Annotated in this window: 107 protein-coding genes, 2 tRNA genes and 2 pseudogenes (2 of these 111 cut by a window edge); 71 read left to right on the forward strand and 40 right to left on the reverse strand. The window is 29.2% G+C overall.

Annotated features, from left to right (window positions below):
* The 7 genes in view from fliW to ribD are tightly spaced (at most 60 nt apart) and all read left to right on the forward strand, a layout consistent with a single transcriptional unit that may run on beyond the window.
* A protein-coding gene (gene fliW, locus CPIN18021_RS03845; protein WP_069632465.1) for a flagellar assembly protein FliW crosses the window boundary here: on the forward strand, positions 1–79 show its 3' portion. It extends 305 nt beyond the left edge of the window; only the last 79 of its 384 coding nucleotides appear in the window; its start codon lies off the left edge, out of view; the stop codon is at positions 77–79.
* A gap of 15 nt (positions 80–94) precedes the next feature.
* Positions 95–3,250 (forward strand): hypothetical protein, encoded by a 3,156-nt coding sequence (locus CPIN18021_RS03850; protein ID WP_078424442.1) that lies wholly within the window; start codon positions 95–97, stop codon positions 3,248–3,250.
* Positions 3,247–3,993: a prepilin-type N-terminal cleavage/methylation domain-containing protein gene (locus CPIN18021_RS03855; RefSeq protein ID WP_157888043.1), complete on the forward strand. Its 747-nt coding sequence runs from the start codon at positions 3,247–3,249 to the stop codon at positions 3,991–3,993. The genes CPIN18021_RS03850 and CPIN18021_RS03855 overlap by 4 nt, the downstream gene beginning before the upstream one ends.
* Positions 3,990–4,892: a type IV pilin protein gene (locus CPIN18021_RS03860; RefSeq protein WP_078424444.1), complete on the forward strand. Its 903-nt coding sequence runs from the start codon at positions 3,990–3,992 to the stop codon at positions 4,890–4,892. The genes CPIN18021_RS03855 and CPIN18021_RS03860 overlap by 4 nt, the downstream gene beginning before the upstream one ends.
* Positions 4,893–5,366 (forward strand): hypothetical protein, encoded by a 474-nt coding sequence (locus CPIN18021_RS03865; protein WP_078423226.1) that lies wholly within the window; start codon positions 4,893–4,895, stop codon positions 5,364–5,366. It abuts the gene before it with no gap.
* 59 nt (positions 5,367–5,425) lie between these two features.
* Complete coding sequence (gene hpf / locus CPIN18021_RS03870) at positions 5,426–5,953, forward strand: ribosome hibernation-promoting factor, HPF/YfiA family (protein WP_078423227.1); 528 nt, start codon at positions 5,426–5,428, stop codon at positions 5,951–5,953.
* Between the two features lie 60 nt (positions 5,954–6,013).
* Complete coding sequence (ribD, locus tag CPIN18021_RS03875; protein WP_078424040.1) at positions 6,014–7,087, forward strand: bifunctional diaminohydroxyphosphoribosylaminopyrimidine deaminase/5-amino-6-(5-phosphoribosylamino)uracil reductase RibD; 1,074 nt, start codon at positions 6,014–6,016, stop codon at positions 7,085–7,087.
* A 261-nt stretch (positions 7,088–7,348) separates the two neighbouring features.
* Here ribD and putP read toward each other — a convergent pair whose 3' ends face one another.
* Positions 7,349–8,839: a sodium/proline symporter PutP gene (gene putP, locus CPIN18021_RS03880; RefSeq protein ID WP_078424445.1), complete on the reverse strand. Its 1,491-nt coding sequence runs from the start codon at positions 8,837–8,839 to the stop codon at positions 7,349–7,351.
* A gap of 145 nt (positions 8,840–8,984) precedes the next feature.
* Here putP and CPIN18021_RS03885 point away from each other — a divergent pair, with 145 nt between their 5' ends.
* From CPIN18021_RS03885 to CPIN18021_RS03910, 6 genes are all read left to right on the forward strand, one after another.
* Positions 8,985–9,695 carry an amino acid ABC transporter permease gene (locus CPIN18021_RS03885; RefSeq protein ID WP_078423229.1) on the forward strand — a complete coding sequence of 237 codons (711 nt, stop codon included), beginning with the start codon at positions 8,985–8,987 and terminating at the stop codon, positions 9,693–9,695.
* Positions 9,688–10,416 (forward strand): amino acid ABC transporter ATP-binding protein, encoded by a 729-nt coding sequence (locus CPIN18021_RS03890; protein ID WP_078423230.1) that lies wholly within the window; start codon positions 9,688–9,690, stop codon positions 10,414–10,416. Before CPIN18021_RS03885 ends, CPIN18021_RS03890 begins: the two co-directional genes overlap by 8 nt.
* A gap of 21 nt (positions 10,417–10,437) precedes the next feature.
* On the forward strand, positions 10,438–11,199 hold the full coding sequence (locus tag CPIN18021_RS03895; protein ID WP_078424446.1) for a transporter substrate-binding domain-containing protein: 762 nt from the start codon (positions 10,438–10,440) through the stop codon (positions 11,197–11,199).
* A 15-nt stretch (positions 11,200–11,214) separates the two neighbouring features.
* Positions 11,215–11,961, forward strand: a complete 747-nt coding sequence (locus CPIN18021_RS03900) for a hydroxymethylpyrimidine/phosphomethylpyrimidine kinase (protein ID WP_180375107.1) — start codon at positions 11,215–11,217, stop codon at positions 11,959–11,961.
* Entirely contained in the window at positions 11,954–12,559 is a 606-nt protein-coding gene (thiE, locus tag CPIN18021_RS03905; protein ID WP_078424447.1) for a thiamine phosphate synthase, read from the forward strand. Before CPIN18021_RS03900 ends, thiE begins: the two co-directional genes overlap by 8 nt.
* Before the next feature lie 74 nt (positions 12,560–12,633).
* Positions 12,634–13,545, forward strand: a complete 912-nt coding sequence (locus CPIN18021_RS03910; protein ID WP_078424448.1) for an AEC family transporter — start codon at positions 12,634–12,636, stop codon at positions 13,543–13,545.
* Positions 13,546–13,603: 58 nt separating this feature from the next.
* Here the strand turns inward: CPIN18021_RS03910 and CPIN18021_RS03915 are convergent, their stop codons facing one another.
* Entirely contained in the window at positions 13,604–13,957 is a 354-nt protein-coding gene (locus tag CPIN18021_RS03915; RefSeq protein ID WP_078423234.1) for a histidine triad nucleotide-binding protein, read from the reverse strand.
* A gap of 119 nt (positions 13,958–14,076) precedes the next feature.
* On the opposite strand from CPIN18021_RS03915, the gene pheS reads away from it, so the two are divergent.
* From pheS to CPIN18021_RS03970, 11 genes are all read left to right on the forward strand, one after another.
* Complete coding sequence (pheS, locus tag CPIN18021_RS03920) at positions 14,077–15,069, forward strand: phenylalanine--tRNA ligase subunit alpha (protein ID WP_078424449.1); 993 nt, start codon at positions 14,077–14,079, stop codon at positions 15,067–15,069.
* Positions 15,066–17,396, forward strand: a complete 2,331-nt coding sequence (gene pheT / locus CPIN18021_RS03925) for a phenylalanine--tRNA ligase subunit beta (protein ID WP_078424450.1) — start codon at positions 15,066–15,068, stop codon at positions 17,394–17,396. The genes pheS and pheT overlap by 4 nt, the downstream gene beginning before the upstream one ends.
* Positions 17,393–18,667: a 3-phosphoshikimate 1-carboxyvinyltransferase gene (gene aroA / locus CPIN18021_RS03930; protein WP_078424451.1), complete on the forward strand. Its 1,275-nt coding sequence runs from the start codon at positions 17,393–17,395 to the stop codon at positions 18,665–18,667. The genes pheT and aroA overlap by 4 nt, the downstream gene beginning before the upstream one ends.
* A complete protein-coding gene (locus CPIN18021_RS03935) occupies positions 18,657–19,481 on the forward strand; it encodes a 4-hydroxy-3-methylbut-2-enyl diphosphate reductase (protein ID WP_069637286.1) in 825 nt (274 codons plus the stop codon). Before aroA ends, CPIN18021_RS03935 begins: the two co-directional genes overlap by 11 nt.
* An 85-nt stretch (positions 19,482–19,566) precedes the next feature.
* Positions 19,567–21,222 (forward strand): 30S ribosomal protein S1, encoded by a 1,656-nt coding sequence (locus CPIN18021_RS03940; protein ID WP_078423238.1) that lies wholly within the window; start codon positions 19,567–19,569, stop codon positions 21,220–21,222.
* A gap of 21 nt (positions 21,223–21,243) precedes the next feature.
* Entirely contained in the window at positions 21,244–21,708 is a 465-nt protein-coding gene (locus CPIN18021_RS03945) for a hypothetical protein (protein ID WP_069637599.1), read from the forward strand.
* Complete coding sequence (gene serA / locus CPIN18021_RS03950) at positions 21,705–23,282, forward strand: phosphoglycerate dehydrogenase (protein ID WP_078424452.1); 1,578 nt, start codon at positions 21,705–21,707, stop codon at positions 23,280–23,282. Before CPIN18021_RS03945 ends, serA begins: the two co-directional genes overlap by 4 nt.
* A 42-nt stretch (positions 23,283–23,324) precedes the next feature.
* The gene (locus CPIN18021_RS03955; RefSeq protein WP_078424453.1) at positions 23,325–23,756 is read left to right on the forward strand and encodes a hypothetical protein; all 432 of its coding nucleotides are present in this window, start codon (positions 23,325–23,327) and stop codon (positions 23,754–23,756) included.
* Positions 23,757–23,821: 65 nt separating this feature from the next.
* The gene (gene ispG, locus CPIN18021_RS03960; RefSeq protein ID WP_078424454.1) at positions 23,822–24,880 is read left to right on the forward strand and encodes a flavodoxin-dependent (E)-4-hydroxy-3-methylbut-2-enyl-diphosphate synthase; all 1,059 of its coding nucleotides are present in this window, start codon (positions 23,822–23,824) and stop codon (positions 24,878–24,880) included.
* Entirely contained in the window at positions 24,873–26,279 is a 1,407-nt protein-coding gene (locus tag CPIN18021_RS03965; RefSeq protein WP_078423243.1) for a replicative DNA helicase, read from the forward strand. The genes ispG and CPIN18021_RS03965 overlap by 8 nt, the downstream gene beginning before the upstream one ends.
* Before the next feature lies 1 nt (position 26,280).
* Positions 26,281–27,531, forward strand: a complete 1,251-nt coding sequence (locus CPIN18021_RS03970) for a ComEC/Rec2 family competence protein (protein ID WP_078424455.1) — start codon at positions 26,281–26,283, stop codon at positions 27,529–27,531.
* Here CPIN18021_RS03970 and CPIN18021_RS03975 read toward each other — a convergent pair.
* Together CPIN18021_RS03975 and CPIN18021_RS03980 are read right to left on the reverse strand one after the other, a co-directional pair.
* A complete protein-coding gene (locus CPIN18021_RS03975; protein WP_226995938.1) occupies positions 27,523–28,332 on the reverse strand; it encodes a YihY family inner membrane protein in 810 nt (269 codons plus the stop codon). The genes CPIN18021_RS03970 and CPIN18021_RS03975 overlap by 9 nt on opposite strands.
* An 11-nt stretch (positions 28,333–28,343) precedes the next feature.
* A complete protein-coding gene (locus CPIN18021_RS03980) occupies positions 28,344–29,411 on the reverse strand; it encodes a tyrosine-type recombinase/integrase (protein WP_078423245.1) in 1,068 nt (355 codons plus the stop codon).
* 74 nt (positions 29,412–29,485) lie between these two features.
* Here CPIN18021_RS03980 and murI point away from each other — a divergent pair, with 74 nt between their 5' ends.
* A complete protein-coding gene (murI, locus tag CPIN18021_RS03985; RefSeq protein WP_078423246.1) occupies positions 29,486–30,247 on the forward strand; it encodes a glutamate racemase in 762 nt (253 codons plus the stop codon).
* Here the strand turns inward: murI and CPIN18021_RS03990 are convergent.
* Complete coding sequence (locus CPIN18021_RS03990; RefSeq protein WP_078424456.1) at positions 30,244–31,548, reverse strand: aminotransferase class V-fold PLP-dependent enzyme; 1,305 nt, start codon at positions 31,546–31,548, stop codon at positions 30,244–30,246. The two genes, murI and CPIN18021_RS03990, sit on opposite strands and share 4 nt — an antisense overlap.
* Positions 31,549–31,767: 219 nt before the next feature.
* Here CPIN18021_RS03990 and CPIN18021_RS03995 point away from each other — a divergent pair, with 219 nt between their 5' ends.
* The 3 genes from CPIN18021_RS03995 to CPIN18021_RS04005 all read left to right on the forward strand — a co-directional run bounded on the left by CPIN18021_RS03995 (position 31,768) and on the right by CPIN18021_RS04005 (position 35,344).
* Complete coding sequence (locus CPIN18021_RS03995) at positions 31,768–33,441, forward strand: methyl-accepting chemotaxis protein (protein WP_078424457.1); 1,674 nt, start codon at positions 31,768–31,770, stop codon at positions 33,439–33,441.
* Positions 33,442–33,753: 312 nt separating this feature from the next.
* Entirely contained in the window at positions 33,754–34,365 is a 612-nt protein-coding gene (locus CPIN18021_RS04000; protein WP_226995996.1) for a DUF234 domain-containing protein, read from the forward strand.
* On the forward strand, positions 34,358–35,344 hold the full coding sequence (locus tag CPIN18021_RS04005) for a sensor histidine kinase (RefSeq protein WP_078423250.1): 987 nt from the start codon (positions 34,358–34,360) through the stop codon (positions 35,342–35,344). Before CPIN18021_RS04000 ends, CPIN18021_RS04005 begins: the two co-directional genes overlap by 8 nt.
* Positions 35,345–35,384: 40 nt before the next feature.
* On the opposite strand, the gene argH is transcribed toward CPIN18021_RS04005, so the two are convergent.
* Both argH and CPIN18021_RS04015 read right to left on the reverse strand, forming a co-directional pair.
* Positions 35,385–36,776, reverse strand: coding sequence for an argininosuccinate lyase (gene argH, locus CPIN18021_RS04010; RefSeq protein ID WP_078424459.1), 1,392 nt, complete (start codon positions 36,774–36,776; stop codon positions 35,385–35,387).
* A gap of 50 nt (positions 36,777–36,826) precedes the next feature.
* The gene (locus CPIN18021_RS04015) at positions 36,827–39,394 is read right to left on the reverse strand and encodes a YhdP family protein (RefSeq protein WP_078424460.1); all 2,568 of its coding nucleotides are present in this window, start codon (positions 39,392–39,394) and stop codon (positions 36,827–36,829) included.
* Here CPIN18021_RS04015 and mltG point away from each other — a divergent pair.
* The 11 genes from mltG (at position 39,336) to CPIN18021_RS04070 (ending at position 52,052) form a co-directional block, all read left to right on the forward strand.
* A complete protein-coding gene (gene mltG / locus CPIN18021_RS04020; protein ID WP_078424461.1) occupies positions 39,336–40,277 on the forward strand; it encodes an endolytic transglycosylase MltG in 942 nt (313 codons plus the stop codon). The two genes, CPIN18021_RS04015 and mltG, sit on opposite strands and share 59 nt — an antisense overlap.
* A gap of 28 nt (positions 40,278–40,305) precedes the next feature.
* Positions 40,306–42,471, forward strand: a complete 2,166-nt coding sequence (locus CPIN18021_RS04025) for an NADP-dependent isocitrate dehydrogenase (protein ID WP_078424462.1) — start codon at positions 40,306–40,308, stop codon at positions 42,469–42,471.
* 4 nt (positions 42,472–42,475) lie between these two features.
* The gene (locus CPIN18021_RS04030) at positions 42,476–43,369 is read left to right on the forward strand and encodes a malate dehydrogenase (RefSeq protein WP_078424463.1); all 894 of its coding nucleotides are present in this window, start codon (positions 42,476–42,478) and stop codon (positions 43,367–43,369) included.
* Positions 43,366–44,541 carry an ADP-forming succinate--CoA ligase subunit beta gene (sucC, locus tag CPIN18021_RS04035; RefSeq protein WP_078424464.1) on the forward strand — a complete coding sequence of 392 codons (1,176 nt, stop codon included), beginning with the start codon at positions 43,366–43,368 and terminating at the stop codon, positions 44,539–44,541. The genes CPIN18021_RS04030 and sucC overlap by 4 nt, the downstream gene beginning before the upstream one ends.
* Positions 44,538–45,413, forward strand: coding sequence for a succinate--CoA ligase subunit alpha (gene sucD / locus CPIN18021_RS04040; RefSeq protein ID WP_078424465.1), 876 nt, complete (start codon positions 44,538–44,540; stop codon positions 45,411–45,413). The genes sucC and sucD overlap by 4 nt, the downstream gene beginning before the upstream one ends.
* A 48-nt stretch (positions 45,414–45,461) precedes the next feature.
* Positions 45,462–48,086, forward strand: a complete 2,625-nt coding sequence (locus tag CPIN18021_RS04045; RefSeq protein ID WP_078424466.1) for a valine--tRNA ligase — start codon at positions 45,462–45,464, stop codon at positions 48,084–48,086.
* A 4-nt stretch (positions 48,087–48,090) separates the two neighbouring features.
* Complete coding sequence (locus CPIN18021_RS04050) at positions 48,091–49,047, forward strand: methionine ABC transporter ATP-binding protein (protein WP_078423259.1); 957 nt, start codon at positions 48,091–48,093, stop codon at positions 49,045–49,047.
* The gene (locus tag CPIN18021_RS04055) at positions 49,047–49,721 is read left to right on the forward strand and encodes a methionine ABC transporter permease (protein ID WP_069632206.1); all 675 of its coding nucleotides are present in this window, start codon (positions 49,047–49,049) and stop codon (positions 49,719–49,721) included. The genes CPIN18021_RS04050 and CPIN18021_RS04055 overlap by 1 nt, the downstream gene beginning before the upstream one ends.
* A 279-nt stretch (positions 49,722–50,000) precedes the next feature.
* The gene (locus CPIN18021_RS04060; protein ID WP_078424467.1) at positions 50,001–50,774 is read left to right on the forward strand and encodes a MetQ/NlpA family ABC transporter substrate-binding protein; all 774 of its coding nucleotides are present in this window, start codon (positions 50,001–50,003) and stop codon (positions 50,772–50,774) included.
* A 52-nt stretch (positions 50,775–50,826) separates the two neighbouring features.
* Positions 50,827–51,459, forward strand: coding sequence for a LysE family transporter (locus CPIN18021_RS04065; RefSeq protein ID WP_078424468.1), 633 nt, complete (start codon positions 50,827–50,829; stop codon positions 51,457–51,459).
* 2 nt (positions 51,460–51,461) lie between these two features.
* Positions 51,462–52,052, forward strand: a complete 591-nt coding sequence (locus CPIN18021_RS04070; protein WP_089503409.1) for a DedA family protein — start codon at positions 51,462–51,464, stop codon at positions 52,050–52,052.
* Here the strand turns inward: CPIN18021_RS04070 and CPIN18021_RS04075 are convergent, their stop codons facing one another.
* Genes CPIN18021_RS04075 through CPIN18021_RS09000 form a run of 3 tightly spaced genes read right to left on the reverse strand, consistent with a single transcriptional unit; the run spans position 52,053 to position 53,664 of the window.
* Positions 52,053–52,595 carry a PaaI family thioesterase gene (locus tag CPIN18021_RS04075; protein WP_078424469.1) on the reverse strand — a complete coding sequence of 181 codons (543 nt, stop codon included), beginning with the start codon at positions 52,593–52,595 and terminating at the stop codon, positions 52,053–52,055.
* An 11-nt stretch (positions 52,596–52,606) separates the two neighbouring features.
* Positions 52,607–53,497: a tRNA 5-methoxyuridine(34)/uridine 5-oxyacetic acid(34) synthase CmoB gene (gene cmoB / locus CPIN18021_RS04080; RefSeq protein WP_078423263.1), complete on the reverse strand. Its 891-nt coding sequence runs from the start codon at positions 53,495–53,497 to the stop codon at positions 52,607–52,609.
* A 2-nt stretch (positions 53,498–53,499) separates the two neighbouring features.
* Complete coding sequence (locus CPIN18021_RS09000; protein ID WP_180375106.1) at positions 53,500–53,664, reverse strand: hypothetical protein; 165 nt, start codon at positions 53,662–53,664, stop codon at positions 53,500–53,502.
* Between the two features lie 105 nt (positions 53,665–53,769).
* Here CPIN18021_RS09000 and CPIN18021_RS04085 point away from each other — a divergent pair, with 105 nt between their 5' ends.
* Complete coding sequence (locus CPIN18021_RS04085) at positions 53,770–54,855, forward strand: transglutaminase-like domain-containing protein (protein ID WP_078424470.1); 1,086 nt, start codon at positions 53,770–53,772, stop codon at positions 54,853–54,855.
* A 7-nt stretch (positions 54,856–54,862) separates the two neighbouring features.
* On the opposite strand, the gene CPIN18021_RS08890 is transcribed toward CPIN18021_RS04085, so the two are convergent.
* The gene (locus CPIN18021_RS08890; protein WP_157888044.1) at positions 54,863–55,003 is read right to left on the reverse strand and encodes a hypothetical protein; all 141 of its coding nucleotides are present in this window, start codon (positions 55,001–55,003) and stop codon (positions 54,863–54,865) included.
* A 167-nt stretch (positions 55,004–55,170) separates the two neighbouring features.
* On the opposite strand from CPIN18021_RS08890, the gene CPIN18021_RS04090 reads away from it, so the two are divergent.
* Together CPIN18021_RS04090 and CPIN18021_RS04095 are read left to right on the forward strand one after the other, a co-directional pair.
* Positions 55,171–55,431, forward strand: coding sequence for a heavy-metal-associated domain-containing protein (locus tag CPIN18021_RS04090; RefSeq protein ID WP_078423265.1), 261 nt, complete (start codon positions 55,171–55,173; stop codon positions 55,429–55,431).
* A 2-nt stretch (positions 55,432–55,433) separates the two neighbouring features.
* Complete coding sequence (locus CPIN18021_RS04095) at positions 55,434–56,705, forward strand: M20/M25/M40 family metallo-hydrolase (protein ID WP_078423266.1); 1,272 nt, start codon at positions 55,434–55,436, stop codon at positions 56,703–56,705.
* 30 nt (positions 56,706–56,735) lie between these two features.
* Here the strand turns inward: CPIN18021_RS04095 and CPIN18021_RS04100 are convergent, their stop codons facing one another.
* Positions 56,736–59,309 carry an ATP-dependent Clp protease ATP-binding subunit gene (locus tag CPIN18021_RS04100; protein ID WP_078424471.1) on the reverse strand — a complete coding sequence of 858 codons (2,574 nt, stop codon included), beginning with the start codon at positions 59,307–59,309 and terminating at the stop codon, positions 56,736–56,738.
* Positions 59,310–59,540: 231 nt separating this feature from the next.
* Between CPIN18021_RS04100 and CPIN18021_RS04105 the strand changes: the two genes are divergently transcribed.
* Genes CPIN18021_RS04105 through crcB form a run of 7 tightly spaced genes read left to right on the forward strand, consistent with a single transcriptional unit; the run spans position 59,541 to position 64,707 of the window.
* Positions 59,541–60,812 carry a S41 family peptidase gene (locus tag CPIN18021_RS04105; protein ID WP_226995953.1) on the forward strand — a complete coding sequence of 424 codons (1,272 nt, stop codon included), beginning with the start codon at positions 59,541–59,543 and terminating at the stop codon, positions 60,810–60,812.
* A 2-nt stretch (positions 60,813–60,814) separates the two neighbouring features.
* Positions 60,815–61,525 (forward strand): phosphoribosylaminoimidazolesuccinocarboxamide synthase, encoded by a 711-nt coding sequence (gene purC / locus CPIN18021_RS04110; protein ID WP_078424472.1) that lies wholly within the window; start codon positions 60,815–60,817, stop codon positions 61,523–61,525.
* An 8-nt stretch (positions 61,526–61,533) separates the two neighbouring features.
* On the forward strand, positions 61,534–61,770 hold the full coding sequence (purS, locus tag CPIN18021_RS04115; protein WP_078424473.1) for a phosphoribosylformylglycinamidine synthase subunit PurS: 237 nt from the start codon (positions 61,534–61,536) through the stop codon (positions 61,768–61,770).
* Positions 61,767–62,432: a phosphoribosylformylglycinamidine synthase subunit PurQ gene (gene purQ, locus CPIN18021_RS04120; protein WP_078424474.1), complete on the forward strand. Its 666-nt coding sequence runs from the start codon at positions 61,767–61,769 to the stop codon at positions 62,430–62,432. Before purS ends, purQ begins: the two co-directional genes overlap by 4 nt.
* Complete coding sequence (locus CPIN18021_RS04125; protein ID WP_078424475.1) at positions 62,426–63,697, forward strand: SH3 domain-containing protein; 1,272 nt, start codon at positions 62,426–62,428, stop codon at positions 63,695–63,697. Before purQ ends, CPIN18021_RS04125 begins: the two co-directional genes overlap by 7 nt.
* Entirely contained in the window at positions 63,678–64,355 is a 678-nt protein-coding gene (locus CPIN18021_RS04130) for a lysophospholipid acyltransferase family protein (protein ID WP_078424476.1), read from the forward strand. The genes CPIN18021_RS04125 and CPIN18021_RS04130 overlap by 20 nt, the downstream gene beginning before the upstream one ends.
* A complete protein-coding gene (gene crcB / locus CPIN18021_RS04135) occupies positions 64,345–64,707 on the forward strand; it encodes a fluoride efflux transporter CrcB (RefSeq protein ID WP_078424477.1) in 363 nt (120 codons plus the stop codon). Before CPIN18021_RS04130 ends, crcB begins: the two co-directional genes overlap by 11 nt.
* A gap of 237 nt (positions 64,708–64,944) precedes the next feature.
* Here the strand turns inward: crcB and CPIN18021_RS04140 are convergent, their stop codons facing one another.
* The 5 genes from CPIN18021_RS04140 to CPIN18021_RS04160 all read right to left on the reverse strand — a co-directional run bounded on the left by CPIN18021_RS04140 (position 64,945) and on the right by CPIN18021_RS04160 (position 70,764).
* Positions 64,945–65,496 (reverse strand): hypothetical protein, encoded by a 552-nt coding sequence (locus CPIN18021_RS04140; RefSeq protein WP_078424478.1) that lies wholly within the window; start codon positions 65,494–65,496, stop codon positions 64,945–64,947.
* 9 nt (positions 65,497–65,505) lie between these two features.
* Positions 65,506–67,662 (reverse strand): heavy metal translocating P-type ATPase, encoded by a 2,157-nt coding sequence (locus CPIN18021_RS04145; RefSeq protein ID WP_078424479.1) that lies wholly within the window; start codon positions 67,660–67,662, stop codon positions 65,506–65,508.
* Between the two features lies 1 nt (position 67,663).
* On the reverse strand, positions 67,664–67,870 hold the full coding sequence (locus CPIN18021_RS04150; protein ID WP_078423277.1) for a heavy-metal-associated domain-containing protein: 207 nt from the start codon (positions 67,868–67,870) through the stop codon (positions 67,664–67,666).
* Positions 67,867–68,394, reverse strand: a complete 528-nt coding sequence (locus CPIN18021_RS04155) for a GNAT family N-acetyltransferase (protein WP_078424480.1) — start codon at positions 68,392–68,394, stop codon at positions 67,867–67,869. Before CPIN18021_RS04155 ends, CPIN18021_RS04150 begins: the two co-directional genes overlap by 4 nt.
* A gap of 108 nt (positions 68,395–68,502) precedes the next feature.
* Positions 68,503–70,764 (reverse strand): flagellin N-terminal helical domain-containing protein, encoded by a 2,262-nt coding sequence (locus CPIN18021_RS04160; protein ID WP_078424481.1) that lies wholly within the window; start codon positions 70,762–70,764, stop codon positions 68,503–68,505.
* Between the two features lie 156 nt (positions 70,765–70,920).
* Between CPIN18021_RS04160 and CPIN18021_RS04165 the strand changes: the two genes are divergently transcribed.
* The 3 genes from CPIN18021_RS04165 to CPIN18021_RS04175 all read left to right on the forward strand — a co-directional run bounded on the left by CPIN18021_RS04165 (position 70,921) and on the right by CPIN18021_RS04175 (position 72,206).
* The gene (locus tag CPIN18021_RS04165) at positions 70,921–71,655 is read left to right on the forward strand and encodes a YaaA family protein (protein WP_078424482.1); all 735 of its coding nucleotides are present in this window, start codon (positions 70,921–70,923) and stop codon (positions 71,653–71,655) included.
* A gap of 110 nt (positions 71,656–71,765) precedes the next feature.
* A complete protein-coding gene (locus tag CPIN18021_RS04170) occupies positions 71,766–72,065 on the forward strand; it encodes an HU family DNA-binding protein (protein WP_069636441.1) in 300 nt (99 codons plus the stop codon).
* Between the two features lie 54 nt (positions 72,066–72,119).
* Positions 72,120–72,206: transfer RNA gene (locus tag CPIN18021_RS04175), tRNA-Leu, on the forward strand.
* Between the two features lie 301 nt (positions 72,207–72,507).
* Here CPIN18021_RS04175 and CPIN18021_RS04180 read toward each other — a convergent pair.
* The 6 genes from CPIN18021_RS04180 to gyrA form a co-directional block, all read right to left on the reverse strand.
* Positions 72,508–73,524: a Cj0069 family protein gene (locus CPIN18021_RS04180; RefSeq protein WP_078424483.1), complete on the reverse strand. Its 1,017-nt coding sequence runs from the start codon at positions 73,522–73,524 to the stop codon at positions 72,508–72,510.
* A 322-nt stretch (positions 73,525–73,846) separates the two neighbouring features.
* Positions 73,847–74,869: an aspartate-semialdehyde dehydrogenase gene (locus CPIN18021_RS04185; RefSeq protein WP_078424484.1), complete on the reverse strand. Its 1,023-nt coding sequence runs from the start codon at positions 74,867–74,869 to the stop codon at positions 73,847–73,849.
* The gene (locus CPIN18021_RS04190) at positions 74,869–76,161 is read right to left on the reverse strand and encodes a sigma-54-dependent transcriptional regulator (protein WP_069632180.1); all 1,293 of its coding nucleotides are present in this window, start codon (positions 76,159–76,161) and stop codon (positions 74,869–74,871) included. The genes CPIN18021_RS04185 and CPIN18021_RS04190 overlap by 1 nt, the downstream gene beginning before the upstream one ends.
* 2 nt (positions 76,162–76,163) lie before the next feature.
* Positions 76,164–76,559 carry a hypothetical protein gene (locus CPIN18021_RS04195; RefSeq protein WP_078424485.1) on the reverse strand — a complete coding sequence of 132 codons (396 nt, stop codon included), beginning with the start codon at positions 76,557–76,559 and terminating at the stop codon, positions 76,164–76,166.
* Positions 76,535–77,032 (reverse strand): LPP20 family lipoprotein, encoded by a 498-nt coding sequence (locus CPIN18021_RS04200; protein WP_069632179.1) that lies wholly within the window; start codon positions 77,030–77,032, stop codon positions 76,535–76,537. Before CPIN18021_RS04200 ends, CPIN18021_RS04195 begins: the two co-directional genes overlap by 25 nt.
* A 50-nt stretch (positions 77,033–77,082) precedes the next feature.
* Positions 77,083–79,686 carry a DNA gyrase subunit A gene (gene gyrA, locus CPIN18021_RS04205; protein ID WP_078423284.1) on the reverse strand — a complete coding sequence of 868 codons (2,604 nt, stop codon included), beginning with the start codon at positions 79,684–79,686 and terminating at the stop codon, positions 77,083–77,085.
* A 114-nt stretch (positions 79,687–79,800) separates the two neighbouring features.
* Between gyrA and CPIN18021_RS08895 the strand changes: the two genes are divergently transcribed.
* Positions 79,801–79,898: transfer RNA gene (locus CPIN18021_RS08895), tRNA-Sec, on the forward strand.
* Between the two features lie 4 nt (positions 79,899–79,902).
* Here the strand turns inward: CPIN18021_RS08895 and CPIN18021_RS04210 are convergent.
* From CPIN18021_RS04210 to pta, 3 genes are all read right to left on the reverse strand, one after another.
* Complete coding sequence (locus tag CPIN18021_RS04210) at positions 79,903–80,412, reverse strand: BON domain-containing protein (RefSeq protein WP_078423285.1); 510 nt, start codon at positions 80,410–80,412, stop codon at positions 79,903–79,905.
* Positions 80,413–80,530: 118 nt separating this feature from the next.
* Entirely contained in the window at positions 80,531–81,721 is a 1,191-nt protein-coding gene (locus CPIN18021_RS04215) for an acetate kinase (protein ID WP_078424486.1), read from the reverse strand.
* Positions 81,722–81,723: 2 nt separating this feature from the next.
* Complete coding sequence (gene pta, locus CPIN18021_RS04220; protein WP_078424487.1) at positions 81,724–83,094, reverse strand: phosphate acetyltransferase; 1,371 nt, start codon at positions 83,092–83,094, stop codon at positions 81,724–81,726.
* A gap of 68 nt (positions 83,095–83,162) precedes the next feature.
* On the opposite strand from pta, the gene flgH reads away from it, so the two are divergent.
* From flgH to CPIN18021_RS04240, 4 genes are all read left to right on the forward strand, one after another.
* Positions 83,163–83,867: a flagellar basal body L-ring protein FlgH gene (gene flgH, locus CPIN18021_RS04225; protein WP_078424488.1), complete on the forward strand. Its 705-nt coding sequence runs from the start codon at positions 83,163–83,165 to the stop codon at positions 83,865–83,867.
* A gap of 184 nt (positions 83,868–84,051) precedes the next feature.
* Entirely contained in the window at positions 84,052–84,912 is an 861-nt protein-coding gene (locus CPIN18021_RS04230; RefSeq protein WP_078424489.1) for a DnaJ C-terminal domain-containing protein, read from the forward strand.
* Between the two features lie 4 nt (positions 84,913–84,916).
* Positions 84,917–85,288 (forward strand): heat shock protein transcriptional repressor HspR, encoded by a 372-nt coding sequence (locus CPIN18021_RS04235; RefSeq protein ID WP_069632173.1) that lies wholly within the window; start codon positions 84,917–84,919, stop codon positions 85,286–85,288.
* On the forward strand, positions 85,288–86,913 hold the full coding sequence (locus CPIN18021_RS04240; RefSeq protein WP_078424490.1) for a cation:proton antiporter: 1,626 nt from the start codon (positions 85,288–85,290) through the stop codon (positions 86,911–86,913). The genes CPIN18021_RS04235 and CPIN18021_RS04240 overlap by 1 nt, the downstream gene beginning before the upstream one ends.
* A 21-nt stretch (positions 86,914–86,934) precedes the next feature.
* Here the strand turns inward: CPIN18021_RS04240 and dnaE are convergent, their stop codons facing one another.
* The 3 genes from dnaE to CPIN18021_RS04255 all read right to left on the reverse strand — a co-directional run bounded on the left by dnaE (position 86,935) and on the right by CPIN18021_RS04255 (position 91,540).
* Complete coding sequence (gene dnaE / locus CPIN18021_RS04245) at positions 86,935–90,519, reverse strand: DNA polymerase III subunit alpha (RefSeq protein WP_078424491.1); 3,585 nt, start codon at positions 90,517–90,519, stop codon at positions 86,935–86,937.
* Between the two features lie 141 nt (positions 90,520–90,660).
* Positions 90,661–90,906 carry an RNA-binding regulator gene (locus CPIN18021_RS04250; RefSeq protein ID WP_078423292.1) on the reverse strand — a complete coding sequence of 82 codons (246 nt, stop codon included), beginning with the start codon at positions 90,904–90,906 and terminating at the stop codon, positions 90,661–90,663.
* A gap of 91 nt (positions 90,907–90,997) precedes the next feature.
* The gene (locus CPIN18021_RS04255; protein WP_078423293.1) at positions 90,998–91,540 is read right to left on the reverse strand and encodes a DJ-1 family glyoxalase III; all 543 of its coding nucleotides are present in this window, start codon (positions 91,538–91,540) and stop codon (positions 90,998–91,000) included.
* A gap of 111 nt (positions 91,541–91,651) precedes the next feature.
* Between CPIN18021_RS04255 and CPIN18021_RS09125 the strand changes: the two genes are divergently transcribed.
* Positions 91,652–91,897, forward strand: coding sequence for a SelT/SelW/SelH family (seleno)protein (locus CPIN18021_RS09125; protein ID WP_257616960.1), 246 nt, complete (start codon positions 91,652–91,654; stop codon positions 91,895–91,897).
* Between the two features lie 256 nt (positions 91,898–92,153).
* Positions 92,154–93,203 carry a type II asparaginase gene (locus CPIN18021_RS04265; RefSeq protein ID WP_078424492.1) on the forward strand — a complete coding sequence of 350 codons (1,050 nt, stop codon included), beginning with the start codon at positions 92,154–92,156 and terminating at the stop codon, positions 93,201–93,203.
* Positions 93,204–93,492: 289 nt separating this feature from the next.
* Here the strand turns inward: CPIN18021_RS04265 and CPIN18021_RS08755 are convergent.
* A pseudogene (locus tag CPIN18021_RS08755) lies at positions 93,493–93,750 on the reverse strand (methyl-accepting chemotaxis protein); the annotation flags it as partial.
* A gap of 399 nt (positions 93,751–94,149) precedes the next feature.
* On the opposite strand from CPIN18021_RS08755, the gene CPIN18021_RS04270 reads away from it, so the two are divergent.
* The 12 genes from CPIN18021_RS04270 (at position 94,150) to pglD (ending at position 107,028) form a co-directional block, all read left to right on the forward strand.
* Positions 94,150–95,472 (forward strand): UDP-glucose dehydrogenase family protein, encoded by a 1,323-nt coding sequence (locus CPIN18021_RS04270; RefSeq protein ID WP_078424493.1) that lies wholly within the window; start codon positions 94,150–94,152, stop codon positions 95,470–95,472.
* On the forward strand, positions 95,469–95,906 hold the full coding sequence (locus tag CPIN18021_RS04275) for an ecotin family protein (RefSeq protein ID WP_078424494.1): 438 nt from the start codon (positions 95,469–95,471) through the stop codon (positions 95,904–95,906). The genes CPIN18021_RS04270 and CPIN18021_RS04275 overlap by 4 nt, the downstream gene beginning before the upstream one ends.
* Positions 95,903–97,138 carry a nucleotide sugar dehydrogenase gene (locus tag CPIN18021_RS04280; protein WP_078423298.1) on the forward strand — a complete coding sequence of 412 codons (1,236 nt, stop codon included), beginning with the start codon at positions 95,903–95,905 and terminating at the stop codon, positions 97,136–97,138. The genes CPIN18021_RS04275 and CPIN18021_RS04280 overlap by 4 nt, the downstream gene beginning before the upstream one ends.
* A 3-nt stretch (positions 97,139–97,141) precedes the next feature.
* Positions 97,142–98,659, forward strand: a complete 1,518-nt coding sequence (locus CPIN18021_RS04285; protein ID WP_078424495.1) for an MATE family efflux transporter — start codon at positions 97,142–97,144, stop codon at positions 98,657–98,659.
* Between the two features lies 1 nt (position 98,660).
* Positions 98,661–99,419 (forward strand): glycosyltransferase family 25 protein, encoded by a 759-nt coding sequence (locus CPIN18021_RS04290; protein ID WP_078424496.1) that lies wholly within the window; start codon positions 98,661–98,663, stop codon positions 99,417–99,419.
* A gap of 14 nt (positions 99,420–99,433) precedes the next feature.
* Entirely contained in the window at positions 99,434–100,504 is a 1,071-nt protein-coding gene (locus CPIN18021_RS04295) for a glycosyltransferase (RefSeq protein ID WP_078423301.1), read from the forward strand.
* Positions 100,501–101,445 carry a glycosyltransferase family 2 protein gene (locus tag CPIN18021_RS04300; RefSeq protein WP_078424497.1) on the forward strand — a complete coding sequence of 315 codons (945 nt, stop codon included), beginning with the start codon at positions 100,501–100,503 and terminating at the stop codon, positions 101,443–101,445. Before CPIN18021_RS04295 ends, CPIN18021_RS04300 begins: the two co-directional genes overlap by 4 nt.
* Positions 101,442–102,557: an N-acetylgalactosamine-N,N'-diacetylbacillosaminyl-diphospho-undecaprenol 4-alpha-N-acetylgalactosaminyltransferase gene (gene pglJ, locus CPIN18021_RS04305; RefSeq protein WP_078424498.1), complete on the forward strand. Its 1,116-nt coding sequence runs from the start codon at positions 101,442–101,444 to the stop codon at positions 102,555–102,557. The genes CPIN18021_RS04300 and pglJ overlap by 4 nt, the downstream gene beginning before the upstream one ends.
* Before the next feature lie 78 nt (positions 102,558–102,635).
* Positions 102,636–104,759, forward strand: a complete 2,124-nt coding sequence (locus CPIN18021_RS04310) for an STT3 domain-containing protein (RefSeq protein WP_226995997.1) — start codon at positions 102,636–102,638, stop codon at positions 104,757–104,759.
* Entirely contained in the window at positions 104,759–105,868 is a 1,110-nt protein-coding gene (pglA, locus tag CPIN18021_RS04315) for a N,N'-diacetylbacillosaminyl-diphospho-undecaprenol alpha-1,3-N-acetylgalactosaminyltransferase (protein WP_078424499.1), read from the forward strand. The genes CPIN18021_RS04310 and pglA overlap by 1 nt, the downstream gene beginning before the upstream one ends.
* Positions 105,861–106,466, forward strand: a complete 606-nt coding sequence (locus CPIN18021_RS04320) for a sugar transferase (RefSeq protein ID WP_078423305.1) — start codon at positions 105,861–105,863, stop codon at positions 106,464–106,466. Before pglA ends, CPIN18021_RS04320 begins: the two co-directional genes overlap by 8 nt.
* Position 106,467: 1 nt before the next feature.
* Complete coding sequence (gene pglD, locus CPIN18021_RS04325) at positions 106,468–107,028, forward strand: UDP-N-acetylbacillosamine N-acetyltransferase (protein WP_418225636.1); 561 nt, start codon at positions 106,468–106,470, stop codon at positions 107,026–107,028.
* A 242-nt stretch (positions 107,029–107,270) separates the two neighbouring features.
* On the opposite strand, the gene CPIN18021_RS04330 is transcribed toward pglD, so the two are convergent.
* The 10 genes and pseudogenes from CPIN18021_RS04330 to rfaE1 all read right to left on the reverse strand — a co-directional run.
* Positions 107,271–107,747 carry a DUF4149 domain-containing protein gene (locus tag CPIN18021_RS04330; RefSeq protein WP_078423307.1) on the reverse strand — a complete coding sequence of 159 codons (477 nt, stop codon included), beginning with the start codon at positions 107,745–107,747 and terminating at the stop codon, positions 107,271–107,273.
* A gap of 10 nt (positions 107,748–107,757) precedes the next feature.
* Entirely contained in the window at positions 107,758–108,570 is an 813-nt protein-coding gene (locus tag CPIN18021_RS04335; protein WP_078424500.1) for a HemK/PrmC family methyltransferase, read from the reverse strand.
* The gene (locus CPIN18021_RS04340) at positions 108,560–109,759 is read right to left on the reverse strand and encodes a M48 family metallopeptidase (protein ID WP_078424501.1); all 1,200 of its coding nucleotides are present in this window, start codon (positions 109,757–109,759) and stop codon (positions 108,560–108,562) included. The genes CPIN18021_RS04335 and CPIN18021_RS04340 overlap by 11 nt, the downstream gene beginning before the upstream one ends.
* Positions 109,760–109,774: 15 nt before the next feature.
* Positions 109,775–111,142, reverse strand: a complete 1,368-nt coding sequence (locus tag CPIN18021_RS04345) for a sodium-dependent transporter (protein WP_078423310.1) — start codon at positions 111,140–111,142, stop codon at positions 109,775–109,777.
* Between the two features lie 116 nt (positions 111,143–111,258).
* Entirely contained in the window at positions 111,259–112,374 is a 1,116-nt protein-coding gene (locus CPIN18021_RS04350; protein ID WP_078424502.1) for a tRNA nucleotidyltransferase/poly(A) polymerase-related protein, read from the reverse strand.
* Positions 112,340–112,504 (reverse strand): annotated as a pseudogene (locus tag CPIN18021_RS09195) (CiaD-like domain-containing protein); the annotation flags it as partial. The gene CPIN18021_RS04350 and the pseudogene CPIN18021_RS09195, both read right to left, overlap by 35 nt.
* A 188-nt stretch (positions 112,505–112,692) precedes the next feature.
* Positions 112,693–112,938, reverse strand: a complete 246-nt coding sequence (locus tag CPIN18021_RS04360; protein WP_069632143.1) for a tetratricopeptide repeat protein — start codon at positions 112,936–112,938, stop codon at positions 112,693–112,695.
* Positions 112,938–113,999 (reverse strand): 3-isopropylmalate dehydrogenase, encoded by a 1,062-nt coding sequence (gene leuB, locus CPIN18021_RS04365; RefSeq protein ID WP_078424503.1) that lies wholly within the window; start codon positions 113,997–113,999, stop codon positions 112,938–112,940. The genes CPIN18021_RS04360 and leuB overlap by 1 nt, the downstream gene beginning before the upstream one ends.
* 235 nt (positions 114,000–114,234) lie before the next feature.
* Positions 114,235–114,804 (reverse strand): D-sedoheptulose 7-phosphate isomerase, encoded by a 570-nt coding sequence (gene gmhA / locus CPIN18021_RS04370; protein ID WP_078424504.1) that lies wholly within the window; start codon positions 114,802–114,804, stop codon positions 114,235–114,237.
* Positions 114,804–115,343: the 3' portion of a D-glycero-beta-D-manno-heptose-7-phosphate kinase gene (gene rfaE1 / locus CPIN18021_RS04375; RefSeq protein ID WP_078423315.1), read on the reverse strand. It continues 858 nt past the right edge of the window; only the last 540 of its 1,398 coding nucleotides appear in the window; its start codon lies off the right edge, out of view; the stop codon is at positions 114,804–114,806. The genes gmhA and rfaE1 overlap by 1 nt, the downstream gene beginning before the upstream one ends.

Below are 115,343 nucleotides of genomic sequence, written 5' to 3' on the forward strand. Positions count from 1 at the left end.
TTCTCAGATAGTTCTTGATGTTGTGTCTTATCCTGATTACAAACAAGCTGAGGTTATAGAAAGCTTTATACAAAAATAGGAGATATTGAGTAAAATGAAAAATAATAAAATTTTATTTGCATTTGCAAGTATTTTATTGCTATCTGTTTTGGATTTGAGTGCCGAAAGGGTTACGGCTAATTATTATAAAGAGGGTTCCGGGAGAAATTTTAACCAATTTACAAATAAATCTAATCGTGAACGTAGTGATGGCAAAGGTAAGTATTCGTCCGTTTCTACCAAAGTTAAGGCACCAGTATCTAAAAACAGCAGATGTTATGATGAGCAATACTCTGAGATGAGAACAGAAAATGGCCCAGATGGTAATTATAAAGATAGAGCTATATCTTTTGACTATTGGCCTGGATATTATCCACCAGATAGAAAGATTTGGAATTACGGTTGTGCTAAAGATTCATATTTTAGATTTCCATTTCCAATGCTTGTAGAATTTGATAAAGGAAATACTTATAGTAGTAATGGTTTATATAAGTGGACCTCGGTATGGGAAGGTTATATTGATATACCACAAGATGGAGAATGGAGATTTAGTCTTACTATACAAGGTAAAGCATTATTAACAATATGCGATGTTGAAGCTTCTAAAAATAAAGAATGTTTTTATGGTAACAGCACAACAACATACAACAAAAAATACTCATCTTATTGGTATAAGTATGCATATGGATATAATGATAACGATGCTATAATTATAAAAAAATTAAAAAAAGGCGATAAGCTAAGATTCAGGCTTATATATGAGAGTGCAGATTGGAGTATACATAAAACATCTAGTATACATCTAAAATGGATCAATGGCGATGACATTAATAGAAATAAAGGTAATTGCGTTACACCTCATGAATTACAACCGCCAAAAACAAACAGAAATGATACAAGTATATTTACTCAAAATGGTAAATGCGGTATGCAAATAGTAGATTTCGAATATAAAGCATCAAAATCTGATATAGAGTACCGTGTAGTTGAAGATGAGTATGTAGATGCTTATGTTAAAGATAATAGTAAAGATTTTGATTGGTTGTGGAATAGTCCTATAAGGACAAAAGATATTGGCGATACTAATAAATTTTGTATTATCATGGGGACAAAAGACCCAAATGGTAAGTATGTTGAAGTAAAAGAAAATCAAAGTAAAATAGTAGGTGCTCGTATAAGATATAAAGATTACCAAGGTAATGATACGATGCGCACACTTGTAAATGATAAAGGTGACTATATGGTAAGAACACCTGGTAGTGATAAAACTATAAAAGATGAAAATAGCAAAAGTTGTTTTAGGATGACAACTGTTTCAGAAAAACTTATAACCAAAGATGCCTATTTTCAAGTTTTTGAATTTACAAATAATGACAACAATAAATTTTCTGTTCCTGATAAATTTAGGTATGATATAAAAGCTGGAACTACTGATTCTGATCATTTTTCTTTTAAACCTATTGGGTATGCTCTTAGCTTTAGTGAAAATAGTGGTAATAAAAAAATAGAGCCTACAGAGATCGATAAAAAATTATCAAATATATCTAACTCTGTTTTATATCTTACTTCTGGTAAGACATACACCGTTACAGCAAAAGCACAAAGAAAAGATCTAGAAAATTTAGCTATAAAAGATATAACTCAATATAATTCAACTGAAAAATCTGGTGATGTTACAACTGTAGTTGGTAGATATGATACGGATATAAAAGATAATGGTCCTTTACTTATTTCATATGTAAATGGAAAAACATGTAAAGATAATGGAAAAAATTTGCCTAATGTCAAATTTGACATTAGGTTTTCTGATAATGTTGCAAGTAATTTTATTAGCGATATTAATGATGATAATGTTATGAAGTTTAAAACAAATATGGTTGATAAAACATGGACAGCAATAGACCAAACAAATGATCAAAATAAAATTTCTAAATACGGTTATGAGTGTAAAGTTCCATCAAAACAGACAAAAAATGAATTTGATAAAAATTTGGTTGATTGTTATATATCAACTGTTGTTCCAGCTTATGTTGAGTTTATTCCTGCTAGTTTTGATATAACAAAGTCAGTAGAAAACTTTAATAGTAGCAGCTTTACTTATCTAAATACCTTAAATGCAGATTCTTATCGTATGAAAGCATTTTTAAATATCGGGTTGACTCCAAAAAATGCTAAAAATCAAGAAGTATCTAACTTCACTAAAGATTGTTATGCGAAAGATTTGGATATTGTTTTATCTTACGATTGGGATAAAATTCTTAATAATAATAGTGATACAACATTAATAGATAAAAAGAAAGAATTATCTGCAAATAATCAAAATACAGCTAGCAGGATGAAATTTGCTCAAGACAGCAAAGAGGTTTATATAAATAGTAACAATAAAGATAACAAATTTAAATCTGCTAAATATTCTGGAAATGAATATAGCAATTATAACTATTCAGATCTTACAAATTCAGCACCTTTTTCAATCTCCAAAAATTTATTTACAAGCAATACAGCTACTGCTAAAATAGGATTTAACTTTGATAAAGATCACAAAAAACCTGAAAATCCATTTGCTGTATATCCTAAAGAGTTTAGTTTGAGTGATTTAAAAATCAAAGATACAAATAATCCTATTGATATAAAAATTAATGATATAACTACTGGCATGGGGTCTAGTTATGCCACTATGGTTTATGGTAGAGTAACTGCTCCTTATCAAGAGGGTCCAAAAGATGGATTTAAGGGTAAGATATATTATACTTTTTATTGCGATATTGATTGTAGTTCAAAAATAAGTTCAACATTAAAAGGAGAGTCTATAGGTAACTATGTTGTAAATTTATCGCATAATGATTCTTATTTTGGTATCATGGATGATTCTTATGATTCTAATTTTGCTACAAAATTAGTATTTGATTCTACTACTAGCAATAGAATTAGCAAAGGTGTAGAAAATGTTAATTTTAGTAATGAAAAAAGTGTAAAAGATACTATAAAACTTAAAATGTCTAAAGCTCCTTGGCTGATTTTTAATGAAAATTATCCTACTTATGATTATAATGAGATAAAAGTTGGTTTCTTTGGTGCAAATGGTAATTGGGCTGGAAAGTCTTATGATGGAAAGGGAGAAGATAAAAATAATGCTGGTAAGTTTATATTAGATGAACTACCTAATGATGTTAATGTGCCGGTTAGAAAAAATAGGAGAATTGACTGGTGAAAACTAGAGGTTTTTCCCTTATAGAGGTTATTGTTTCTATAGTTATTATAGCAATTACCTCTTTGAGCGTTCCTGTGATTATAAGTGTAACCTCAGAAGCTAATCTGAGGTTTACCATTCAAGAGATGTTGCTTAATGCTAAGACATATTTAAATACGGTTCTTAAGTCACAATATACCTGTGCTTATATAGGGGAAAATCCTAGCTCACCTATGCCTAGGTTTGCTTTAAATAAAGATACAATTGAACATGGCTATATGCAAAAAAAAGATCCCAATTTTTCTTTAGGAAGTTATGACTTTTATAAGAAATATAAACTAAATCCACATGAAAGAAGGATTATCTTATCTGCCACTGATTTATATCCCAAGACAGATCCAAATAATTTTCATGAACATTATAGTGATAAATGCTCATCTTTATCAGCTGCATCATCGTACGGTATTAAAACAATTTGGTCTTACAATGGTATTGATGATGTAAAAATGTCTCCTGATGCAAATAACGATCGTGATTTTGTTACAGAAGCTAGTTATGGGGTTAAAGTTAATATTGAAAAAGATCCCTTTAATGATAGTCGTTATGAGCAAAAAAGCTATGACAAAGATTTAGCACTTGTTTCTGTTGATATAAAATCTGATAGATTAAAAGATGATAATTTAGGCGATCCAAAAATAAGACTTTTAGCTATAACTGCTAACATAGGAGACTCTCCTATAATTCAAACTAGAGAATTTAAATGAAAAAGGCTTTTACTCTTATAGAACTTATAATGGTTATAGTTATACTGGCTATAGTTGCTGGAATGACATTAAATTTAGTTTTTGTAATATATAAAAATTATGTTCAAAGTGAGTCTATCTCTAGGGTGGGATCTCAAGCTGATATTATCTTGGATCAAATATCTAAGAGATTAGAATATAGAATAAGAAGTAGTGATATAGCAAGAAAGAGTTCAGACAATAGTATATTAAATTTAAATAATAGTGGATTGAATTCTAGTTATAATATATTGGAATTTATACCTTATAGTTATGAAGCCTTTGATTTGGGTGTTTATAGTGGTATTGTTGATATGGATAATACCAGCAGTTTAAAAGGTATAGAGACACCTGGTAGTGATCTTAAGCGAGGTGATTTAGTGTTTGACAAGCTATCCCCTAGAAATAAAAATAAAGATTTGGCAATGATATTTAGAGGTGTTAACTATAATGTTGATAGTTCTTTTGGTTATATTGGAAGTGATATTGATTTTGCTAAGGTTAAAGTTAAAGATCTAACACATTTTAACCACAATCCATCATTTGTTGGTAAGCAGATGTCAGAGCAGTATTATCTAGCACATACTGCATATGCTATAGTGGCTACACCAAATGAATCTACAAAGTCTAGTGATAGTGCTGCTAATAGGGATTTTGATTTAACACTTTATTACGATTATAGACCATGGCTGGGGCAGAAATATACAGATAAAGATACAAAATCTACTATTTTAGCTAGACATGTTAGTATGTTTAAATTTAAAGAGGAAAATGGAATGGTTTTTTTAAAACTTTGTTTAAGAGACAATCAAAAACAAAGAAGCTCATTATCCCAGTCTGGATTTGATTTTAATGTATGTAGAACAAAGGCGGTTTTTTAGATGAAAAAAGGTTTTGGTTTATTAATCGCTATAATTTTTGTTGTAACTATAGCTTCTCTTGGTGCTGTTGCTCTTAAATTATCTGTTGGAACTGCAAAACAAACCGGAGATGTCTATGTGAGAGAGCAAGGTGAGATATTATTAAGAAGTTTTGCCGAGTATACAATGCTAAATATCTTAACTCATGATTTTAATGTTGATTGTTTGGAAAAAGTTGAAGGATGGCATAGGCCAGATTTAACCATAAAAGACAAGGAACATCCAGCTTTTATTACCAGTTCTAAGATAAAATATTTTGGCAATATTGGAAAATGTAAAGGAGTGCCAGTCACTACAAAATATACACAAGGAACTGTCATGATTGATATTTTTGTAGAATATGTTGATAGTTTGAATAAAACAAAAGATGATAAATATAAAATTTCAGAAAAATACCCAGTTAGACTTCATAAAAGAATAATACAAAAAATTTAGTTTTTTATTTGTTTATGTGATATAATTACCATACAAACTTTATTTTAAGGAGTATGGTAATGAATACAAGTATTGTAGGTAAACAACTAGAGCTTACTGATTCTATAAAAGACTATATAGAAAACGCTTTTAACGCACTTTGCAAATATCAGATGGATATAATATCTCTAAGATGTGTTGTATCTGCTGATGAGAAAAATGGAAAAAAAGGTTTTGGTGTAGAGTTTGCTGCAAATATTTCTCATAAAAATACTATTGTTATTAAACAAAAAGATAAAGATTTGTATGCCGCTATAGATCTAACTCTTGATAGAATGCTAAAAGTTCTTAGAAGAGAGCATGATAAGACTACAACCGTAAAAGGCAAAGATGAAGAAAAAATAAAAAGACTTTTGATAAATGAAGAAAATACAGATATCTTAGATGAGATAGTTCCTACTGAACTAGAACTTTATAAACCTCTTGAGATAGAAGAAGCACTTGAAAAACTAAAAAATAGTGATATGCAGTTTTTAGTTTTTAATGATATAGATGCAAGAATGCGTGTTATTTATAAAAGAACTGACGGTAAATTTGGTCTTTACTAAAAAATAAACTAGAGGGATTACTTCTCTCTAGTTTTATCTTGCAAAGGTTTTGCTTTGATAATATCTGATGAATTTTTTATGGATTTGGCTATAAAACAAGCTTGGAAATACTCTGTTTTAACATATCCAAATCCATCTGTTGGTTGTGTTATTTTAGATAAAAATGGTGCATTGTTATCATGTCAGGCTCATAAAAAAGCCGGTTTTTTGCATGCAGAACCAACTGCTATATTGTTTGCTCTTTTTAAATTAAATGAGCAGATATTTTTTGATTTTATCAAAGCTTATTATGATAAGTTTTTTGTTAAGTTTTTAAGTATAAAAGAGCTTGAAGAGTATGATCTGGAGCCAAATTTTACTTATGAGTTTATACTTGAAAATCACTCAAATTTATTAAAAGATGCAAAAGCTTATGTGACACTAGAGCCATGCACTCATCATGGAAAAACTCCACCTTGTGCCGGTTTATTTATTCAGTTAAATTTCAAAGATGTGATTATATCTTGTATGGATTTTAATAATATAGCTAGTGGTGGAATAGCTCTCTTAAAACAACACAATATAAATACAAAATTTGGTGTTTGTGGAGAAAAAGGAAAACAACTTATCGAGCCATTTTTGTCTTGGCAAAAAGGAAATTTTTCATTTTTAAAATTAGCTATTAGCTTAAATGGAGTAATCACTGGAGGAGTTATATCTAACACTCTAAGCAGAACTCACTCTCATAAGCTAAGAGATGTTTCTGAGCTTTTGGTTATAGGTGGTAATACTGTTAGGATTGATCGTCCTACGCTTGATACAAGACTTGTAGAAAATGGCAAAAATCCAGATGTTTTGATATATTCAAGACAAAATGATTTTGATAAAAATATACCTCTTTTTGGTGTTAAAGATAGAAAAGTGTTTATCTCCAACTCTCTTGAAAATTTAGAAAAAAAACTTGTAATGTATGAGGGTGGAGTAGGTATGTTAAAACTTGCTTTTGATAGTAAGATACCAAATTTAAAATGGATTTTGCTTTATAAAAGCAATGAACTTAAATATGGCGAAAATATAAAATTTAAAAACTCATTTAGACCTATTTTTGAATCAAATTTTGAAAATGATAATTATGGCTGGTATGAGATAAATTAAGATTTAAAATAAAAGCATTAAAATTTAATAACAACCTTATTTTATTTGTAGAATTATATTAAGAAAGTTAAGCTATTGCAAAAACATACGCTAAAAAAATTATTGTATAACAACAACCTGTCATACACCGAAACTAATTATATATTTTTTAAATTTTTAATGATTACTGTTTTTTTTGTGATTTAATTATTATTAGATTATAGAGCCATCAGACATCTATAATCTAATTATATTTTGAGTATTTTATTATGTTATTTGCTTTTATAACCTTGTTTTCATCTTATCAAACTCATCTGATATTGTATTTTCATTAGGTTCTCTTGTCATTTTATCTATCGCATCACCCCAGATACTAACAACTACTATACTTATACTAGAAGCGATAAAACCAGGAAGTAGTTCGTAGATGTATGAGTTAAGACCCAGAGTTATCCATAATATAACAGTTGCTCCACCAACTATCATTCCAGCTAAGGCACCAAGTGCGCTCATTTTTCTCCAATAAAGACTGAAAAGTAGCACAGGACCAAAACTAGCGCCAAAGCCTGCCCAAGCATTCCCAACAACTCCAAGAACAGTATCACTTGATAAAAAAGCTAAAGCTGTGGCGATAAGAGCAACGCCAACAACTGCACATCTTCCTATTATGACTTGTTTGTCTGCTGAAATTTCTTTTTTGTAAAATGCTAGTATAAAATCTTTGGTTATAGAACTAGCGCTCACTAGTAATTGACTTGAAACAGTGCTCATTATGGCGGAAAGCACAGCAGAAAGTATGATACCTACAAAAAATGGATGAAATAATATCTCGCCAAGTTTTAAAAATACTAATTCAGGATCTTTTAAAGCCATATTATTTTGATTAAAATAAACATATCCTATAAGACCACTCATAAGCGCTCCAAGTAGCCCTAATGTCATCCAGCCGATTCCTATTTTTCTTGCTAAAGCTAGCTCTTTTGAACTTCTTATTGCCATAAATCTAACTATTATGTGTGGTTGTCCAAAATACCCAAGCCCCCAAGCTAATAAACCTAAAATTCCCAAAAAGCTTTGGTTTGCAAAGATATTTAAGTGATCTTTGCTAAGACTTGTTATCTCTGTTATAAATGTTTTATTGCCCGATAAATCTATATTGAAATAAGCTACTACTGGTATTGCAATCAAAACAAAAAACATCAAAGTGCCTTGAAATACATCGGTTATACAAACCGCTTTAAAACCACCAAAAAAGGTGTAAAAAACAACTATAAAAAGAGTTATAAAAGCACCAAGACTAAAAGGAAGATTGAAAAAACTTTCAAAACTTTTTCCACCAGCTATGATTCCACTTGATACATAAATGGTAAAAAATATAAGTATTATAAGTCCAGAAATTATTCTTAGTATTTTTGTTCTATCTTTAAAACGATTTTCTAAAAAATCAGGTATCGTAATGCTATCACTTGCAACTTCTGTATAAACTCTTATTCTTTTTGCTAAAAATAAATAATTACAATAAGCTCCAACACAAAGTCCTATAACTATCCAAATATTTGCAAGTCCCGTGGCATAAAGAGCACCAGGAAGACCAAGTAGCATCCATCCACTCATATCGCTTGCGCCTGCGCTTAAAGCAGTTGCAACCGGACCTAGTTGTCTGTTGTCAAGTAAATATTCGCTCATATTTGCTGTTTTGTTGTAAGAATACCAGCCTATAAAAAGCAATATTCCAAAATAAAATGCGATAGCCAAATAAGATGAAAAATCCATAAAATACCTTAGTTGTTTTTTATTTTAAAGATGAGATATTATTATAATTTTATTTAAAATCAAAGAAAATTTATAATTTTAAGCTAAAAAATAAGAAATTTTGCGTATTATTATTAGCTATTTTAAGTATTTAAAAAGGAAAAATTTGTCTAAAGAAAATTTTTTTAAATTACTATTTTTTGTAATAGTCGCTATTGCTGGTATTTACTATACATATCCTACCGAGTTAAACGATGCCCAAAGAATGGCCTATATTCATAGTTATGGTGTTACATTGGGTCTTACTGCTGGCGGTATAAGTATAGGTATTATATTGGGTTTTATTCTTGCATTTTTAAAGTTTTTGGATATAAAAATTTTAAATTTCATAATAGATGAATATATAGATATATTAAGAGGCACTCCTATTATCATACAACTTTTGATTTTTTCTGTAGTAATTTTTGCTACTTGGAGTGATAACTTTTATGTGGCGCTTATAGCACTAGGGTTAAATAGCTCTGCTTATGTTGCTGAGATAGTTAGAAGTGGTATAAATAGTGTAGATAAAGGTCAAATGGAAGCATCAAGAGCAATGGGACTTAGTTATTATATATCTATGAAAGAGATAGTTTTTCCTCAGGCTACAAAAAATATACTTCCAGCTTTAGCTAATGAGTTTATATCGTTATTTAAAGAGACTTCTGTTGTTGGTTATATTAGCGTTGTGGATATAACAATGCAAAGCAAGAGCCTTCAAGCAGTGTTTTATAATCCAAAACCTATATTATTTACCGGCATAGTTTATTATATTAGTATTAAGTTTTTTTCATTTTTGGTTAGAAAATTAGAAGAGAGATTAAGACAAAATGATTAAAATTAGAGATTTAAATAAAAGTTATGGAAAATTACAGGTTTTAAAAGATATAAATTTAGATATAAAACAAGGTGAGGTTATAGCTATAATAGGTCCTAGTGGTGGCGGTAAAAGCACATTTTTACGTTGTATAAATAGACTTGAAGAGCCAACTAGCGGTCATATACTTATAGACGGAGAGGATATTTTAGACAAAAAATCAAACATTAATAAAATTCGTCAAAAAGTAAGTATGGTATTTCAACATTTTAATTTATTTGCAAATAAAACTGTTTTGTCAAATTTAACATTAGCCCCTATAAAAACTGGAACTTTGTCAAAAGAAGAGGCTGAAAAAAAAGCCTTGGAACTTTTAAAAAGCGTTGGGTTGAGTGATAAAAAAGATGCGTTTCCGCATAAGCTTTCAGGTGGACAAAAACAGCGTATAGCTATAGCTAGATCGCTTGCTATGAATCCTGATGTTATACTTTTTGATGAGCCAACATCGGCTCTTGATCCTGAGATGATAGGCGAGGTTCTTGATATAATGCAAGATGTTGCTTCAAAAGGATTAACAATGCTTGTGGTTACTCATGAGATGGGATTTGCTAGAAATGTTGCGAATCGTATTTTTTTCATGGATGGTGGTGTGATAGCTGTTGACGATACTCCTAAAAATGTTTTTGAAAATCCTACACACCCACGTTTGAAAGAATTTTTAGGAAAAGTTTTAAATCACTAATAATATTAAAAAAGGGAAAAAATGAAAAAATTTTTATTGTTTTTGGCATTTGCTGTATTTTTTATGGGATGCATGGATGAAAAAAAAGAGGCTATGGTTGCTGATGTAAATTCAAGCAAACAAGAAGTTGTAAAACTTGGTGTGAGTATGGATTATCCACCATTTGAGTTTATAGATGACAATAATAACCCAGCTGGTTTTGATGTTGAATTAATGCAAGCTATTGCTAAAAAAGTAGGGTTTGAATTAGAACTTAATAATATAAGCTTTGATGGCCTTATACCTGCTTTAAAAGCTGGTAAAATTGATGCTATAATGAGTGCCATGAGTGCTACTGAAGATAGAAGAAAATCAGTTGATTTTTCGGATAACTATTACTCAACTGAAAATTTATTTATTAGAAAAAAAGGCTCTGATGTTGATCAAAATAGCCTTGTTGATAAGCAAATAGGTGTTCAGCTTGGAACATTGCAAGAGAGTGCTGCTAAAAAAATTGAAGGTGCAAAAGTAGTTCCTGCTGATAATGTTTTAAGTGCTATTATGGGCTTAAAAGCTGGAAAAATAGATGTTGTTTTGATTGATAGTTCTATAGGATATGGATATTTAAAACAAAATGAAGATTTGGAAGAATTTTATAAAGTTGCTGATGGTAGCGAAGGTTTTTCAATAGCTTTTGACAAAGATAAAAAAGCAGAACTTATCAAAAAAATAAATTCTGCATTAAAAGAGCTTAAAGATGATGGTACTTTTGAAAAAATAGAAGAAAAATATAATTTGAAGTAAATATTAATTTTTTAATTGAATGAAGAATATACTATAATTGCCGGTTCTGACAGTGTTGCTGGAGCCGGTGCACAAGCTGATATAAAAACTTGCGAAGCACTTGGTTGTTATGGTGCTGCTGCTATAAGTGTTTTGGTGGCAGAAAATTCTCAAAATGTTGTTAGTATATCGGAAGTAAGTTCTGAATTTGTTGATTCTCAAATCAAATGTATTGTAGATGAGCTTAAGATAGATGCTGTCAAGATAGGAATGTTATATAATACTAATATAATAAATACTGTTTTGAGATGGATTCCATTTATAGATGCTCCGATTGTATTAGATCCAGTTTGTATAAGCAAGTCAAATATAAAGCTTATAGATGATGATGCCATCGATAGTTTAAAAGAATTGTTTAAATATGCAACTATTGCAACTCCTAATAAATTTGAAGCCGAATGTATTTTTCAAAATAATTTTAACAATCTTTTGTGTGATATAGTAGTTAAAAAAGATGTTGTTAATGGCTATAGTGTTGATAGACTATATAAAAAAGATGGTGGTGTTTTTGATTTTTCAACTCCACTTATTAAACCAGAGCTTGTGCATGGTGCTGGTTGTACATTTAGTAGTGCCATAGCCTGCTTTTTAGCTCTTGGATTTGACATTCAAGATTGCGTAAAAAATGCTAAAAATTATGTTTATAATGCTATTTTGAATAGTCATGATACCAAATTTGGTAAAACATTATTAAGACATAATTTTAAGGATTTTAATGAGTGAAATTTATGCTTTAAGCGATGATATTTTAAGTCCAGATGATATTATTTTACAACATGTTGAAGATATATTGCAAAGTGGTATTAAGTATTATCAATATCGTTGCAAACGCTTCAATAAAAATGAAGATATAGCAAGAGAAATACTCTGTTTATGCAATGATTATAATGCTAGATTTATAATAAATGATGATATAGTTTTTGCAAAAAGAATAGGTGCAAAGAGTGTTCATATAGGTAAAAAAGATGTAAATCTGCAAGATGCCAGAAAATTTTTAGGTAAAGATTTTTTTATAGGTGTTAGTTGCTATGATAGTTTAGAGCTTGCCAAAGAAGCAGTAGAAAATGGAGCTGATTATATTGCATTTGGCTCAATTTTTCCAAGTCTTACAAAGCCAGATGCAGGCTCTGCCAGTCTTGATGTAATAACTCAAGCAAAGAGTATGTTTAATATCTCCGTATGTGCAATAGGTGGTATAAATGAAACAAATATAAGCAAAGTATCTGAAGCAAAAGCGGATCTTATAGCTATTGTTAATGCGATTTATGGCTCAAATTCTATAAAAGAAAATATATTAAATCTACAAAATAAAATCAATTAATTTTTTTAAATTTATAAAATTTTTATTTTTATAGTTATAAAATTGCCACCTACAAAAAATACTAGGGGGTGTTTATGATTTTTGTTCCTTTATTTTCTATATTTGTTTTAATGGCATCTGGGTTTTTGGCTAAAAAAACAGGTGTATTAGAACAAAAGCATTCTACCATATTCATAAATTTTGTTTTATGCTTTGCGATACCTGCTTTGATCTTTGATAAGATGTATCATGTTAATATAGATACTACTCTTATTAGCATAATTTTTATAGGTTTTATATCAAGCATAATATCTACTATTATTGGTTTTTTTATTTGCCGGTTTTTTAAATTTTCAAAAGCAACTACAGTTAGTGTGGTTATGCTTAGTCTTTTTGGTAATACTCTTTTTGTTGGTATGCCTGTTGCTAGAGGTTTTTTTGGAGATGATATATTAAACGAAGTTATATTTTATGATCAAATGGCTACAAGTATTCCTATATCTATAATAGGACCTTTTATACTATCTTTTGGCGGTCATGATAAGGTTTCTCTTTTTAAGAACACAATGAAAATTTTAAAGTTTCCACCATTTGTGGCACTTGTGGTTGGAATTATTTTTAAAAATATACCAATTCCAGATTTTTTGTTTGAACCGCTAAAATTATTTGAAGCAAGTATTACTCCAGTTGGTCTTTTTGCTATTGGAGTAGGACTTGGTTTTGCTAGTATAAAAAGCTCTTACAAAAGCACAGCAGTAGTTCTCTTTTGTAAAATGATACTTCCTGTTATTGTTTTTATTATTATATCTAGTGTTATTGGGTTGGATATGCAAGATAAAACTTGGATAGTTGGTCTTATGCAATGTAGTATGCCTCCTATGATCTTAGCTGGTGCTATGATTATGAAAGCAGAACTTGATAGCTCTTTGGCTATATCATCTATAGCTACTGGTGTAGCTTTAAGCTTTATAACTCTTCCTATTATGTATTATATTTTTGTTATGTAGTTTATAATAAAAAAATCGCTAATTTTTATTTGTATAATTAGCGATTTAAATTGTTAAATCAAAATGTTGATTGTGGATTTGATGGGTTTTTGTCCCAATGTAGTTTTGCTCCGGCTAACATGTGAAAGTGTAAGTGCATTACCTCTTGACCACCATTTTCTCCACAGTTTGTTATGAGTCTATATCCACTTTCATCAACACCTATAAATCTTGCTAACTCTTGTATGAAACTTAACATTTCTCCCATTAAAGCAGGATCCATTTCTTGTATATTTTTGTAGTGTTTTTTTGGTATTATTAGTATATGTATTGGTGCTCTTGGATTTATATCTCTAAAAGCAAGAAATTTATCATTTTCTAAAACTTTATTACAAGGTATTTCGCCAGCTACTATTTTTTCAAAAATTGTCATTTTTTCTCCTTTAATTTTAGAAGATTATATCAGATTTAGATATAAAAAAATATTCTTTTATTAGTTTTTTAATAAATTTTATATAAAATCTTTTATAAAAATTTAAAAAGGTTGTATTCTTGAAAGATTTTATACAAAAGATTTCTGAAACGCAAGATCTTGCTAGTCTTGAAAAAATTAGACTTGAGATTTTTGGTAAAAAAGGTATTTTGGCTGAAGGTTTTGCAAAACTCAAAACCCTTGATAATAGCGAAAAAAAAGAGTTTGCTGAAAAACTAAACAAACAAAGGGATGAATTTTCTGTTTTGATTGACAACAAAAAAGCCCAGTTAAGTAAAGAGGCTATTGAGCTTAAGATGAAAAAAGATGCGGTAGATGTTACTTTATTTAACGAGCCTTTAAATGTTGGTGCTATTCATCCGGTTATGGATGTTATGGATAGAATAATAGAATATTTCGTTTCTCAAAATTTCTCATTAGAAACAGGTCCGCTTATAGAAGATGATTTTTATAATTTTGAAGCATTAAATTTACCAAAATATCATCCGGCACGCGATATGCAAGATACATTTTATTTGAGTGATTCAAGGCTTTTAAGGACACATACAAGCCCTGTTCAGATCAGAAAAATGTTAAATTCAAAGCCACCTATAAGAATGATAGCTCCTGGAACCGTTTTTAGACGTGATTTTGATGTTACTCATACGCCAATGTTTCATCAGGTCGAGGGATTGGTGGTAGAAGAGGGCGATAATGTAAGTTTTGCAAATCTAAAAAGTATGTTAGAGGGATTTTTAAAACATATATTTGGAGATGTAAAAGTTAGATTTAGACCTAGTTTTTTCCCTTTTACGGAGCCTAGTGCAGAGGTTGATATTAGCTGTATTTTTTGTCACGGCGAAGGTTGTAGAATTTGTAAACATACGACTTGGCTAGAGGTTTTGGGGTGTGGTGTTGTTGATCCAAATGTATTTAAATCTGTTGGATATAAAAATGTCAGCGGATATGCTTTTGGTCTTGGTGTTGAGCGTTTTGCTATGTTGCTTCATAGAGTTCCTGATTTACGCTCTTTGTTTGAGGGAGATTTAAGATTATTGGAGCAATTTAAATGATAATATCAAAAAACTGGTTAAATGAATGGGTGGATTTAGGTTCTATTAGTGCTGATGAAATTTTAAAAACTTTAAATTCAATAGGTCTTGAAGTAGATGGCTCTCATGAAATAAAAATACCTGAAAATATAGTTGTTGGATATGTAAAAAGCAAAGAAAAACATCCAGATGCCGATAAACTGAATGTTTGTCAAGTGGATGTTGGAAATGAAAATTTACAGATAGTTTGTGGTGCTAAAAACGTTGAAGTTGGTCAATTTGTTCCAGTTGCGTTAGTTGGTGCTACAATGCCAAATGGAATGAAAATAAAAAAAGCTAAACTAAGAGGCATTGAAAGCTCTGGTATGATATGTTCATCAACGGAGCTTGGATTAGCTAAAACAAATGATGGCATTATGGTGCTTGATGAGAGCATAGGGCGTTTAGAACTTGGTAAGCAGATCGCTGATTTTCCTATATTTAGTGATGTTGTTATTGATGTTGATATCACTGCAAATCGTGGAGATTGTCAAAGCATAAATGGTATAGCAAGAGAGCTTTGTGTTGCTTTGGACTTATGTTGTAAGGAAAATAAATCTTATGAAGATCCAGAAAATTTACCAGGCATAGGTCGTATATTTTCTATACATTCAGATGAAAATTTAAGTAGTTCTTTTTTGTTTAAAGCTATAGAAATTAATGATAATATAAATGAGAGTTTAATAACAAGACTTAGATTAGGTCTTATTGGTAGCACTAAAACAAACCCTATAGAAAGGCTTTTGGAATATGCTACATATTCAACCGGTGTTTTATTTAGAGCTTATGATTATTCTAAGCTAAGCTTGAATAATAAAGTAACTTTTGATTTAAAAAATGGAAATTTTAAAGAAAGTATAATTAGTTGTAATGGTTCAAATATAGGTGTAGCTGGTGTTTTTCAAGATAAAAACTACAAAATAGACGAAAGTACAAAAATAGCTATAATACAAGCTAGTTATTCTACTCCAAGTGTTATTAGTGAATTTAATGGTGAAAATAAAGACACTCAAAAAGATGATGAAGTATATAGAAGTAGTAGGGGTAGTGAGCCAAACTTAAATTTTGGAATAGACTTTTTGTTTAAAATGTTTTTGAATTTAAAATCAATTGGTTTATATGCTGGAACGCAGCAGTTTTTTATAAGAAAAGAAGCAACACTTATAAATATAGCAATATCTGATATCAATAAAATGATAGGTCGAGAAATTCAAAAAAATGATATTGTTAGAATTCTAAAAAAACTTGGCTTTGAAGTTGTGTTAAATCAAGAACTTGAAACTATAAATGTTAAAGTGCCATTATTTAGACACGATATAGTAAATATTCATGATGTTTGTGAAGAGATAGTAAGAATAATAGGCATAGACAATATCAACTCAAAACCACTTATTTTTAGCGAAGAAAATAGATTAAACGATACATATAAAAGATATAAATTTGCTTTACAATTAAGAAAAAGAGCTGCTAGTGTTGGATTTTTTGAAAGTGTTCATTATGTGTTTGATAATAGTGAAAGTCTCGATAAGCTAGGGTTTAAGCCTTGCAAAATTGGCATAAGTAACCCTATAAACAATGAATTAAATACATTAAGACCAACTCTTGTAAATCACCTTTTAAGCTCTTGTGAAAAAAATATCAAAAATTCTAAAAAATCAATCAAATTATTTGAATATGGTGTTGTCTTTGATGAAAATGCAAATCAAAGTTCAAATTTTGGATTTTTAGCATCAGGTTTATCAAAAGACCCTAGTTTAAAAAATGGAGCTAAGGTTTCAGAAATAGACTTTTTTGAGTTTTCAAGCTTGGTCTCTAGTGTGATTGGTAAGATACAATTAGTAGCTTCAACTGATAAGATATATCTAAGCCCATACGAACAAGCTAAAATTTACAAAAATGGTATCGAAGTGGGCTATATAGGCAGAGTTCATCTTAAGATAGCGGATGATATGGATCTACCAAAAACTTATGTGGCTGAAATCTATTTTGATAAAATGAACAATGAAAGCATAAAGGCTGAATCTTATTCTAAATTTCCAAATGTTAGTCGTGATTTAAGTCTTATTGTTCCTGATGGTATGAAATTTAGTGAAATAAAAGATTGTGTAAACTCTCTATCTTTAAAAAATTTAAAAGATTTTTTACCGGTAGATATATATAAATCCGATGAGCTTAAAGGAAGTTCTAGTATAACTATTAAATTTACTTTCCAAGATAATGAAAAAACTCTTGAAGATGAAGAGATAAATACTATTATAGATAATATATTACAAGCCTTAAAAGATAAATTAAATATAGGCATAAGATGATTATAAAACCATTAAAAAAGCCTATAAATATTGTTTTAGAGGATGTATCTGCTGATAAATCTATATCTCATAGAACTGCTATTTTTTCACTGCTTAGCGATAAAGATAGTAAAATAAGAGGTTATTTAAAAGCTCAGGATACATTAAATACATTAAATATAATAAAACAATTAGGTGCTGTCGTAAAAGAGGTGGATAATGAGATTGTTATTACCCCACCACAGCACATAAAAGAGCCAAATGCTATATTGGATTGTGGAAATTCAGGCACTGCTATGCGTATATTGATGGGCTTTTTGGTATCTCAAAATGGTTTTTATGTTCTTAGTGGCGATCGATATCTAAATGAACGACCTATGTCAAGGGTTGGCGCTCCTCTTTTAAAGGTTGGAGCAAAAATAGATGGTAGAAATAATGGGGATAAAGCACCTATTTGTATAAGGGGTTCTAAACTTGACTTTTTTAAATTTGAAAGTCAAATAAGCTCTGCCCAGATTAAGTCAGCGCTTATTTTGGCTGGTCTGTGTTCAAATGGTTGCGAATTTTATGAAGATGAATTAAGTAGAGATCATAGTGAAAAAATGCTTTTGGGCATGGGTGCTAGTATAATGGTTGATGGTTTGAGAATTTTTGTAAATCCTATGGAAAAACCATTAGAACCATTGGATATAGATATACCAAACGATCCTAGTTCAGCATTTTTTTATGCCGTAGCTGCTTGTATTATTCCAAATTCTCATTTGATTATTAAAAATATTATTTTAAACAAAACTCGTATAGAAGCTTATAATGTTTTAAAAAAAATGGGGGCTGATATAACTTTTAAAAAGATAAGTTCTCGTTATGAAGATATTGGAGAAATTGAAATAAAATATGCACCGCTTAAAAGTGTTGACGTCAATGAAAAAATATCTTGGCTTATTGATGAGATTCCGGCATTAGCGATTGCGTTTTGTTTTGCTGACGGAAAAAGTAGTATAAGAAATGCAAAAGAGTTAAGGGTTAAAGAGTCTGATAGGATACATGCTATGGTTGTTGGTTTAAGACAATGTGGTATTGAGGTCCAAGAATTTGAAGATGGTTTTAGTGTTATTGGAGGAGAGGTAAAAAGTTCTGTTATAGATAGCTACGGAGATCACAGGATAGCTATGAGTTTTGCTATTTTAGGACTTATTTGTGGTATGCAAATAAAAAAAAGTGAGTTTATAAAAACTTCTTTTCCAAATTTTAGTAATATACTTAGAAAGATTGGTGCTTATATTGAAGATTGAATTAGCTAGTAATTATGGGTTTTGTTTTGGTGTTAAAAGGGCTATAAAAATGGCTGAAAATGCTAAGGATGCTTCTACAATAGGTCCTTTGATACATAATAATGAAGAGATTAATCGTTTAAAAATAAATTTTAATGTAAAAACTCTTAATGGAATAAATGAACTGCAAGATGAAAAAAAAGTCATAATAAGAACTCATGGAATTCCTAAAAATGATTTAGAAAAACTAAATGCGAGTAAGATAGATGTTATAGATGCAACATGCCCATTTGTAACAAAACCACAACAAATTTGTGAAAAAATGAGTCAGGATGGATATGATATAGTTATTTTTGGAGATGAAAACCATCCAGAAGTAAAAGGTGTGAAATCGTATGCCAATGGAAATGTGTTTGTTATCCTTGAAGAAGAAGAGCTTGAAAATATCAAATTATCTCAAAAAGTAGCAGTTGTTAGCCAAACTACTCGTAAAGTTGAAAAATTTATGCAAATTGTTAATTATTTGATCTCTAGAGTAAAAGAGGTTAGGGTATTTAATACAATTTGCAATGCTACTTTTGAAAATCAAGAGGCTGTTAAAAATTTATCAAAAAAAGCAGATGTTATGATAGTTATAGGTGGTAAAAATAGCTCAAATACCAAACAACTTTATCTTATAGCTAAAAATTTTTGTGAGGATAGTTATCTTATTGAGAGTGAAAATGAGATAAATAGTGAATGGTTTGAGGGAAAACAGCTTTGCGGTGTAAGTGCTGGTGCAAGTACTCCTGACTGGATTATACAAAAGGTTATAAATAAAATAGAAAAAATATAAATTTCAACCATTAATAAGGAAATTTTAAATAAAATAAGTAAATTTGCAGTATAATAGCAAATCATAAAACATAAAAAGGACTAAGATGGCTGTGAACAAAAGCGTTCAGTTAAATAAGGCAGATGACATTGAAGATATCGATTTTGCAACGATGTTAGAGGAGTCTTTTAAAAAGACAGAAGAAGATAGCGAAGGAACTATTGTAGAGATAAGAGGAGATGAGGCTTTAGTCGATATAGGCAAAAAGTCCGAAGGTAGACTTCAAATTTCCGAGATAACCGATGCTAATGGTAACTTACTTTATAATGTAGGTGATACTATAAAAGTTGTAATAACTGGTAGAGGTTCCGTGTCTCATAAAAAAGCTTTAAGAAAAGAAAAAGTTAAAGCTTATATACAAAATTATGATCCAGAAACACAAGATAATACTATTGAGGTTAAAATTGTAGGCAAGAATAAGGGCGGTTTTGTTGCTCAAGATGCTGATGGCGTTGAATTTTTTATGCCTAGAACTCAAAGTGGATTTAAAAACTCTAACGATATAGTTGGCAAAACATACAAAGTTAAGATTATTAAAGTAGATAAAGAAGAGCAAAGTATAGTTGTTTCTAGAAAAAAAATACTAGATGAAGATAGAAAAAAAAGAAAAGAAGCTCTTTTAAGTATCGTTGATAATGAAGAAGTTATGGAAGGTACCGTAAAGAAAATAACTACTTATGGAATGTTTGTAGATGTTGGAGGTGTTGACGGTCTTGTTCACTATAGCGAAATTAGCTATAAAGGACCAGTAAATCCTAGTTCTATGTATAATGAAGGTGATAAAGTCTTAGTTAAAGTTATGAGTTACGATAATGAAAAACGTCATCTTTCTTTATCTATAAAAGCAGCTATGCCTGATCCATGGGAAGAGATCAAAGATGGTCTTGATGTGGGCGATACTATAAAAGTTATAGTTAGCAACATAGAGCCTTATGGGGCTTTTGTTGATCTTGGTAATGATATAGAGGGATTTTTGCATATATCTGAAATTTCTTGGGATAAAAATATAAAAAATCCAAAAGATCATATAAGTGAAGGTCAAGATATTGATGTTGAAGTTATTGAAATAGATGCGAAAGAAAGACGTTTAAGAGTTAGCCTTAAAAATTTACTTCCTAAACCTTTTGATGAATTTAGAAAAAGCTATAAAGAGGGCGATGTTGTAGAAGGTGTCGTTACTAGTGTTACAGCTTTTGGTGCTTTTGTTAAGATAGGTTCTGTTGAAGGTCTTTTGCATAACGAAGATGCATCTTGGGATAGAAATGTTAGATGTAAAGAGCTATTTAAAAATGGCGATTTAGTTAAAGTTAAAATCGTAAGAATAGACAACAATGATCAAAAAATATCTTTAAGCATGAAAGAGTTAAAACAAAGTCCTGTTCAAGATTTTGCTACTAAAAATAAAATTGGAGATATTGTAAAAGGTAAGATTAGAGATATTAAAGATTTTGGTATTTTTGTTGAACTTGATGATAACGTTGATGCTCTTATTAGAAAAGAAGATATTGGTAATTTAGATATAGAATCTTTGAAAGTAGGAGATGATATAGAAGCAGCTATAGCATTTATTGATGAAAAGAGAAACAGAATACGCTTAAGTATTAAATTTTTAGCAAAACAAAAAGAGCGTGAAGTTTTAAATGAAATTAATGATAACGACAAGATTACTCTTGGAGATATCATAAAAGAGCAATTACAATAAAATATGCATAAGCATGCTCTTTTGAGTATAATAGTAATTTTATTTTGTGCTTTAATTTTTTCAGGTGTCGGTCTGTATAGATTTGCTAATAATAATCTTTCTGAGGCACCTGAAATTAAAGTATTAAATGAAACTCAAAACAACCTAGATAAGAGTAACAAAAAGAAAGATTGGGTTGGAGAGCTTGCGAATATGCCAAAAACGGAGTATATTCTTCCGACAAATCAAATATATATACATTATTCTTATCCAATTCAGTCTGATACCAAGACCGCTTACGAACTTATTGTTGATAAAAGTGATATTTATTCTATGTTTTGTATCAAGCAAACACTGTATAACGAAAATGTTGATTTTACCATAGTTAAAGATGGTAATTTAAATAAGGTTTTTTTAAATACAAGTGATTCAAAGCTTTTACAGGATATCATATTGAAATTAAAGTCATATGATATAAATTCAAATGTAATAGAGGTAAAAATATGAAAACTATTATTGTTTGTGATGCGTTGCATCCTGTTGCTCTTGAGCTTTTAAAAAAAGAAGATGATATTAATATCATCGATGCTGTTTCTACTCCAAAAGACGAACTTCTAAAAATTATAGGTGAGGCAGATGTTGCTATAACTAGAAGTTCAACAGATATAGATGAAATTTTTTTAAATGCAGCTAAAAAACTTAAAGCTGTAGTTCGCGCAGGTGTTGGGGTTGATAATGTTGATATTGAAGGTTGCTCCAGAAGAGGAATTATAGTTATGAATGTTCCTACTGCAAATACAATAGCAGCCGTAGAACTTACTATGGCTCATATGTTATGTGCAGCTAGATCTTTTGTTTACGCTCATAACGACTTAAAAGAAAATAGAATTTGGAAGCGTGAAAAATGGTATGGAGTCGAACTTTTTAATAAAAACTTAGGTATTATAGGATTTGGAAATATAGGTTCAAGAGTTGCGACTAGAGCTAAATCTTTTGGTATGAACATAATTGCTTATGATCCATATATAGACCCTGCAAAAGTTTTGGATATGGGTGGTGCGTATACTACAAATTTTGATGATATTTTAAAATGTGATTTTATAACTATACATACTCCAAAAACTAGTGAAACAACAAATATTATCGATAAAACAGAAATTGATAAAATGAAAGATGGTGTAAGGCTTATAAACTGTGCTAGAGGTGGTTTATATAACGAAAAAGCACTTGAAGATGGTTTAAAAAGTGGAAAAATAGCTTTTGCTGGAATTGATGTTTTTTCAAAAGAGCCAGCAACAAATCATCCATTGCTTGATCTGCCAAATATAAGCGTTACAGCTCACCTTGGTGCAAATACATTAGAATCTCAGCAAAATATCGCTATTCAAGCTGTAGAGCAGGCGTTGAGCGCTGTTCGTTCTATTAGCTATCCTAATGCTTTAAATTTACCTATAAAAACTGAAGATTTGCCACCATTTGTAGAGCCTTATATTGAGCTTACAAGCAAGATGGCGTTTTTAGCAGCACAAATAAATAAAAAAGCTATAAAATCAATATCTGTTGAAGTGCAAGGCGAAATAAGTGATTATAAAGATTCAATGCTTACTTTCGCTATTGTTGGTGCTTTAAAAGAGAGCTTTGGTGAAAATATTAACTATGTAAATGCTAACTTTGTTTGTGATGAAAAAGGTATATCTTATGATGCTACAATTTCACCTGTAAGTGGCTATAAAAATAAAATATCAGTTAAAATAACAACCGAGATGGATACTACTGTTGTAAGTGGAACAGTGTTTAATGAAAACGAACAAAGAATAGTCGGAATAAATGGATTTAAGACCGATTTTAAACCAAAAGGTAAGATGATAGTCTTTAAAAATAATGATGTTCCTGGTGTTATAGCCCAAATAAGTTCTATATTGGCATCTTCTGGTATAAATATAGCAGACTTTAGGCTTGGTAGAGATGACCATGGAAAAGCACTTGCAGTTATTTTAATTGATGAAAAAATAAGCAAAGAAACTCTTTTGGAGCTAAATGCTTTAGATACTTGCCTTTGGGCTTCTTATGCCGTTTTATAATATCCTTGAAGCAATTCAAGGATAAATTTTAAGGATAATTTTGTGAAAATAACATTAATTATTGTGTTAATTATATTTTTTATATTACTGTGTTGTGTTTTGGGATATTTTATTTTTAAATTACAAGATAGTGATTCTCACGTTAAAGAGGAAAATAACAATCAAAACACAAAAAAACAAAATACAATAACGGATGTTTTAGAATTAGTTTCAGATGATTCTTTGACCAGAAAAGAACTTTTTTTATTATGTGAAGCTTTTTTAAAGCATAATTTTCCTTCTAAAAATGGTTCAGGTGTGCCGGATTCGGCGAAAGAATATCTTAATTTTATACTTCTTATAGCAAGTCATAAAAATACTGATGCCAAAATAATAAGTTTTTTAAATACTGAAGCAAAAAAGAAAAATCCAGAATATGCTTCAGATATAGAAAGATATGAATCTTTGGGTTTACAACAAAGAAAAAAAACATAAATAGTTTTTTTGAGCTTACTAAAAGATATTTTTATTTATAATATAAAAAAATTAAGGTTTTTAAATTGCAAAGATATCCAACAAAACAGATTAAAATTCGTGATGTTAAAATTGGTGGAGATGCTCCTATTAGTGTTCAGTCTATGACTTTTTCTAAAACAAAAGATATACAAGGGACATTAGAACAGATAAATCGTCTTTATTTTGCGGGATGCGATATTGTTCGTTGTGCTGTTTTGGATAAAGAAGATGCAGCAGCTTTGAAAGAGATAGTAAAACAAAGCCCACTTCCGGTGGTAGCAGATATACATTTTAACTACCGTTTGGCTTTGATTGTTAGTGAGTATGTGGATGCTATTAGGATAAATCCCGGAAATATAGGCTCAAAAGATAGGATAAAAGCTGTTGTTCAAGCTTGTAAACAAAGAAATCTTCCTATTAGAATAGGGGTAAACTCAGGCTCTTTGGAAGCTCAATTTGAAGATAAATATGGAAGAAATGTTGAAGCAATGATACAATCAGCTCTTTATAATACTAAATTGCTAGAAGATCTTGACTTTACGGATATAAAAATTTCATTAAAATCAAGTGATGTTGAAAGAACAATGAATGGATATAAAGAGCTTAGGAATAAGGTTGATTATCCTTTTCACTTAGGGGTTACTGAGGCAGGAACTACTTTTCATGCTACTGTAAAGTCATCAATAGCATTAGGTGGACTTTTAATGCTTGGTATTGGCGATACTATGAGAGTTAGCATAACAGGCGAACTAGAAGAAGAGATAAAAGTTGCAAAAGCTATATTAAAAGATAGTGGAAGACAAAAAGAGGGATTAAATATCATATCTTGTCCAACTTGTGGAAGATTGCAAAGCAATCTAGTAAAGGCGATTAAGATTATAGAAGAAAAGACTAAGCATATCAAAGAATCTTTAAATGTTTCAGTTATGGGCTGTGTTGTAAATGCTATCGGTGAAGCTAAAGGGGCTGATGTTGCGATAGCGTTTGGCAAAGGCAATGGGCTTATAATGAGAAGAGGAGAGGTTGTCGCAAAACTTAAAGAAGATGAGTTGGTTGATAGATTTTTACTTGAAATTGAAGATGAGATAAAATCGCGTGGATAAAAATAATATAGAATTAAGCTCTCTTTATGATCTTGATATGGAAAGGGCGATATTAAGCTCTATAATTTTAAATAATGATGCTCTTAGTGAGATTTATGACCTTATAGGTGCAAAAGATTTTTATTTAAAAGCTCATAGCGATATTTTCAAAGCTATGATAGAGTGTTTAAACTCAGATGTTCCTATAGCTAGTTCTTTTTTAAAGACAAAGCTTGGTAAAAGTTATAATGAAGCTGTTTTGACAGATATATTAGGAACAAACGGCATTGTTGATATAAAAAAATATGCTAATGAGCTAAAAGAAAAATCAGTTAAAAGAAGCATACTGAAAATGGCTCAAGATATGCCGGGTAAAGTTTCTCAAGATAAACCAAGTAGAGATATGGTCGATGAGATATCCTCAGAGCTTTATAATCTGACAGATGTTAAAAGTACTGGAAGTATAAAAGAAAGCAAAGAGATAGTAAATGATTTTCTTGAATACATAAAAAAACAATCACAATTAGATGAAAAAGACACTGTTGGACTAAGCACTGGTTTTAAAAGTCTTGATGAAAAGACAAATGGCTTTAAAAATGGAGACCTTATAATAGTAGCCGCTCGTCCTGGTATGGGAAAAACAACTATATGTTTAAATTTTATAGAAAAAGCACTAAGCCAAAACAAAGGTGTTGTATTTTTCTCTCTTGAAATGCCAGCCGAACAGATAATGATGCGTATGTTATCCGCCAAAACATCAATTCCACTTCAAAGTATTATAAGTGCAAAAATGGAAGATGATGAGCTTACTAAGTTAAGTGATGCTTGTGAATATATGAGTTCTCGTAAGCTTTTCGTTCACGATAGCGGATATGTAAATATACATCAGATACGAACGCAGCTTAGAAAACTAAAAACATCGCATAAAGAAATTTCACTTTGTGTTATTGACTATATAGGTCTTATGATGAGTACAAGTAATTTTAATGAAAGACATCTTCAGATTGCTGAAATTTCTCGTGGGTTAAAGCTTTTGGCTCGTGAGCTTGATATCCCTATCATAGCACTTTCTCAGTTAAATAGGGGGCTAGAATCAAGATCAAATAAAAGACCTATGCTTAGCGATTTAAGAGAGTCTGGTGCTATAGAGCAAGATGCTGATATGATATTTTTTATATTTAGGGAAGAAGTTTATAGAGAGCAAGAGGAAAAAGAGAGAGAAGAAAGAGCAAAGGCTGAGGGTAAAGAATATGTTAAAAAGTTTGTCCCAGAAAATAAATTACAAGAAAAAGCGGAGATAATAATAGGGAAAAATAGAAACGGTGAGCCAGGTATAGTAGAAGTGATATTTAAAAAAGATCACTCCAAATTTGTTGAAAAAGCGCCTATGCCAGATAGTGTTTCTGAGTTTAAAGGCTAATGTGCCTTTAACTGAAAATTTAAAGCAGTTTTTATATATTTGTCTTATTCTTATTTTTATATTTCTTGGTAATTTATCCTATAAGTATCTAAAATTTTATGTTTTTATTGATGGTGGAGAACAAGATATTATCGCTAAAATTGAGCGTGATTATCTAAAAACAAAAAACAACAGAACTTATCGTATAGCTTTGCTTGATGTTAAAGATTATAAATTTTATACAAAAATACCAAAAACAAGCAATGTGTCTTTAAATGACATCGTAAAAATCACAATTTACAATATAGATATTAATTTTTATGATTATTTAAAGGGTAAATTTTATATGCCTAGTTCTAATATCGTAAAAATCAAAAAAGATAAAAATATAAGAGATGATTTGATCGATAGTGTGCAAAAACAACATCAAAATTCTAAAATTTCAGAACTTTTTAATGCTTTATATTTTTCTAGTTATATCTCATCCGGTCTTAGAAGTGATATTGTAAATTTTGGAATTTCACATTTAGTTGCAATTAGTGGTTATCATCTTGGACTTATAGTGTCTATTTTTTATCTTATTCTAACGCCATTTTTAAAATATATCTATTTGAGATTTATTCCATTTAGAGATTATAAGTTTGATATTTTTATTATATCTTTTTTGTTTTTGACTTTTTATATTTATATTATAGACTATCCGCCTAGTTTTTTAAGGGCTTTTGTTATGTTTTTAGTTGGCTTTTATTTTGTTGTAAGAAATATTCAAGTATTAAATTTTACAAATTTATTTATAGCTATTTTTATCTGTTTGAGTATTTTTCCTAATCTTATTTTTAGTTTTGGATTTTATTTTTCTTGCATGGGAGTTTTATATATTTTTATTTATCTAAAATATTTTGATATAAAAAAGCATATCTTTTTAAAAGTATTGTTCTTAAATCTTTATATGTTTTTTGCTATGCAAGTGCCTGTTTTGTATTTTTTCCCAAATATAAGTTTAGATCAAATTATATCAATACCACTTAGCTATATTTTTATTGTGTTTTATCCTTTGAGCGTTTTGCTTCATATTTTTGGGGCAGGGGGTTTGTTTGATTCTTATTTGATAGATATTTTTTCTGGTGATTATAATTTTTTATATTCTGATATAAGTTTTGTTGAGTTTATCATTTTCAATGCTATTAGTTTGATTGCTATAAGGATTAAACAAGTGGCTATTTTATTACCACTTGTTGGTCTTTTGGTCTTTTTGAAATTTTGTTTATTTTGATTTGTTTTCTAATAAAGAGCAAATTTTAAAACCATAAAGAAATATAATCCAAGATATATATATCCACAAAAAGAAAAAAAGCATAATTGAAAAAGAGCCGTAAATGCTTAAATATGTTTTGTTATTTAAGGCATAATAGATAAATGCTGATTTTCCAAGATACCAAGCCAACGATGATATAAAAGAGCCTAAAAGTGCATTTTTTACCTTAAGTGGAGAGCTTACAGATATTAGATAAACAACACAAAATATACACCATATAATTAGATACGGAAATATACTTATAAAGTTAATCCAACTTGTATATTGTGTTGAGTTTAGTAACTCTTGAAATAAATTTGAAAGATAAAAGCTTAGAGCAAGTCCTAATGGTGCTAGTGTGATTAGTGTCCAATAAGAGCTTATTGAACTCCAAAAGCTCCTTCTTTTACTAGACATTATTTTGTTTACCACATACTCATAGTCCATAAAAAACATAGCTGATGTAAAAATTACAGCTACAAAACCAACTATTCCAAGATTTACACTATTTTTTAAAAATGTTTGTAAATATGAGCCTATCACATCTTGATGTGTTGGTAGCATAGCTGAAAATATAAAACTCTCTATTTTTGAATAATATGTTTTAAAAACAGGTAATTGTGTAAAAAGTGAAAAGCTTAATAAAAGCACAGGTATGATTGATAATACAGTATGAAAGCTAAGGCTTGAAGCATAGTGCATAAGCTCTTTATCTTTTATTTTTGTTATTATCCCAAATGCAAATTTTATATTATGAATGATATCTTTTAATTTTTTCAAAAATTATCCTTTTATGAATTTTCACTTAAATCTTGCGCTACTTGTGCAGCTAATCTTAGTTTGTTGTTATCAAAATGGGTATAAATTCTAGATGTGTTTAGACTAGCATGTCCCAATGCTTCTTGAACCAAAACTATATCTTTTTGCTTTTTATAAAGCATTGTTGCAAATGTATGCCTTAGCATATGTGCCCCATTTTTTTCTTTTCTTATTCCCGCTTGAAAAAGTATCTGCTCTACTATCCTACTTACATAAGCTTGGGTAAGTCTAGTACCTTTTTTATTGACAAATAAATACCCCTCTTTGTTTATATAATTTATGGCTATGGCATCTAAAAATTTTTCTATCAAATTTCTTTTTATCATTACAATTCTATATTTATTGCCTTTTCCCCTTATTCTGATAGTGTATAAATCATCATCTTGGGTTATATCTTTTCTTTTTAGATTAAGTGCCTCGCTTACTCTAATTCCAGTAAAAATTATAAGCTTTATTATAAGTTTGTTTCTATTTTCATTGCTTTTAAAATCAGCTTCATCTATCGCTGTAAGAAATTTTTTTAACTCATCTTCGCTCATAAATTCAGGGAGCTTTTGTCCTTTGCTTCCAGTTATTCCGCCCCAATTTTTAAGTTCGATATCAAAAATATGCGATTTTCCATCTTCTTCGTTTTGCTTATCTAAAAATGCAAAAAAATTAATCACACTTATTCTATAATTTTTTTTACTAGCATCGCTTAATCCGCCGGTAATACTAGCTAAGGTTTCACTCAAAAGCTCTTCATCTATCTGTTTTAGACTTTCAAGCCCATAAAAACATAAGGTTTCATAAAGTTTTTTAAGCGGATTAAAATATGTGTTTATACCAGTTAAGCCAGCATTTCTAGCCATCTTAACCAAGCCATCTAACTTTTCTATATTGTTTATCTCTTTGTTTAGATTATAATTAACAGAAGCTAGCATTTTTGGCTCTCTTAGCTCTTTGTTTGAAAGTGAGCTTAGTTTGTATTTTACATACCTTGTTAACCAAAAAAGTAAAGATAATTCAAAATTTTCTTTATTGTCTAGTTTGTATTTCACTAAAATTTCCTATTAAATTTATGTAAAATTATAGCTTTTGTTTTATATAATTTTGCTTTTTTAAAAGGTAAAAAATGAAAATAGGTTTTTTTGATTCTGGTTTTGGTGGTTTAAGTGTTTTAAATGAGGCTATGGTTAGATTTGATGGCTATGAGTTTTTTTATTTTGCTGATAGCAAAAATGTCCCTTATGGAACAAAAAGCGTCAAAGAAATAACCGATTTGAGCATAAATGCTTGTAAGTTTTTGGTTGATTTGGGTGTTGATGCTATAGTTGTTGCTTGCAATACAGCTACAAGTGCTTCAATAGTAGCATTAAGAGATAAATTTAGCTTGCCTATAATAGGTATGGAGCCAGCTGTAAAATTAGCATTAAATACTTTTGAAGATCAAAAAACACTTCTTATAGCAACACCAGCTACAATAAATGGCACTAAATTAAAAAAACTTATAGATAAATTAAATGCTAGTGATTTTGTTGATGCCTTGGCTTTGCCCAAACTTGTTAGTTTTGCTGAAAATGAAGAATTTACAACCGATAATGTAAAATTATATTTACAAAAATCTTTTAAAAATTTAAACTTAAATGACTATTCTTCTTTGGTTTTAGGTTGCACTCATTTTAATTACTTTAAAGATATTTTGAAAGATATTTTACCTGATCATATTAAATTTATAGATGGTATAAATGGAACTTTAAATATGGTTAGTAATTTAAATTTAGCTTCAAAACCAAATAATCTCGTTAGATATTTTTGTTCAAAAGAAGAAATTCAAAACCTAGATAAAATTAATAGACTTTTAAATAGGCTTGATTTTGTTAAAAGCATTGTCTAAAATAGCGATTGCATTGAAATTTCTTCAGCCCAGGTAGTGTGATATTTTTTGATACTTTTTTGTAAAGAATCTATAAAATAATCTATATCATCAAAAGTATGGGTATAATGTAGACTAACTCTAAGCCAGCCCGGTTTTTCTTCCAGCTTTTGATTATCTCTCATTTTTAATAATTCGTGTCCATAAGGTCCAGCGCATGCACAACCAGCCCTTGTTTGTATCCCAAAATCTTTACTTAAAATAGCTGCTAAATCATAAGGTGATATTCCTTTGATATTAAAAGAAAAAATTGGAAGTTTTGTTAAATTTAATGGTGTGTATAGCTGTAAATTTTCTATCTCTTGTATTCTTTTTTCAAAATACTCGCAAAGTTCGTTTTCGTTTTCGCATATAGCTTTGCCTATCTCATCTCTTAGCTTGTATGCTAAATTTGCCCTTATTAGTTCAAGTATCGGTGGTGTTCCAGCTTGTTCTAGTTGTTCTATGTTTTTATCATATATATGACTTGTTCTGCTTACATAACTAACAGTTCCTCCACCTGCAAATGTTGGCTCATTTAAATCGCATAACTCTTTTTTGATCGCAAGTAATCCGCAGCTTTCAACTCCACCAAGTAGTTTATGTGGAGATAAAAACAATGCGTCAAAATAGTTACAATCAACATTTTTATAAGCACTAAAACTAGCCGCATCAAGTGCAACTATGCCATTATATTTTTTAACAAGATTGTATATTTTTTTATAATCAGTTATTATTCCTGTTACATTTGAACATACACTAAAAGAGGCTATGATTTCACGATTTTTATTAAGTTTTAGAATTTGTTCTAAATGTACTAGATCTATTTCGCCTTTTTCGCCTAGTCTTACTCTTACTGTATCACAAAGAGCTTCTCTAAAGCTAACCTCATTTGAGTGGTGCTCATATGGACCTACGATCACAAGAGGAACGTTGCTTGGTTGTTTTATATTGTATCTAGCCTTTGTTTTTGGTGGTATATAAAGACCTAATAACTCTTGAAATTTCTTTATAGCCGAGGTTGAGCCAAAACCGCAAGGAAGCAGATAAAAACTATCATCTAATTGTAGTGAATTTTTTAACTCACTTCTGGATTTTTCATATAATGTTTGAGTTATTATGGCATTTAATGAGCTATCTGAATGAGTATTTGCATATGTGAGTAAAACATTTGAAATTTTATCCTCTATATCTTTATACGCAAGTCCTGAAGCTGTATAATCAAAATAATAAATTCCATCTTTTAATATTATATTTTTTCTTATATGTTCTAAATTTACCAAATTTTTGTTTCCCGAATATTCTTTTGTTTTGTAAAATTATACCTAAAAAATAATATATAAATTATAATAAAAGTATTTAAATCATAGTATATTTTTGTTATCTAATAATTTGTAATATCAATTATATATTATTTTTGATAATTTATAATTAAATTTTTGGTATAATTGATGAATTAGATTAAAAATCTATAAACAAAGAATTAATGAAAGGATTGTGAAATGAAAATTTCTACCAAAATTTTTACAATGATAGTATCATCATTGGTACTATTGTTAGCAGTGCTTGCTTATTTAGCAAACGATATGACCTCTGATAATATTGAATACTCAAAAGCTAAGCTTAGAGAAGAGATTATCGAGGAAAAAAAGGTGGGCTTGCAAGAAAATATGGATATATATGTTGGTTTTGTTAAAGATATCAACAAAGAGTATGAAGAGTTTGGCGAAAAGCCAGGAGAAGCTACTAAAGATATTTTGGAGTTTATAGAAAATATAAGATTTGGTGATGGTGGATATGTGTTTGTTTTTGATGACAAGGGTAAGGTCTTTATGCATCCTGTAAATAAGGATTGGATCGGAACTAGTAAATGGGATTTAACATCTCAAGATGGTGTTAAAATTTATCAAGAATTAATTAAAATAGCTGATGATAGAGAAAAGTTTTTATTCTATAAATGGAATGGAAGCAGGAAGATGGGATTTTCTAAAAGGTTAACTATAGAAGGTAAAAGTTATATATTTAACGTAGCAACTGATCTTGAGCCTATGTATAAAAATACAAATGAAATAATCTCAGACATGGAATCAAAATCAAATATACAATTGCTCGAGTTTATCACTTCTGCTGCTGTTGTATCTATAATAATGATTGTTTTAGCTCTTGTTTATACTAAGTTTTCAATCACCAAACCACTTAACGAACTAATAAATAGAGCAAGAAATCTATCAAGTGGAGATGGAGACTTAACAAGAAAACTTGAAGTTATTGGAAAAGATGAAATAGCAATGGCTAGTGATGCTATAAATAACTTTATAGAAAAGGTAAGGGTGTTAATAAATGATGCCAAGCATCTATCTAGTGAAAACTCATCTATAGCAAATGAATTAAGCTCTACATCACTTCAAACAGGTAAGAGAGTGGAAGACTCAACAGCTATTATTACAGATACATCTAAAAATTGCTCAGATATACAAGAAAACATGAAGTCATCAGTTGAAATAGCTCAAAAAGGTAAAGATGATTTGCAAAAAGCAACTGGATATATACAGGAAGCTAATAAGGCTATAACAGAACTTGCATCAGAGATAACTCAAACAGCTCAAACAGAGTTTGATATGGCAAATAAGATAGATCAACTAAGCAAAGATGCTGAACAAGTTAAATCAGTTCTTGTGGTTATAAATGACATAGCGGATCAAACAAACCTACTAGCACTTAATGCAGCTATAGAAGCAGCAAGAGCTGGAGAGCATGGTAGAGGCTTTGCGGTTGTTGCTGATGAAGTAAGACAACTAGCTGAAAGAACACAAAAAAGCTTAACAGAGATAAATGCGACTATAAATGTAATAGTTCAAGCTATTACAGAATCAAGCACTCAAATGAATGAAAACTCTAAACAAATAGGAGAGCTTACAAAGGTTGCTGCTAATGTAGAAGAGACTATAAAAGTTATGAGTTCAGCTATAGGAGATGCTATAAAACTATCTGACAAAACTGTTGAGGACTATATACTAACAGGTAAAAATATAGATGGTATAGCAAGTGGCATGGATAATATAAACCATATATCAACCGAAAATGCAAGAAGTGTTGAAGAGATAGCAGCTGCTGCTGAACATCTAAATAAGATGACAGATACATTAAATGCTAAACTTGGTGAGTTTAGAACTTGATAACATACAATACAAGGGCATAAAAGCCCTTGTATTTAAATTTCTAAATGGAGGTTTTGTATAAAATCTCTTAAAAATTTCTTCCAAACAAATAAACATCTTGATATTGATGAACTTATTAAATTTTATCTTGTATTTGATGGATTAAAAACACAAAAATCTTACTATGATATTTTTGAAGCAATAGATAATGAAATCATAAAAAATATAGACAATGTATCAAAAGAATTTGATGATTTATCTGTTGAAGAGAGATATGCGTTAAGAAATTTTGCAAAAAATGATAGAAAATGGCTTAAAATTTATAAGATGATGCCAAGAAGTTTGGCTATAAAAACCTATGAAAATTTATTTAATAAAAACATATTATATATAGAAAAAAGCAGAGAACAACCGATAACAAAACTATATAAAAATCAAAAGCTTAAAAAATGTGATAGAAGGTATAAAATTCAGGATAAAATACATTTTAGTACTCATTTTTATAGGTTTTGGTTTAGGTTTATAGAACCAAGATTAAAGCAACTAAAACAGGGCAATGTTGATGGAGTGCTTGAATATATAAAGTCTCATTTTGATGAGTATGCATCTTTGGGATTTGAACTTATATGTTGTGATTATTTGAGATATAAATTTGATTTAAAAGATGAAGTTGTAAGTAGTTTTTGGAATAAAGATTTGGAGATAGATATTTTGGTAAACTCAAATAAAAATAAAATAGTTGCGGAAGCTAAATATAAAAATAAAAAAGTTTGTAAAAATGTATTAAATATACTTTTAAATAAGTGCGATAGGCTTGACTTAAAGCCAAATAATATTGTTTTGTTTTCAAAAAGTGGTTTTAGCACAGAGCTTTTAAATATGAAAAATGATAAACTTTTGCTTATTGATTTAGATGATATATCGGAGATTTTATATGAATGATAATTTAGAAGTTGGTCTTAAAAATTTAATAGAACAAACTTATATGATAGAGCAAGAGTATAAGAACTTATATGCTAGTTATGAGAATTTACAAAAGATTATTAAAGATGTTGTGGATGTTTTGCCTACCGCTATTTGGATATTAAATAGCGATGAAAGTTTATTTTTACAAAATGCTCAAGCTAGTAAAAATAATAAGCTTTTTAATCAGCTTGATTTGAATGAAGCCGAGTATGAGATAGAATTTGAGGCTAAATTTTATCTCATAAAAATTTCAAACAAAGATGATAAAAAGATAATTTCAGCAATAGATATAACATCTCAAAAAAGAAATGAAAGACTTGCTTCAATGGGTCAGGTTGCCGCTCATTTAGCACACGAGATAAGAAATCCAATAGGTTCAATATCGCTTTTATCCTCAACTCTTTTAAAGCGAGTAGATGATAAAAACTCTTTTATAGTAAAAGAAATGCAAAGTGCTATTTGGCGGGTTGAACGTATTATAAAGGCTACATTGTTGTTTACAAAAGGCGTTCATATAAATAGACAACCATTTAACTTTTTGGATTTAAAAAAAGATTGCGAAGATGCGCTTAAATATTATGATTATTCAAAAGAAATAGATATAAGACTTGATTTTCAAAAAGGTTTTTATAATGCCGATAAAGATCTTCTTTCTTTGGTTTTTCAAAATTTACTTTTTAATGCTATTGATGCTATTGAGGATGATGAAAATGATAGTGGAGAGGTTAAAATTTGGTATGAAAAAACAGATGAAGAGCATAGGTTTTATGTGTATGATAGCGGAGTTAGCATAGCTGATAAAAGGATAGTATTTGAACCATTTAAAACAACAAAGCTCAAAGGTAATGGACTTGGGTTAAGCCTTTGTTTGCAGATAATACAAGCACACAAAGGAAGTATAGAGATAAGCTTAAAACCAAAAACTTTTTGTGTTAGTTTGCCTATATATTTTTAGATTTAAAAAACAAAGGAGTTTTATCTCCTTTGAAAAATTATTAGAAATTTATATTTTTTATCCAATTTTCAAGGATATCTATCTGTTCTTTTACGCTTTGAGTGCTTGTTCCACCTTTTGATTTTCTAGCTTGCATTGATGATATAAGGTCTAAAACCTTTAATGCTTCATCATCTATATTTTCATTTATATTTTTTATATCATCACTGCTTAATTCGCTTATATCTTTACTTAGCTCTTCTGCTTTAGCGACTATTTTTCCTGTTATAAAATGAGCTTGTCTAAATGGTATATTTTTTTCTCTAACTAAAAAATCAGCCAAATCAGTAGCTGTAAGGTGTCCTGTCATTGAAGCTTTTTTCATGTTTTCTTTATTAAAGCTTGATTCTTTTAGCATTTGATTTAGTATAACAAGACTTGAAAGCGCTGTGTTTACACTATCAAATACACCCTCTTTGTCTTCTTGCATGTCTTTATTGTAAGCTAACGGAAGAGCTTTCATTGTTGTTAAAAGAGCTATTAAATTTCCATAAACTCTTCCTGTTTTTCCTCTTATTAGTTCTGCAACATCTGGGTTTTTTTTCTGTGGCATTATAGAACTTCCGGTTGAAAACTTATCGCTAATTTTTATAAAGCCAAACTCACTAGTACTCCACATAATAATCTCTTCACAAAGTCTTGAAGTGTGTGTAAAAATAACACTTATATTAAATAAAAGTTCAAGCGCAAAATCCCTATCACTAACGCCATCCATAGCATTTGGTGTGATGCCTTCAAAGCCAAGTTCTTGTGCAACAAAATCCCTATCTGTGTTGTGTGGTGTTCCGGCTAAAGCACAAGAACCTAGCGGGCTTAAGTTGTTTCTTTTAAAGCTAGATTCAAGTCTTTGAAAATCTCTCATAAACATAAAAGAATAAGCCATTAAATGAAAGGCTAGGCTAACCGGTTGAGCGTGTTGAAGGTGCGTATAACCAGGCATTATGGTTTGTAGGTTATTGCTTGAGATATCTTTTAATGTTGTTATTAGGTTTAGTAATTCATGTGCTATATTTTTTGTGCTTTTTAAAAAATATAGTCTAAAATCAAGAGCTACCTGATCGTTTCTTGATCTTGCTGTGTGAAGTTTACCGCCTATGTCGCTACCTACTATTTGGCTTAGTTTTTTTTCTATACTCATATGTATATCTTCATCTTTTATATCAAAGATAAATTTGCCATCAATTATCTCTTGTAAAATTTGATTTAAAGCATTTGTTATTTTAAGACACTCATCTTCTGTAATAATTTTTTGTTTTGCTAACATTTTAACATGAGCCTTACTTCCATTTATATCTTCTAAATATAGCTCTTTATCAAAATTTATAGAAGCATTAAATTTTTCAAGAAGCTCACTACTTGCTTCGCTAAATCTTCCGGACCACATTTTTTCCATTTTTTATCCTTAGTTAGTTTTATAAATTGATTTTACAAAAAAATATTTTTTTAATCAAATATCAAAAAAGGAACTTGTAAAATATTTCTTATTATTTTAAAAGGTGCCATTATGGTATCTTGAATAATTTGTGTTGAATATTCTGGATTGTCAAGCGTCCCTCTTACTTTTATGAGTGTTGAAAGTGTTTTATCTTTTCCTAAAATTATTTGATTTAAAAGAGGAATTTTATCTATCGTTTTGCTCGCATCTTTTAAAATTTCTATTTCAAGGTCTATATTTATATCTTTTGTCTTTAGATTTATAGATCCTTTTCCTAGTATATTCGCACTAGATCCTTCTATGTTTATGGCTATAAAATTTATTATATCTTTGTTTCTTTCAAAGATAACCTTTCCTGATTTTGCAGAAAAACCTTTATTGTTGAAATCAGGTGTTTTAAATGTTAGTAAGGCTGGTATTGAGTTTAAAAAACTAAGAAGACTTTGATATATCTTATAATCTTTAAAATAAGTGTCATAAAATCTCATTTCGCCTTTAAATACATCAGTATTTCCAATAACTTTTAGCTTAAAGCTTCCTCCATCAAAGCTTTTGCTATTTAAAAATTGATTTACGTATTCGCCTTTTATATTTAAAGCCTCAAAAAAAATTTCATCTTTATTTTTTGAAAAAACTATGCGATTATCGTTATTTGTTGAATTAAAGCTCAAACTATCTTCAGCGAGTAATACCTTGTATTTAGGTAGTCTTAAAGTTCTGTTTATATCAGCAAATATTAGATTTGAATTTTTACCATTTATCCTTATTTTTTCTGTGTTTTCTACATTTTGATCGTTAAATTCCAAAAGAACATCAACATCATTTAACTCAACATCTGTGTTGTATTTGTCTGATACAAAAATCAAGTTTTTACTTTCGCTTTTTACTGTTATATTATTATCACTTATTGATATATTAAATGTATCATTTTCGTATTTACTTCCATCTTTTTTTATTAGAGGATAATCAAATAAAACATTATTTGCGGTTATATAAAAATTTTTAAAATCAATTGTATTTATATTTAAAAAACTTGCATTTTTTATTTTTAATGTTTTTAGTAGTTGTGAACTTGGTATAAAATTTATAGGTTTATAAGAAGTTATATTATTGTTTTTGTCAAATTTCATAAATAACTCAAGCTCTTTAAAACTTAGTATAGTGTATTCTTCGCTAAAATCAAGAGTTGCATTAAAATCCATATTTTTTAGATTAAGAATGCTTTGATTTTTTGTCTCTATATTGAAATTTTTTAAAAAACCATTAATATCTGCTATTTTTTTTGTTAAATCAAACGAGGCATTGATATCACTTTTGAAAAGTTCTGTTCCAAAATCTTTTGCACTTATGTTTAGGTGATTGCTATCAAGTATATTAATTATTGCTTTTTTTGCATAAAAGGGTGTATTTGCTATGTTTATTATTGTATTTTCTGTTGTAATTTTTCCATTTGTTTTTACTTCAAGAGTGTCAAAATTTATATCTAAGTTTAAGTTTAAATTACTATCCCCGGTTTTTTGTTCTATAGGTATATTTATCTTATAAAATCTTAAAATATCACCAATAGATTTATCGTAGATAGAGTTTCCTTTTAAATTTAAAATAACTCCAGATGAATTGTGGTGTTTAAAAATGTTATATATATAAAGGTTCGAGCCATTTAATGAGCGATTGCTATATGTTGGGTTGTTTAGATTGAAGTATAGATTTGATTTTTCTAAGACTATATCAGCACTTTTTATATTAATCGGATCTAGTGTCTTATCTAATTTTACGGTTAGATTTTTTGCGCTAGCTGTAGCTTTTAGGCCATTTAAAAAAAAGTCTTTTTTTACTAGATCTATCTTGCCGGTTATCTCTTTTAGATTATATTTTTTTGCTATAACATACCCATAGATCCATTTTTTTACTTCTGAATTTAATCTTATTGTATTATCTAACGCGTTAATAAAATCTTTTAAAGAATTGGCATTTAAATCATATATTTTGTATTTTATGAGTTTGTTTACTAGAGCAAATTCAATTTTACCATTTAGTTCATATGATGAAATATTTCCAACAAAAGCATATTTTTTATCTTTTAAATTAGCGCTTATAATTCCATTTAATTTAATATCAAAGTCTTTAAAGAAAATATTTTTTACTTTTATGGTCTCTGTTTTATTGTCTAATTTTTCAGAAATTTGTAAATCAGCTAAAAAAATTGGCGTATCTATAAAAAAAATATCATTTTGATATGTTATTTTTATGCTTATATCATCATATTTTATATTTTGTATAGTAATTTCTTGAAAAAAAGTATTTAATAACGAAGCATTTTGACTTAAATTTAAAAGATAATCAGATGAGTTTTTGCTATTATTGTTATCTTTAAATTTTGGAATGCCTATATTCTCAGCTCTTACAATTAATTTTTTATCTAATTTTATGTATAATTTTTCAAATTTTAGGTTGTATAGTTCAAAGTCATCTATTTTTATACCTAAGTTTAAAGTTGCAATAACCGAAAGAGAGATAATGATAAAAAATATAAAAAAAATTTCTATAGCTTTTATGATTTTTGATACATTTTTCATATTTGCCTTAAGTGTGTTTTTTTATTTATCACAACCAATAAATACAAGTAAGGTTGTATTTGTTCCAAAAGGTGGCGTGAGTGAAATTATAACATATTTAGCTAGCAGAAATTTTAAATTAAGTAGTATTGATAAGTATGTTGTTGTTTTTTTAGGACATATTCAATCAGGTTGGATAGATATGAAGACTACAAAGCTTTCAAGAATTGATTTTTTAAAGCAACTAACTGTAGCTAAGGCGGCTATGACAAAAATAACTCTTATTCCAGGAGAAACAAATATTGTTTTTTTAAATGATATAGCAAATCAGTTAAAGCTTGATAGTGATAAATTATTACAAGAATATAAACTTATAGCACCATTGCAAGATGGTTATTTGATCCCAGATACCTATGTTATTCCTATTGGGATGAGCGAAAAACATCTTATTTACTATCTTGTAAATTTGTCTAAAAAAATACATAAAGAGTTAAGTAATAAAATTTATGGCGAGTATAATGAGCGTAAATGGAATAAGATATTAACAATAGCTTCTATTGTTCAAAAAGAGGCAGCTAATGATAATGAAATGCCACTTGTTGCATCTGTTATATACAATAGACTTGCTAAAAATATGCGTTTGCAAATGGATGGAACTCTTAATTATGGTAAATACTCTCATGAAAAGGTAACAGCCCAAAGAATAAGAAGCGATAATAGTGAGTTTAATACATATTTAAATAATGGGCTTCCGCCAAGTCCAGTTTGTGCTGTTTCTATAAATGCTATTAAAGCAGCTATAAGCCCAGCTAAGAGTGATTATTTGTATTTTGTTTTGGATAGAAAAAATAAAAGACATAAATTTTCAAAGACATTAAAAGAACATAATGAAAATATTAAGTAGATGGTTTTAATAATATTAGGAGGTTTGTATGAGTGATATAATATGGACAAAGACAGATGAAAGCCCATTTATTGCTAGTTTTTCTTTACTTGCTATTGTTAAATCTTTTTTAAAAAGATCTGATATTGATTTGGATGTTGTTGACATAAGTCTTAGAGGTAGGATTTTGTCAGCTTTTGGTTTTAAAGAAGATGGTCTTAAGTTTTTAGAAAATTTAGTAAAAGATAAAAATGCAAATATCATAAAACTTCCAAATATATCAGCTACTATTCCACAGTTAAATGCAGCTATAAAAGAGCTTATAAATGCTGGATACGATATTCCACAATACCCTAAAGACATAGATAATAAGGATAACAAAAAGATATTTGATATATATTCTAAGATACTAGGAAGTGCTGTAAATCCTGTTTTAAGACAGGGTAATTCAAAAAGATATAGCTCGGTGGCTGTAAAAGAGTATGCAAAGAAAAATCCACATTTTATGGGTGAGTGGGATAGTGATAACAAAACAGAAATTTCATCTATGAAAGATGGAGATTTTTATTCTAATGAAAAATCAAAAATCATAGATAGGGATCTAAATATAAAAATTAAGTTTAAAAACAACAATGAAGAGATAATTTTAAAAGATAATATAAGTGTTAGCAAGGGCGATGTTGTTGATTTTAGTTTTATGGATACATCTAAATTATATGATTTTTATAAGAATGAGATAAAAGATGCTAAACAAAAGAATTTGCTTTTTAGTCTTCATCTGAAATCTTCCATGATGAAAGTCAGTGACCCAATAATGTTTGGTATTTGTTTAAGGGCTTATTTTGATGAAATTTTTAATGAATACGAAAAAGATTTTGTAAATGCCGGAATAGATAGCAAAAATGGCTTAAAAGATATTTTTGAAAAGATAGAAAAATTAAAAAATGCTAATGAGATAATTCATAAGTTTAATAAATGCTTTGAAGAAAAAGCTGATATTGCTATGGTTGATTATAAAAATAAAATAACTAATTTTCACAGTCCAAATGATGTAATAATAGATGCTTCAATGCCAGCTATGCTTAGAAACTCTGGAAAAATGATAGATAAAGATGGCGCTAGTAGAGAGTGTAAGGCTGTTATTCCTGATAGGACTTATGCCGGTGTTTATGATAGTGTTCTTAGTGATTTTAAGCAAAATGGAAAGCTTGATGTTTCAAGTATTGGAAGTGTTTCAAATATAGGGCTTATGGCAAAAAAAGCACAGGAGTATGGTAGTCATGATAAGAGTTTTGTGGCACCAAGTTACGGAGAGTTTGTTATAAGCTTTGATGATAAAGAGATGTTTAATTTTGTGGTTAAAAAAGGCGATATTTTTAGAATGTGTTTAACTAGAAATGAAGCTATTAAAAATTGGATATCTTTAGCTTTTGATGAGAGAAAAAATAGTAAAAAAGATATGATTTTTTGGCTTGATGAAAATAGGGCGAGTGATTTGAACTTAATACAAATTTTAAAAGAAGAGATTGTATCAAACGGCCTTAAAGATGAAGATTTTGTTATTTTAAATCCAGCTATAGCTTGCTCTAAAACACTTGAAATTATAAGAGATAAAAAGGATTGTATTAGTGTTACTGGTAATGTTTTAAGGGATTATTTGACAGACCTTTTTCCTATTTTTGAATTAGGAACAAGTTCAAAAATGTTATCTATCGTTCCTTTGCTAAACAAAGGAGGACTTTTTGAGACTGGAGCAGGTGGAACTGCACCTATGCTTGTAAAAGAGCTTATAAATGATAATCACTTTATTTGGGATAGCTTGGGTGAGTTTTTGGCGCTTAATGCTTCTTTGGAATTTTTGGCAAAATCAAAAGATAATAAAAATGCAGAGATTTTGGCAAAAACATTAGATGAGGCAATAAGCGAGTATCTAAACAATGACGCCTCTCCTAAACTTAAAGTTGGTGAAAACGATACCAGGGCTAGCCATTTTTATCTTGCTTTGTATTGGGCTAATGCTTTATTGTATAGTGATTTAAAAGAAAAATATACCCAATTAGCAAATGAATTAAAAAATAATGAAGAAAAAATCATTAGTGAGTTAAATGAGGTTCAAGGTAAAAAACAAGATTTTGGTGGTTGGTATTATATTGATGATGAGGTGGCTGATTTGATTATGCGGCCTAGTAAGACTTTAAATAAAATAATAGGTTAAAGATATGAAGATAAGTGTTATTGGTGCTGGAAATGTTGGTGCAAGTGTTGCTTATGCGTTAAGCTTAAAAAATGTATGTAAAGAACTTGTTTTGATAGATATTTTTGCAGATGTTGCAAAAGTAAAAGCTATGGATATATATCAAGCAAATTGTGTGTTTGAAAATGATTGTGCTGTTTATGGCGGTGATGATTATAGTCTTTTAAAGGATTCTGATGTAGTTGTGATAACAGCTGGAAGTCCTAGAAAAGATGGTCAAAGTAGGGAAGATTTACTTATTAAAAATGCAGAAGTTGTAAAAACAGCAAGTGAAAATATAAAAAAATATGCACCAAACTCAATCATTATAGTTGTAACAAATCCGTTGGATGTTATGGTTTGGGTTGCTTATAATTATAGTGGTTTTGATAAAAACAAAATTATAGGTATGGCTGGCGAGCTTGATAGCGCAAGACTTATTTATGAGATATCAAACCTAAAAAATATCAGAGCTAATGATATAAAAGCAAAGGTAGTTGGTGTTCATAGTGATGAGATGATAGTTTTAAAATCTAGTTTGAATACAAAATTAAATAAGGATGAATTTGATAAAATAGAGTTTGAAACAAAAGGTGGTGGAGCAAAAATAGTAAAATTGCTTAAAACATCAGCCTTTTATGCTCCGGCAGCAGGTGTGGTTAAAATGTGTCTAGCTATAAAAGACAATAAAGATGAGGTTTTAAGCACAAGCGTCATTTTAAGCCAAGAGCTTGCTTGTGGTCGTCTTGTTAGATTGTCAAAAGATGGTATTTGTGAAATTTTACCATTAGAGCTAGATGATGATGAAAAAGAAAAATTAAAAATAAGTGAAGAAAAAATAATAAACAATATTAAATTTTTGAAAGAAAACCTAATATGAATATACACGAGTATCAATCAAAAAAGATCTTGAAAGATTTTGGTGTCAATGTTATGCAAGGCATTGTTGTAAGTAACAAAGAGGATATAGATAACGCCTTAGATGAACTTGGTGGAGATACATTTGCTGTTAAATCTCAAATACACGCTGGTGGAAGAGCTATTGGGGGTGGTGTTAAGATATCTAAAAATAAGAGTGAAGCAAATAAATTTGCAAGTGAAATGCTTGGTAGCTACCTAGTAACCCCACAAACTCCAAAAGATGGAATTTTAGTAAACAAAGTTTATATAGAAAAGGCTCTTAAGTTTAAAAAAGAGTTTTATTTGTGCTTTACTTTTGATAGGATAAATGAAAACATAAGCTTGATAGTCTCAAAAGATGGTGGTGTTAGTATAGAAGAAACAGCAAAAACTAATCCTGAGCTTATTAAAAGATTAGGCATTGATTTTCAGACTGGTTTGTGTGGATTTCATATTCAGGAATTTTTACAATTTTTAGGATTTGATAAAGACCTTGGTGTAAAATTTGGAAAATTATTAAAATCTTTGTATGAAATTTATATACAAAAAGAGGCTATTTTGGTGGAGATAAATCCACTTGTTATAAGTGATGATGATGAATTTTATGCTCTTGATGCAAAACTTAGCTTTGATGATAGTGCATTGTTTAGACATAAAGATATAGCTGAGTTAGATGATTTAACTCAGACAAATGAGAATGAAAATCAGGCAAAAGCTTTAAATTTGAGTTATATTAAATTAGATGGAAATGTTGGCTGTGTTGTAAATGGAGCTGGTTTGGCTATGGCTACTATGGATATCATAAAAGACCTTGGCGGTTCTGCTGCAAATTTCTTAGATGTTGGCGGAAGTGCAAATGAAGATGGAGTTTCAAAGGCTTTTGAACTCATACTAAGAGACAAAAATGTAAAAGTTATATTTGTTAATATCTTTGGTGGAATAGTCCGTTGTGATATTATTGCACATGGAATTTGTGAGGCATGTAAACGCTTAACACTCAATGTTTCTGTTGTTATAAGACTTGATGGAACAAATTCAAAAGAAGCTATAGAAATTTTAAAACAATCAGGACTTAGTGGAATTTATGCTAGTTCAAATCTTTATGATGGTGCTAAAATGGCTGTTGAGATAGCAAAAAAGGGTGAGATATGAGCATACTTGTTGATAAAAATACAAAAGTCATAGTCCAAGGCATAACCGGTAAACAAGGTAGTTTTCATACTCAAAAATGTCTAGAGTATGGCACAAATATCGTAGCCGGTGTTACTCCATTTAAAGGTGGCACAAAGCATCTTGGTGTTGATATATTTAATAGTGTAAAAGAGGCTGTTTGTATGACTGGTGCTGATACAAGTATGATTTTTGTTCCAGCTGCTTTTACAAAAGATGCTATATTAGAAGCTGCATTAGCTGGGATAAAACTATGTGTTGTAATTACTGAACATATTCCTATTTTGGATATGCTTAAAGTAAAAGAGATATCTAAAAAATATAATATGCGTATAATAGGTCCTAACTGTCCTGGTATAATTAGTGCTGATGAATGTAAGCTTGGTATAATGCCATCTGAAATTTTTACAAAATCTAATAAAAATATAGGCATAATTTCAAAATCAGGAACTTTGACATATGAGGCGGCAAATCAAATTTTAACTCAAGGATATGGTATATCAAGTGCTATTGGTATTGGTGGAGATGCTATTATAGGGACTGGTTATGATGAGCTATTGTTAGAGTTTGAAAAAGATGAAGATACTCTTGCTATTGTTATGATAGGCGAGATAGGTGGAGAGCTTGAGATAAAAGCTAGTGAGATTATAAAAACAAAGATCACAAAACCTGTCGTTGCTTTTATAGCCGGAGCTAGCGCACCAAAAGGTAGAAAAATGGGACATGCTGGAGCTATTATAAACTCAAACAATGCAAGTGCTGATTCCAAGATGAAGGCTTTAAGTGAAGCCGGCGCTTATGTAGTCTCAAATCCGGCGGATATCGGTAAAAAAGTAAAAGAGATAATAGGATAATCTTGCTAAATATAATTAATATATAAATTTGATAAAAAAGGAACTAAATTGGCTGATTTTTATAACCCAAAAGATGTTGAGGAAGAATTTTACAAAATATGCGAAGAGCGTGGATATTTTGAAATTGATGGAAATAAAGAGATTCAACAAAAGGATAAAACTTTTTGTATTATGATGCCACCTCCTAATGTTACAGGTGTTTTACATATAGGGCATGCTTTGACATTTACTTTACAAGATATTATGACAAGATATAAAAGAATGGATGGCTATAAGACTTTATGGCAACCAGGACTCGATCATGCTGGTATAGCAACTCAAAATGTTGTAGAAAAACAACTTTTAGCACAAGGTATAAAAAAAGAAGAACTTGGTCGTGATGAATTTGTAAAAAAAGTTTGGGAATGGAAAGAAAAAAGTGGCGGAACCATAGTATATCAAATGCGTCGTCTTGGTATAACTCCAGCTTGGAGTAGAGAGCGTTTTACTATGGATGAAGGACTTAAAAAAGCTGTAAAAAAAGCCTTTGTAAATTTATACGAAAAAGGACTTATAGTTAGAGATAACTATATGGTAAATTGGTGTACTCATGATGGTGCTTTAAGTGATGTTGAGGTTGAACATAAAGAAAATAAAGGAAAATTGTATCATATAAGATACTATCTAAAAGATAGTGATAAATACATAGTTGTTGCCACAACTCGTCCAGAAACATACTTTGGGGACACAGCTGTTATGGTAAATCCAAACGATGATAGATATAAACACCTTATAGGTAAAAGTGTTGTGCTTCCTATAATAAATCGTGAGATAAAAATCATAGCAGATGAGCATGTTGATGTTGATTTTGGAACCGGTTTGGTTAAGGTTACACCAGCTCACGATGTAAATGACTATGAAGTTGGCAAAAGACATAATTTAGATTTTATTACGGTTTTTGATGAAAACGGTATCTTAAATGAGTATTGTGATAAATTCGCTGGACTTGAAAGACTTGAAGCTAGAGATGTTATTGTTTCAGAACTTGATAAGCTTGGATATGTTGAAAAGATAGAGGATTATGAAAATCAAGTAGGCTATTGTTATCGTTGTAAAAATATTGTAGAACCATATATATCAAAGCAGTGGTTTGTAAAAAAAGAGATAGCTGATGAGGCTATTAAAAAAGTTAATGATGGTGGTGTTGATTTTTATCCATCTCATTGGATAAATAGCTTTAATGCATGGATGAGAGAGTTGAAAGATTGGTGTATATCTCGTCAGTTATGGTGGGGTCATCAGATACCGGTTTTTTATTGTGATGATTGTTCTCATGAATGGGCTAGTGAAGAAGACAAACCTGAAAAATGTCCAAAATGCGGAAGCAAAAATTTCCATCAAGATCCAGATGTTTTAGATACTTGGTTTTCAAGTGGACTTTGGCCTATATCTACTCTTGGTTGGGGTAATGATGATGAGCTAAAAAATATAAAATGGTTTGAGAATGATATCAAGGAATTTTATCCAAATACTATGCTTATTACTGGATTTGATATATTGTTTTTCTGGGTTGCTAGAATGATGTTTCAAAGTGAAAATGCAGTTAGTGAACTTCCATTTAAAGATGTCTATTTACATGCTTTAGTTAAAGATAAAGATGGCAAAAAGATGAGTAAAAGTAGTGGTAATGTTATAGACCCTATTGATAAAATAGATGAGTATAGTGCTGATATACTTCGTTTTACTCTTACACTTTTGGCTGTTCAAGGCAGAGATATAAGGATGAGTGAAGAAAAAATGATTTTGGTTAGAAACTTCACAAATAAATTATATAATGCAAGTAAATATCTTTTATTAAATGAGTCTAAATTTGAAAATTTAAGTGATATAAAAATAAAAACACAGCTTGGTAGGTTTATGCTAAGTAGGTTTAATGATTGTGTCAAAGATGTTAGAGAAAATTTAGAGTCTTATAGGTTTAATGATGCTGCAAATGCTCTTTATAAGTTTTTGTGGGATGAGTTTTGTGACTGGGGTATAGAGCTTAGTAAGGCCGATAAGAGTAGTATTGGTGAATTGGGGGCTATATTTAAAGAGGCTTTAAAAACTCTTAGTCCATTTATGCCTTTTATTAGCGAATACTTATTTCACGAATTAAGTGCTACAAACTTAAAAGAATCAAAATCTATTATGGTTAAACCATATCCAAATAATATTAAGCGCGATTTTGAAATAGAGAGAAAATTTGGACTCATTATAGAAGCGATAATAAGCATTCGCCGTGCAAAAGCTAGTGTTGAACTTGGAAATTCAAAGGTGGCAAAAGCATATATAAAACTTAATAAAAATAGCGATGATATAAGTGATTATATAAATTATATTAAGTTATTGGCAAAATCAGAAGAAGTTTTATTTTGCAGTGATAACCAAGAAAAATCAGTAAGAGATGTTAGTGAAAATTTGGAGTGTTTTGTTCCTCTTGTTGGTATTGATATGAGTGCTATGATAAATAGATTAAATCAACAAAAAAATAAGCTTGAAAAAGAGATAGTAAAACTATCAAATATGTTAAATAATGAGAAATTTATAGCAAGTGCACCTGAGAATGTTGTAAAAACAAACAAAGATGCATTACAAAGTGCAACAGATAAATTTAACAAAATAGAAGAAGAATTAAAAAATTTACAAGGTTAATGAATTGATAAAAATCAATAATTTAAAAAAATATTATGGTAAGACTTTAATTATAGATGATGTCTCTTTTGATGTCAAAAAAGGTGAAATTTTTGCGATAGTAGGTCATAGTGGGGCTGGTAAATCAACTCTCTTGCGTTGTATTAATGGTCTTGAAGATTATGCTGATGGAAGTTTGAAAGTTTTTGATAAAGAGATTAAACAATTAAACCAAGAAGAGCTTAGACATTTTAGAAAAGATGTCGGTATGATATTTCAGCATTTTGCTTTGATGAGCCGTAAAAATGTTTTTGAAAATGTTGCAACCCCACTTAGATTTTGGGGATATAAGGATGATTATATAAACTCAAAAGTAAATGAGCTTTTAAGTCTTGTTGGGCTTGAAAACAAAAAGAATGCTTTTCCAAATTCTTTAAGCGGTGGTCAAAAACAGCGTGTTGCTATAGCTAGAGCTTTGGCGTTAAATCCAAAGGTTTTGCTTAGCGATGAAGCTACATCGGCACTTGACCCAAATACAACAAAATCTATTTTAGAGCTTTTGAAAAAGATAAATTTAGAGCTAGGTATAAGTATTGTTTTGGTTACTCATGAAATGGAAGTTGTGAAAAGCATAGCGAGTAGGGCGATACTGCTTGAACATGGAAAAATTATCGGCTCAGGTCTTATAGAGGAGCTTTTCTTAAAACCTGATGCTAAAATGAAAGAGTTTTTAGGTGAAGAGGAGATACTTCCAGAAAGTGGTGTAAATATAAGGTTGTTTTTCCCAAAAGAGGTTGCTCAAAGTAGTTTGATTACAAATATGGCAAGAACTCTTGATATTGATTTTAATATAGTTTGGGGAAAGCTTGAAAAACTAAACGAAAATGTTCTTGGTAGTTTGGTTATAAATATAAAAGAAAGCGATAAAGACCAAGTTATTGATTATATATCAAAAAGTGGTGTTTTATGGGAGGTAGCTTAATGTTTGGTATAGATTTTTCAAAATTTCCTGATATATTTGTCAAAATTTTACTCCCAGCTATAAATGAAACACTTTATATGAGCCTTGTTTCAACTATACTTGCATTTGCAATAGGCTTAATTCCAGCTGTATTGCTTATAATATCAAGTAAAGATGGACTAAAACCAAATCCTAAATTGTATTTTATTCTAGATGCTTTGATAAATACACTAAGAAGTTTTCCTTTTATTATTTTAATAATAGTCTTAATACCTATCACTAGAATGATAGTTGGCACTAGTATAGGAACTACTGCAACTATAGTCCCGCTTACAATAGGTGCAGCACCATTTGTTGCTAGACTGATTGAAAGTGCCTTTAAAGAGGTTGATAACGGCATTATAGAGGCGGCAAAGAGTTTTGGTGCTTCAAAATTTCAAATAATTTTTAGAATAATGCTAGTTGAATCACTACCTAGTATAATCTCAGCTTTGACACTAACGCTTATAGTAAATATAGGTTTTTCTGCTATGGCTGGTGCTGTTGGCGGCGGCGGTCTTGGTGCTGTTGCTATAAACTATGGTTATCAAAGATTTAGACCAGATATTATGCTTTATACTGTTGTTATTCTTGTGATAATGGTTCATATCTTTCAAATCATAGGAGATTTTTTATACAAAATTACAAAAAAGTAGTAATATATTACTACTTTTATCTTTTTTTAAATATTTTTTTCTTAAAATTGAAAGATTATTTTATTAAAATAAAGGTTAAGACATGAAAACAGATATGTGCGAAATGTATAGCTTTAAGATTGAGTTGTCGTTAGACTAAAAGACTAGGTGCGAATTTCTTTTTAAGTGCTTAGTCGTTTTGCTAAACACTTAAAAAGAAATTCTGTTATATTATATACATATGACTCTTTATCCTTTTTATGTGTTTGGTTTATATAAATATATAAAAAAGGATAAAAAATGAAAAAAATACTTATATCTTCTTTGGTTGCTTTAGGCTTATCTTTGTTTGCTAATGCTGATGAAAAAATAATAATCGGAGCTACTTCTGTTCCTCATGCTGAAATTTTAGAAGCTGTAAAACCTGTTTTAAAAAAATCTGGTTATGATTTAGAAATAAAAGAATTCTTTGATTATAGTTTGCCAAATTTAGCTCTTGAAGATGAGGATTTGGATGCTAATTATTTTCAGCACATACCTTATCTAACAGAGTTTAATAAAAATAAAGGCACTCATCTTGTTACAACTGTAGCTGTTCATATAGAGCCACTTGGAATTTATTCTAAAAAAGTAAAAAGTCTTGATGAGCTAAAAGATGGAGATAGTGTTGCTATACCAAATGATCCAACAAATGAAGATCGCGCTCTTAATATCTTAGCAAAGGCGGGGCTTATAAAGCTAAATGATGAACCTTTAAAAACTTTAATAGATATAATAGAAAATCCCAAAAATTTAAATTTTGTTGAGATAGAAGCTGCTCAAATTCCTCGTTCTTTAGATGATATTACTTTAACAGCTATAAATACAAACTATGCGCTAAGTGCAAATTTAAATCCACTAAAAGATTCTATTTTGCTTGAAGATAAAGATAGCCCTTATGTAAACTATATAGTTGTAAAAGAGGGTCACGAAAATGATAAAAAGATAAAGGCTCTTAACGATGCTGTAACATCAGAAGATGTTAAGAAATTTATCATAGAAAAATATCAAGGTGCTGTTTTACCAGCTTTTTAATTTTTATTAGGTGTGATGAGTTTCATCCACCTAAATATATCCTAGGGCAATTATGATTATTTATCCATTTATTACTTTGATTATAGTTCATTTTATGGCTTTACTTATGCCTGGTCCTGATTTTTTTATTGTTACAAGAACTGCTTTAGCTCATGGTTATAAACAAAGCTTATTTGTCTCTTTAGGTGTTGGGACAGGTGCTATTTTATGGAGTATTTTAAGTTTAGTTGGTCTAAAAACGATTTTTGATATCTACCCATTTTTTCAGATATTAATTATGATTTGTGGTGCTTTTTATCTTTTTTATATATCTTTTTCTATTTTAAAATCAATGATAGTTAAAATTGATTTTACATCACAAAATTTATCAAATCATTATAGTCTATTTTATTTTTACAAAAAAGGATTTTTTACAAATATAACAAACCCAAAAGTTATTTTGTATTTTTCTAGTATTTTTTCTTCTTTTATGGATAATTTTAAATCCAGCACAAGTTTAATTATAGTCTTTTTGATTATAAGTTTTGAAACTACTTTATTTTTTATAGTACTTGCTAGATTATTTTCAAAACATAGTTTTAGGGATATGTTTTTTAAAAAGCATAAGATTATAGATACATTTTGTGCTTTGATTTTTATGATATTTGCTGTTTCTATTATTTATGAAGTTTTAGTTAGGATTTAATTTTGTTTATTGATATTGTAAATTTTATAGTAAATCAAGTAAGGGATTGGGGTTATTTTGGTATATTTTTTCTTATGTTTTTGGAAAGTTCATTTTTTCCGTTTCCTAGTGAAATTGTTATGATACCAGCTGGATATTTAGCTGGTAAAAATGAGATTAATTTTTGCGCTTCTTTTTTGGTAGGAACTACTGGTTCGTTGCTCGGGGCATTATTTAACTATTATTTATGTTATTTTTTTGGAAGAAGATTGATTTATAAGTATGCTGGCTATATTGGTTTGAACCAAAATAAATTAGATAAATTTCAAGATTTTTTTAATAAACACGGAGAAATTTCTACTTTTAATTCAAGATTGCTTCCTGGCATTAGACAATACATTAGTTTGCCTGCTGGTTTTGCTAAAATGAATATATTTAAATTTTCACTATATACAACGCTGGGTGCTGGAATTTGGGTATTTATTCTTTTGATGTTGGGATATTTTTTTGGCTCAAATCCATCAAAAGAGTATATGTATATAGTTAGTTTTGTTCTTTTTAGCGTTGTTTTGATTATAAGTTTGGTTTATATTGCAAAGATAAGAAAAAAATAATTAATTTTTTTCTTTTTCCTGTTCTTTTTCCTGTTCTTTTTCCTTCGCTCTTCTTATGGCTCCCTCTTTTTGTATATTTTTTTGTTGTGCTAAAAATACATGCTCTTCTAAAACAACTGCTTGAAATGTTCCTTCAAATACCTTAATTTCTCTTACTTTTCCAGTTACTCTTACATCTCTTTTTCTTGATTCATCAAAATATGCCTGAGCCTCAAACTCAACTATATCGCCAAGTCTTACTGGGCCAAAGAAATTTATTCTAGCACTTATGCTTACACAATATTCTTCATTTATTGAAGTTAGTGCTGCATAATTTGCTGCTGAAAAAACAAAACCGCTATGTATCAATCCTTCATTATCGCTAACCATCTCTTCTATTGTAAAAAGCTTTGTTTTTGCATAGCTTTTTTTTAATTCTGTAACAACTCCTGAGAGATTTAGTTTTATTGCGCTTGATGTTTTTAGTTCATTTCTAAATGGGTTTTCTTCTTCAGGGAGTATAATTCCATCTGAGTTATTTTCAAATATATTTTCATCAGACATTGTATTACCTTTTAAATTTTAATTTTAATATATACTCTTTTTGGGGCTGGGTAACCCTCTATAGTTTTTGAGTTGTCATTTGGATCTAAGAAATTTTCTAAACTTTCTCCATTTATCCACTCTGTTTTTCTTTGTTCGTTGGTGTCTGTTTCTTTTGTTGCTAAAATTTCAAAATCTTTAAATTTAGCTCTTTCGCACCAATTTTGTAAAGCTTGCAAGCTTGGAACAAAGTAAATATTCGGTATTTTTGAGTATGTTGTTTTAGGTGATAACACAAAATCGCCTTGCATGTCTATATACATAGTATCCAAAAATACCTCTCCATTTTTATTGAGTGATTGTTTGAGTTCTTTTAGCATTTTTATTGGATCGCTTCTGTGGTATATAACTCCAAGACAAAATATAGTATCAAATTTATGCTCAAAATATGGCAAATGCTCAACACCCAAAAGTTCATAGCTTATAATATCGCTTTTTATTAGTTTATTTAGAAATTTAAACTGCATTGCTGTATGTATACTTGGATCAAAACCAACTATTTTTTTAGGTTTAAAATCAAGCATTCTAAACATATAATAGCCATTATTACAACCTACATCAGCAACTAATTTATCTTTTAGATTAAGATGCGGTTTTAATATATTAAATTTAATAAAACTTTGCCATTCTGTGTCTATAAATATATTATTTATTTCAAAAGGACCTTTTCTCCAAGGTTTTAACCCTTTTGCTATTTTTTCAATTATATTTTTATCTTTTGAGTCATCAAATTTTATTTTTACTTTATCATCAAACTCACATAAGCATTGAAAATCCAAACTATCTATTTTTTCCAAAATATCTGAGTTTCTTTCAGAGAATAGCTCTTTTTGCTTTAAATTTCTTATCTTTTCTAAATCCATTTTCACCAATCTATTATATTATGCGGACACTCTTTTTTATATGTTCCTGTTGCATCATAATACTCTTTGCAATCATTATAATAATTGGTAGAAACTCCTCTTGCATTAAAGAACACACAACCATTAAAAAACAAAATCATAAATATAAATAATATCGCGCTTTTCATGGTGTTAATTTTATCATAAAAAGCTAAAATTTATATTTTTTAATATACAATGAGTGCTATTTTAGAGCTAAGTTTTAGCTAATGTATTATTTAAGGCAAATGTCAATGAAAAGACGTGATTTTTTTAAATTCGGCGGTATATTAGGTGCTACTTGTGCTATTTCAAGTGTTGCTACAGCAAAAAGCGATATAAAATCAAAACAAAATAGAACTTTTAATATAAATTTAAAGCATTCTATTAAAGAGAAGTCTATAGATCAAAGGCTTTGGGTTCCACTTATTACAAATACAGATTATCAACAACTTACTGGTTTGTATGACATAAAGACAAATTCTAAAGAATATTATATGTCTGATTTTGAAATTCCAACACTATATGCTAAATTTGATGATAAAGATAAAAACTTTAATCTAGATATTAGTTTTAGTGTTCAAACACAGGATAGAAATACTGATTTTTCTAAGGTTAATTTTAATGAAAATGAAAAGTTATCTCCTGAGATTGAAAAATTTTTAAAACCAACCACACAAATTCCAGTAGATGGTGTTGTGCTTGAAAAAGCAAAACAGATAGTTGGTAACATAAAAGGCGATTTAGAAAAAGCAAAAGCTATATATACATGGGTCGCAAATACAATGCAAAGAGATAATAGTGTCATAGGTTGCGGTCGTGGAGATATAAAAGCTATACTTGAAACAGGAAAATTAGTTGGTAAATGCACCGATATAAACTCTGTTTTTGTTGGATTGTGTAGAGCTGTTGGGATTCCTGCTCGTGAGTTTTTTGGTATAAGAGTAGGGCAATCTAAAACATCAAATCAAATGGGTAAGGCTGATAAAAATGGATTTGCCGATATTACTGGAGCACAGCATTGTCGTGCAGAGTTTTATTTAAAAGGTTATGGTTGGATTCCTGTTGATCCTGCCGATGTTACAAAGGTTAGATTAGGTGAAAAGCTAGACAATAACGATGCAAGAATTGGTCAAATAAGAGATTATTTATTTGGAAATTGGGAAATGTGCTGGATAGGTTTTAACTATGGTCGCGATTTTATCTTAAAACCACAACCAGAACAGTATCCTATAAATAACTTTGGCTATCCATATGCTGAGCTTGAAGGTAATGTTGTTGATTATTATTCGTCAAAAGATTTTTCATATCAATACACATCTCAAGAGATTTTGATTTGAAAAGATTTTATCTGCTATTTTTTTCAATAGGGACTGGTATTTTAGCGACCTTGTGTTGCTTACCAGCCTTGTTGATTTTAGTATTTGGTGTATCTTTTTCTTTTTTCTCAAATTTGGATTTTTTAACAGAATATAGAGTATTTTTCACAATAATATCTTTGTTGTTATTTATTTTATGGAGTTTTTTATATTTGAATGGTAAAAAAAGCTTTTGCTCGGTTACTACTTATAGTAAAAAAAATATTTTAAATTATTTAATTGTTTTATTATTATTTTTATTATTGCTTTTTTATCCAGAAATTTTAGGATTTTTATATGAGTAAAATTTTATTATTATTTTTATTGAGTGTAAATATCTTTGCAAAAGATATTGTTATATTGGTTGAGGCTATGCATTGTCCTCTTTGCACTGTTTTAGTTAGAAAAGAGCTTTTAAAGGTCGATGGTGTTAAAAAAGTGAAAGCTAAATTAGTATCTAAAAAAGCTTATGTTGTAGCTAATGATAGTGTTGATGAAAATAAACTTTTAAAAGCTATAGAAAAAATAAAATATCCAGGTATTATTGTAAAGGAGTAAAAATGGAAGTTATGGATTATTTTAAACAAATTTGTTCTATTCCTCATTGTAGTTTTGAAACTCAAAAGATGTCCGAGTTTTTGGTTGATTTTTGTAACAAAAATGGTTGCAAAACAGTTATGGATGAGTTTGGAACCATACACGCCATTAAAGGTAAACCTAAGCTTTGTTTGCAGGCTCATTATGATATGGTGTGTATAGGAGAGGCCCCAAATTTAGAACTTGTTGTGGATAATGGCTATATGATGGCCAAAAATTCATCACTAGGTGCTGATAATGGTATTGGTGTAGCCATAATGATGAACGCTATTTCAAATTTTGAAAATATTGAATGCCTTTTTACAAATGATGAAGAGGTTGGAATGATAGGAGCAACTAATTTTAAAGGCGAAATTGTTTCAAAATATCTTTTAAATTTAGATAGTGAAGATGATAATGAGGTTATTGTAGGTTGTGCTGGTGGTCTTGATTTGTTTGCAAGTATTGATTCAAAAATGCAAATAACAAGTATTAAAAATACCTATGAAGTTACTGTTAGTAGACTTTGTGGTGGTCACTCTGGTATTGAAATTCATAAAAATATATCAAATGCCATAAAAGTTTTAACTAGATTTTTAAAAGAAAATGATTGCAAGCTGGTAAGTATTGATGGTGGAGAAAGAAGTAACTCTATACCTACAAAAGCAAAAGCTGTAGTTGTATCTGAAAAAGAACTAGTAAGCAATAATGAGTTTATAAGTGTGAAAAAGATTGATAGCTCAAAGGAAGTTATGGCTAATGGTGATATAGTGTTAGCCTTTATTAACTCATTTTCTCAAGGCGTAAGAAGCTATGATGCAAATATAAATATAGTTTTAAATAGTATAAATTTATCTCTTGTAAATATAAAAGATGGCAAGGTTGTTTTGACATTTTTTGCAAGATCTATGGATGAAAAAGGTTTGAGAGAATTAGAATTTGAAACCACGGAGTTGGCTAAAGTTCTTGGATTTGATGTTGTTGTGAAAGATAGATCTGTTGCTTGGAAGCCAGAGATTACTGATTTTGCGAACGATATTTTAAAACAACTTCAAGTTTTTCGTCCTGAAGCAAAGATTACTGCAATTCATGCTGGACTTGAATGTGGAATCTTAAAAGATGGTCAAAAAAATCTAACAGTTTGTTCAATAGGTCCAAATATACACTCCCCACATTCTACTAATGAAAAAGTAGAATTAGCTTCTGTTGAGATAATAACTAAAGTTGTTAATAATATAGTAAGAAAATATCAATAATATTTATAAGGTAGCATTAGCTACCTTATTTTATATCTTTACGATTTTTATATCGTTGTCTTGTGCTTGTATCTCTATCGTGTCATCATTTGAAATTTCATCATTTAGTATCATATCAGCTAACTTATCTTCCACAAGTTCATACAAAGCTCTTCTTAAAGGTCTTGCTCCATAATTTATATCAAAACCGGCACTTGCTATTAGTTTTTTTGCTTCTAAGCTGATACTAGCCTTTATTCCACGATTGTTTAAAATCTCTTTTATCTCTTCAAACATTATATCAACAATTTGAACAAGGCCATCTTCACTTAAAGGATTAAAAATAATTATCTCATCAAGACGGTTTATAAACTCTGGTTTAAAATAATTTTTAAGCTCATTTTTTACAGAGTTATTTCGCTCTTCGCCTTCAAGTTCCATTATAAAATTTGAAGCTATGTTTGATGTTAGTATTATGATTGTATTTTTAAAATCAACTGTAACACCTTTGTTATCAGTAGCTCTTCCATCATCTAATATACCAAGCAAGATATTAAAGACATCTTTATGCGCTTTTTCTATCTCATCAAACAACAACACGCTATAAGGTTTTCTCCTTACGGCCTCAGTTAGTTGCCCACCTTCTTCATATCCTACATATCCAGGAGGTGCACCAAGAAGTCTTGAAACACTATGTTTTTCCATATACTCGCTCATATCAAATCTTATCAAAGATCTTTCATCATCAAACAAAAACTTAGCTAAAGCTTTTGCTGATTGTGTTTTTCCAACACCCGTAGGACCTAAAAATAAAAATGAGCCTATAGGTTTTTTGTCGCTACTAAGCCCAGCTTTGTTTCTTTTGATGGCTCTTGCAAGTGCATTTAAGGCGTCATCTTGACCAACAACATTTTGTTTTAGATACTCTTGTATCTTCATATATTTTGCTTTTTCGCTTGTTAGCATTTTTGATACAGAAATTCCAGTCCATTTGCTCAAAATTCCGGCAACAAGTTCTTCATCAACTTGATTTTTTAGCAAAACACCTGATTTTTTCATATTTTCCCATTTTTCTTCAAGCTCTTTTTGACTTTTGCTTACTTCTAAAATTTTTCCATATTCTATCTCAGCCGCTTTATTAAAATCGCCATTTCTTCTTGCGTTTTCTGCTTCGTTTTTGAGCATATCTATCTGTTTTTTTGCATTTGAAATTCCATCAAAAACTGATTTTTCATTTTCAAATTTAAGCTCAAGACCGCTTTTTTGCTCTTTTAGGTCTTCCATATCTTTTTGTATTTGCTCTAAACGATCTTTGTTTTTTTCTTCATCTTCCATTTTTAGAGCTTCTTTTTCAACCTCAAGAGCTATTATCTCTCTTTTTATTTTTGCAAGTTCATAAGGCTCGCTCTCTATTTGCATTTTTAACTCAGCTGCAGCCTCATCTATCAAATCAATCGCTTTATCTGGTAAAAATCTACCAGATATGTATCTGTGGCTAAGTTTTGCAGCAGCAACCAAAGCTGTATCTGTTATATTTACATTATGATGAACTTCAAGCTTTTCTTTTATTCCTCTTAAAATTTGCAAAGCCTCATTTACTGTTGGCTCTTTTATATCTACTGGTTGAAACCTTCTTTGTAAAGCCGCATCTTTTTCAAAATATTTTCTATATTCTTTTAATGTTGTAGCTCCTATTGTGTGAAGTTCTCCTCTTGCAAGTGCTGGTTTTAATATATTTGCAGCATCCATACTTCCTTCACTAGCTCCAGCTCCTACTATAGTGTGAATTTCATCTATAAATAAAATGATATTTGCAGCACTTTTTACCTCATTTATAACGGCTTTTAGTCTATCTTCAAACTCACCTCTATATTTTGCACCAGCTATCAATGCACTCATATCAAGTGCGATAACTCGTTTATTTTGTAAGCTTGTTGGAACATCTTTTGAAATTATTTTTTGAGCCAATCCTTCAACTATTGCTGTTTTGCCAACTCCAGGCTCTCCTAACAATATAGGATTATTTTTGCTTTTTCTTATTAAAATTTGCATCATTCTGGTTATCTCTTCATCTCTACCTATAACTGGGTCAAGTTCCCCATTTGATGCTTTTTGTGTTAAATCTATTCCAAATTTTTCTAAATTGTTTAAGTTTTCATCACTTGTTTGATTTGTTATCTTTTTACTACCTCTTATGAGTTCTAAATTTTTCTTTATTTCAGTTAAGTCTGTAAATTTTGATATTATGCTTTTTATTGGTTCAAGGTTTAAATTTGCTATTATCCAAGTGTCAACAGCTATAAAATTATCACCTAAACTTATCATTAAAGCTTTTGCATTTTCAAGTGAGTTTATGCTATCTTTTGAAAAAGATATATTTTCTTTACTGACATTTGATGATGTTGGAAGATTTTGAATCTGTGATTTTATCTCTAACAAAATAGCTTCTTTATTTATATTTGCTTTGTTAAAAACCTGATTTATTATCGATGTATCATCAACAACTAAACTCCAAAAAATATGCAAAGGCATTACTTGCTGGTTTTTTGAGTGTATTGCTAAACTAGCACCATTTTCTAAAGCATTTGACATCGAAGATGTAAGTTGTTCTCCTATGTTTGCCATATTATCTCCTTTTAATCTTACTAATAAGAGCATTATATAACTTTAGTCTTTTAATGTCAAGTTTATTGAATAATTTTTTTTAATATATAAAAAAATAACTATTTTTTTATTAAATTTATGCTATTTTTAGCGAAAAAAGACTAAAATATGAAATTATTTAACATTAGGAGATTTTTTTTGAAAAAAGGTAAATTTTTTTTAATTTCTGCGGCGTTAGCCTCTGTTTTTTTTATGGCAAATTTAAATGCAAAATCACAAGAGAATGATACAAAAGATAGGGTTCAAGCTCTATCAAAATTAAACAAAGCTTTAAATACGGTTGAAAAATACTATGTTGATGATATAAAATTTAATGAACTTATTGATAAAACTATTGCAGGGCTTATGCAAAATCTTGATGCTCACTCTAGTTTTTTAAATGAAAAAGCATTTAAAGATATGCAAGTTCAGACAAATGGAGAATTTGGTGGACTTGGTATAACGGTTAGTATGAAAGATGGTGCTTTGACTGTTGTGTCTCCTATAGAGGATACTCCTGCTGATAAAGCTGGCATAAAAGCTGGAGATATTATTTTAAGAATTGATGGAAATGCTACTATAGGCACAACTATAGATGAAGCTATAAATAAAATGAGAGGTGAACCAAAAACTCCTATCAATATCACGATTGTTAGGAAAGGTGAACCAAAACCATTTGATGTTAAGATTGTAAGAGATATCATAAAGGTTGAATCTGTATACACTAAAATCATAAAAGATTCAAATATTTTATACTTAAGAGTTACAAATTTTGATAAAAATGTGGTTAGTAAAGCCAAAGATGCAATTAAAAAACATAAAAATGTAGAAGGTATTATACTTGATCTTAGAAACAACCCTGGTGGACTTTTAAATCAAGCTGTTGGTCTTGTTGATTTGTTTGTTGATAAAGGTGTTATAGTTTCTCAAAAAGGTAGAGATGAAAAAGAAAACTCACAATATAATGCAAGCAAAAGTGCTACTATAACAAATCTTCCTTTGGCTGTTTTAGTTAATGGTGGTAGTGCAAGTGCAAGTGAGATAGTTAGTGGATCTTTGCAAGATAGCAAAAGAGCTGTTGTTGTCGGAGAAAATACATTTGGAAAAGGTAGCGTTCAAGTTGTTTTACCTATAGATAAAAAAGAGGCTATTAAATTAACTATAGCCAGATATTATTTGCCTAGTGGCAAAACAGTTCAAGCTGTCGGTGTTATACCAGATGTTGTTGTTCATCCTGGAAAAGTTCCACAAAATGACAACAGTGCGTTTATGATCAAAGAAAATGAACTAAAAGCTCATCTTCAAGGAGAACTTGAAAAAATATCAGATGACAAATCAAATAAAAAAGAAAAAGATGACAATAAAGGCAAAAAAGAAAAAGAAAATGATAAAGATATAGTAACTCAGAAAAAAGTTAATGATGATATTCAGTTAAAGACCGCGATAGATGTTATTAAGGTTTTAAAAACAAATATAAAGGGCTAACAATGCAAAAACTAGAACTTGTGTATGAGGGTAAGGGTAAAAAGTTATATAGCACTAATGATGAAAATCTTTTAGTAGCAGAGTTTAAAGATGATTTAACAGCATTTAATGCTCAAAAAAAAGGTAGCGAACAAGGAAAGGGTGCCTTAAATAATAAAATAAGCACGCAAATTTTTAAGCTACTTCAAGATAGTGGTATAAAAACGCATCTTGTTAAGACTATTAGTGATACAGAACAAGTTATAAAAAAATGTAAAATTATACCTCTTGAGGTTGTTGTAAGAAATATAGCAACCGGTTCTCTTACAAAAAGACTTGGTATTGAAGATGGTAAGGTTTTACCTTTTACTTTAGTTGAGTTTTATTATAAAAATGATGATTTGAATGACCCTATAGTAAATGATGAACATTGTCTTGTTATGGAGCTTGTTGGAAACAAAGATGACTTAGAGGTATTACGTAAAACCGGTAGAGAGATTAATGATATTTTATTTAAGTTCTTTAAAGAAAGAAATCTAAAACTTGTTGATTTTAAAGTTGAGTTTGGAATAGACAAAGATGGAAATATAATATTAGCTGATGAAATTAGTCCTGATAGTTGCCGTTTTTGGGATGCTACAACAAATGAAAAATTAGACAAAGATAGATTTAGACAAGGTATAGGTGAGGTAAAAGTTGCTTATGAAGAAGTATTAAGAAGAATTTTATCATAAGGTATTAAATGAAAGCAATTATAAATATAGCACTAAAAAATGGGGTTTTAGATCCAGCAGGAAAAGCTACAGAACATGCACTTAACTCTTTAGGATTTAATAATATATCAGGAGTTAGGATAGGTAAGCAAATAGTTCTTGAAATAGATGAAACTGATAAACAAAAAGCACAAGAACAATTAAAAATTATGTGTGATGAGCTTTTGTCTAATACTGTTATAGAAGATTATGAGATAGTATTATGAAGGTAGCTATTGTATTATTTCCAGGTACAAATTGCGAACAAGATACTAAATATGCTTTTGAGCTTTTGGGTTGTGAAACTGAGATAGTTTGGCACAAACAAAATAAAATTAGTGCTGATTTAGTAGTTTTACCTGGAGGTTTTAGCTATGGTGATTATCTTAGAACAGCTGCAATAGCAAAATTTTCACCTATAATGAAAGCTGTTTTAGAGCATGCTAAAAATGGTGGATATGTTCTTGGAATTTGTAATGGCTTTCAAATGCTTCTTGAGTTGTCTTTGCTGGATGGTGCTATGAGAAGAAATGAGAGCATGAATTTTATATCAAAATACCATAAGCTTAAAGTTATATCTAATAAAAATAAATTCTTATCTAATTGTAATGAATCTGAAATTTTAAATATACCGGTGGCACATGGCGAGGGTAATTATTTTACAGATCAAGACACGTTGAAAAAACTATATGATAATGAGCAAGTTTTATTAAAGTATTGCGATGATTATGGTAATGAAATCAACCCAAATGGTTCTATTGATTTTATTGCTGGAATTTGTGATAAAAATAAAAAAATATTTGGACTTATGCCACATCCAGAGCGTGCTTGTGATTTAATACTTGGTTCTAATGATGGACTTAAAATGCTTAAAGGTTTAGTTTGTTAAAAAAATATATTCTATTTTTTCTAGTTGTTTTTTTATATGCTGAAAACTTAGATGAACCTAGTGTTTTTGATATGATGCAAAGGGATGGTATTGATAAATTTATAAAAAATAAACCATCCCAAACATCGGAATATAATAAAATATATGAGCATTTAGATAAAGATCAAATAGATAAAAGGGATATAGTTAATTTAAATCCTACAGATGAGCCTGATTTGAATATCCCTGAATATATGCTTTATGATACGATAAAAAAGAAAGATATTATTTTAAAAGTTTCTGAAATGCCAAAAGAGGTTATTGTTGGAGAGATTTTTAAAATAGATATATCTGTAAATATCCAAAGCGATTTTGACTTTGAATTTATAAGTGAATTAGATGAGACAAATTTAAATTGGTTAAATAAAAATAGTATTCAATGGGTAAAATATAAAGATAGTGAAAATTACATAGCTACTTTTTATATACAAGCAAAAAATGTAAATGCAAAAAGTGCTAGTTTTAATTTAAAATTAATTAGAAATGAAGAAGTATTTCAGCAAGGTAGTATGAATATTTTTCTTCCAAAATTAAAACAATTAAAAGCACAAAACAATTATAACAACATTGTTGCTGATTTGTTGGAAGTAAGGAAATTTAAAACTACTAAATTTGATGACACAAATAATATAATGATAGTTGAGTTATATGGCAAAAATATCAATATGGCATCATTTTATATAGATAATAAAAATATAATAAAACAAGGTATTGATACTATTGCTGGTGATTTTGGAAGCCAAAGTGCATATTATTTTGCGGTTTTTAAACCAAATAAAAAAACATTGGATTTTAACTATTATAACTTACTTAAAAGAAAATTTGATAGTTTTTCTTTACCTGTTAGTATAGAAGATGATGAAATTAGCACACAGATAGGATTAAATCCAAAGCAAAGTGATATAGTTTTTTATAAAAATAGCGTTATATACATACTTGGGCTGCTATTTTTTATTATATTTTTGATAAAAAGAAAAATATCATATTTTATTGTATTTTTAATTTTTGTAGCTATTGGTTTTTATAGTTACAATCCTTTTAGGAATGCTATTTTAAATAAAAATGTAAATGTAAAAATATTACCTACAGTTAATTCTACAGTTTTTTATACAACAACGATAGATGAAAATGTGGAGATATTGTTATATGTAGATGATTATGTGAAAGTATTATTTCATGATGGAAAAATTGGATGGGTAAAAAAAGATGATATTACCAAAAATTAAAGCTATTTATTATTTTGTAGAATTTATTATTAGTGTTGTTTTGGTTGTATTGTTTATGTGGATTTTTAAAAATAATATGCATAAAGTTAGGTGTATTTGGGCAAAAACACAAAGAATTTTAGGCTTTTATAAAGTGGAAATTATAGGAAAAGCCAAAGATGCTAATATGATCATTGTTAATCATAAGAGCATGCTTGATATAGTTGTCTTAGAAGAGGTTTATCCTAAAAATTTATGTTGGATTGCAAAAAAAGAGATAGGGAAATTGCCAATTATAGGTAAAATTATGACTTTGCCAAAGATGATTCCTGTTGATAGAGAGAGTCCTAGGGCTATAATTAATTTACTAAAAGAGGTAAAAGATAGATTAAAAGATGATCGTGTGATTGCTATTTTTCCAGAAGGGACTAGAGCAAAAGGCAATAAACTTTTAAAATTTCAAAATGGTGCAAAGGTATTGGCTGAAAAGCTAAATTTGAAAATTCAACCAGTAGTTGTTGTTGGTTCAGATATTCTTGATGTTAAAAATTTTACTTTTAAAAATGGAATTATAAAAATAGTATATATGGATCTTGTTGATACAACAAAACCTGATTGGTATGAAGATACAAGACGCAAAATGCAAGAAATTTTAGATCAAAATAGAAATGTTAATTAAGATATTAGCTGTTGGTTTAGGTGGTTTTTTTGGAGCCATTTTGAGATTTATTTTAAGTAGTGCAATTTTAAAGGCATATCCTAATTTTCCATTAGGAACTCTTTTTGTAAATGTGTTTGGTAGTTTTTTGATGGGAATTCTTTTAACATTAAATTTTGAAAATGAAAATTTAAAATTATTTATTACTACTGGTATACTAGGTGCTTTGACAACTTTTTCAACTTTTACTTATGAAAATATTGTATTTTTAAGTGACAATAACATTAAATTTTTTATACTAAATATAATTTTAAACCTATTTTTTTGTATATTGTTTTGCTATTTAGGTATATTGCTTATTAAAAAATTATAACTATTTATATTTTTTGTTTAATATACTAAATATAGTTGTTTATAAAAGTTTCATATTCTCAAATGATTCTTTTATAAATTGTTCAAAAAACTAAGTGCTTATATTCGGATTCTGTCTTTTTATTCTTGATTGAAAATCTTAAGAATAAGAAATTAGTTTAACTTACATTTTAAAAAATTTTAACTTATAAAAAGATATATTTTTGTTGGTTTGTGTTTTTATTGCTTATATATTATTTTAATTTATTTTATGTTTTATGTTAAATATATTTTGTAAGCTTTTTGAATAATCCTTTAAAAAATATCCCATTGATTTATAAAAGCTGCTTTTTGATTTTTCTATTAATTCATCGCTCAATATCGTTGCATATGGTAGGAAAAATCCTATTAGAAATTTTACTAATAACTCTTGTTTTTTTTTATTAAGTTCATTTTTGAATATTGCCGACAAAAACAGTAATTGATTTGAAATACTATCTGAAGAACCAAAAATTGGTTTAAAATTTATAGCTTTGTAAAATTTTCTTAGATCATCTTGTGCGGTTTCAAAATAAGTTCTTGCTAAAAAAATCTTTCTTAAGCTTCTAAAATCAGTCCTTACTTCCGCTAGGCTTTCATTTTCTATAAAATCTTTATATAAAACACTACCATTTTTATTTTCTTTGCTATCATTTTTTACTATCCATGAATTGCTATTTTTTATTTTTTGAAAGCTTTCTTGAGAAATTGCTTCGTTAAAATTATTTGCAAAAATTAAAGACAAAATACCATAAAATTCACCAACTCTCACATAATCTCCTTAAAATTTGACAAATTTTAGCCTAATTGAATTTAAAACAACATTTATTGAACTAAAACACATAGCAAATGCCGCATACATTGGGTTTAGCAATAGTCCAAATGTGGGGTATAAAACCCCTGCTGCTACTGGTATACAAATTAGGTTGTATATAAAAGCCCAAAAAAGATTTTGTTTTATCGTTTTCATTGTTTTTTTAGCAAGTTTTAATGTAAAGATAACATCTCGTAATTGATTTTTTACAAGCACTATATCCCCAGAGCTTTTAGCTATATCAGAGCCACTATTCATAGCTATGCCAACATCTGATTGTTTTAAACATAAAGAGTCGTTTATGCCATCACCTACAAATAAAACCTTACCTTTACTCTGTATATTTTTTAATATATTTAATTTTTCATGAGGCATAGTGTTTGCATAAAACTCATTAATTTCTAGTTTTTTAGCTACATTTTTTACACTATTTTCATTATCACCAGATATTATTATCGGAGTTATATTGTGTTTTTTTAGTTCTTGTATACTTTGTATAGCATCATCTTTTAACTCATCAGATATACCTATAGTTCCTATAAAATTATTATTTTTAGCATAATAAATAAAGCTTTGAATATCTTGTGATTGATTTTTTTCTTGATTTGGTATATCTATATTAAAATTTTCTAATAGTTTTTTGTTGCCTATTATTATTGTATTTTTATCATCTTTGTATGTCACGCCAAGACCAAGATGATTTTTAAACTCACCTTTTAAATTTAATATCTTAATATTTTTATCTTTTGCAAATTTTACTATAGCTTTTGAAATAGGGTGTTCGCTTAGATTTTCTACCGAAGATACCAGCGACAGTTCGTTTTCATCTAAATCAGAATAAGATACGCTTATCTCTCCTTTGCTAAGTGTTCCTGTTTTATCAAAAATTGCAAATTTTATATCTTTAATACTTTCTATAACTTCTGGATTTTTTATGAGTATTCCACCTTTTGCGCCCCTTGATAACGATGATATGATAGCTATTGGTGTTGCAAGACCTAGGGCGCAAGGACATGATATTATAAGAACATTTATGGCACTTATTATTGCATATGTGTAGTTTTTTGTTATTATGACCCAAATCGTAAATGTTATGATAGATAAACTTATAACAATTGGAACAAATACGTTTGCAACCTTATCAGCTAGGCGAGATACTGGCATTTTCTTTGTTGTTGCATCGCTTAAAAGTGCAAGTATTTGTGATAAAAGTGTTTGATTTGATAATTTTGTGATTTTTATTATTATATGACCGTTTGCGTTTGTTGTTCCTGCATAGACCGCATCTCCTATACCATGGTATTTTGGTATGCTTTCGCCGGTTAGTGTAGATGTGTCTATTTCCGCACCGCCTTGGATTATAACACCATCACTGGGTATATTGTATCCATTTTTTACAATCACAATATCATTTATTTTTAGATCAGCGATGGGTATCTCTTCGTTTTGTCCATCTGGTTTTATTATAGTTGCTGTTTTTGCAGACATATCCATAAGTGTTTTTAGATAATCCCCAGCTTTAGCTTTTGAACGCTCTTCTAGGAATTTACCAAGTAACACAAAGGTTATTATCATTGTTGCTCCACCAACGTATATATGCGTTAGATTATTTGGTAATAAATCTTTAAAGATAATAACAAAAACAGAATGAAAAAGTGCGCTTAAAGACCCTAGTGCAACCAATACATTCATATCATAATTTTTGTTTCTTAAAGACCCAATTGCATGAGAAAAAAACATTTTTCCATTATAAAATATTGCAAAAATAGCGAGTAAAATCATTATTGTGTTTATAATAATTGTCTGATTAAAAAATATTTCAAGCGACATTATTATACAAGAGATAATTAGTGCAGATATAAAGTTATTTCTTAGATTTAATACATATAATCTTTGTTTTTCTTCAAATTCTTCTATATTAAAAGCTATGTCGTAGCCTAGTTTTTTTATTTTAGCTTTTAGGTTTTGTAAAATTTCATCATCTTTTACTTCAAATTCTCCAACCCCATTTGCAAAATTTACTTTTGCACTACTAACCCCATCTACTTTTAGAGCTACTCTCTCAACAGCGTTTGAGCAGTTTACACAACTCATTCCGCTTATATTTAGCTTAATTTTTTGCATTTTATAGTTCTTTTGAAACCTCAAAACCAAGATCATCAAGCTCTGATTTAAATTTTTCTATATCATCGCTATTTTTCAAATCAACACTTACAATTTTAGGTTCAACACTTAAATCAACTTCTATATCACCAAATTCATCACTTAGTGCATTTTTGATTGTGTTGGCACAATTTTCACAATGTATGTTTAAAACCTCAAATTTTTTCATTTTATATCCTTTATCATGTGTTTAAAATTTTTATCATATACTCTAAAATCTTGGTCATATAAAAATCCAAGTCTTTGATAAAATTGTATAGTTTTTTCTTTATGATTATCTACAATAAGCGATATTTTATTATAGTTTTTATCTTTTGCTAAAATGTCAGTGTGACTTATGAGTTTAGTTGCTATTTTGTTGCCTCTGTATTTTTCATCCACAGCTATTGCATCTATATAATACTCATCATCAAAACACTCTTTTTCAAAGATATCTTTATAATGCTCATCAAGATAGCCAACATCTTTGCCGCCATAACTTACCATGACACCAACAATTTTATTATCTTTTTCAAAAACAGTTGTATTTTTATAGCTTATACGACACTGTTCGCTTTTAAACATACTTATCAAAAAATCATTTGTGTATTTTTCATCATTGCTCTTGCTTATAGTGTATATAATATCATCAAGAGCCAGTTTTAAAAGATTTATGCATTGATTTGCTTCATTGGTATTTGCTTTTCTTATCATTTTGTAATTATAAAATTTCAAATTAAATTTATTACTAATGTTTGTTTCGATTTTTTATAATAAAAATATTATCGCAGGATTAGGGATATTGTTATCCCTAATAAATTTTTACATGTAGTTTAAAAGACTTAGTTGATTTATCTTTGAGGTTGCTTGAAGCATAGCTTGATAGCTCATCATTTTTTGAGTTAAGCTTAGATATGATTCAGCATAATCAGCATCTATAACCTCGCTTTTTACACTAGCAACATTTACTTTCATCAAGCTAGCTCTTTCGTTTGTTTCTTTTAGTAAATTTGTATAAGAACCTATTTTTACTTTTTCTTTATTTATATGATCCATTATATGATCTATTCTTTCTATTGCGCCTTGAACTCCGTTGTTTCTAGGGTCTGCATTTTTAGAATCACTTCTTTGAAATCCATTTCTAACAGCATAAATCATTTTCTCCAAGTCTTTAAATATATCTATAGATGGTTCATCTATAGCCTGTGCATTATTTTGCATAAAGCTAAATATTGATCCTTTGCCTTGTTTTGTATCCTGTGCGTTTCCGGTGCTATCACCAAAAAATTTACCACTTTCTTTGTCATTATATATAGCAACATCTATATTTGTAACAGATTGTGTTTTATCTGTTACTACTATTCTTCCTCTGTGATCTAGATTAACATCTATAGCACCTTTTGATTTATCTATGCTTCTTTTGTATTCCTCATAGTTTTCTTTTCTTTTTTCTAAACCATCTTTGGTTGCTATTTTGATATCTTTTTCTAAATTTTTTTGTTCAGGTATATTATCGCTTGCAACCATTCCTATGATATCCATTAGTTGTCTATATGTAAAATCATCTGTTTGTGTTGGGTATTGTCCAAATTCATCTGAGTTGTAAACAACTAAATTTCTATCTTTATCTGGTTCAAATGGATTTGAACCATCGGGATTTTTGCCTTTTATTGAAAAACTAACAGGTTTACTAGGATTTTTTGTACCTAGGTTGACTTTTATATCATATTCTACACCATTTCTTGAATTTATCTTTAGATTTATTTCTTCATTGTCTATATCGTATCCATCCGGCTTATTTCTTATATGTGGATATAAGCTTTCTGCGCCAGCAACTTCACTTAATCTAGTTGAGTCTTTAGCAAATTCTCCGGTAAAACGGTTGATTTGGCTTACATTTGTTGTTAGAGTATTGTCTTTTTTTTCTAATCTTACTTTGTCAAAATCAAAACTGTCTACCGTTTTCCCACTTTGATCTTTATAGATATTTTTTGTAAAATCAGTAATATGGATTAATTTATTATCAAATTTTTTTTCTAATGTTGCGAGATCTTCAACATTTGCTGGATCATCTGCTACTTTACCAGGCAATCCGGCTTTATTATCTACTATTTGGGTAGCACCTACAAGACTCATGTTTAAATTTTGACTACCTTTTGTTAAATCTTTTACAACTATTTGACCATCGTTGTTTATATTTACATCTACAACTTTGCTTGTCGCTGTGTTTCCAAACTCTTGCCCTATTTTATCCATAAAACCACGCATTGTTGATTCCGCAGTTAGTGAAAATTTACTGGTAAATGTTGTCCCATCTGTTTTTGTTCCTTGAAGATAAAAAAAGGTATTTGGAAATTTTATATTTTTATCAACAAAATCATGATCTTGATCTAAGCCATTTTTATCTTTTACATAATTTAAACCAATTAAGTTCTTAAGAGTACTTTCTTCATTTAAATATTTTGGATTTTCTTTGGCATCTTTTTTTGTTTGATCTGTAAGTCTAACATTAGTTGTTATAGTTTTATGATAGTCATTGTCTTTTCCTAAAAATAGATCAAATCCATTTAAATTAAAAGGTATATCAATTTTTGAACCAGAAATTGTTGTCATATTTTCTTCATTTCCATTGTAGCTACCATTTTGGCTTATTGGCTTTGTGTCAACAGCACTTCCTGAAAATAAAAATTGACCATTTATAGAAGTATTGGCTATATTCATAAGGTGATTTTTTATACCTTCTAAGTCATTCGCTATGGCTCCAAGTGATGTTGTATCGTGTACACCACTAGCCGCTTGAACCAATTTAACTTTGAAATTTTCAAGTTGTTTGCTAAATTCTTGCAATGATTTGTCAGAATTTTTTGAAAAATTTTGAGATTTTGATGTAGCTTCGGTTACTTGTTCTAAAGTAGTAATTTCGTAATCAAGTCTCATAGCATCACTGTATGTTCCAGCTGCTTCATATGATTTTTGTATTTTTAAACCACTTGAAAGTTGCATATGGTGCTTTTGAACACCTTGCATTCCACGCTGATAATCATACATAGTTTGGGCGTATTTCCATTGGTTTGTTATTCTCATTATTGTATCCTTAACTTCAATACTAAGATATTAAGCAAAATTAATTCCATAAAATGCTTTAGTTATTGATTTATAAATACTATATCGGATGATATTTCATTTTTTTTATATATAATCACATAAATATAAAAAAATGATTTTATTTAAGGATATTTTATGAAAATACTGTTTTCTCCTAGTGAAAGCAAAACCAATATTGATAGTGCTAAAAATATCAGTAAGGATTGCTTTATTTTTGAAGATTTGTTTGATAAAAGAATGAAAATTATAAATATATATAATGAATTTATAAAAAATAGCACTGAAAAAGATCTATGTAAGTTGTTTGGTTTAAAAACATACAATGACAGCTTAAGATATGATTTGTTTGAAAAAGGTTGTATAAAGGCTATTTTAAGATATAACGGTGTTGGATATAAATATTTGGATTATTTAAACTTGGATGAATATTCTCAAAAATATATAGATAATAATGTTTTAATATTTTCAAATTTATTTGGTCCAATTTTAGCAAAAGACATGATACCAGAATACAAGCTAAAACAAGGAGAAAGAATACAAAAATTAAATATAGAAAAATTTTACAAAGATAATTTCAGTTTATATATTGATGAATTTTTAAAAGATGAAGTTATCTTGGATTTAAGGGCAGGGTATTATGAAAAATTTTACGATATAAAAAAAGAGTATTTTTCTTTTAAATTTATAAAAAATGGTAAGGTGGTTAGTCATTTTGCAAAAGCCTATAGAGGAATTTTACTAAAAGAGATAGCTAATAACAATATAAATACTAAAGACGAGCTTATGAATTTAAATATTAGGGGTTTAAAGCTACTAGAAATAAGAAAGATAAAATCAAAAAATGAATTAATTTTTAAAATAATTGGCTAAATTGTGATTTTTTTAACTTTTTAGCAATTTTTTGTTTGAAATGTATTGTATTTTTTCAAAAAAAATTGTAGAATACCCCAATAATACTTTTAAAGTAAAGGATGTTTAAAATGAAAAAAGCTGATTTTGTTCAAGCTGTTGCTGAGAAAACTGGACTATCTAAAAAAGATTCTCTAAAAGCTGTTGATTCTACACTAGAAGTTATAACAGAAGCTTTGGTAAATGGTGATAGTATTAGTTTTATAGGATTTGGTACATTTAGTACTGCTGATAGAGCTGCTAGACAAGCTAGAGTTCCTGGAACTAAAAAAGTTATAGATGTTCCTGCTAGCAAAGCTGTTAAATTTAAAGTTGGAAAAAAATTAAAAGAAGTAGTTGCAGCTAGCGTTAAAAAAACTAAGAAAAAATAATAATATCTTAATTTTATATGTTTGGTTTGTTTTTTCAAACCAAACTTTTTTTATGCCCGAGTGGTGAAACTGGTAGACGCGCTAGACTCAAAATCTGGTAAGGGCAACCTTGTGTCGGTTCGAGTCCGACCTCGGGCACCACTAATATATTTTTATTCCCTTTTATTCTATTCAAAAATCACTTACAAAGCACGATAAAAAGGCACTTTCAAGGCGTTTATTACTTTCTATTCCATTCAATTGCTTTTATTACTTTCAAACTTTTTTACTGACTGAGTTATTGACTAATAAAAAAATATTGGATAAATTTAGATTTTAGTCAATAAAAAAGTATAAACATGTCTAAAATATCTAATTCACTAACTGTGATAAATTTAAATTCAAAAGATAAGCTTGTTTATTTGTAAGTGTAAGTAAAACCTAAAAAAGGCTTTACTTTAAATTATTTTATAAGTTGTTTTGCAACATCTTGTGCATATTGAAGTTCTGTTGTTATACCAACGCAAGAACAGTTTATCTCGCTTAAAACATAAACATCATTCCCATCTTTATCATAATCAAGGATATAATCTAAAGTCCAAAGTAAAGGATAATCAAAACCTTCTAAATAAGGTTTTATGTCTTTTATACCTTGCTGTGATAATGCTAGCACATCAGACCATTTTGGATCATCTGGCTTGTCATATTGGTATTTTGCACCCGAGAAAAGGGTAGCAGAAAACTCGCCTTCTTTCGGTTTTTTATGAACTATTGAAACTGGCTTTTCTTTAACTAAAAGTACTCTTATTTCACCTTCACTAATTCTTTTTAGATATTTGCAACTTACAAAGCCTTTTTTACCTTTAAAATATACCGCATTTGGATCTTCTTCTTCAAAATTATTTTTAAAGTTAGTTATAAAATCGTCTAAACTTTTAAAGTTTTCTTTTTTATTATTAACAGCTTCTGTGCAAGTTACACTTTCATCATCATTTAACTTTACAAGATAAACACCTTCACCAGTTGAGCCATAATTTGTCTTCAAAACTCTTATTTTTTCTCTTTTTAAAATTTCTGGCAATTCAGCTTTAAACTCTTTGTAGTTTTGATAAAATTTAGTACTTTCTTCCCCCATTGCTGTCAATTTTAGCTTTTCTAATATATCTTTTAAGTCTAAATTTTTCATAACATCTGGATGAGTGTGCACAACTACACCTTCATCACTTAGTTTTTTTAAAAACTGAAAATACTCATCAACTTCTTTTAAATTACCTGGATTTATGCGGCTTATTATATGTAAGGCATTTTCTTTTAGATATTCAAATAATTTGTCTTTTTTATCTGGAACATAAAAAACTATCTCTGTATCTAGTTTTGTAAATTCTTTTATTGCATTTAAAATAGGCTTAGTATCAGGTCTAAAACCATCAAAACCTTTGTCTGTTCCCTTGCTATACTCTATAACAAAAACTTTTTTCATTAAAAACTCCTTAATATTTAATAATAATTATAACATTTTATATTTAATAATAACTTTAGCGTAATAAATATATAAAAAATTAAAAATTCATATAAATATAATTAAATTAAATAAATTTGGTGATAATTTTTTAAATATAAAATTTAACCACTGATAGTATATTGTAAAGTTTTTTTGAAATGAAATTAGAATTTATTTAATATTTGATAAAAATATAATTATTGAAATATTTTTTAAATATATTAAGTTTTGGCAAAAAATTTTACAAAAACTTGTTTTTTAGTTTTATAAAGCTGGGAAAACCAGCTTTATGTTAATTATTCTAGGGCAATTCTATCCATTTTTGGGCTATTCTTACTGCATTAGTCGCAGCACCTACACGGATTTGGTCAGCACAACACCATAAATGTAAAATATTATCACGGAAGTTGTCAACCCTAATTCTACCAACATAAGTTTCATTAGTGTCGCTTGAAATCATAGGCATAGGATATTCTTTTTTGCTTGGTTCATCTAACACAACAATACTTGGAGCATCTCTTAAAACATCTCTAGCTTTATTGGCATCTACTGAATTTCTAAAGTGTATAGTGATGGCTTCTGAGTGACTTCTAAGAACAGGAACACGAACACAAGTAGCCGATACTTCAATGTTTTTATGAAGTATCTTTTGTGTTTCATTTACCATCTTCATTTCTTCTTTTGTGTAATCATTATCAAGGAAAACATCTATATGTGGTATTAGATTTAAAGCAAGCTGATGAGCAAAAACCTTAGGCTCGCACTCTCTAAGTTTAAATTCAAAAAACTTTTGCATTTGGGTTACCAACTCTTCCATGCCCTCTTTACCTGCGCCACTTGCTGCTTGATATGTAGCAACATCAACACGCTCTATATCAAAAACATCATCAAGAGGTTTTAAAATTTGCACCATTTGAATGGTAGAACAATTTGGATTTGCTATAATTCCTCTTTCTTGCCAAGCATTTATATCAGCTGGGTTGCACTCAGGAACAACCAATGGAATATCGGCATTCATTCTAAAATGGCTAGTATTATCAATAACAACAGCCCCACTAGCCGCTGCAAGTGGTGCAAATTTTTCTGAAACCGAAGCGCCAGCACTAAAAAACGCTATGTCTATCTCATGTTCTTCAAAACTAGTTTGTGTAAGTTCTTTAACTTTATAGCTTTTACCACGAAATTCTATCTCGCTTCCTGCGCTTTTTGCGCTAGCAAGTGGTAACACCTCGCCAACAGGAAAATTTACATCTTCTAAAACATTAAAAATTTCTTCCCCAACAGCTCCAGTTGCACCGACAACAGCAATATTAAATTTCTTCATCAATACTCCTTTAAATTGTATTTTTTTATTAGTTTTTCTATATCTTCAGTGCTTAAGTTTAAAATAGATGATGCCTCGTTTAAATTAAAATCAACACTACTTATAACATCTATAAAAAAGTCTTTTTTTATCTCACTTATCTCTTTTTTCTTTCTACTTTGGATAAACAAATCATCTGCTTTTATATATCTATCTTCGCTTAGTATAGCTGCTCTTTCTATGATGGATATAAGTTCTCTTATGTTTCCAGGATAATCATAACTAAGTAATTCTTCCATAGCTTCTTCGCTAAGTTCTTTTTCTTCTAGACTATATTTTTTGCAAATATTTTCTAAGGTTTTTTTAGAGATTGGTATTATCTCTTCTTTTCTATCTTTTAGTGGTGGTATAAGTATTGGTATAGTATTTAGTCTATAATACAAATCTTGTCTAAATTTTCCATCTTCTATTAAGTTTTGTAAGTTTGCATTTGTTGCACATAAAATTCTAACATCTACTTTTATGCTTTTTAAGCTGCCGAGTCTTGTTATTTCTCTTTCTTGTAAAGCTCTTAGTAATTTTGGTTGCAAATTTATAGGCATTTCTCCTATCTCATCTAAAAATAGTGTTCCTCCATTTGCTAATTCAAATTGACCTATTTTTTGAGCTATTGCATCTGTAAAAGCGCCTTTTTCATATCCAAATAGTTCGCTTTCTATTAGATTTTCAGGTATTGCTGCCATGTTTATTGCAACAAAAGGCTTATCTTTTCTGTTTGAGTTTTTGTGTATGTATTTTGCAAAAACTTCTTTCCCAACACCACTTTCGCCCATTATCATTATGCTTGTATCTGTTTTAGCTGCTTTTAATGCTATGTTTAAAACCTTCTTTAAAGCTTCAGATGGATTTGTAAAATCATTATTTGTTTTTATATTTTTGATTTTTTTTACAGATTTTATTTTTTCACGCTCTAATTTTACTCTTTTTATTGCCTCGTATAGCGTGTTTATATCAAATGGTTTTGTTAAAAAGTCCTTAACCCCAAGCCTTACACTTTCTATTGCTCTATTTAATGTGGCATTTCCGGTCATGATAATAACATCATATTTATTTTCTAGTTGTTTGATAAACTCAATACCATCAATTCCTGGCATATTTATATCTGTTATTATTAGGTCTATACTATCATCTAGTTTTTTCAAAGCTTCGTTTGCATTTTTATAAGTTTTGATATTTAATTCTTGAAATTCACTAAGACTAATTTCAAGAGATTTTCTCATATTTATATCATCTTCAACTATTGCTATATTCATAATTACTCGCTTTCAATAATAAAAATAATAGCCGAATTTGACTTAAAATCTATTGTAAAATAAATAGGGTTTATAGTTAATTTAGTTTCGTTTAAAAAATTTAAACCATATTTTTTTGATGTGCTTTTTATAAATGTTTTGTTTAATGAAAAACATTCAAATAATTTATCTTTATTTAAATTCAAATAATCAATTGTTTTTGTATCTTTATCTTTTGAATTATTAATTTCACATAAAAATTTTAATTTCCCATATCTCTTTACCATGGGTTTTGAAATATTGAAATTTTCAGAATAGGTTGCATTGTTTTTGAAATTTAGATCAGCCCAGAAGATAAAATCTTCCGAGCCAAAAAGTATATAACTTATGAGTATTAATAAGCAAAAATTTCGTGCCACTTGTCTTTATTTATATTTAGTGTCATATTTACTTTATAAAGTCCATTTTTAAACTCTTCGCTTACTATGCTGGCATTTTTTACAAGTCCTTGAACTTTTGTTGTGATTGTAGAATCTTTAAGCATAGCATCCTTTACTGTATCTTGTGAGTTGATTTTTACTCCATATAATTTTCCTGCAAGTTGTGAGTATGCATCTGCTATGGCTGCCCTTTTTGCAAGTGTTAGAGCTTGTGCGTGAGATATAGCATTTGTGGGTGCTATACCTTCACCAACTGCATTAAAACTTACATCTATTGGTTCTGTTGCGAATGTCATTTTTTCTTTTTTTATAACTTCTCTTAAATCATCTTTATCTACTTTTTGGATCACAATATCACTAGGTATTGTAGTTGGTTCTCCAAAAAAGCCATTAAAAGAGCATGCGCTAAAAGAAACCAAAACAATGGCTGATAAAAAAGTTATTTTTTTCATAATTTTATATACCTTAATTAAATTTATACTTTATGCTTGTGAAGCAAAAATTATTCCAAATTTAAAGTTTCATCATCAATGATATCTTCATCGTTTTCTGTGCTTTCTGTTTTTGGACAACTTGCTATACTTACAACTTCATCACCATCTACATTTACAACTATAACACCACTTGTATTTCTACCAGCTTTACGTATACTTTGCATATCAACTCTTATCATTTTTCCGCTAGTTGTAAGAGCCATAAGATCCATATCATCATCAACCATAACTACACCAACAAGATCGCCAGTCCTACCTGTAAGTTTCATGCAAATAACGCCTTTTCCACCGCGATTTGTTAGTCTATATTCATCTGCTGTTGTTCGTTTTCCTATACCTTTTTGAGATATGCTTAATACCTCTTGTGAATTATTTTCTATAACAGCCGCGCCAACAACTTCATCATTTTGCTCTTTAAATTTAATACCAGTAACACCTCTAGCCGTTCTACCCATTTGTCTAACTTTGTGAACATTAAATTTAAGACACATACCCTTTTTAGTAACGATAAATAGCATTTTACTTTCATCTTGACTCTCAACACCTTCTTCTGTGTTTTCATCTTCAATGATAGTGTTAGTTTGGTTTTTTTCTATATCTTCTGTATTTTCATCTTCAAATGATAAATCAACACCATCTCCTTCAACTATCAATGCTGTTACAAGCTCATCATTTTCATCTAAATTTATAGCTTTAACGCCTATTGAACGAATGTTCTTAAACTCGCTTAAATTTGTTCTTTTTACAACACCATTTTTTGTAAAAAATGCAAGTGATTTACTTTCATCAAAATCAGTTGTTGGTATGATAGCTTTTATCTTTTCATCAGGTTGAAGCTGAACTAAATTTACCACAGCTTTGCCTTTTGCTGTTCTGCTTCCTTCTGGAATTTTATATACTTTTAACCAATAAAGCTGACCACGGTCAGTAACAAACATTAGTGTATCATGAGTGTTGCTAGTAAAGAAGCTTTCTATAAAATCATCATCATAAGTAGTAACTGCTAATTTACCTTTGCCGCCTCTTCTTTGTTTTTCGTATTGTTTGCTTGGTACTCTTTTTATATACCCGCGGTGAGTTATTGTAACTACCATATTTTCATTAGGTATCAAATCTTCTATATCTATATCATCATAGTCATCGACTATTTCTGTAATTCTAGGAACTTTAAATTTATTTTTTATCTCTTTTAGTTCTTCTTTTATGATTTCTTCAAGTAATGTTTCGCTTTTTAGAATTTCGCTAAGTCTTTTTATCTCAGCCATAAGTTCTTTTAGTTCGTTTTCTAGTTTTTCTCTTTCAAGTCCTGTTAGCTTACTTAATCTCATATCAAGTATCGCATCGGCTTGTAATCTACTGAGTCCAAAGCTGCTCATCAAGCCTTCTCTTGCTGTTTGAGTATCTGGGCTTGAACGTATTAGGTTTATTACGGCATCTATATTGTCAAGCGCTATTTTTAAACCCTCTAAAATATGTGCTCTTGCTTTTGCCTTTTCAAGGTCAAAGATCGTTCTTCTTATTATTATAGTTTTTCTATGATTTAAGAAAAGTTTTAAAAGTTCTATCAATGTAAATACTTTTGGCTCTTTGTTGTCAATAGCAAGCATTATTACACCAAAAGTAGTTTCCATTGTTGTAGATTTAAATAAGTTATTCAGTACAATATCGCTCATAGCATCGCGTTTAAGCTCTATAACTACCCTTATACCTTCTCTATCACTTTCATCTCTAACTTCGCTAATTCCATCTATTTGTTTATCTTTTACTAAGTCAGCTATTTGTTCTATAAGTCTTGCTTTATTTGTTTGATAAGGAAGTTCATCTATTACTATTACATCTTTGTTTGGTTTTTTTTCTATGTGTGTTTTTGCTCTTACTTTAACACGACCTCTACCTGTTCTATATGCTTCTATAATGCCTTTTTTGCCAAATATTATACCGCCAGTTGGAAAATCTGGTCCTTTTATATGTTGCATAACTTCTTCTAAGCTAGCATCTTTATTATCAAGAACTAGTAAAAGACCATCTATTAACTCATCTAAGCTATGGGGCGGAATATTTGTAGCCATACCGACAGCTATACCACTTGAGCCGTTTAATAATAAATTTGGAATCCTGCTAGGTAAAACATCAGGTTCTATTTCGCTACCATCATAGTTTGGTATAAAATCAACAGTTTCTTTTTCTATATCACTTAGTATGTCTTCTGACAGCTTTGTCATCTTTGCTTCCGTGTAACGCATGGCGGCTGCACTGTCGCCATCTATAGAACCAAAGTTTCCTTGTCCATCAACACTTGGATAACGCATAGAAAAGCTTTGAGCCATTCTTACTAATGCATCATATACAGCTGTATCTCCGTGTGGGTGGTATTTACCTATAACATCACCGACAATTCTTGCTGATTTTACATATTTTGCGCTACTTCTTACGCCTAATTTGTGCATAGCATATAAAATTCTTCTATGAACAGGTTTTAAACCATCTCTAGCATCAGGCAAAGCACGACCTATAATAACACTCATAGAATAATCAAGATAACTTGCTTTTATAGAATCTTCAATATCTATGATTTCAATATCTTGGGTTTGATTTAAAATATTTTCTTCCATTTTTATCCTTAAATATAACTAATTTATTCTATCAAAAAATTAATAAAAACTTCCTAAATAGCATTTGTTTTTTTATGTTTAAAATGATATAATAAAAATCTTTAGTAGTTGTTTGGAGGATAAAGTGTTCTGGTGTCACTCACGGACTTCAAATCCGAGGACAGGGCGGTTGACCGTTTTGTGGGGAGTTCGATTCTCTCATCCTCTCGCCATTTTTTAGTTAAGCAATCTTAAAAAAGAGTATACATTTTTAACACTTTGTATATGTTTTGCATACCATATTGCATATTCTTCTTGTTTTTTTGAGTTAATTATCCCACTAAATACAACATCACAACCAACAATACTGACTCTTATTCGTGTTGCATTTATTTTTTTATCTGTAAAAAGTTCTTTTTTTAGACTCGCTAAAATAGCTAAGTTGTTACAAGGATAGTTTTTTTGTTTTACTTTTAGATAAGTATATATTTTTTTAACACCATTTGTATTTTTTGCTAAATCTATGATTATATTTCTATATTTTTCAGAATCAATAAGTCCTATAAGATAGACATTTGAATAAAAAGATTCTACTTCCAAATCTAGACTATTTAAACCTTTTGTTGCAAATATTTTTGTTTGAATTTTGGTTTTAATTAATTTATCTTTTGCAATAGAATAAATTCCTCTTTGATCTTTAGAGATAGAGTATGCATCATATACTGTTATTACGTTAGATACAGGCATAAAAGCATTACCAACACAGCCATTTAGAATTGTTAAATAAAAAATACATAATATAAATTTATAAATTATTATGCCTTTGATAGCAAAAGAGAGAATTTAACCCTCTTTTGTCTAAAAATTATTTTTTTATAAATTTTAATGTTTCGGTAGCTATCATAAGCTCTTCGTTTGTTGGGATAACAAGTGTTTTGATTGTAGCATTATTATCATCTAAACATCTATTTCCTCTATTGCTTCTATCTTTATTTAGGCTATTGTCTATACTTATACCAAAGTGTTTTAGTCCATTACATACTTTTTCTCGCATACCTTGATCGTTTTCACCTATACCACCTGTAAATATAATAGCATCCAATTTACCAACAACTGCATAGTAAGCGCCTATATATTTTTTTATACGGTAGCAAAACATTTCAAATGCAAGTTTTGCTAACTCATCATTTTGTGCTATTTTTTCTTCTATATTACGCATGTCATTTGTGCCACAAATTCCAAATAGACCACTTTTTTTATTTAAAAAGTCGTCCATATCTTCAGCTTTTAATCCACCACAGCTTATAAGGTATGTTAAAACAGCTGGATCTATATCGCCACTTCTTGTTCCCATAATAAGACCTTCTAATGGGCTTAGACCCATAGATGTGTCTACGCTTTTTCCATTTTTGATAGCACACACACTAGCACCATTGCCAAGGTGTAATGTTATTGCGTTTAATTTTTCATAAGGTATATTTAAAAATTTAGCTGCTTCTTGGCTTACATAATTGTGTGATGTTCCATGAAAGCCATATCTTCTAACATGATTTTTTTTGCTTATTTCGTAAGGAATCGCATATCTATATGCGTATTCTGGCATTGTTTGGTGGAAAACTGTGTCAAATACAACTACATGTGGAACATCTCCACTGCTTTTCATAGCTGTTTTTATTCCTGCAAGGTGTCCTAGGTTATGTAAAGGAGCCAATGCTATGTTATTCTCTATTTTTTTGATTACATCATCATTTACCAATGCGGAGCTTTTAAAAGTTTCGCCACCATGAACTATTCTATGGCCTATACCATCTAGATCTTTTAAGTCATGTAAAGTTCCACTTTCACGAAATAATTCGTTCATTATTTCAAGACCAATGTTGTGATCTTTTATAGGCACAAATCTTTCATAAACTTCACCATTTGCTTTTAAAATGGCATGAGAATTATCTTGTCCTATTTGTTCTATAAGACCACTTGCTATACTTTTATTTTCATCCATTAAAAATAATTGAAACTTTATAGAACTGCTTCCTGAGTTTAAAACTAGAATTTTCATTTTTATCCTTTTGCTTGTATTGCACTTATTAATACTGTATTTATTATATCTTCTACTAGACAACCACGGCTTAAGTCATTAACAGGCTTTCTTAGACCTTGTAAAACAGGTCCTATAGCAAGAGCGTTTGCTGTTCTTTGAACCGCTTTGTAGCATATATTTCCTGTATTTAGGCTAGGGAATACAAATACATTTGCATGTCCAGCTACCTGAGAACCAGGCATTTTTTTAGCCCCAACTGTAATATCAGCAGCAGCATCGTATTGTATAGGGGCTGCAAATTTAAGCTCAGGGTCTTTTTCTTTTAATATTTTTGCAGCTTCTTTTATCATATCAACATCAGGGCCTGTTCCACTTTCTCCTGTTGAATAACTAAGCATAGCTACTTTTGGAACTATTCCGAAAGATTTCGCACTTTCTGCTGTGCTTATAGCTATACTAGCAAGCGCTTCAGGGTCTGGATTTGGAGTTATTGCGCAATCAGCATATAACAATACTTCTTCATCTAAAGACATAAAAAATAATCCAGATACGATAGAAACACCTGGTTTTGTTTTTATTAGTTGAAGTGCTGGTCTTATAGTCTCTGCTGTTGTTGTGCTAGCACCACTAACCATAGCATCAGCTACGCCAAGCTCTACAAGCATTGTTCCAAAATACGTTCTGTCTTTTGCTAGTTTTAATGCATTTTCTTCAGTCATACCTTTAGCTTTTCTTTTTTCATATATGCTAGCGGCAACATCTTTTTGGTATTCGTTTGATTCCGGATTAATTACTTTAGCTTTTTTTAAATCTAATCCAAGCTCATTTGCTCTATCAAATACCTTTTTTTCATCGCCAAGAATGATTAAAGAAACTACATCTTGTTTCAATAAAAGATCACTCGCTTTTAAAATTCTATCATCATCACTTTCTGGTAATACTACTGTAGCTTTTGCATCTCTTGCGCGGTTTGTTAGTAGATTTTCAAATTGATATGGAGTGATTATACTTTGTTCAAATGATATTATCTCTTGTAAGTCATTTGTTATAAGAAGTTTTGAATTTTTATTTAAATTTTTTAAAGCGTTTAAATTTTTTATTTCATATATAGGACAATTTAAATTTTTTGCTATTTTTAAATTCAATTCATACTTACCTATAACACCAAATCCATCACAGCCAACAACGATGACAAAATCATTACCTTTTTTAAATTCTTTGAATTTATTAATCAAGTCAATAAAAAAAGTTTTTTCGTTTTCGAGCTGCAATAGCTCTTGCTCTTTTTGGCCTATTTTTATTTCAAAAACGGCAACTTTACTAAATTTTTTGCTTAATTCTTCTTTTAAATTTAAAAGACTTTCAGCACAATTTAGATATAAACATCTCATAAAATTCTCCTTTTTGGAATTTTTGTAGAACTTTGATTTTAACATATTTTTTTATATTAGAGGCTTTTATGAAGTTTAAACATGTATATATATTAACATTTTTTGTATTATTTTCAGGATGTGTGCCTAGTGTAGACCCGCATATAAATATGAAACCACCAGCTTATGTAGAACAGTTGCCATCTAAAAATACAGGGATAGGGGTAAACAATCCAGGCAGTCTTTACGGTCGTGGTGATAATCCATTGTTCTCTGATAGAAAGGCTATGAATGTAAATGATATAGTAACAGTAATAATATCAGAAACATCAACCCAAAGCTCTAGTGGAAGTAAAAAAACTACAAGAGATACCACAACTTCATTAAAAGGTGGTATTGTTACAGGCGGAGCTGCTCCTTTGTCAAATATAGCAAGGCAAATCAATAAATATGGAAATATTGGATTTGAAGCAGGAGGAGAATCAGGGTTTACAGGCAGCGGTTCTAGTGATAGAAGCGAGAGGTTTAATACTACAATTTCTGCGAGAATAATTAAAATTTTAAATAATGGAAATTATTTTATAGAGGGAAATCGTGAGCTTTTAATAAACGGAGAAAAACAAATTATTCAAATAACAGGTGTGATTAGACCTTATGATATATCACAAAATAATGAGATTGATTCAAGATATATAGCTGATGCAAAGATATTATATAAAACAGAAGGTGATTTAGATAAAAGCACTAAAAAGCCTTGGGGTACAAAGTTAATAGAAACTATTTGGCCTTTTTGATATTATATAGTTTTTATTTTATGTAAAATTTTATGTATTTTATAATAATATTTGTGCTAAATAACTTATTTAAGGCATATTCTTTGTATATTTTTTAACTAATTTAATATACAAACTTGATTGACTTTGACTAAACTTTTATGATACAATATAGCTAATAAAATAATACATTTAGGGGTTAATTGTGAGTGAAAGTTTATATGAAACATTAGGGGTTTCAAAATCAGCTTCATCTGATGAAATAAAAAAAGCTTATAGAAGACTGGCTAGAAAGTATCATCCAGATATAAATAAAGAGCCAGGTGCGGAAGAAAAATTTAAAGAAATCAATGCGGCATATGAGATATTAAGCGATGATAAAAAACGCTCTCAATATGATATGTATGGCGATAGTATGTTTGGTGGCCAGAATTTCCATGATTTTGCAAGTGGATATTCTAACTCTGTAAATTTAGATGAAATACTAAAAAACATCTTTAATGGTGGTGGTTTTTCTGGAAGTAGATTTTCTAGTGGCTTTAATTTTGGTGGTGATGATTTCGGTTTTAGTGGAGCTAATTTTGATACAAATGCTAAAATTAAAATTCCTTTTGAAGTATCTGTTTTGGGTGGAGAACATAAGATAAATTATGGTGGAGATAGTATCAAAATAAAAATCCCAGCAGGTATAAATGAAAATGAAAAATTAAGAATAAAAGGTAAAGGTAGAAACTCAAACGGCGATTTGATACTTGCTGTTAGTATTGAAGAAAGCGATGAGTATGAAAGAGATGGCGATGATCTTATAAAAGATGTATTGATACCATTAAAAACTATGATGTTTGGTGGAAAAGTCTCTGTTTCAACATTTAAAAAAGATGTAAATATAAAAATAAATGAAAATACAAAAACTGGATCTAAGATAAGACTTAAGGGATACGGCGTTCAAAATAGAAAAAGTGGAATTTTTGGTGATCTTTATCTTAGAGTTAGAGTTGGTTTGCCAGACATAAACGAATTAGATGAAGAATTTATAAAAATTTTAAAAGAAAAATTACCGGAGTGATAATATGCAAAACTATGATGAACCTTTATATCTTATAAGTGTCGTAGCTAAAGTTTTGAGTATTCATCCACAAACATTGCGTCAATATGAGCGAGAAGGTCTTTTGGAACCTTCAAGAACTGATGGGAGAATGAGACTTTATTCTCAAAGAGATGTTGACAAGATAAAGATGATACTTCGTTTAACAAGAGATCTTGGAGTAAATTTAGCTGGAGTTGATGTTATATTAAAATTAAAAGATCAAATAGATGATTTTGAAAATACTATAAACGAGCTTAGAGCTGAGCTAAACAATAGGGGTAATATACCATCTAAAAAAGCACTTGTTAAAAAACAAACTAAATTTGATCTTATATTTTATGAAAGTAAAAAATAATGGAATATTTTTTACTTGCATTTTTGATCACTATTTTTTTAAGCGTTATTCTAAATATAATTTTTAAAAAATTTGAAATACCAACTATAATAGGCTACATAGTAACGGGTATAGTTATATCTGAGTTTTTTAATCTTAAAAGCAGTGAAAATATAGTCCATATAGCTGAGTTTGGTATAGTTTTTTTAATGTTTACGATAGGTCTTGAGTTTAGTTTAAAACACCTGATGAGTATGAAAAAAGAGGTTTTTTTAAACGGAGGATTACAAGTTTTTGCTTCCGGTTTATTTCTCGCTGTTTTTATATTTTATTTGCTTGGGTTGGGAGAAAAAAATGCTTTAGTTGTAGGATTGGCACTCTCTCTTTCTTCGACAGCTATAGTTTTAAAAATACTAAATGACAGTGGAAATATATCTGAAGTTTATGGCAGAAAATCATTAGGAATATTACTTTTTCAAGATATTGCAGTTATTCCTATTTTGATTATGGTTGATGTTTTTAGTTCTAAACAAAGTTCATTAAATGATTTGATAATCCAAACTTTTTTTGGAGCTACAATTTTAGTTGTGTTGATTTATTTAATAGGAAAATACCTCATAAACTGGCTTTTTTCAAAAGTTATTCATACAAATTCTCAAGAAATTTTTATAGCAACTATTTTGTTTTTGGTTGTCGGTTCTGGCACATTAGCACATAAATTTGGTTTTTCATTTTCTCTTGGTGCTTTCTTAGCTGGCATGATGATGGCAGAAACTGAGTATAAACATCAAATAGAATCAGATCTTATACCATTTAGAGATCTTTTGCTTGGACTATTTTTTATAAGTATTGGTATGCAAATAAATATATCTGTTGTGTTTGAAAATATATTTATTATAGTTGCAATAGTAGTTGGCGCAATGATTATTAAAGCTTTTGTTATATTTGCTATTTTAAAATCATACTTGAGTATTAGAGTGTCATTTAAAGCAGCTTTAAGTATTTGTCAAGTTGGTGAATTTGCTCTTGCTGTATTTGGTCTTATGGCAACAAAAAATATGTTAGAAATGAATGTTGCCCAAATTTTAATAGCCTCAAGTGTTATTTCTATGTTTGTTACACCTTTTGTTTTAAAAAATCTAAACTTTTTGGCTGATTTTTTTGAAAAAGAGATTATTATGGAGCCAGAAGAGATTATAAAACCACAAAAGTTAAAAGATCATATTGTTGTTTTTGGATATGGAACTTTAGGTCAAGAGGTTGTTTTGAGATTAAAAGAAAGAGGGCTTGTATATCTTGCTCTTGAAAGTGATATTGGGCTTGTTGAGCTTGGTAGAAGTAGGGGTGAGAATGTATTTTTGGGAAATGCCTTTCAAAAAATAACATTTGAAAATGCTTGTATATCTACAGCTTCTGCTGTTGTTGTTACTGTGTCAAATGAGCAAAAACTTGAACTTATAATAAGAGCTATTAAAGATCACTCTCCGGATATTCAGACGGTAATAAGAGTTAGTAAAAATGAAAAACAAGAGTTGTTTGATGATCTAGATAAAAATTTTCACTTTATAAAAGAAGAAAAAGCAATGGCTAGAATTTTGGTCCACGAAGCAATTCAATGCAAAATAGATAAAAGCATGGGGTATTAGATAATAGTAGAAAATCTACTATTATCCGGCTATACACCCACTTACTTCATCTGTAAAATTATCTCCCACAAAAAAGTCAGTATTAAATTTATATTCTTCTTTTGTTGAGTTATTTAGTATTTTAAGTATTAAACGATTTTTATTTTCCACATCACTCAATTTAGCACTAATCTTATAAAGCTCTATAAGTTTTTCTTTATCTATATTTTCAAGATTTAATACAATTTCTAAATTATTATAACTTCTTTGTTTTACCTCTTTTTGTAATTTTTTTGTGCTAAATTTTTTATTTTTAGCCTCTGTCATTTCAAGAACTTTATTTAGTATAATATTTCTAAATTGGTCATCTATTGTTATGTTTACATCAAAAGCATAAGGTAAGTTGTTTTTATTTGGGTCTTTAAAAATATCATTTAGTATGTCTATATTGCTTTTTGAATCTTCGCTATTATTTCTTTCAAATACAGTTATGTGAATGTTGCCATGAAGATCTAAAATGTTTAGAGTTCCTATTTTTTTACCATTTTTCGACATTTTCACACTAAAATCTTCTATTTTTCCTACTACTAATGTCTTGCAAGTTTCTTTTAATGTATCCATATCTGAACTTAGTGTATGGTTTATTTTTAAAATCTCATCTTTGTATTCGTTTAGGGGATGTCCTGACAGATATATACCAGTACTCTCTCTTTCATATCTAAGTAAATCTTTTTCATTAAATTCATCTTTGCTGTATGATAACTCAACTTCAACATTACTCATTGTTTCATCATCAGCAAAAAGACTTTCACTAGAATTTCTTTTTATGTTTGCTGATTTTTTGCATGCATCCATTATATTGTCTATATTATTTATAAGACATTTTCTGCTTATATTAAAAGATGTAAAAGCTCCAGAGTAGATTAGACTTTCTAATACTTTTTTGTTTACTTTAAAGCCATCTATTCTAGACACCAAATCATTTATATCCTCAAAATCTTTATCTTTTCTCTCTTCTAGTATGTTCTCAACAGCTGCTCCGCCAACACTTTTTATAGCAGAAAGTCCAAAAATAATCTTATCTATTCCATCAACTGTTATAACACCAAACTCTTTAGATGATTTATTGATGTCAGGCCCTAAAACATCTATGTTTAGTCTTTTGCTCTCATCTATGTATTTTACTATTTTATCAACATTATTTTCTTCGCTAGTTAGTAGTGCTGCCATAAACTCAGCAGGATAATAGGCTTTTAAATATGCTGTTTGAAATGTTATATAGGCATAAGCAGCCGAGTGTGATTTGTTAAATCCATATCCGGCAAATTTTACAATAAGTTCAAATAAATCATTTGCCTTTTGACCATCTAGTCCTTTGTTTATAGCACCTTCTACAAACTGGCCTTTTAGATTATCCATCTCTTCTTTTATTTTTTTACCCATCGCGCGCCTAACAAGATCGGCTCCACCTAGGCTAAAACCACCTATTTTTTGAACTATTTGCATAACTTGCTCTTGATATACTATTACTCCATAAGTTGGAGAAAGTATTGGCTCTAACTCTTTAAATGCATATGTTATACTAGCTCTTCCATGTTTTCTATCCACAAAATCATCAAGCATTCCACTTTCCATAGGACCTGGTCTATAAAGTGCCAGCATCGCTACAATATCTTCAAAACAGTCAGGCTTTAGGTTTGCCCCTAGTTTTCTCATACCATCGCTTTCTATCTGAAATATTCCTATCGCATCGCCACTTTGTATCATCTCATAGACTTTTTGATCATTTTTATCTATTTGTTCCCAAATAATATCTTTATTGAAACGCTTTTTTATTAGTTTGATTGCATTATCTATAACAGTAAGTGTTTTTAGTCCCAAGAAGTCAAATTTTATCAAATCAACATCTTCTAGGTATTTTAAGCTATACTGTGTTACAAAGTGTCCTTCAGGACTGTTTGATTGTTTAAACAATGGTGTTTTGTTCCATAATTCCTCGTTTGATATAACAACTCCAGCTGCATGCTGCCCAGCATTTCTATTAAGTCCTTCTAAATCAAGTGCAAATTTCCAAATTCTTTCAGCATTTTTATTTACACTTATCAGTTCTTTTATTTTTGGTTCTGATTCAAAGGCTTCTTTTAGTGTTATACCTAGTTTTTCTGGTATTAATTTTGCCATAGCATCAGCTTCAGAGTAGGGCATATTGCATACCCTTGCCACATCTCTAATAACTCCCTTTGCTAGTAGCTTACCAAATGTTATTACTCCAGCAACATTGTATTTTCCATATTTTTCTATAACATAGTCTATAATTTCGCCTCTTCTTGTCTGACAAAAATCAACATCAATATCTGGCATGCTAACACGTTCTGGATTTAAAAATCTCTCAAAAAGAAGGTTATATGGAAGTGGATCAAGATCTGTTATTTTAAGTGCATAAGCAACCAAACTTCCTGCCGCTGAACCCCTTCCTGGGCCAACAGGAACCCCCCTTTTTTTAGCTTCATTTATAAAGTCCCAAACTATAACCATGTATCCAGGAAAGTTCATTTTATTTATTATGTCAATTTCAATTTGTAATCTTTTTTTATATTCTTCGTGTTTTTCTTCTGGTACGAATTTGAGTCTTTCTTCTAATCCTTTTCGGCATTCATGTTCAAAAAATACAGCATCATTTTTAAAGCTATATCTAGTATCTGGTTCAGGAAGTTCTAGACCTCTTTCTTTTGCATATTCAAGTGTAAATTTAAAGTTAGGTGGAGTTGCATCGCCGAGTTTTATCTCAAGATTGCACTTATCAGAGATCTCTTGCGTGTTACTTATCGCTTCAGGGATATCTAGAAAAAGTGCTTGCATATCTTCGTTTGACTTGACATAAAATTCATGAACACTATGTTTTAGTCTATTTGGATCGTCTAGAATTTTACCCATAGCAATACACATAAATACCTCATGCGCATCGGCTCTTGATTTGAATGTATAGTGGGTATCATTTGTTGCTATGATTTTTATATTTGTCTCTTTTGCTATTTTTATTATATCATCATCAATTTGCATTTGGTGATTTATACCGTGACGCATTATTTCAAGATAAAAATCATCTCCAAAAATTTCTTTATATTCAAGGGCAATTTCTTTTGCTTTTTCATATCCTTTGGCTCCAAATTTAAGATTTCTTTCACTTAAATTTAAATTCCAACTAACCTCACCTTGTAAACATGCCCCTGTACATATTATACCTTCGCTATGTTCTTTAAGTATTTTTTTATTTATTCTTGGATAGTAATAAAATCCATCTATATAACTCATAGAGCTAAGATACATTAAATTTTTATAACCTATTTCATTTTTAGCGATTAGTATTAGGTGAAATCTTTGCTTTGTGCTTTTATCTGATAGTTCATCTTGATTGTGTATATAGGCTTCCATACCTATTAGCGGTTTTATGCCTTCTTTTTTCATTGTTTTGTAAAAATCTATAGCACCAAACATATTTCCGTGATCTGTTATAGCTACACTTTTTACTCCGCGTTCTTTAAGTGTTTTTGCAAGTTCTTTTATTTTATTTGCGCCATCAAGTAGTGAGTATTCTGTATGTAAGTGTAAGTGTGTAAAATCAACCATATTATTTTCCTAAATTTCATTAATATAGTATGTTAGCTAATTTTATCTTTTATGTTGCTTTGTGTTTTTTTTTGTTGTGTTTTGTAATTATAAAAAATTTGCCATCAAAAAAGTAAAAATTTAAGATGGCAAGAATGAGCTTTACTCTTTTGGGCGAGATTCGTTTACTCTTAGATTGCGTCCATCAATCTCTTTATTATTGATTTCATTTATAGCTTTTTGTGCAGCTACATCATCATCCATTTCAATAAATCCAAATCCTTTAGAACGGTTTGTATCACGATCTTTTACAATCTTTGCACGTTTTACTTCACCAAATGGTGTAAAAACTTCCTTAAGCTCAGCTTCTGTCATACGATATGACAAATTTCCCACATAGATATTCACTAGGGTTTTCCTTTAAAATTTTTCCGACATTAATTTCGGTTGATGCAATGATACCCTAATTTTTCCAAAAATGAGCATAAAATATAATTTTTTATAATAAAATTTCTTTTTTTATTTCATTAAGCTTATTTTCTCCAAGCAATTCTTTTATTAAAGCTAGTGAAAATTCCATTGCTGTAGCAGGACCTTTTGATGTTATTATATTGCCATCTATGACTACATTTTGATCATTTATATAACCAAAATTTCTTACTTCGTTCTCAAATCCAGGATAGCATGTAAAATTATTTTTCAAAACTCCAGCCTTTGAAAGTACCATAGGAGCGGCACATATAGCGGATATGTATTTACCTTTTTTATTAAAATAATTTAATACTTCTAGCACCTTATTGTTATTGGCTAAATTGTTTGTTCCAGTAAGACCACCAGGTAAAATTATCATATCAAAACTTGTTTCATCAAGCTCATCTAATAAGATATTTGCTTTTACGGTTATGTCATGAGCACCATTTACGAGAGCTTGATTTAACCCAACTACACTAACATCTATTCCAGCTCTTCTTAAAATGTCTATTATAGTAATTGCTTCTATTTCTTCAAATCCATCAGCGAGGATGATTGCAACTTTTTTCATTGTTTTCCTTTTTTTTTGTGTTTTAAAAGTATTTATAGTATTTTATCATACTATTTAATAAAATTTTGATAGAATAAAAATCTAATAGAAATTTTAACGAAAGGAATGGAAATGCAAGTAAAAATAACTTACTGCAACTCTTGAAACTATCGTCCAGTAGCTTCTCGTGTAGAAGATGAAATAAAATCAAACTTTGGCGATAGTATTGTTGAGAAAATAGAAGGAAGTGGCGGAGATTTTATCGTTGAAGTAGATGGTAAAGTTATATTTTCAAAAAAAGACAGAATAGGAACTAACGATGAAGTTAGATTTCCAAATGGTGGAGAAATCACCAAACTTATAAAAGAACTAAACTAAACTTTTAAGACCAAGGTTTTATGTGTCTTGGTCTTAAAAAAATATTTAATCCACAAAAAATATTAAATAATGTTAAGTTTTTATTTTGGTATTATTAAATTTTTATTTTTTGAAATCTTTTAGGTTTTTATTTATTATATTAAATTAATATTAATTAATAATATTAATTGACTTAATTAAAAATAATAGTTATAATAACTTTTATAAATTTATATCTTTAGATATTAAATTTAAATATAATTTAAGGAGATTTCAGATGAAATTCGGTTTAAAAAAGGTGGTGTTTGTCATGTTACTTAGTGCAATTGCAAGTTTTGCAAAGCCGACAGTATATATACTTGCTACGGGCGGCACTATAGCCGGAAGTGGTTCTGGAGCTTTGGATAGTAGTTACACATCAGGAACTGTAACTGTAGATAAATTAATATCAGCAGTGCCTGAGATAAATAAAATAGCTACGATAAAAGGTGAGCAAATTTCTAATATTGGTTCACAAGAGATGAATAATGAAGTTTGGCTAAAACTAGCTAGTAGGGTTAATGAGCTTTTGGTCAATGGTAATGCTGATGGTATTGTAATAACTCACGGAACTGATACAATGGAAGAAACAGCTTATTTTTTAAATTTAGTTGTAAAAAGCGATAAGCCTATTGTTATGGTTGGAGCAATGAGAAACTCATCATCTTTAAGTGCTGATGGACCTTTAAATTTATTTAATGCTGTTAATGTTGCTATTGATAAAAATAGTATAGGCAAGGGTGTTGTTGTTGTTATGAATGATGAAATACACGCGGCAAGAGAGGTAACTAAAACAAATACAACTAGTGTTAGCACCTTTAAATCTCCAAATTCTGGAAAAATAGGAACAGTGTTTTATGGAAAAGTAAAATATTATATGAATCCAATTAGAAAGCATACTTTAAACTCTGATTTTGATATAGCAAATATAAAAGAACTTCCTAGGGTTGATATTATATATTCTCATACTAATGATAATGCTGATTTTGTAAATACTGCATTGAAAAATAATGCAAAAGGTATAATAAGTTCTGGAATGGGTAATGGCAATCCTTATCCATCTGTTTTAAATGCTTTATTTGACGGTGTTAAAAATGGTGTTATTGTTGTCAGGGATTCTCGTGTCGGAAGCGGTGAAACAACTTTAAATGGAGAGGTTGATGATGATAAATATGGCTTTATAACAAGTGATAATCTAAATGCCCAAAAAGCTAGAGTTTTGTTAATGCTTGCTTTAACAAAAACAAATGATAAAGATAAAATTGCTAAGATATTTGAAACACACTAATAGTTAATTTCATTCCGAAATTATTGTTTTATAATTATTACTATAATTTCGGATTTTTTACTTTTTTTGATTATTTTCTATATTTATTTTTTAGGATTTTATAATAAAAAGTTTAATTTATATTTTATTTATTTCTTCTTGTTTTGATAATAAAAGTGTTAATAATTTAAGACCAGCTTTAGTAAGTGATATTTCTAGGATTGATGATTTGTCTTTTAATTAAAGCGCATGGGATGGAATTTTAAGATTTGTATCTGAAAATAATTTATCAAAAAATAACTACATTCATTTAACTTATAGTCTTAGCCATATCATCTACTTCTAGTGTAATTTGATTTGTGTTGTTTGCTATTTTAACATTTTGTTGAGTTAGCATATCTACCTCTGAAACAGATTTATTAATCATATTAATACCTTCTGCTTGTTCTTTTATAGACTCACTCATTTCATTTATTGATTGAGCTAATACATTTGTATTTGCTTCTATCTCTCCTAATGATTTTTGAGTTCTTTCTGCTAGTTTTCTTACTTCATCAGCAACAACTGCTTAATGCTATCTGTTAGAACTTTTTTCACCCTAGGAACATTTAAAATCTTTATTTAGGATGATTTTTGGGACAACTTCTTTTGTATCTTTTGCAGTTTTAAAATTGCTGACTATGCCTCCTTGCAGCTTTGAAATGCAAAGATAGAGAATAATACAATAAGTATAGCCAAAATAACAATTTGGATACCTTTTACATATATAAATCCTTTTTTGTGTAATAAATTTATTTTGTAATTTTGTTGCATATTTATTAAAATAAAATAAGATTTTTAAAATAATATTTATAATTTTAGTATTTAATTTTTTTGCCTTTTTGCGTATTAAATATTTATTTTTTAAACTAAGCTCTTATATTAATATGATAAAATACGCGCATAAATAAAAAATCAAGGATAGAATTTGAAAATCGGAGTTGTTGGTACAGGATATGTAGGACTTGTTAGTGGTGCTTGTTTGGCAAAAATGGGCAATAGTGTAATTTGTATTGATGTGGATGAAAAAAAGATACAGGATCTAAAAAATTCACAAATACCGATATACGAACCAGGTCTTGCCGAAATTGTATTTGAGTGTATCCAAAATAACTCCTTGCTTTTTAGCACAGATATAAAAGATGCTTTATCGCATTCTGATGTGTTGTTTATAGCTGTTGGGACTCCAATGGGAAGCGATGGACAAGCTGACTTAAAATATGTTTTGCAAGTTGCAAAAAGCATAGGCGAAAATATCACTCATCCTATGATAATAGTTGATAAATCAACAGTTCCTGTCGGTACCGGCGAAAAGGTTAGTGATATAATACATCAAGAAATTCAAAAAAGAAATTTAGATATCAAATTTGAAGTTGTTTCAAATCCTGAGTTTTTAAAAGAGGGCGCTGCTGTTGAAGATTTTTTAAAGCCAGATAGAGTAGTTGTTGGCTCATCTACATCTTGGGGCGATAGCGTAATGAGAGAACTTTATGCTCCATTTATGAAAAATCACGACAGATTTATATCTATGGATGTAAAATCAGCGGAGATGACAAAATATGCTGCAAATTCAATGCTTGCTACTAAAATAAGCTTTATAAACGAGATAGCTAATATATGCGAAAAGGTAGGGGCTGATGTAAACTTAGTAAGAAAAGGCATTGGTAGTGATTCTAGAATAGGTTATAGCTTTATATATCCTGGATGTGGATATGGAGGTAGTTGCTTTCCAAAGGATGTAGAAGCCTTGATATATACAGCTAGAGAAAATGGGTTTGAGCCTGAGTTGTTAAATGCTGTTGAGTTAAGAAACAAGGCGCAAAAAAGGGTTTTATTTGATAAAATTTATAAATTTTTTAATGGAAATTTAAAGGATAAAAAAATAGCACTTTGGGGACTTGCATTTAAGCCAAACACAGATGATATGAGAGAGGCTAGTTCTATAACTCTTATTAATCTTCTTGAAAAAGAGAGCGCTATTATAAGTGCTTATGATCCAAAAGCTGTCAATGAAGCTAAAAAATATCTTAAAAACTCAAACTTAACCTATGCAAAAAGTAAATATGATGCCGTAGATGATGCTGATTGTATGGTGCTTTTGACTGAGTGGAGTGAGTTTAGGTCGCCTGATTTTTATGAGATAAAAAATAGATTGAAAAATCCGGTTATTTTTGATGGAAGAAATCAATATAATTTAAAAACATTACAAGAGATTGGATTTAAATATTTTCAAATAGGGGTTAAAGCATGAAGAAGATAGTTTTATTTATTTTTGTTGTTTGTTATTGTTTTTCTTACGATTTAGGTATTTATCCTAAACCAAAAGATGGTTTTGTTCAAAAAGTTATAAAATTAGAGCCTAGAAACAATGAGGATAATTTTAGGGTTGAGATTTATTTTGGCAAGGATATTTTGGCTGATTGTAACCATCACTTCTTTATAGATGGAAAACTTAAAGAGTTAAATCTTGATGGTTGGGGATATAAGTATTATGAATTTGATGGTAAGGATGAGTTGGCAAATACTTTAATGATGTGCGATGATGTTAAAAAGAGTAAATTTGTAACTTATCAAGATGTATTAAAACCTATATATAATTCAAAATTGCCAATTGTTATTTATGTTAAAAAAGACATCAAATTGCAAGTTAAAATTTTTAAAGAGATAGAAAGTGAGATAAAATGAATATAGCAGTTATTGGACTTGGTTATGTTGGACTTCCTTTAGCGGTAGCATTTTCTGAAAAGTATAGTGTTATTGGATTTGATATTAATTTAGAACGAATTAATGAGCTTAAAAATGGCATAGATAGAACATTGGAGCTTGATAGCAATCAAATGCAAAAAGCTATTGATAATAGTATGAAATTTAGCACAAATTTAGATGATATAAAAGATTGTAATTTTTTTATTGTTACTGTTCCTACTCCTATAGATAAAAATAAAAGACCTGATTTAACTCCTGTGATAAAAGCTACCCAAAGTGTTGCCAAAGTTCTAAAAAAAGGCGATATTATTGTTTATGAAAGCACTGTTTACCCTGGTGTTACAGAAGATATCTGTGTGCCTATATTAGAAGATATTAGTGGATTTAAGTTTAATCAAGACTTCTTTTGCGGGTATTCTCCGGAGCGTATAAACCCAGGCGATAAAGAGCATACTGTTACTAAAATAAAAAAAATAACTAGTGGTTCAACGCTTGAAATTGCAGATAAGATAGATGAAGTTTATAAATCAATAATCACAGCTGGAACCCATAAAGCAAGTAGCATCAAGGTGGCTGAAGCCGCAAAAGTTATAGAAAATACTCAAAGAGATATAAATATAGCCTTTATAAATGAACTTGCTATGATTTTTAACAAGATGAATATAAATACTAATGATGTTTTGGAAGCTGCCGGCACAAAGTGGAATTTTTTAAATTTCAAACCAGGTTTAGTTGGCGGACATTGTATAGGCGTTGATCCTTATTATCTTACATATAAGGCACAAGAGCTTGGATTTCATCCAGAGATGATTTTGGCTGGTCGTAGAATAAATGATAATATGGGAAAATATGTAGCTTCTGAAATAGTTAAGCTTATGATAAAAGATGGTATCGCTATAAATAGATCAAAGGTCTTAATTTTGGGCATTACATTTAAAGAAAATTGTCCTGATATTAGAAACTCACGTGTGATTGATGTTATAGATGAGCTTAAAGATTTTGGTTGTGCGGTTGATATATTTGATCCTTGGGCTAGCAAAAAAGAGGTAAAGCAAGAATACAATATGCAAATGATTGAAAATTACAATGCAAATGATTATGATTGTATAGTTACAGCTGTTGCTCATAATGAGTTTAAAGGATTGGATTTTAAAGATAAATTAGTATATGATATAAAAAATATCTATCCTAAAGCCAGTGCGAGACTTTAGAACTTGATATTAAATTTATCTAGTTCTATAATAGTTTTTTTAGTATCTTTTGGGATAAATTTTTTTCTTACACCATACATTGTTCAAAGCCTTGGAAATGAAGCTTATGGCTTTATTGGGCTTTGCAATGCTATAATCTCTTATGCTTATGTAATAACTTTATCTATAAATTCTGTTAGTTCTAGATTTGTTGCATATGAATGGCATAAAAATAATTTTGAAAAATCAAATACCTATTATTCATCTGTTTTAATTGTTAATATCTTTTTCTCTTTGATAGTAGCCATTAGTGCTATATTTTTTATTTTGAATATAAATTATTTTTTAAATATTCCACAACATTTGCTTTATGATGTTAAACTTACCTTTATATTTTATTTTATAAATTTTTGTGTTTTGCTTTTTAATGGTGTTTTGTCTGTTTGTGCTTTTGTTACAGATAAGTTATATATTATTTCTATTAGAAATGCTATATCTAGTATACTTTTTGCTTGTTTGGTTGTTTTGTTATTTTATCTTTTAAAACCTATGATTTCTTATCTTGCTATTTGTGCTTTGATATCTAGTGTATTTGTTTTTTGTGCGACTTTTTTTGTTTCTAAAAAAATAGCCCCTGATTTAAATTTTAGCCTTTTTAAATTTGATTTTTTATCTATAAAAGAGCTTTTTTATTCTGGGATTTGGAGTAGTTTTTCTGCTTTAAATCGTGTTTTGTTAAACGGAACAGATCTTTTTATATGCAATGTTTTTTTAAACTCAAATTTAGTTGGAATACTTGCTATATCCAAGGTAGCTCCACTTATATTAGAGAGTTTCGTGGCTCAAATAAGCGCTATATTTTCACCTAAATTTATTAAATTTTACTCTGCAAAAAAAATTAAAAGGCTTATTTTTGAGATAAGATTTGCAATGAAAATAGTTGCTTTTATAGCTGGTGTTCCTATAGCTATATTTATTGTTTTTGCAAAAGATTTTTATACGCTTTGGTTATCTTTTAAAAGTATTGATGAAATTTCATTTATATATCAAATTAGCATGATAGCTGTTGTTCCAATAACTCTTATAAGCTATCTCTTTCCTTTGCTAAATATAGACAATACAACAAATCAATTAAAGCGGCCAGCTATAGTAAATGTTGTTTTTGGAATATCTACTATTTTTACACAAATTTTACTTCTTAAATTTACTGATTATGGGCTTATTGGAGTTGTTTGTGTACTTTGTGTTTTTTATAGTTTAAGGATATTGTTTTTTGATCTTTTAAATGGTGCTTTAAACTTAAATTTAAAGCTTTATACTTTTTATATTATCTATATAAAACATATTTTTACTTTTTTTATTTTGCTGGTTTTTTATTTTTGTATTAGTAAATTTATAGATATAAAAGATTGGTTTGATTTTGTTTTTAATATATTTTTTATAGTATTATTGGGATATTTTATAAATTTATTTTTATTATTTTCAAAAAAAGAAAGAAAGAAAATGTTTTTACAAATAAAATCAAAAGTTAAAAGAGCTTGATATGAGATTTGGAATTTTTTTGATATCTTTAAAAGAGGATAACGCAAGAAGAGATAAGCTAAAATTTAGGTTTAAAAATAGCTATAAAAATTTCAAATTTATAGATGCGATTGATGGTAGCAAGCTTCAAACAAATCAATATTTTTTATATGCTTTAAAATCTTTTAAATTAAATAATTTATTTTTATCTCCAGCCGAAATCGGATGTTGCTTATCTCATATGAAAGCTTATGATGAGTTTATAAATAGCGATTTAGACTATGCTTTGATATTAGAAGATGATGTTATAGGAGATGATGATAGTATCAAGTTGGCTTTTGAACATGTAAAGTATATTGATAATAAATCGGTTTTTATTTGTGGTTGTCAAGATGGACTTGAAGGTCGTTTTAGTGCTTTTGGTAAAAAAATACAAGATAATTTTTATCTAGTATCAAAGCACTCACATTCTAGTATTTATAGGGCTACTGCTTATATTTTAAGTAAAAATAGTGCAAAACAAATATTAAAGGTTCATCAAGATGCCTTGTATCCTGCTGATTTTTGGAGTTGTTTGCTTAAAAAAGCTGATTTAAATATGTATTTTTCGGATATTTTTGCACATCCTCTTGATCTTAGTGATTCAAAGATACAATCATCAAGAGCCAGTAGGGGCTACGATAAAAAAAATATATTATCATATCTCAAATCTTTAAGATATATCTTTTTAACCAGAATGGATGTTTTATTTAAAGGTTTTGAGAGGATATTTAAAAGATAATTATAGGAATTTAATTGAGAGTTTTATTTATTATATCAACAATGCAAGCCGGTGGAGCTGAAAGGGTTATGAGTATTTTAGCTAGTTATTTTGCTAAATTTCATGATGTCACTTTGCTTAAATTTGATCAAAAAGATTCATTTTATGAACTAGATGAAAAAATAAATATTATAAACTTGCCTTATCCCATGATAAAACAAGGGTTTTTTGTAAATTTAAAAAGAAGAATAAAGAAATTTTTTTATCAAAGAGATGTGCTTAAAAATGGAAATTTTGATGTTGTTATATCATTTATGGATAGCACAAACATAAATGTTATTTTGTCAAATTTATTTATAAATAGACCGCTTTTTATAAGTGAACATTCAAGTTCTGAGTTTTTAAAATCAAAAATTTGGATATTTTTAAGACGAATTTTATATCCTTATGCAAATGGTCTTAGTGTATTAACTAACACTGATTTTAAATATTATGATTTTGTAAAAAATAAAATTATTATGTATAATCCAGTTTTTGATATAAAAAAACATAATATACCAAAAGAGAACATAATACTTTTTGTTGGAAGACTAGTAAAGATAAAAGCTTGTGATGTTTTTTTGAACGCTATTGGACTTATAGATCCACTAAAACTTAAAGGCTATAAGATCTTGATAGTTGGTGACGGGGATCAAAGACAAGTTCTTGAAAAAATGGCAAAAAATATCAATGCTGATATAGAGTTTTTAGGCAATACAAATGATATATCTTTGGTATATGAAAAATCAAAAATTATAGTTTCTAGCTCACAAACAGAAGGGCTTCCAAATGTGCTTATGGAAAGTATCTTTTTTGATTGTGCTAGAATTGGTACCGCCACTAGTGGAGCAAAAGAGCTTATAAGGAATGATTTTGATGGATTTATAGTTCCTGTGAATGATTTTTGCGCACTTAGTGAGAAAATAGAAAAACTTATAGATGATGATGTTTTAAGGGATAAATTTATAAAAAATGCTCATTTAAGAGCTGATGATTTTAAGATAGAAAACATATATCAAAAGTGGATGAAATTTATAAACTCAAATATAAAAAAGATAGATAAATGAATGATAGTAAAGATATAAAAGTTAGCATTATAATACCAACCTTTAACCGTAAAGATTTATTTGAATTAGCATTAAAATCAGCAATAAATCAAGATTATATCAATAAACAAATTGTCATCTCAGATGATAATTCAACAGATGGAACAAAACAATTAGCTTTAAAATATGCCAATGATTTTGACTTTATAAAATATTGCGTAAATGAAAAATATGAAAAAGGGCCAAACGGAAATAAAAATAATGGATTTGATAATGCAAATGGAGATGCTTTTGTTATTTTAGATGATGATGATCTGTTATTGCCCAGCGCAATTTCAAAAATGGTTGGTGTTCTTAAAATGGGTTATGATAGTGTGTGGGCTAATTGTTATTTTGAAATTAATGGTACGAAAACCACTGATTTTTCTGGATTTGGGCTTGATAAAAGCCAAGAAATAAATCCACAAGATTATTATGATGGTAAAATAAATGGTGAGTTTTTGATAATGTTTATGCGTTATTGTATAGGCGATAGAAGATTTGAAAAAGGTCTTTATGGTTCAGAAAATACATTATGGATACACTTGTTTGATTTTAAGGCTTATTATTTAAACGAGGCTGTTAGAATTTATAGATTTCACAGACAAGATAGTGTAACCTTAAACTCCCATCAAAGACCACATTGCGTAATGAAAGGTTATGCGATGACAGCCGAGCTTATTATGCAAAAAACAACTAAAATAGATAAAAGATATATAGCTATCCTTTATAAAATGGCTGGATATTATGCAAAATTTGCTGGCGAATATATAAAAATGTATGTGTATCTTTTTTATAGTTTAAGGTTTAAATTTACAAAAGAGGCTTTTATTATGCTTGTCTTAACACCTTTTCCTAAGAAATTGATATTATTTCTTACTAAAATTCGTGTAAAAATATATAATAAAAAAAATAAAAAATGAAAAAATTAAGCGTTTTTTTGTATTCTATGGGGGCAGGGGGAGCTGAAAGGGTTGTATCAAATTTATTACCTTTTTTGACTCAAAAATATGAAGTTCATCTTTTTTTAATGAGCGATGTAATATCTTACAATGTTTCAAACTTAGTTAAATTTCATTTTTTAGAGCGTTCAAACCCAAATGAAAATAAAATAAAAAAGATGTTTAGACTCATTTTTGCTTTGCCTTTGTTGGCGTTTAAATATAAAAAAATATCTAATAATTTGGGCATAAATAGCCATTTTGTGCTTATGAATAGGCCTTGTTATGTAGCCTTGATTTCTCGTATTTTTGGTCTAAAAGGTAGACTTATAATTAGCGAAAGAAGTTGTCCTAGTGTGATATATAAAAATGGAATAAATGGCTTCTTTAATAGAGCTTTTATTAGATTGCTTTATAACAAAGCTGATTTAATACTTGCAAATGCAAAAGAAAATGCTGATGATTTGATACAAAATTTTAGTTGTGATAAAGACAAAACAAAGGTTTTTTATAACGCTATTGATTTAAAAAGTATACAAAAACTTAAAGATGAGCCTTTAGATAGTGATTTTAAGCCATTTTTTTTAAATATAGGTCGTTTAGATAGCGGTAAAAATCAATCAATGCTTATTAAAATCATTGCAAATTTAAAAGATAAAAGAGCAACACTTGGGATTTTAGGCGATGGATGCATGAAAGATGAGCTTTTATCTTTGATTAAAAAATACAAGGTTGAGGATAGAGTTAAGCTTTTAGGTGTTAATAAGAATCCATTTAAGTATATAAAAAACTCATCTTGTCTTGTTTGTGCTTCTAGATTTGAAGGTTTTTCAAATGTTTTACTTGAAGCACTAGCTTGCGAAAAAACCATAATCTCTACATCTCACAAAAGTGGCGCTAAAGAGCTTTTGGGGGATAATGAATATGGTTTATTGGTTGATGTGGATGATGAAAAAGCAATGCAAGAAGCTATGCAAAATATTTTAGATAATGAAGAACTTAGATATAAATATGAATTAAAGGCTTATAAAAGAGTTAAGAAATTTGATAGTAGTATCATATCTTTAAAACTAATTGAGTTTTTAGAGCAGTAGTTTTGCTGGTTTTTATTAACTTTATAATAAAAATACCATATAATTACCATTTAAATTTGTGATTTTGTGAGGAATATTGTGCAAAAAAAGATTAATTTTTTAAATAACTTAAACACTTCTAAACAACTTTATATTTTTATGCTAATGGCCTTTACTTTTAGTGTGTGCGCTAGGCTTTATTGGGTTTTTTGGGCTAGTGGATATCCTATGTTTTTTTACAACGATACTTTGATGATAAGCACAAACGATGGATATGCTTTTGCCGAGGGTGCTAGGGATATGCTTGCTGGTTTTCATCAAGAAAACGACCTTAGCTATTTTGGTAGCTCTCTTTCTACTTTAACATATTATTTTGTAAAAATAACCGGAATAAAACTTGAAGTTGCTATGCTTTATATGAGTGTGCTTTTTGGTTCACTTATAGTTATACCGATATTGCTTATTTCAAAAGAGTATATGAATTTAAAGCTTGGATTTTTTGCGGCTATTATAGCGAGTATTGCGGATAGCTATTACAATAGAACTATGGCTGGGTATTATGATACTGATATGCTTACTATAGTTTTGCCTGTGTTTGTTATATGGGGGCTTTTGCGTGTTTTAGAAAAAAAAGATAAAAAAGATATCATAATAGCACCTATTTTTATTTTGATATATAATTGGTGGTATCTAAGTGGTTTTAGTTTGCTTATATCTACCATTGGTCTTTTTTTGTTTTATGTTATTTTATTTGATAGAAAAAATATACTCTTTTATTTTCAATTTGGTTTACTTATTTTGTCTATCTCAAATTTTAATTTTTATATCAAATTTATAGCTATATTGCTAGCATATATTTGTTATTTGAAGTATGAAAGCAGGATAAGTATAAAAATATTGGACTTATTTCTTATTGTTTGTATTGTTATTTTTATAGCTTGTGGTGGTTTAAATCCAATATGGTTTCAGTTTAAGTTTTATTTTTTTAGAGATATTAGTGAAATTTCAGATTTGAGTTTTAAATTTTTTAATGTAAATCAGACAATTCAAGAATCAGGAATAGTTGATTTTACAACATTTTTTAATAGAATAAGCGGTCATACAATTACATTTTTTGTTTCGCTTATAGGATTTGTATGGATGTGTTTTAGACATCGTTCTTTTTGTATAACTATTGCTATGTTATTTTTAGGTTTTTTAGCTCTTAAAGGCGGTCTTAGATTTACTATATATGCTGTTCCTATTATGGCTTTGGGTCTTGGATTTTTTGTTGTTAATTTTCTTAAAGTTTTAAAACTAAAATCAATTATTCAATACAATATTTTATATATTGTATTTTTATTTTTTGCTGTTTTTCCAATACAAAATCATATAAAAGAGTATTTGATGACACCTGTTTTTACCCAAAATGAAGTTGAAACATTGGATAAATTAAAAAAAATAGCTTCAAGAGATGATTATGTTTTGGCTTGGTGGGATTATGGTTATCCTATAAGATATTATAGTGATGTTAAAACTTTGATTGATGGCGGAAAACACCTTGGAAAAGATAATTTTGCAGTAAGTTTTGCTCTGTCGCAAGATCAAATAAGTTCTGCAAATATGGCTAGACTTGAAGTTGAATATACTGAAAGAAATTTTAAAGAGCATTTTGGTGTAAATTTAGCTCAAATGATGAGAGATTATAATACAACAAATGCTAATAAATTTTTATTTGATATAGGAGATGATAATTTTAATCCACCAAAAAAGAGCCGTGAAATTTATTATTATTTGCCTGATAGAATGATGTATATTTTCCCCACAATGCTTCATTTTAGCAAACTTGATTTGATGACCGGAAAAGAATTTCCATCAAATCTTTATGAGATTAGCGAAAAGGTTTATGAAGACCCAAGGGGAATTGGTCTTGCTGGAACAAATATAGTTATATCTAGTGGTTTTGATAATCTTTTTGTCGGCGATAATACTTTTGGTATAAATACTTTCATAGAGACAAAAAAAGATGAAAATGATAAATTAGTAGTAAGTGCTATTGAAAATGATAAAAACTCAGAACTTTATGTTATTTTTATGCGTGATTATGCAAGATTTTTGATTTTAGACAGAAGTATGTTTGAAAGCACATTTATTCAACTTTTTGTTCTTGAAAATTACAATAAAGATATATTTGAGCCCGTGATACTAAATAATGATGTAAAAATTTATAGATTAAAAAAATAATGGCAAGAATAGGTTTTTTATCTCACTCGGATATGAGTATATATCATTTTAGAACACCTATAATGCGTGCTTTAAAAAAGATGGGGCATGATGTGTATGCTATATGTCCAAATGGAGAGTTTGTAGTTGAACTCAAAAAAGAATTTGATGTTGTTTTGTATGAGCTTAATAAGGCTAGTTTAAACCCATTTGTAGTTTTATCAAACGCTAATAAATTAGCAAAAATAATAAAACAATTAAATCTTGATTTGATTCAAACTTCGGCTCATAAATCAAATGTTTTTGGAACTTTTGCGGCAAAAAAAGCTGGTGTAAAAAAGATATTAAACTTAGTTGAAGGTCTTGGAAGTTTTTATATAGATAGTGACATAAAAACAAAAATCATTAGATTTATGATAGAAATTTTATACAAAAAATCGTTAAAATTGAGCGATGGTTGTATTTTTGTAAATAAAAGTGACCCGAGGTATTTTTTAAAACAAGGACTTATACAAAAAGATAAAGTTTTTTGTATATTAAGTGTCGGCGTTGATACTTCTAAATTTTATCCAAAACCATGCCGTGATTTTAAACAAAAAAAGATAATTTTGATGGTTGCAAGAGCTATATTACACAAAGGTGTTTGTGAGTATTATCAAGCAAGTGAAATACTAAGTTTGCGTAATGATTGCGAGTTTGTTTATATTGGAGATAATTTTGATGGCAACAAAAGTAGTTTGGATATAGAGTTTTTAAAGAGCTCAAATGTCAAATATTTAGGTGCTAGAAATGATGTTTGTGATATTTTAAAAGATGCTTATATGCTTGTTTTACCAAGTTATAAAGAGGGTTTTCCTAGAACTATTTTAGAAGCTATGTCTTGTGGTGTGGCTGTGGTTGCAAGTGATGTTGATGGATGCAATGAGGCTGTTACTGATGGTTTTAATGGGCTTTTGTGTAAGGTAAAGGACTCAAAAGACTTAGCTAAAAAGATAGAAGTTTTACTTGATGATGAAAAATTAGCCTTGAAATTTGGAGAAAATGGTAGAAAATTAGCTGTGCAAGAATTTGATGAAAATATAATTGCTCAAAAATATATAGAACTTTATAGGAAATTTATTGATGTATAGAAAATTTTTTAAAAGATTTTTTGATTTATTTGGTGCTATTTTTTTAATTATTTTAACTTCTCCTATTATGATTTTAGTTGCTGTTTTGATCAGGATAAAACTTGGTTCACCAATTATTTTTACACAAGAAAGACCAGGTCTAGAGTCAAAAATTTTTAAAATATATAAGTTTAGAACTATGAGTAACAAAAGAGATAAAAATGGAAATTTTTTATCCGATGAGTTGCGTTTGGGTAACTTTGGTAAAAAAATACGTTCTTTAAGCCTAGATGAGCTTCCACAACTTTTTAATGTTTTAAAAGGAGATATGAGTTTTATAGGACCTAGACCTTTGCTTGTTGAATATCTTAACATTTATACACCACATCAGCTTCAAAGACATTGTGTTAGACCTGGTATCACAGGTCTTGCTCAAACTAATGGTAGAAATGCTATAAGTTGGAAAGAAAAGTTCGAATATGATGTAGAATATGTAAAAAGCTTAAGTTTTAAAACAGATATAAAGATAGCTATAGATACAATAAAAGTTGTTTTGAAAAGACAAAATATAAATAAGCAAGGTTTTGACACAACGGAGAAATTTAATGGAAACAACTAAGATGATTTATATTTATGGTGCAGGTGGTCATGGTTTGGTTGTTGCTGATATCGCAAGGTCTGTTGGCTATGATGAGATAATATTTTTAGATGATAATAAAGAAAATAAATTTAACCCAGCATTAAAAAAAGCAGATATTGTAGTTGCTATAGGAAATAATAAGGTAAGAAAAGAGATTATACAAAAGGTTGAAAATGCAGGCTTTAACCTTGTAAGTCTTATTCATCCAAGTTCAATCATAAGCCCTAGTGTAAAGATAGGAAATGGTGTTGTGATTATGCCAAATGTCGTTATAAATGCAAATTCTATTATACAAGATGGAGTTATACTAAACTCATCTTGTGTTGTAGAACATGAGTGCTTTATAAGTAGATATTCTCATATCAGTCCAAATGTCTCGTTGGCTGGAAATGTTAAGGTTGGAGAGCTTACCCATGTTGGTATAGGCACTTGTGTTATAGAATGTGTAAAGATAGGGAAAAATTGTATTATTGGTGCTGGAAGTACTGTTTTAAAAGATGTCAATGACAACTCAAAGGTTTATGGTATTGTTAAGGCATAACTGTAAATTTATATCGATATTTAACCAAAAATAGTTAACTAATATAGCAATATCAAAACACTTAGTTTTTTAATAGCGTATTGTAAGTAATTTTTAAACAAATAAGTTTTTTGTAGATAAGTCCTTAGGTGTGATCGCTAAAACTTTCTTTTAGATTATATGGTTTAGTGTTTTAACGGTGGAATTTATAAAAGAATGATTTTAGAGGCACATTAATTTTTTATATGCCTCTATATATTATGTTAATTCTTATTTTTTGATTTTATATTTTTCATAAAAAATAATAAAAATTGAGCTATCATCATAAGTTTCATGACATATTCACTAGCTTTATGAATACTATCAAACTCAGGATTGTTTAGTGTTGCGATATCTCCTAGTTTTTGAGCCTCAACTATAAAATCAGTAAAATAAAACACAAATGTTAAAGCTAATGCTAGATTTATAATAGAAAGCGTTATTGTTGAAATTTTTACATGTATACACTCTTTTGATTTTATGCTTATTAGTTCAAATAAAACAGCAAAGCCACTTACAAAAAGCAATGTATAGTTATACTTTATAAAAATTTGTGTCATTATTAAACCACTTTGAAAATGTGTTAGCGTTATATCACTTGCGTATCTTTCTGGGAAAAATATAGCAGGTGCTACAAACACCCCGAGTGCAAACTCCACGCCAATGATAAATGCCAATAAAAACATATATATGCTTTTCATTTTTCTCCTTTTAATTTTTAATTGCTATAAATCCACGATCAAATCCGGCTAAATCTTTATAAAATTCAGCCTTATAGTTGTGTTTTTTTAATTCATCTGACATTGATTTTTTTTGATCATAACCCATTTCGCAAGCTACTATTTTTATATTTTTTAAATCAGCTAGTTTTATTATCTCTTTTAGAATTTCATCTCCATATTCTCCTCCAAAAAGAGCATTTTTTGGTTCGTTTAAAACCCAATTATCAAGCTTGTAATCATTTGCTATATACGGAGGGTTTGAGACCAAGATATCAAAATCTTCATTTATGCCATCTAAATATGATGTGTGTATTACTTTTACTCTATCTTGGACTTTGAAATTTTGTATATTTTCTTTTGCATTTTTTATAGCTATTTTATTTATATCTGTTGATATTATTTTAGCATTTGTATTTAATGCCAAAACGGTGCTTATGATTCCGCTTCCAACCCCTATTTCACATATTTTTAGCTCTTTGTTCAGGCTCTTGCTTATATCTATAACCTTTTGAACCAAAATTTCAGTTTCTGGTCTAGGGATTAATACACCTTCGAATACCTTAAAATCAAGCGAATAAAATGATGCTTTGCCTGTTATGTATTCTAATGGTTTCGAGTTTTTAAAATCTTTGATGTTTTTAAAAAATATCTCTTCATCTGGCAATTCTTGGTCTAAATTTATGTATAGCTTTTCAAAGGACATATCCAAGTGGTTTAGCAATAATGTCTTAACTATATTGTAGTTATTTTCAAAATCACTAAGCTCACTTTTACCAAGCTCAATAGCTTTTTTAATTTTCACTTTTTAGTCTTTCTATTCGTTCATAAAGGCTAGGGTGTGAATGATAAAGTGTTGAGTATAGCTGATGTGATTTTGGAAATGCTTTATTTTCACTTCCAAGTTTTTTTAATGCACTAATCATGCTATCTTTATCTTTTATCTTAGAGCCAAACTTGTCTGCATTAAATTCATTTTTTCTGCTTATAAATGCCATGATTGGGTTAAAAAAGAAATTAAAAATAGGCGAAAAAATCATTAAAAATACAATAACTCCACCACTACTAGGCATACCTATATCTTGATATATACTATCTGATATATTTCCAAATATAGCAAAAAGTGCAAAAATCATAATAGAGCTTAAAACTATCATTTTTATAATGTCTTTGTGTTTAAAATGCCCCAGTTCATGTCCTAATACAGCTATTATCTCATCTAAATTTAGCTTTTTTATCAAGGTGTCAAACAATACCACTCTTTTTGTTTTGCCAAGACCACCAAAATATGCATTTAGCCTATTATCTCTTTTGCTAGCATCTAATGTAAAAACACCACTGCTTTTAAAGCCTAAGCTTAAAAGTAGGTCTTGTATTGATGATTTTAATTCTCCATCTTCAAGCGGTGTTACTTTATTAAAAATCGGAGCTATAATGGTTGGATATATTAAATTTATAGTTAGTATGATAGCAAAGCTTAATAAAAATGCCCATAACCACCAAAGTGTGCCTAAATTTTCTATACATATAATTATAAGCCATATAAATGCAGATCCAAATACAAGCATTAAAAGCATTGATTTTATAAGGTCTGTTATAAAAATTTTTGGTGTTACATTTGAAAAACCTTGTTTTTTATCTTTAACAAATTTTTCATATACAGATAGCGGAAGTTCTATGATTGTATTTATCAACAAAAAACTTACAACAAAGATAACATTTTCAAGTATTGAATCTGTTTTAACAGTATTTGCAAATAATATTTTTAACCCAAAACCAAGCCATAAAAGTGATATTGTGACACTAAATATATTTGAAAAAATATCAAATTTCTGATTTTCAATGGCTATTTTTGCAGCATTTTCATATTCTGATTGTTCTAATACCACTGCTTCTTCTTTTGAATGTTTTTTTATGAAGTTTATTTGAAGTAGTGATATATAAGTTTTTGCACAGACATATGCTATTAAAATAATACTTAATGTGCTAAACATATTTTTTAATCCTTTTTATTTTATAAAGTTATCGTAAAAACTACTAATGAAAACTACTAATATTATTATAGGAATTATAAATTTCACATATACAAACCAAAAGTCTATAACTTTTTTGTATTTTTCACTTCCTTTTAAAATCTCTTTTTTTGCTTCATCTTTTAAAACCCAACCAACAAATATAGCACATCCAAGAGAGGTTAGTATAAAAAATATTGTAGCACTTATAGCATCATAAGCATCAAAGATATTTTTTCCAAAAATTGTTATATCGCTTAAAATATTTGTAGCTAGCAAACTAGGTATATTTCCTAAGACAAAAATAACGCTTAAAACAATCAATATAGCTTTTTGTCTTTTTATTGATAGTTTTTCTTGAACTGTTGTGATAATAACCTCGTATATTGGCAAAGATGTTGTTAGTGCGGCTATCATTAGTAGTGTGAAAAATCCAACAGCAAAAACCTCTCCACCCCACATATGAGAAAATACTATTGGAAGACTTTTAAAGACTAGACTAGGGCCACTGTTTGGCTCTATGCCAAATGTAAAAAGAGATGGAAAAATCATAAATCCAGCCAAAATAGCTATGCCGGTATTTAAAAAGCCAGTTATGACAGATATTTTTACTAAATTTTCATCTTTTTTAACAAAACTTGATAGTGTTATCATCACTCCAAATCCAAGTGATAATGCAAAAAATACTTGCCCTAAAACATCAACAAATAACTTTGCATTTATCTTTGAAAAATCAGGTGTAAGATAAAACTTAATTCCTTCTAATGCACCATCTAGTGTTATATTTCTTATTACCATAGTTATCATAAGTAAAAAAAGTATTGGCATTAGGTATTTTGCTGAACGCTCTATGCCATCAACAGCCCCTTTTATAAGGATTATATAGTTTATAATAACAAATATCAAAGTTGCTATTGCTATATGCAAAGGAGATGAGTTTATGTTTTCATTATAAAATTTACTTGTTACTTCAAGTGTTATATTTGATGATAGGTCTAAAATTCCGGTTGCTATTTTGGCTATATAGTTTAAAACCCAACCGCCTATAACCATATAATATGCCATTATTCCAAATGCTCCCATAAGACCCATATATCCTATAGTTTTCCAAAATTTATTGATTTTTTTATGTCCCCCAAAGGCATCTATGGCATTTATCTTAAGTCTTCTTCCTATGGCATTTTCAACAAGTATCATAGGTATGCCTATAACTATCATCGCAATACAAAATATCAAGACATAAGCTCCCCCACCGTTTTGACCAACAAGGTATGGAAAACGCCAAGTAGCGCCAAAGCCAACTGTTGCTCCAGCAACAGCTAAAATATATGTAAGTTGTGAACTCCAGTTTTTTCTTTCTTTCAAAATAAACCTTTAGAAAAATTTAAAGCATTTATTTTACCTAAAAAATGCTTATATATAAAAAAAGTATAATTTTATGGACTTAAATTTAAAATTTATATAATAATTTATAGTAAAAATTATCTGTTTTTTAAAAAATCAATAAGTATTTTTTGCTTTATTTTTTGTATTTCTTGCGCGATTTCTTCTTTTTCAAAACCGTTTTTTATAATTGTATCTACATCAATTTTTATATCAAATTTATTATCAAAAAAGCCAAGCTTTTTAGCTTGTTTTATCCTTTGTGGTGTATATAAACCAAGCCATTTATTTAGTGGTTGATCTGTTGCTATTTTGAGCATTTGAATATCTTTTATCTTTTTATGAAAATACTTTTGTTTTTGAAGATTTGCAAATTTTTTTGATAAGTTTAGGTTTGATAGTAAGACTTTGGTATCTAAATTAAAATACCCGCACAAAAGATATATAAAAAATTGTTCATCTTTTATAAATTTGCGACCCTGTTTTAATTTACGACTAAAGCTTATAAACTCGTTATTTTTTATGCTTAAATTAAAAATTTCTTTTAAAAGATTTAATTCATAAAGATAATAAAATCCTATATGCAAAAACTCGGCTTTGAAAAATTTCATAAGTTCAGCTGTTATTCTGTCTTTGCTTAGATTTTTTATGCTTATAGTTTTCATTAGATTTAGTGTGTCTCCATCTATCCTAAAGCCAAATCTTGCGCTAAATTGTATTGCTCGAAGCACTCTTAATGGGTCTTCACAAAATTTATCATTATCTATGTGTTTCAAAACTCTTTTTTTTATATCGTTTATGCCATTGTTGTGATCAATTATATCTCCATTGAATATATTTATCATTATTGAGTTTATGGTAAAATCTCGTCTTATTGAAGCTTGTTTTGTGTCATTGCAATAAAAAACATCAAAGTCGGTATGTTTTAATCCAGTTTTGTTTTCTGTTCTTGGAAGACCTAGGTCAAATTCTTTGTATTTGTATATAAAGTAGCTTTTTCCGACACCTTTGGCGCCTATTTTTTGCATAATTTTTTCAAATTTTTCAGGCAAAATATCATAAACTTCTATATCAAAATCACTGCTTTTAATTCCTAAAAAACCATCCCTCACACATCCACCTACTAGGTAGGCTCTTTTTGTGTAAGGTGATAGTATATCTTTTATCTCTTTTAATTGTTTATTTTGTAATATTTTGAAGTCTATTTTCAACATTTGCAAGTGTAAATTCAAGAAATTTTAGTGTCAGTTCCAGTCTATTTTCTAAGTTTTGTTGAGAGGTTTCGTTTAGACCCTCAAATAAAACTTCTATTCGCTCTTTTAGATTGTTTAAAAATATCTCTTCACTTGGTAGTATTTTTTCTATTTCTTCCTCTATATCCGATTTTTCAATAACTTCTTCTTTTGTAGGCGTTGTTTGTATCTCTTCTGTTGTTTTTATCTGAAAAACAGGTTTTTTTTCTTCTAATGCTTGTATATTTTCAAGTTCAGCATTTACCTCATCTATTGCCATTTTTGCTATATCATCAAGTTTCATAATTTTATAAGCCACCTTTTAAATTCATTTATTTCCTCAGGGGTACTCATATCAACAAAAAAATCTTTCATTTGTTCATTTTTTATCTTTATACTTCTTCTTATACCGCTAAGTCTTCTTACTGCACTTATTGCTTCTTTATTATTTGGATCTGCTTTTAGTATATTTTTATATACTTCTAAAGCATCATCTTTAAGACCTTGTGATTCATATATTAATGCTTTTGTAATTGTATTTAACATCAAATAAGTCCTGCTACAATACTTCCTATTTCATCTGTTGTGCAAATTTCTTTCGCATCAAAAGCCGAAATATCTTTTGTTCTATATCCTTGTGATAAAGCCTTTTTTACAGCTTCATCTATAGCCAAAGAGGCTTCTTTTTCATTTAAAGCATATCTTAACATCATTGAAGCGCTTAAAATAGTAGCTATTGGGTTTGCTATACCTTGACCAGCTATATCAGGTACAGACCCATGCATAGGTTCATAAATTCCAACCTTGCTCCCTATACTGGCACTAGGTAAAAGCCCCATAGATCCACACATCATACTTGCCTCATTGCTTAAAATATCTCCAAAAAGATTTTCTGTTAAAATTACATCAAACTGCTTTGGATTTTTAATAAGTTGCATAGTTGCATCATCTATATACATAAAACTAAGTTCTATCTCCGGATAGTCTTTTGAAACTTCAGACACAACCTCTCTCCAAAGTTTTGATGTTTCAAGGATATTTGCCTTATCTACCATGCAAACTTTTTTATTTCTTTTTACAGCAGCTTCAAATGCAACTTTTGAAATTCTTTGTATTTCTGCTTTGGAATATACCATTGTATTAAATGCGCTATCTTCTTTTTTCTCTCTCGGTTGTCCAAAATATATACCACCAGTCAATTCACGAACAACTAAGATATCAACACCTTTTATAACATCAGCTTTTAGGGTGCTTTTTTCTATAAGCTCATCAAAGATAATAGCAGGTCTTAAATTTGCAAAAGTTTCAAGACTTTTTCTGAGTTTTAGAAGTCCGCTTTCAGGATGTTTATCTTTAGGAAGATTGTCCCATTTTTCACCACCAATAGCGCCAAACAAAACAGCATCGGCACTTAATGCGCTATTTATAGTTTCATCTGGTAATGGCTCTCCAAAAACTTCATAAGCACATCCGCCCATAAGTTTGTGATCATATTCTAATTCAAATCCAAATTTTACAGAAGCAACATCTAAAACCTTTATAGCCTCATCAACTATCTCAGGCCCTATGCCATCACCTTTTATAACACAAATTTTATATTTTTTCATATATGTTACCCTTATTTTATACTACAAAAAAACTTTTTACTAAACTTTTGTATAAACTTAAGCTCATCTTATCTTTGTTAATCCAACTGTTGGTATCTATTTGCAAAAAACAACTTTTGTTTTAATTGTTAATAAATTTATATTAAGGCTAATGTTTTTGAATTTCCAAACTTTACCAGTCATAATTTACAACCTTAAATTATTTATTATATTTTATCAAAACTAAAATTTTAAATCAATTTTGTTTAAAAAAATTATCAACAGCTTGACATATTGTATGTATCACAAAAATATGCATCTCTTGAATTCTTGGAGTATCTGATGAAGGAGCTATGAAATTTATATCACATATATTATTCATTTTACCACCATCTTTACCACTTAAGCCTATTGTTTTAGCGCCAATCTCTTTGGCTTTTAAAAAAGCATTGATTACATTAGTGCTATTTCCACTTGTTGAAATTCCAATCAAAACGTCATCTTTGTTTGCTAGCCCTTCAACTTGACGAGAAAAAACGATATCATATCCATAGTCGTTTCCTATCGCTGTTAAAGCAGAGGTATCTGTCGTGATAGCAATAGCTGGTAGTGCCTTTCTTTCTGTTTTATATCTTCCGATTAGTTCAGCTGCAAAGTGTTGCGCATCAGCTGCACTACCACCATTTCCACATATTAAAATTTTATTTCCATTGCTTAACGCTTGTGTTATTGTTTTTGATATTTTTTCTATATCATCTGTCAAATTTTGCATTCTTTTTGCAACATCTATATGTGATTGCAACTCATTTTTTATCATATCTTGCATTATTTTTTTATCCTATTTATTATATTTGTTGTGCTTTTATTTGGCACAAACTCAACCAATCTTACATCTTTGACTATATCGCTACCAACTACATCTTTATCTTTATAATCAGCACCTTTTACAAGTATGTCTGGTTTTAGTTTTTTTATAAGTTCATAAGGTGTGTCTTCATCAAAGATAATAACATAATCAACAAAACCAAGCGAGCTTAGCATGCTGGCTCTATCATCTTGATTGTTTATAGGGCGAGTTTGCCCTTTTAGTCTTTTTACTGAATCATCGGAGTTTAGGCCAACTACTAAAATATCTCCAAAATCTCTAGCTTTTGATAGGTATTTTGTATGCCCAACATGTAAAATATCAAAGCAACCATTTGTAAAAACAAGTTTCTTATTGCCTTTTTTTGACAAAATTACAAGTGCTTCATCAATGCTTTTTATCTTATGCTCAAAATCAGCATTAGCTCTACTTCTTAAAAGCTCTTCCATCTCACTAAAAGTAGCTGTCGCGCTTCCTATCTTTCCTACTACAACAGCAGC

Source organism: Campylobacter pinnipediorum subsp. caledonicus (genome assembly GCF_002022005.1).
Classification (GTDB): Bacteria; Campylobacterota; Campylobacteria; order Campylobacterales; family Campylobacteraceae; genus Campylobacter_A; species Campylobacter_A caledonicus.

Coding starts and splice junctions, on each gene's coding strand:
- CPIN18021_RS04170 (WP_069636441.1), top strand. CDS start 71,766: ATGAAAAAAGCTGATTTTGTTCAAGCTGTTGCTGAGAAAACTGGACTA.
- CPIN18021_RS04360 (WP_069632143.1), bottom strand. CDS start 112,938: ATGTTAAATACAATTACAAAAGCATTAATATATGAATCACAAGGTCTT.
- CPIN18021_RS04240 (WP_078424490.1), top strand. CDS start 85,288: ATGGAATATTTTTTACTTGCATTTTTGATCACTATTTTTTTAAGCGTT.
- CPIN18021_RS04235 (WP_069632173.1), top strand. CDS start 84,917: ATGCAAAACTATGATGAACCTTTATATCTTATAAGTGTCGTAGCTAAA.
- argH (WP_078424459.1), bottom strand. CDS start 36,776: ATGGAAAAAATGTGGTCCGGAAGATTTAGCGAAGCAAGTAGTGAGCTT.
- CPIN18021_RS04275 (WP_078424494.1), top strand. CDS start 95,469: ATGAAGAAGATAGTTTTATTTATTTTTGTTGTTTGTTATTGTTTTTCT.
- CPIN18021_RS04280 (WP_078423298.1), top strand. CDS start 95,903: ATGAATATAGCAGTTATTGGACTTGGTTATGTTGGACTTCCTTTAGCG.
- CPIN18021_RS03910 (WP_078424448.1), top strand. CDS start 12,634: ATGATTTTTGTTCCTTTATTTTCTATATTTGTTTTAATGGCATCTGGG.
- CPIN18021_RS04255 (WP_078423293.1), bottom strand. CDS start 91,540: ATGAAAAAAGTTGCAATCATCCTCGCTGATGGATTTGAAGAAATAGAA.
- thiE (WP_078424447.1), top strand. CDS start 11,954: ATGAGTGAAATTTATGCTTTAAGCGATGATATTTTAAGTCCAGATGAT.
- CPIN18021_RS04130 (WP_078424476.1), top strand. CDS start 63,678: ATGATATTACCAAAAATTAAAGCTATTTATTATTTTGTAGAATTTATT.
- mltG (WP_078424461.1), top strand. CDS start 39,336: ATGATAAAAAATATAAAAAAAATTTCTATAGCTTTTATGATTTTTGAT.
- CPIN18021_RS04055 (WP_069632206.1), top strand. CDS start 49,047: ATGTTTGGTATAGATTTTTCAAAATTTCCTGATATATTTGTCAAAATT.
- CPIN18021_RS04350 (WP_078424502.1), bottom strand. CDS start 112,374: ATGTTGAAAATAGACTTCAAAATATTACAAAATAAACAATTAAAAGAG.
- CPIN18021_RS03860 (WP_078424444.1), top strand. CDS start 3,990: ATGAAAAAGGCTTTTACTCTTATAGAACTTATAATGGTTATAGTTATA.
- dnaE (WP_078424491.1), bottom strand. CDS start 90,519: ATGGTTGATTTTACACACTTACACTTACATACAGAATACTCACTACTT.
- CPIN18021_RS04155 (WP_078424480.1), bottom strand. CDS start 68,394: ATGATAAGAAAAGCAAATACCAATGAAGCAAATCAATGCATAAATCTT.
- CPIN18021_RS04300 (WP_078424497.1), top strand. CDS start 100,501: ATGAATGATAGTAAAGATATAAAAGTTAGCATTATAATACCAACCTTT.
- leuB (WP_078424503.1), bottom strand. CDS start 113,999: ATGAAAAAATATAAAATTTGTGTTATAAAAGGTGATGGCATAGGGCCT.
- CPIN18021_RS04005 (WP_078423250.1), top strand. CDS start 34,358: ATGAATGATAATTTAGAAGTTGGTCTTAAAAATTTAATAGAACAAACT.
- CPIN18021_RS03915 (WP_078423234.1), bottom strand. CDS start 13,957: ATGACAATTTTTGAAAAAATAGTAGCTGGCGAAATACCTTGTAATAAA.
- CPIN18021_RS04330 (WP_078423307.1), bottom strand. CDS start 107,747: ATGAAAAGCATATATATGTTTTTATTGGCATTTATCATTGGCGTGGAG.
- sucC (WP_078424464.1), top strand. CDS start 43,366: ATGAATATACACGAGTATCAATCAAAAAAGATCTTGAAAGATTTTGGT.
- CPIN18021_RS04190 (WP_069632180.1), bottom strand. CDS start 76,161: ATGAATATAGCAATAGTTGAAGATGATATAAATATGAGAAAATCTCTT.
- CPIN18021_RS04320 (WP_078423305.1), top strand. CDS start 105,861: ATGTATAGAAAATTTTTTAAAAGATTTTTTGATTTATTTGGTGCTATT.
- CPIN18021_RS03895 (WP_078424446.1), top strand. CDS start 10,438: ATGAAAAAATTTTTATTGTTTTTGGCATTTGCTGTATTTTTTATGGGA.
- CPIN18021_RS03890 (WP_078423230.1), top strand. CDS start 9,688: ATGATTAAAATTAGAGATTTAAATAAAAGTTATGGAAAATTACAGGTT.
- CPIN18021_RS04015 (WP_078424460.1), bottom strand. CDS start 39,394: ATGAAAAATGTATCAAAAATCATAAAAGCTATAGAAATTTTTTTTATA.
- CPIN18021_RS04065 (WP_078424468.1), top strand. CDS start 50,827: ATGATTATTTATCCATTTATTACTTTGATTATAGTTCATTTTATGGCT.
- aroA (WP_078424451.1), top strand. CDS start 17,393: ATGATTATAAAACCATTAAAAAAGCCTATAAATATTGTTTTAGAGGAT.
- crcB (WP_078424477.1), top strand. CDS start 64,345: ATGTTAATTAAGATATTAGCTGTTGGTTTAGGTGGTTTTTTTGGAGCC.
- purQ (WP_078424474.1), top strand. CDS start 61,767: ATGAAGGTAGCTATTGTATTATTTCCAGGTACAAATTGCGAACAAGAT.
- CPIN18021_RS03995 (WP_078424457.1), top strand. CDS start 31,768: ATGAAAATTTCTACCAAAATTTTTACAATGATAGTATCATCATTGGTA.
- CPIN18021_RS03940 (WP_078423238.1), top strand. CDS start 19,567: ATGGCTGTGAACAAAAGCGTTCAGTTAAATAAGGCAGATGACATTGAA.
- CPIN18021_RS04000 (WP_226995996.1), top strand. CDS start 33,754: ATGCCAAGAAGTTTGGCTATAAAAACCTATGAAAATTTATTTAATAAA.
- CPIN18021_RS04090 (WP_078423265.1), top strand. CDS start 55,171: ATGAGTAAAATTTTATTATTATTTTTATTGAGTGTAAATATCTTTGCA.
- gyrA (WP_078423284.1), bottom strand. CDS start 79,686: ATGGAAGAAAATATTTTAAATCAAACCCAAGATATTGAAATCATAGAT.
- CPIN18021_RS04075 (WP_078424469.1), bottom strand. CDS start 52,595: ATGTCTGATGAAAATATATTTGAAAATAACTCAGATGGAATTATACTC.
- murI (WP_078423246.1), top strand. CDS start 29,486: ATGAAAATAGGTTTTTTTGATTCTGGTTTTGGTGGTTTAAGTGTTTTA.
- CPIN18021_RS04025 (WP_078424462.1), top strand. CDS start 40,306: ATGAGTGATATAATATGGACAAAGACAGATGAAAGCCCATTTATTGCT.
- CPIN18021_RS04145 (WP_078424479.1), bottom strand. CDS start 67,662: ATGCAAAAAATTAAGCTAAATATAAGCGGAATGAGTTGTGTAAACTGC.
- CPIN18021_RS03850 (WP_078424442.1), top strand. CDS start 95: ATGAAAAATAATAAAATTTTATTTGCATTTGCAAGTATTTTATTGCTA.
- serA (WP_078424452.1), top strand. CDS start 21,705: ATGAAAACTATTATTGTTTGTGATGCGTTGCATCCTGTTGCTCTTGAG.
- CPIN18021_RS04100 (WP_078424471.1), bottom strand. CDS start 59,309: ATGGCAAACATAGGAGAACAACTTACATCTTCGATGTCAAATGCTTTA.
- CPIN18021_RS04180 (WP_078424483.1), bottom strand. CDS start 73,524: ATGAAAAAAGTTTTTGTTATAGAGTATAGCAAGGGAACAGACAAAGGT.
- CPIN18021_RS04340 (WP_078424501.1), bottom strand. CDS start 109,759: ATGTTTAGCACATTAAGTATTATTTTAATAGCATATGTCTGTGCAAAA.
- CPIN18021_RS04215 (WP_078424486.1), bottom strand. CDS start 81,721: ATGAAAATTCTAGTTTTAAACTCAGGAAGCAGTTCTATAAAGTTTCAA.
- pglA (WP_078424499.1), top strand. CDS start 104,759: ATGGCAAGAATAGGTTTTTTATCTCACTCGGATATGAGTATATATCAT.
- flgH (WP_078424488.1), top strand. CDS start 83,163: ATGAAGTTTAAACATGTATATATATTAACATTTTTTGTATTATTTTCA.
- CPIN18021_RS04105 (WP_226995953.1), top strand. CDS start 59,541: ATGGCAAATTTAAATGCAAAATCACAAGAGAATGATACAAAAGATAGG.
- CPIN18021_RS04265 (WP_078424492.1), top strand. CDS start 92,154: ATGAAATTCGGTTTAAAAAAGGTGGTGTTTGTCATGTTACTTAGTGCA.
- CPIN18021_RS04210 (WP_078423285.1), bottom strand. CDS start 80,412: ATGCCTGTATCTAACGTAATAACAGTATATGATGCATACTCTATCTCT.
- pglD (WP_418225636.1), top strand. CDS start 106,468: ATGATTTATATTTATGGTGCAGGTGGTCATGGTTTGGTTGTTGCTGAT.
- pglJ (WP_078424498.1), top strand. CDS start 101,442: ATGAAAAAATTAAGCGTTTTTTTGTATTCTATGGGGGCAGGGGGAGCT.
- gmhA (WP_078424504.1), bottom strand. CDS start 114,804: ATGCAAGATATGATAAAAAATGAGTTGCAATCACATATAGATGTTGCA.
- hpf (WP_078423227.1), top strand. CDS start 5,426: ATGAATACAAGTATTGTAGGTAAACAACTAGAGCTTACTGATTCTATA.
- pheT (WP_078424450.1), top strand. CDS start 15,066: ATGATAATATCAAAAAACTGGTTAAATGAATGGGTGGATTTAGGTTCT.
- CPIN18021_RS04150 (WP_078423277.1), bottom strand. CDS start 67,870: ATGAAAAAATTTGAGGTTTTAAACATACATTGTGAAAATTGTGCCAAC.
- sucD (WP_078424465.1), top strand. CDS start 44,538: ATGAGCATACTTGTTGATAAAAATACAAAAGTCATAGTCCAAGGCATA.
- CPIN18021_RS04290 (WP_078424496.1), top strand. CDS start 98,661: ATGAGATTTGGAATTTTTTTGATATCTTTAAAAGAGGATAACGCAAGA.
- CPIN18021_RS04085 (WP_078424470.1), top strand. CDS start 53,770: ATGAAAAGACGTGATTTTTTTAAATTCGGCGGTATATTAGGTGCTACT.
- CPIN18021_RS04030 (WP_078424463.1), top strand. CDS start 42,476: ATGAAGATAAGTGTTATTGGTGCTGGAAATGTTGGTGCAAGTGTTGCT.
- CPIN18021_RS04165 (WP_078424482.1), top strand. CDS start 70,921: ATGAAAATACTGTTTTCTCCTAGTGAAAGCAAAACCAATATTGATAGT.
- purC (WP_078424472.1), top strand. CDS start 60,815: ATGCAAAAACTAGAACTTGTGTATGAGGGTAAGGGTAAAAAGTTATAT.
- CPIN18021_RS04160 (WP_078424481.1), bottom strand. CDS start 70,764: ATGAGAATAACAAACCAATGGAAATACGCCCAAACTATGTATGATTAT.
- CPIN18021_RS04185 (WP_078424484.1), bottom strand. CDS start 74,869: ATGAAGAAATTTAATATTGCTGTTGTCGGTGCAACTGGAGCTGTTGGG.
- cmoB (WP_078423263.1), bottom strand. CDS start 53,497: ATGGATTTAGAAAAGATAAGAAATTTAAAGCAAAAAGAGCTATTCTCT.
- pta (WP_078424487.1), bottom strand. CDS start 83,094: ATGAGATGTTTATATCTAAATTGTGCTGAAAGTCTTTTAAATTTAAAA.
- CPIN18021_RS04060 (WP_078424467.1), top strand. CDS start 50,001: ATGAAAAAAATACTTATATCTTCTTTGGTTGCTTTAGGCTTATCTTTG.
- putP (WP_078424445.1), bottom strand. CDS start 8,839: ATGGATTTTTCATCTTATTTGGCTATCGCATTTTATTTTGGAATATTG.
- CPIN18021_RS03865 (WP_078423226.1), top strand. CDS start 4,893: ATGAAAAAAGGTTTTGGTTTATTAATCGCTATAATTTTTGTTGTAACT.
- CPIN18021_RS04200 (WP_069632179.1), bottom strand. CDS start 77,032: ATGAAAAAAATAACTTTTTTATCAGCCATTGTTTTGGTTTCTTTTAGC.
- CPIN18021_RS09000 (WP_180375106.1), bottom strand. CDS start 53,664: ATGAAAAGCGCGATATTATTTATATTTATGATTTTGTTTTTTAATGGT.
- purS (WP_078424473.1), top strand. CDS start 61,534: ATGAAAGCAATTATAAATATAGCACTAAAAAATGGGGTTTTAGATCCA.
- CPIN18021_RS04095 (WP_078423266.1), top strand. CDS start 55,434: ATGGAAGTTATGGATTATTTTAAACAAATTTGTTCTATTCCTCATTGT.